Origin of the sequence: Acinetobacter bohemicus ANC 3994, from assembly GCF_000367925.1 — a bacterium.
GTDB lineage: Bacteria > Pseudomonadota > Gammaproteobacteria > Pseudomonadales > Moraxellaceae > Acinetobacter > Acinetobacter bohemicus.
The window spans coordinates 230,686-346,028 of the sequence record NZ_KB849176.1; the positions used below are offsets into that span (position 1 = coordinate 230,686).

Here is a 115,343-nt window from a genome sequence, read left to right on the forward strand (position 1 = left end):
TGGTGGACTGTTATTTGTTTTTTATGTTGATTTTGCAGCAATTTTTCGTGAACATCGTGATTTAAAGAGTATGATTTCACCACAAAATATGATTTCATCATTCGCCTCATATTATAAAAAGAAAACCCCGAAGGAAAATTTACCTTTAGTGACTTATGGTGAAGATGCACATTTGCTTGAGCAAGTGGGCGCACAGCAGAAACCGAAATTAATGGTTTTGGTGGTGGGTGAAACGGCTCGTGCAGAAAGCTTTTCTTTAAATGGTTATGCCAAAAATACCAATCCTGAATTATCTAAATTGGATATTATCAATTTCAATAATGTCAGTTCATGTGGTACAGCAACCGCTGTTTCAGTCCCGTGTATGTTTTCAGGCATGCCACGTAAAGACTATGATGAACAGCTTGCCAGTCACCGTGAAGGGCTACTCGATATTGCACAGCGTGCAGGCTATAAAGTCACTTGGATTGATAATAATTCAGGTTGTAAAGGGGCTTGTGATCGTGTTGAACAGTATCAAATTCCACAGCAGATTAAAGACAAATGGTGTACTAAAGATGGGGAATGTCATGATGAAATTTTGGTCGACAGTTTAAAAACTTACCTTGCCAATATTCCTCAAGCCGACAAGACACCGCGCCTTATTGTATTACACCAAATGGGCAGTCATGGACCCGCTTATTACCAGCGTTCAACTGCCGCTTTTCAGCCCTTTAAACCGAGTTGTGATAGCAATGCCATTCAAGGTTGTAGCAGTACAGAACTATTAAATAGTTATGATAATTCAATTGTTTATACCGACCATGTGTTAAGTTCACTGATTCAGCAATTAAAAGCCAATAGCACGTTTCAAACGGGGTTTTGGTATTTATCCGATCATGGTGAATCAACGGGTGAGAGTGGTATGTATTTACATGGCGCACCTTATGCGATTGCACCGACACAGCAGACGCATATTCCAATGTTAATGTGGTTTTCAGCAGAGTGGAGCAAACAAAATTCTGCGCAAATGACTTGCTTAGCCCAACAAAAAAGCAAAGAATTGAGTCAAGATAATTTGTTTCCAAGTTTGCTCAGCTTATTGGATGTAAAAACGCAGGTCATTGATGAAAAACATAATATGTTGCAGCAATGTCAATTGAAAACAAAGGCGTGAGTTTAAAAGCATGACTAAAATATTAATGATTGAAGATGATTTTATGATTGCTGAATCAAGCATGACGTTATTGAAATATCAGCAATATGATGTGGAGTGGGTGAATAATGGCATTGATGGTTTAAAAAGGCTAAGCCAAGATAAGTTTAATATTGTTTTACTTGACCTAGGTTTACCTATGATGGATGGTATGCAGGTGTTAAAACAAATTCGACAACAATGGCCTGCTTTACCTGTGCTGATTATTTCCGCCCGTGACCAATTGCAAAACCGTGTTGATGGTTTGAATCAAGGTGCCGATGATTATCTGATTAAACCGTATGAGTTTGATGAATTGTTGGCCCGTATTCATGCTTTGTTACGCCGTAGTGGGGCAGAATTGGCGTTACATGACAGCCCACAAATTTTACGTTATGCCGATTTGGTCTTGGATGTCGAACAGCATATTGCCAAATATAAGGGGCAATATATTGATCTGTCGAATCGTGAATGGGCGATTCTGATTCCTTTGGTCAGTCATCCGAATAAAATATTTTCCAAAGCGAATTTAGAAGATAAATTATATGACCTAGATAGTGAAATTAGCAGCAATACCATTGAGGTATATGTTCATCATTTACGTGCCAAACTCGGTAAAGATTTTATTCGCACCATTCGTGGATTAGGCTATCGACTTGGACAACTATAAGGTCAGCAACTGGTGCAATTGCAGTATTCATTAAAAAAACGTCTGATCATTTATATTTCTATTTTTAGTATAGCCTTAGGGTGTTTACTGGTCTTTTCTGCGTATCGGATTTCGCTCGAAGAAATTGATGAAATTTTAGATGCGCAGATGCAAAATTTAGCTGAACGTGTCGCAACACATGACCCTGAACCGATTAAAAGTCACTTTGATCAAGCCAAGCATTATCATGAAGAAGATTTATTTGTCGATGTTTGGTCTTATGCCAACCAAGACCATCAAAATCATGCTTTAAATTTATTGGTACATCCTGTGCAAAAAGCAGGTTTTTATACCCACAAAACAGAACAAGGGAATTGGCGTACTTATGTTCTACCTTTAGAACATTATCAGATTCAAGTCAGCCAGCAACAATCGACCCGCCAGCATTTGGCCTTAGAACTTGCAGGCAGTATGTTTATTCCTTATTTGCTGTTTATGCCTTTTGTGATTTGGGGCTTAAGCTGGATTATTAGTCGCAGTTTACAGCCTTTAGATGATTTTAAAGAGGAAGTAGCACATCGAGATTCAGACGAATTAAGTGCAATCCAATTCAATCATTATCCTGTTGAAATTGTGCCGACCATTATTGAAATGAATTATTTGTTTGAGCGTATTTCACAGTCACAACAAGAACAGCGCCAATTTATTGCCGATGCAGCACATGAACTGCGTACACCCATCACGGCCTTAAATTTACAAATGCAAATTCTGCTGAAACAACTTCCTGACAATCCAGATTTACAGAATTTAAGTAAAGGCTTAATCCGCATTCAGCATTTGATCAGTCAGTTACTCAATTTGGCGAAACAAGATGCTTCAATTTTAGAGCTTGAGACCAAACAGCCGTTTTTACTGAATCAGGTTGCGGCCAATTGTGTCGAGCAATTGATTCACTTGGCGATGCAAAAAGAAATTGATTTAGGTATGGAGCGCCAAGACAATATTGTGCTGCACAGCCAAGAATCAGCCGTACATTCGATTATTTTTAATTTGATTGATAACGCGATTAAATACACCCCCAATCAAGGGGTGATTAACGTATCTGTATTTGAACAGGCGGGTTTTGCCATGATTCAAATTGAAGATAGTGGGCCGGGTATTGCCCCTGAATTACATGAGAAAATTCTAAAACGTTTTTATCGGGTCCATCATCATTTAGAAATAGGCAGCGGTTTGGGTTTGTCGATTGTCGATAAAGCCACAGAACGATTGGGGGGAACCATCTCCTTTGGCCAGAGTGCAAGTTTGGGTGGCTTACAGGTCAATGTGCAATTGCCACTATAGCGCTACATGACTTCGGCAGATGAATGCTTAGGGTTGCTCTTGGACAAGATTAAATTTTTTATCATATAAGAGATAAAAAATGACATTTATTAACCAAATAATCCATGCTGTCCACAAATTATGACTTAAAAAATGGGCGCCTCGCATCATCTGTGCCCAACCCATGGCAAAACCCAGAATCAAACCCGAGAACAGAAAAAAATAAGCACGTTTTTGATTGGATTGGCGAAAGACAAAATATCCGGCCATGAGTGCAAAGCCTGTGGAGGCATGTCCACCGGGGAAACAATGGCCTTTGGTGGTGGAAAAGTCCCAAAAGAAACCTTGCGGTGTAGGAATCGTGGTATTCCACGGGCAGGCATGGGCAGATTGGGATTTTAATAGCCCAATGATTGAGGTCGAGAAAATGACCATGGCAAAGAAATAGCCATAGTTCCAACGTAGCGATTTTATGGTTTCAAATTTGAAAGAGCCTAGCCAAAGCAGCAAAAAACTGGCATAGACCAAAATCAACAGATCTTTGACATAACGATGATTGAGCTCCGCTAAATACCAGTTATCTCGCAATAAAAACTGTCCTGATTTACTTACCCACGGGTCAATCAAGGCAAGATCCAGTGAACCACCGATAGGAAAGCATACCCAAAGTATGCAGAAGCTCATGACCAAAAAGCAGCCTTGATAAAGAGTGAAGCGTTGCTTATCGTACATAGAAAAGATCAATGGATTTTATTTGTGTTATTACAACAACAAAAACTTAATTGAGACTTAACTGTTGACCCAACGGCTTTGCTCAATCTTGAGCAAAGTAGTGCTGCATTTGCTTTAGGTTGTAGCGAATCGTCATAAGCATATGCAGGAAACAGCATAATCCAAGATATTTTCAGTGCTACATTAGCCAATAAAATTTGCGTAGATTTTAAAATGACGATTCGTGCAGTTTTGTTTGATCTTGATAATACTTTAACCCATCGTGATCAAAGTATTGTCGCTTATAGTCAGCATTTGGCTGATCACTATCAACACCAATTACAGCATGATGAGCGCAATCTAATTCAGTCGATTATTCGCCGTATTGATCATGGTGGATACCCTAAAAAAGAATACTTAACTCATCCGAGTATTGCTGCTTCTGTGGCCTATGCGTTACAGCAAGAATTAAGCTGGAATAGCTTGCCAGATTTGGATGAATTATCGCAGTTTTGGTTTCAGCAATTTGGACTTTCAGCCGTAGCGATGCCGGGGGCAAAAAGTCTATTAACCGAATTAAAGCAGCGTGGTTACAAACTGGCCGTGATTTCGAATGGGGGGCATGCAACGCGATTAAGCATTTTACAAGGATTAGGTTTTAGTCATTATTTTGATGCAATTGTCAGTTCTGGCTTGCTGGGGATAAGCAAACCGAATCCTGAGATTTTTCTACATACCAGCCGTCAATTGGGTGCGTCTGCACAACATTGTCTTTATGTTGGTGATCATCCGATGAATGATATACAAGGTGCAACCGATGCTGGAATGACGGCGATTTGGTTGGAAGGTTTTCATGATGCGGGTGAACATCGCCCGATAAACAGGATTCAAAATTTAGCTGAGATTAAGCAGTTTTTATAGGCTTTATTTTTTGGTCTTTATGCGCTTATTTTGCTGTTTGTGACAATGTGAGAATAATAGTTTGAGTATTGATATAGGCAAAAAAAAGCGACTCTTTCGAGTCGCGCTGAAAATCAAAATAGGATTTAAAACATAGCATCTTCTGAATTAGCTGAAATTTTATGGATGGATAAGTCCGCACCACGAAATTCATCTTCTTGGGATAAACGAATACCCATGGTGGCTTTAAGTGTACCATAAACCAAAAAGCCGCCAGCAAGTGCAATGCCAATTGCAAGCAGAGTACCAATTATTTGAGAAATCATGGAAACACCACCGAGTCCACCGAGCCATTTTTGACCAAAAAGTCCAACAGCTAAGCCACCCAATGTACCACATATACCATGTAGTGGCCAAACACCCAGTACATCGTCAACTTTAAGTTTATTTTGCGTGTAGGTAAAGAGTTTCACAAAAATCATGCCTGCAACTGCTCCAATTATAAGCGCCCCAACAGGATGCACCACATCAGAACCGGCACAAATCGCCACTAAACCTGCCAATGGACCATTATGTAAAAAGCCAGGGTCATTTTTACCCATAAAGTTTGCTGCAATGGTGCCACCGACCATCGCCATCAATGAATTGATAGCCACTAAACCTGAAATTGCATCAAGACGCTGTGCGCTCATCACGTTAAAACCGAACCAACCAACGATTAAAATCCATGAACCCAGTGCTAAAAAAGGAATAGAAGAAGGTGGGTGCGCACTGACACGACCATCTTTTTTATAGCGACCATGACGGGCGCCGAGTAAAATCACAGCGACTAAGGCAATCCATCCTCCCATTGCATGAACCACGATGGAACCCGCAAAATCATGGAAATTGGCACCAAAAGTCGTTTCTAACCACTTTTGTAGTCCAAAGTTGCCATTCCATACAATCCCTTCAAAGAAAGGGTAAATTAACGCCACTAACAATAAAGTTGCAATCGCTTGCGAGCGCATTTTGGCACGTTCAGCAATACCACCTGAAATAATGGCCGGAATAGCTGCGGCAAAAGTCAGTAGAAAAAAACAGCGCATCAGGTTATAGCCATGATCTGCGGCTAAGGTTGTCCCCATATGGAAAAAATGTTGTCCATACGCAATATAATAACCGACAAAAAAGTAAGCGATGGCAGAAAGGGCGAAGTCCGTTAGAATTTTACTTAGCGCATTGACTTGGTTTTTATGGCGCACAGTGCCGAGTTCCAAGAATGCAAAACCTGCATGCATGGCTAAAACTAAAACTGCACCAAGAAGGAGAAAGAGTAAATCTGTATTTTGCATTTTATAGCCCCATTCTAGTGCGTTAATTCACAAAAAGAAGTTTAGTATAACGATGTGATGGTTTTCGTGAAGATGTTCGAGAAAGGGAAATTTTGATTAAGCTGTGCTAAAAAATAACAAGACTCGATATAAAGCAAGGTTGTGCACCATATTGGCATTCATGCATTTTTTTGGAGCATTTTTAGTAGAAGGGTGTTTTTATAAGATATTGAATATTAATAATAAAATATAAAAACTTGGTTTGGCTGAAGCTCATGTTTTTTTAAATGTAAATGCTGTCGGTTGAAAAAAAATATTCAAAAGATAAAAATAATTAAAAGATAAGCTCTAAAAATGCATTTTGATGAGGCTGTTTTAGCGGTTTTTATCATCCATTATGGTGCATTTTGAAAATTATTTTGATTTCGCAATTTAACTAAAAAGAGGGAAGCGATAAAAATCCAGTAATGCACTGTTTGCTTTCGAATAATGAAATCACAATAAAAAAGCAGACCCTTTGATCTGCTTTTTTGAATGCTTTTTACTTTAATGCAAAATTTTATTGAGGAATTGCTGAGCACGTTCGCCACGTTGGCTGTTAAAGAACTCATTCTTGGTACAATCTTCGACAATTTTCCCTTGATCCATGAAGATCACTCGATTGGCAACCTGACGGGCAAAGCCCATTTCATGTGTTACACACATCATGGTCATACCTTCTTTGGCCAGACCCACCATCACATCAAGTACTTCATTAATCATTTCAGGGTCAAGTGCAGAAGTCGGTTCATCAAACAGCATCGCAATCGGGTCCATACTTAAAGCACGGGCAATGGCAACACGCTGCTGTTGTCCACCTGAAAGTTGGGCAGGGAATTTATCGGCTTGAGCACTCAGCCCAACACGGTCTAAATAGGCTAAGCCTTTTTTCTTGGCTTCGGCTTCAGAACGTCCCAAGACTTTAATTTGGGCAATGGTTAAATTTTCAGTAATGGTTAAATGTGGAAACAGTTCAAAATGCTGAAATACCATACCCACACGGCTGCGTAATTGGTTTAAATTGGTTTTTGGGTCTTTGATGGAAATGCCATCCACCACAATATTGCCTTGCTGGAAGGCTTCTAGGCCATTCACTGTTTTAATCAGGGTCGATTTTCCTGAACCAGAAGGCCCACAGACCACCACAACTTCACCTTGGTGAATTTGCGTATTGCACTCTGTGAGTACCTGAAATTTGTCGTACCATTTACTCACGTTCTGAATGTCGATCATCACTTTGTTATCATTCATACGCGTAACCTTCTTTGTAATTTTTTAACGGCATAGGTTGCCAAAATACTAATGGTGAAATACACCAATCCTGCAAATATAATGTATTGCGTCAGTAGTGACATCAGATCACCACGGACATAGTTGGTTCTGAAAAAGTCTAATAAACCGATGGCATACACCATGGTTGAATCTTGGAATAAAATAATGGTTTGTTGTAGCAGCAAGGGCGTCATTTTACGAAAGGCTTGAGGCAAGATGATTAAGCGCATTGATTGCCCATAACTCATGCCTAAAGCTGAAGCCGCAGCAGATTGCCCACGTGGAATAGACTGAATGCCGGCACGGACAATTTCAGAAAAGTAAGCTGCTTCAAACAGCATAAATGCCACAGTACTCGAAACCAATGCCGTATCAATAGTTAGGTAATTTCCTGTGATTGCAGTATATAAAAAAGGGACTGCAAAATAGAACCACATCAAGACCAAGAGCAAAGGAATGGAACGAAACAGGTTCACATAACCTTGCGCGATAAAGTTCAGCACTTTACTGGAAGATAAACGCATTAAAGCCAGTAGCGTACCAATAAAAATACCACCAATGGTCGCAATGACCACAACTTTTAAGGTAATACTAAAACCATGCCATAGCGCAGGTGCAGAACTTTGAAAATCATTAAAAAATGCAGTTAGCCATTCCATTATTTAGCTCCTGCAATTAAACCCGGGACATGCAAACGTTTTTCTAGCAAAGTCATTAAGGTAATTAAACAAACATTAATCACAATGAAAATGAGCGTGACGTAAGTATAAATCTCGATGGTATTTTGGGTGTATTCACTGATGGTTTTCATCTGTGAAATAATTTCAGCCACACCGACCAGTGATGCAACCGAGGTATTTTTGACACAGTTGGTTAATTCTGAACTTAGGGGTGGCAAAATGGTGCGAAACGACTGGGGTAAAACAACATAACGATAAAGCTGCGTTGTATTGAATCCCATCGCATAACCCGCATTAATCTGTCCTTGTGGTAAGGCTTCAATCCCTGTACGTACCTGTTCACAAACCCGCGCGGCGGTAAAGAGTCCAAGACCGACACTGGCAGAAATCAGTGCTGTGGTGTTGGCACTTAAGTCATTAATCCACCAATCATGAATAGCGCTGGGTAAAAAGTTGGGAACCACATAAAACCAGATAAATAATTGAATCAGTAAGGGCACATTACGGAAAATGGTGACATAGGCTGTGCCAATGGTACGTGCAGTTTTATTGGGCAAGGTACGCATGATGCCGAGAATACTTCCGAGCACCATTGCAATGCTCCATGCGACAATAGCAATGACCAATAACCAACCAAGACCAATTAAAATCCAGCTTAAATAGGTGCTATCGCCGACACCTGTGGATTGCCATAAAACGCCCCAATTCCAACTATAATTCATAGCAACTCCCGATAAGTATCGGGCAAAGAATCCATTCTGCCCGATGCTACATATTATTTCTTAAGGATTATTGATCGCGATCATGCGGTGCGCTAATGAGAGCTTTCAATTGTTCTGACATTGGGAAGTTTAGGTTAATATTTTTTGGTGGAATCGGTTGCTGGAACCATTTTTCATACATTTTGTTGATTTCACCAGAGCTGTAGGTGGCTTTAATCGCACTATCGACTGCTTGTTTAAAGCCAGTATCACCTTTACGTAACATACAGCCATAAATTTCGTGGATAGGTGCAGTCCCGACAATTTCCCATTTGTCTGGCTCAGCGGCTTTGGATTTTTCACCGGCAAGCAAAATATCATCCATCATAAATGCGGCAGCACGACCGTTTTGCAACATCAAGAAAGATTCAGCATGGTCTTTGGCAGAAATAATTTCACCAATGCCTAATTCTTTTTCGTGCTGACGGATATAACGCTCAGACGTTGTTCCTGCTGTGGTGACCAGTTTTTTGCCTTTTAAGTCAGCAAAATCTTTTACACCTGAATTTTTAGCTGTCAGTAGACGTGAACCGACTTCAAAATAACCCACAGAGAAATCAACTTGCTGTTGGCGTTCTTTGTTGTTGGTGGTTGAACCACATTCAAGGTCAACCGTTCCGTTTGAAACCAATGGAATTCGATTTTGACTGGTGACAAGGTTATAACGCACTTTTAAATCTGGCATATTCAGATCTTTTTTCAGTGCTTCAACCACTTTCATTTGTAAGTCATGTGCATAGCCAACAGGTTGGGTTGGATTGTCGGCAATATAAGAGAACGGAATAGATGAGTCTCGGTAACCCAGTACAATGGTGCCCGATTTTTTAATTTTATCGAGTGTGCCAGAAGTACTGGCATCTCCAGCAGGTTTTTCGCCCGATGCTGGTGCTTTATTATCGCTACAAGCACTGAGTCCAAGCATGAGCGCGCTTGCACAAAGTAGAGAGGTCATGGTGCGTTTCTGTGTCATGTATAAAACTCCATTTTGTGTTTTTCATTATCATTTGCTGTCATTGTTACTGATGAACCGTCAATCAGCGCCTGAATCCATCAAGCTTTTTTGTCTGTGTCAAAAAACACATCGAATTTCATCTTAAGCGAGATTTGAGGGATTGCTCAAGTAAATTTTTTTACGGATTTGTTAACGGTAACTCTTTAGGATTTAAACAGTTTTTATGAACAGCAAATTACGATAAAAGTACAGCACAATATATGCCAGCTATGTCCATTTTTAAGTTCAGCTTAGACAAAAGATAAAGACTATTTGTCTAATCGGGCTAATTTGCTAAAAAAAATACAGCGGTAGGATGAATGGGTAAATCGCTTAAATAATTTTTTTATTCAATATTGAGGATGGTTTGGGTGATGCCATTTTTGTCAGATTAAACGGCATTTGAATATTGATGATGATTTGCACAAAAAACTGCAAGCTTGAATCAATTTAGGATAATTTTTTAGACTGTACTGGACATGCTTAAAGAGCGAAAAATTAAAGATGCAGCTAGAAATGTTTACCTTCTTGAAGCCACAAATGTTGATACAGCGTATAGAAAATAAAAAAGCCCTAGTCAGCTAATGCTGATTAGTTAAGCCTAATTTCATTTTTACTGATTGATAAATCTTTCCTCTTGCGAAGCAATGCTGCTCATCTTTACAAAAGAGGGGAATGCTTTTGAATAAAAGCCTATTCTGCATTCAAAATACTCCCTCCTTTGAAAAAGGAGGGCTGCGGAGGATTAAAAAATTCTTAACTGACTGGCATTACCTAGTCAGCAGGGCTGTGGAATTAATCTTTTTTAATGTCAGATGAATTGCCAAAACGTTTTTTGACGCGGTTGACATATCTTTTAAATGGCCAAGTAAATTGCTTCACAAAGCTGTTTGGAATTTTATAACCAACGGTGCCATACACACTGGCAAGGTGATTGGGCAGATACACACTTTTAAAAATGACATCGTAAAGCGGAATGAATGCGGCATAATTTTTATCAATCGCGGGCTTTTCTGAAGAATGATGCCAATGGTGAAATTCGGGTGTGGCAATGATCCAGCGTAAATAAGGAAAACGAAAACGCACATTAGAATGGATAAAAATGGCGTGAAAAGAAATAAAGATTAAATAAGCAAACACCGCCGAGGTATGAAAACCTAAAAGAAAAATAGGCAAAGTGGCGATAAATCGGGTCATCAGTACTTCTACAATATGCAAGCGTGAAGATGCTAGCCAATCCATATGTTCCGTAGAGTGATGAATGGCATGAAAACGCCACAGGAAATTGACCTCATGCATGGCGCGGTGCAGCCAATAGGTGGTGAAATCGACCACTATGAGCAACTCAATAAACTGTAGCCAAATGGGCTGCGCTTGTACCAGTGGAACAATTGGATTATTTGGAATATGGGTAATCCAATACTGAATGGGCATGACGGTTAAAAAACTAAACAGCTGAATACCGACATGGCTAAACATGAAGTATTTCATATCCGTCACCCAACCGACACGTAGAATTTTCTGTTCAGGATTTTTGGCAAAAAAGCCTTCTAGCGGAATAAAGACCAAAGCCAGAATAAACAGTGTCAGCACAAAATAATCGAAGCCTGCATAGAAAGGCAGACTGGGCAGCACGGGCGCTTTAATCACACCACAGCCCAGAACAGCAGCAATTAACGCAAGGCATAGACCATAAAAACCATAACGGTTTTGACGGGCAATGGCACTGAATGCGCCAAATCCTGCACTGATCACAATGCCCGCCATCAGGCTAAAATAAAACGCATCATAATGCTGTGTATACAGTGGTCGAAGCTCTGGTGTGGTCAGTACGCTGGGAAATAAAAAACACAATGCGCCAAATAAGCAGAGAAAAGCTGTGGACATAGAAATAAAGGCACTGATTTTACCGAGTCCGGCATTTAGTTCTAGGTTTTCGAATTTGGCTCTGAGTTGATCAGTCATGGGGGAATATCAAAATTTATTATTGTCTATGCTGTGAATGTTAACAAAAATTGATCAAGGATGTAAAAATTCTCATAAAGGTGGTCGATGATTAAGCTAGGTAGTGGTCAGTGCCATATAGCAGATAGTCTATTTAAAAAGACATCATGCTTGGCTGTAAATCAAAATGATTTTTAGCTGCTAGTACTCTTATTCGGTTGTGGTTTAGGAATAGTTGGTTTCTATTTTTTCAATGATTTTTGAGGTGAACTGGTCAATTTTCTGTGCATGTTGAATTAAATTTTGTTGATGCTCGATCCATTTTTGTTCTGAAGGCAGACGTAAATGTTGCGATAAAATTTCTTCGGAATGAAAAAGTTCAAAGGCCAGTTGGTTGAGTTGTTCATCGTAAATATTACTATGCACAAAAATGTGCAGCTCTTTGGCAAAGACAGGAATCAGGTTTAAATATTCAGACTCTAACGTTTTAATTGCATCTATTTCACTCTTTTGTTGGTGCTGAAACTGTTGAAGAAAGGCAAACGTGCTATTACGAAGTTGGTAAAGTGTGGGCAGTAAGGTAATAAAAAACTTTTGTTTTTGGTTTTCCAGAGTTTGCTGTTCATATAAGCGTTGTTTACGGTCAAAATGAAGAGGAACCGCAACGGCGACAAAGATTGCAATGACTGAACCCAGAGCTTGTACCCAAGCAGCAAGTTCCTGATTAAAAATAAGATTGGCTTGTGTGAGTGCCATATTTTCCTCATGGTTTTTTTGTTATACAAAGCCTAGTCTATGTTGGATTGCTAGTTTAATGAAGGATAATTTTCTTATTACTAACAAAGCCTTGGTGGTACTTTATAAAAGCATCATTAGCTTTGTGCTGATGGAGTGCTATTATTGATATCGTTTTTCTTTTGCTTAATTTTTCTATGTCGTTCGATTTAAAACTCAGTGTGCAGCAAGATTCGCAAAATTTATCACCACAACAAAAAAAGCTAAATCGGCTGATTGAGCAAATTGAACAGCAAAAAATACAACTGGCAGCGTGGCAAAAAGCTCAAGCCGAAATTCAGCAACAGACACGTAAAACCCTTGTTCCCATTTATACTGAACTGCATGACATACTGTTTCAGCAGCTTGAGCAGTTATGGAACAGCTTACAGCGTTATGAATTTTCAAAAGCGGATATTGCCCAGTTGGATGATAAAATCCAAAATCTTGCTGCAATCTTAAAAAGTTCCCAAGTGCTTTCAGAACAGCAAAAGCTGAAAGTGACTCAAATTGATCACTTTTACCAACAACATGCAGAACATAATCAAGCTAAAAAGAACAAGAAAAAGCCAATGATTGAAAGTCATGATCCGACGGAAACCTATGATCAACACTTAAATCATGAACAAGCCGATATAGGTTTAGATAGCTACGAATACGATGAACAGCAACATGAAGTAGAACGTGAACAACACAGGCTAAATAGACAAAAACAAAAACGTGAGCAAGCGCAAAAAATGGCGGAGCAATCACTCAAAACTGTTTATTTAAAAATTGCCTCGATTATTCACCCTGACCGTGAGCAAGATGAACAGTTGAAAGTTGAAAAAACGGAGATGCTGCAACATGCGAATGCAGCTTACGAGAAGCAGGATTTATTTTATTTACTCAAATTGCAAATACAGGTCGAGCAGAATAGGGGTATGGCTCAAAAGGGTTTGAGTAATGAGCAACTGAAGTTTTATAAACTGGCTTTAGATGCGCAAAAACAGCAGTTAGATGATCAGATTGATGACATTGTTGAGTCACTAAATTGGACGAAACAAGCGAACTCAAAAGTTAAAAAATCCTCAAATCCAATACAAATTGCGGATATGTATAAGAAGTTAGAAGCAGATTGTGCTGAATTAAAACAGCAAGTGAAGTGGGAAAAGGAACGGTTGAAGTATATCAGTCGTTTGAAAGGTTTGGAGATGTTGTTGGGGAGTGGAGTGTTATAGCCTCTCTCTTTGAGAGGCTTAGGTTTAAGCTGATTGTTTTAGTTTAAGTTGTTCAATTTCATCAAGGGAATTCTTCCATTTAGAGTCCTTTTCTAAATAGCCACGAAGAATGGCTGAAAACGCATAATGGGATTTAAGCCGATGTTTAATATCATCTGCCTTTTTAATTTTATCTTCATCCTGCCAATTATCTATTTCTTTAAAAAATTCTCTTCTTAAATCTAGAAATTCATTATGAACTTCAATAATTTTTTCTCTTAAATCTTCTTTACTAACTTCTTGGATTCCACTATTTGCATTATTAAAACATCTTGCAATCAGTGCTTTAGAAGTCTCAGCTTTCTCACGATATGAATGATCATCGGGACAAGCATTGATTACTTCAATATCTTCATCAGGCATTCTGTAATAGACTTTTATCCATTCTTCAACTAGATGATTTTCATTACAACAATCCAGCATATCATCATAATATTTATTTTTGATTGAATTGCATCTTGAACATGCGTAATAGAGATTGTTCCAATCAAGCTTAAGCGTTTCATCATCTAAATGTGGAATGAAATGTTCAACATTCAAATTCGGGAAATGCTTCTGTTCACAGATATAGCATTTACCATAGAAATCTTTCTTTAATTGCTTAACAACCACAGGATCCTTATAGTCCTTCGTAGTCCAATCCGTTGGTCTAGCAGATTTGGATACTTTAAACATCTAAATCCTCCAGTTGATTGTTATCTGCTAGGAGATTGATTGCTTGTAAATATAGGTTTTTTAAACTTTTATCTAATAGATCATTTTTTTCTAGTTCGATTAAGCTTTTGACAATTGATCTTATATTTTCATAATTGCTTGGATTTTCATTTAATAGGTTTTTTAATATTTCAATTGAATTCTTTGTGTCCGAACTAATAGGATTGACGTGGAATAGTCCTTTAATAACAGATTCATAAGAATAACGACTTAAATCTTCTTCAAAAAAATCGCCACTAGAAATATCATAAACTACCGTATCATTATCTGTTGAGGTAATAACAAAAGGTGAATGAGTACTGACAATAAATTGTATTTTTGGAAATGATCGAGTGAAAAAAGGAAAGATTAATTTTTGCAATGAAATATGAAGGTGTGCATCAATCTCATCAATAATTACAATCCCCTCCAGTTCAGAAGGAGCGATGTTAAAAAACTCAGTACGCATTAACAGATCAGAATAAATATTAAATATTGCCTGATATCCAGATGATAGATTTTGAAAGCTAAATTTTTGAGAGTCTTTAACGATATAGTATTTATTTTCGGTGTCATTTATTTCGAAAAATAAATGAGTTGATTCATTCTCAAATAGAAATTTTAAATTTTCATCGAAACTTTTAAACCAATTGGTATACTTTTCAAATAATGAAGAATCTTTTTTATGAGTTAAAGATAGGGATTGATTAACAGTAATATTATATAAATGTTGTTCTAACTTATTTCCTAGGTTATTTGTAAAATTATTTTGTGCATTGTTTATTTCATTACTTATAGATGTTGTTTGATTTGCATGAGAAATATTGCTTGTTCGCATAGCATCAAAAGTAATGATAATTGCTACTTTTTTTTCAAATTTATAAGTAATATCAAGAATTTCAGGAATTTCAATAGTTATTCCACTATCAATTTTATTAAGCTTATTTAACTCATTTTCCAGCCATCTTTCTCTGTTACTATAATCTGAACTACCTTTTTGAAACGATTCTAAATCTTTTTTATAACCATTAATTCGACTTATGATTTTATCCTTTTCTTGAATCAATTTCTCTTTTATATATATGTCTAATTTCTCTTTTAATGCTAATAAAAATTGGGTTTTACCTGAAGAATTATTTCCTGTAATTATTAAGTTTTTGAAGTTAATAGGAATATCAATATTCTTATTTGCATGAGGCACAATGCCTGAGATATGCTTAATATATTTCATAATAATAAATAAAGGGCTGAATAATCAGCCCTTTATACTACAAATTAGATCAAACTACAGCTTAAAGCGCCGCAATCTGATCCATATTCGCTTTAATTTTCACTAACTGATCCGCAAACTCAGCCAGTTTAACTTTTTCACCTTCAACTACAGCAGCAGGTGCTTTTGCCACAAAACCTTCATTTGAAAGTTTGCCTGCAATTTGGTCATGCTGTTTTTGAACTTTGTCGAAGTCTTTTTGCAAACGACCCAATTCCGCTTTCGGGTCAATTAAACCCTTCATTGGAACAAATACAGACACATGACCCACAACGCTTGATGAAGACAATGGCGGTTGCTCAGCATCCGTTAAGAAAGTAATGCTTTCCACTTTTGCCAATGCTTTCACCAAGGGTTCAATACGGGCAATCTGTGCTTTTTCAGCATCAGTGGTGTTTTGCAACAATACAGGTAATAAACGTGCATTACCTAAGCCCATTTCACCGCGAATGTTACGCACCGCACCAATCAAACCTTGTAGCCATTGCATATCTGCTTCAGCTTGATCATTGATTTTCGCTGGGTCAGCAACAGGGTAAGCCGCAGTCATAATGGTTTCGCCACCCAAACCAATCATTGGTGCAAGGGTTTGCCAAATTTCTTCAGTTAAGTACGGCATAATTGGGTGTGCAAGACGTAACGCTGCTTCCATTACCGCAAGCAATACACGACGAACTTCAGCTTTACGCTCTTCAGCCACATTTTCATCATTTAAAACTGGCTTGGTTAGCTCTACATACCAGTCACAGTATTCATTCCAAATGAACTCATAAATCGCTTGCGCAGCCAAGTCTAAACGATAGGTCGCAAAGGCTTGTTGAACCGCAGCTTCCGCTTTTTGTAAACGGCTGATAATCCATTGTTCAGGGAGTTCCCACAGATCAGGACGCGCTGTTTGACCTACCGTTTGGCCTTCAACATTCATCAGCACGAAACGTGTTGCATTCCAAATTTTGTTGGCAAAGTTACGGTAGCCTTCAACACGTTTCATGTCGAATTTAATGTCACGACCCGTATTGGCAAGTGCGCAGAAGGTGAAACGAACCGCATCTGTACCGTAAGCTTGAATGCCTTCTGGGAATTCTTTACGCGTTGATTTTTCAATCTTCGCGGCTTGTTTCGGGTTCATGAGTCCTGTAGTACGTTTTTGTACCAAAGTTTCAAGGTCTACACCGTCAATGAGGTCTAAAGGATCAAGCACGTTGCCTTTAGATTTAGACATTTTCTGACCTTCGCCATCACGTACCAAACCATGTACATACACAGTTTTGAACGGAACTTGTGGCGTGCCATCTTCATTTTTCATGAAGTGCATGGTCATCATGATCATGCGGGCAACCCAGAAGAAGATGATGTCAAAACCTGTCACCAATACATCAGTCGGGTGGAACGTATTGAGGAAATAGTTTTCCGCATCTTTTTTCGCGTCGCCCGTCCAACCTAAAGTTGAGAATGTCCACAAACCAGACGAGAACCACGTATCCAATACATCTTCGTCTTGAGTCAATTGAACATCAGCAGCAATGCCATTTTCTTCGCGCACTTCAGCTTCATTACGACCGACATAAACATTGCCGTCGTTATCGTACCAAGCTGGAATACGGTGACCCCACCACAATTGACGTGAGATACACCAGTCTTGAATGTTGTTCATCCAAGCCATGTACATGTTGCTGTATTGTTCAGGCACAAATTTGATGTCGCCATCTTTCACGGCTTGAATTGCAGGCTCAGCCAATGGTGCAATTTTGACATACCATTGATCGGTCAATAATGGTTCAACGATTACGCCTGAACGGTCACCGCGTGGTGCTTTCAAGTCATACGGTTGAATTTGATCGAGCCAGCCCTCAGCTTCAGCTTGTTCAACCAATTTTTTACGAGCCGCAAAACGCTCTAAACCAATATAATCCGCAGGGGCAGCAATGGTTTTCGAAATTTGTTCGCCCGCTTTAGCAATAAATTCAAACTCAGCCAACACTTCAGCATTTTTGTTGAAGATGTTGATGATTGGCAAGTTGCAACGTTTACCCACTTCGTAGTCATTGAAGTCATGTGCAGGGGTAATTTTTACACAGCCTGTACCGAAATCTTTTTCGACATAGTCATCGGCAACCACAGGAACGAGGCGACCTGAAATAGGCAGCACAATGTTTTTACCTACAAGATGCGCATAGCGTTCATCTTCAGGATGTACCGCAACAGCCGAGTCACCCAGTAAGGTTTCAGGACGCGTGGTTGCAACAACCAGATAGTCTTTGCCATCTTGAGTTTTCAGTGACTTATCTTCAAAGAAATATTTGAAATGCCAAAGTGAACCTTTTTCTTCTATTGATTCAACTTCTAGGTCAGACAGGGCAGTTTGTAATTTTGGGTCCCAGTTGACTAAGCGTTTACCACGGTAAATTAAACCGTCTTTATGCAAACGAACGAACACTTCTTTCACGGCATTCGATAAGCCATCATCCATGGTGAAGCGTTCACGTGACCAGTCGACAGATGAACCTAAGCGACGAATTTGGTTGGTAATGTTACTGCCCGATTGTTCTTTCCATTCCCAGATTTTGTCGATGAACTTTTCACGACCGAGGTCATGGCGGCTAATGTCTTGCGCAGCCAATTGGCGTTCAACCACCATTTGCGTTGCGATACCCGCATGGTCTGTCCCCGGTTGCCATAAGGTATTTTTACCCGACATGCGGTTGTAACGCGTTAGGGCATCCATAATGGCGTTGTTAAAACCATGACCCATATGCAAGTTACCAGTGACGTTTGGCGGCGGAATCATGATACAGAATGAATCACCTTTTTGAGACGGCTTAAAGTAGCCATTGTCTTCCCAAGTCTTGTACCATTTTTTTTCGATCTCGGTTGGATCGTAGGTCGTAGCAATATTTTGCGCAGAATCAGTCATAGTAAAAACAGATCGAAAGTGAATAAAAAATTGGCTCTATTGTAGCAAAAAAAAACACAGATTAGGCATGTTAAGCAAATGCAAAAAATAAGCGTTTGGCACAGACTCAATAAGTATCTTATGATAAGCATTCAATAAGAACAGCACACATGGTCGCAGAATAATTCTAACAAGGAGGTCATTATGATGAATTATGTAATTTCTTTAAAATTAACACCAGAAACCCACCAACGCTTTCAGCAGATTCATCAGCAATTGAATGCCGGTGAAACTGAAAGTTTAGCCAAGCCTTTAGGTGAAGTGCTGGCAGATATTTCTTGTGAAATTGTCGATCAAGTTTTTGGTGAAGTTGCACGGTTATCGCAATCTAAAGACCATGAATCAGAAAAAGTTGTTCAGCAAATTTTAGAAATGGTACGTAAATATATGCCTTGGTCGGTGTCATTCTTTGCCAATGAACGCCTGACGCCGATGGTGAATTATTTAGAAAATATGGCACATGAAAAAGATGGTCAAAATTATATTTCTTATTCTGTCGATCACCTGTTAGTTGTGGAACTTTTTGAGTGTATTGAACAAATGAAACAGGGAAATATTCAGTATGTTTCACCCGCGTTAAAAGCTTTTACGCAAATGGTGGATCAGGGCGTGACAAGTTTGGTGCGTGAGCCTAAAAAAATGTTGAAATTCAACTTGGTGGTTGATAAAACATTAAACGGGGTGATTAGTTTGACCACGCAAATGGGTTATAAGCGTTTAGAAAAATTGGGTACACAGTATGATGCTGAAACGACACCGCATTATTTTGATCATTTTCTCATGTTTTTGAGTCATGTACCAAAACAATAACCCATGCACACATGTGTAAGATTGAGTAAAAACAGGAACAGGACTATGGCGAAGCAGGGCAGTTTAGACAATAAAGTGGTATGGATTACAGGTGCATCTTCTGGTTTAGGTAAAGCCCTTGCACAAGAGTGTGCTTTACAAGGCGCACAGATTATCCTGACTGCACGTCGTATAGATGAATTGGAAAGTGTTCGCCAAAGTTTAGTCCATCCAGATCGACATATTTGTCTCAGCGCGGATATTACCGATGAGACACAAGTGCGCCATGCTTATGAGCAAGTTCTTGAACAGAAAGGTCGTATTGATTGGTTGATTAATAATGCAGGTTTGAGTCAGCGTGCTTTAATTGCCGATACCAGCATGCAAACTGAACGGGCCATTATGGAAGTGGATTATTTTTCACAAGTTTTTCTTACTAAAACTGTTTTGCCGATATTTTTAAAGCAAAAATCGGGTCGAATTGCTTTTGTGTCTAGTGTAGCGGGTTTGTTAGGAACGCAATATCGCGCGTCCTATTCAGCAGCCAAAGCCGCGATTCATATGTGGGCGAATAGTCTACGTGCCGAAGTGGCGGACGAGGGGGTTGGAGTTTCTGTGATTTTCCCCGGTTTTGTGAAAACCAATGTGTCGTTCAATGCTTTAAATGGTGAAGGCAAAGCCCAAGGGCATCAAGATGCAGCGATTGAAAATGGTTTAGAGCCAGAAGCCTTTGCAAAAATAGTGGTGACTGCTTTATTGAAGGATGAAGAATATATTGTGGTTGGCGGGAAAAAAGAACAACTGGGCGTGTGGGTCTCTCGCTTATCTCCACGCTTATTGTATAAAATGATTCGTAAAGCCAAAGTGAAATAAGTGTGAATACTCGTAAAAAAGCTGTATTTAACTGGAGTGGTGGTAAAGATTCAGCTTTAGCACTGTATAAAGTTTTGCAGCAAAAGCAATTTGAGGTTGTTGCGTTATTAACCACAGTGAATGAAGAAACAGAACTGTCTTCAATGCATGCCATTCCTCATTCATTGTTGCTCAAGCAAGCCGAAAGTATTGGTATTCCACTGTATCCAGTATTTCTAACTAAGAATCTACCTGCGTATGAGCAACGCATGTTGGATGCTGCAAATCACTTTAAAGCACAGGGTGTAGAGCACTTTATTTTTGGTGATATTTATTTAAGCGATGTGCGTAAATATCGTGAAGATCGTTTGCATCCCTTGGGAATTGAAGTGGTTGAACCTTTGTGGAATCAAAACTCGCATGAAGTGATGCAAGACTTCTTAGCGTCAGGCATTAAAACCAAAATTATTGTGACCGATGCCAGTAAGTTGGGTGAAGCTTTTATCGGACAAGATATTAGCGCAACCTTAATGGATTTAATGCCAGCCGAAGTCGATGTGTGTGGTGAAAATGGTGAATATCACACCTTTGCTTATGCCGGTGGTTTATTCAAAACTCCGGTTGATTTTAATATTGTTGAAACGCGTAAGCTGTCTTATGAGTTTAAGTTAGACAACGGCGAAGAAAAAACCTATCACTACTGGCAAGCGATATTTACAAATTAGGGATTTTGCAGAGTAGAGATTTTGCAGCGTGGAAATGATGTCCTGACACAAAGCTGATCAGGACATTGTTTTGCTTTTCTAATCATGGTTGATAATTGCAGTGCCATAAGCAAAGACTTCAACCATGCCACCTTGCATACCGAGTTCAGTGGTATTGAGACGAACACCCATAATATGATTTGCACCCATCGCATGTGCTTCTTGCTTGAGTCGAATCATGGCTTCACGCCGTGCACGTTCAACCACGCTTTCATAACTGGTTAAGCGACCACCGAAAAAATTCTGAATATTGGCAATCACATATTTAAAATAATCATGTGAGATGACCACACTACTACTGACCAGTTGTCCCGTTGCGGATGTCTCCACAAAACGGTGGGTATCAATGCGAATATGCGTAAATTGCTTTTCTTTTTCATCCAGTTCACGCAGGTGTTTTTGTTCGATATGACGACCAAAACCCCAACCTACTGCAAATAGAATGAGAAAAACAACAATTTGAAAAATTAATCCATCCATAAAATCGCCTATGCGCCAAATGGATCAGGAAGTTTCGCTGTGACAGGCTGAACAACAACAGCCGTACCATAAACAAACAGTTCAGATGCACCTTGAGCAATATTTGAAGTCGAGAAGCGAATACCGACAATGGCATTGGCACCCATGGATTGCGCTTTATCAATCATACGGCTCATGGCTTCTTGGCGTGATTCTTCTAAGAGTTCGGTATAGGCGGTTAGTTCCCCCCCGACAATGTTTTTGAGTCCTGCCAGCAAATCACGGCCAACGTGTTTACTACGAACAGTGCTGCCATAAACCACATCAATTTGACGGCTAATGGTGTGACCGGGAACGGATTCTAAATTACTTAAAAGCATTTTTTGATATTCAAATGAATAGGTTGTCATCAAGATAGGAAATCAGGCTTTAAAAAGCAATAAAAAAGCCTGCATGGCGCAGGCTTTTTTAATATGGGTTTAGAATTATTGAGCGTTGTTTGCTGCTTTACGCTCCGCCGTAGACGGCTGCTGTTGAGTTGCATCACCGGTATTGGCTTTAACACCACCACCGAGTGTTTTATACACTTCAACTTGATTGTTCATGTTGGCTTGTTCGAGCAACAATAAACCTTGTTCCGCTGCATAAGAGGTACGTTGTGCATCTAATACGGTTAAGTAACTATCAATACCGGCACGGAAGCGAGCATTTGAAAGTTTATACGTCGTATTGGTTGCATCAACTAAACGACGTTGCGCAGCTAAACGATCACCAATGTTTTGACGCACGGCCAAAGCATCATTCACTTCGCGGAAAGCGGACTGAATAGATTTTTCATAGTCAGATAACGCAATTTGTTGATCTGTTTCTGAAATCTTGATGTTGGCTTTACGCGTACCCCAATCGAAAATTGGAATATCTAAGCTTGGACCCAGAGACCAAATAAATGCACCTGATTTGAACAAGTCACTGAGGTCAGTCGACGCATAGCCAGCAGAACCCGTCAAACTAATGGTTGGGAACATACGTGCTTTAGCCGCGCCAATATTGGCACCTGCGGCAGACAGTTTATATTCAGCAGCACGGATATCTGGACGGTTATTCAACAAGTCACTTGGTAAACCAGCGCTAAGTGCATTGCTTTTGCTAATACGTGTTACACGTTGATTCGGTAACAAGTTTTCAGGTACTTGCTGACCGACAAGGAGGTTCAACAGGTTCTTGGCTTGAGCAATTTGAGTTTTATAATTTGCAACATCGTTACGAGCAGTTTCTACAGAAATCTGTGCCTGACGAACAGGAACTTCACTGTCGATACCCACATCGAAACGTTTTTTGTTGAGATTATAAGATTCAAGTTGAGCTTTTAGCGTTTGGTCTGCAAGTTTTAAATTTGCATTGGCAAACGAGTAGTTCAACCATGCTTGAGCCACTTGACCAATCAGCGCAATTTGAGTGGCATCACGTGCACTTGACGTTGCTAAATATGAGTCTAAAGCATTGTCTTTTAAACTACGAACACGACCCCAAAAATCCAACTCATACGCCGTCACACCTAAGCCAACATTGTAGCTGGTGATGGGCTTTTGGCTGCTTAAAGTGTCTTGACGAAGTACGCCACCACTTGCACCAATGGTTGGAAGTTGGTTGTTTTCAGTAATTTGGTACTGTTGCTGCGCACGTTGAATATTCAACGTCGAAGTACGCAAATCACGGTTATTGGCTAATGCTAAATCAAGCACCTGTAACAGGCGTTGATCGGCAAAAAAGTCTTTATAACCTTGCTCAGCAATTGAAGGACCAGAAACATCGGTTAAATAACCTTGTTCTGGAATATTTGCTTGAGCTACGGGCTCTGGGCCACGCATGCTTTGACAGGCTGTCAAAGCAAGCGCAAGTGCAGATACCGCAATGCTACGACCTGAAATAGACCATACTTTTTGCATCACGATGCTTGCTCCTGATTATTTTGTTTTTTAGGTTTGTATTTAAAGATACTTCGAATCCAGACATAGAAGACTGGAATAAAGAAGATACCCAATAAAGTAGAACTGATGACGCCGCCCAGTACACCATAACCGACAGAGTGTTGACTACCTGCACCTGCACCTGAAGAAAGCGCAAGCGGAAGTACACCAAAACCGAAGGCTAAAGTGGTCATAATAATTGGACGTAAACGCATTTTAGCTGCATGCAGGGTTGCTTCAAGTAAAGGCTCACCTTTATCTTCTTGCAGTTCCTTGGCAAATTCTACAATCAAGATCGCATTTTTTGCAGCCAAACCAATGACGGCAATAATGGCGACTTGGAAGTAAATGTTATTGGTTAAGTTCGGATCTTTAAGCAGAACCATGCCTAAGAAAGTTAAACCAATTGCACCAACAATACCTAAAGGAATGACCAGCAGTACAGAGAATGGAATAGACCAGCTTTCATACAGGGCAGCAAGACATAAGAACACGATTAACATCGATAATCCATAAAGTCCGGCAGTTTGTGAACCCGCTTCACGCTCTTCTAAAGATAAACCTGTCCATTCATAATCAAAACCAGTCATGCCCATAGAAGGCAGTTTGGCCATGATTTCTTCCATGGCAATCATTGCATCACCCGAGCTGACACCCGGTGCAGGTGTACCTTGAATATTAACCGATGAAATACCGTTATAACGTTCAAGACGTGGTGAACCATAGGTCCATTCACCTGTAGCAAAGGCAGAGAAGGGAACCATTTGCCCAGCAGTGTTACGTACATACCACTTGTTCAGGTCTTCAGGCATCATACGTGCATCAGGAACAGCCTGTACATATACTTTCTTCACACGACCACGGTCGATGAAGTCATTGATGTACGAACCACCCCAAGCAATACTCATGGTGCTGTTAATTTCTGAAATGCTTACGCCCATAGCGCTGGCTTTTTCATTATCAACATAAATTTTATACTGTGGCGTATCTTCTTGACCGTTTGGACGGACACCTGTAAGACGTTTGTCTTGAGCCGCCATACCTAAGATCATGTTACGAGCAGTCACCAGTTTTTCATGACCATTACCCGCAGAATCTTTCAGCATAAAGTTAAAGCCAGCAGAAACACCCAATTCTGGCATTGCAGGGAGCTGCAATGGCATGATGTAAGATGCATCTTTAGCAATCACATTGAGCGCCATGCCACGTTGGATAATGGCACCAATTTGAGATTCAGGCGTGGTACGTTCGCTCCAGTCTTTCAACTGAATAAATGCAAGACCCGCATTTTGACCTACACCCGTGAACGAGAAGCCCGCAACACTAAAGAGAGATTCAACATAGGGTTTTTGCTGTTCACCTTCTAAGAAGAAGCCCGTCATTTGATCAATGACTTTTTCAGTACGGTCAAGGGTCGCATTCGGCGGCAGCTGAACCAGTGTCATCACAACACCCTGATCTTCATCAGGTAAGAATGAACTTGGTAGGTTTTTAAAGAGGAACAACAAACCAACAAGCACCACAGCGTAAATTGCGCCCGCAATGAACTTGTGAATCAGGAGCTTGCCGACCCATTTTTGGTAGCCTTCAGCCAGACGTTCAAAGCGATGGTTAAACCAACGGAAGAAGCGTGCAAAAATACCATTACTTTGTTCTTTGTCTTTATCATGCTGTTTTAGCAACGTTGCACAAAGCGCAGGGGTAAAGGTCAAGGCTACAAGCAATGAGATAATCATTGCAGTCACGAGAGTAATAGAGAACTGACGGTAAATAACCCCCGTTGTTCCACTAAAGAACGCCATCGGTACAAATACTGCGGTTAATACAGTAGTAATACCAATTAAGGCACCCGAAATCTGCTTCATCGACTTTTCAGTTGCGGCAACAGGATCGAGGTGTTCTTCAACCATTACCCGTTCCACGTTCTCGACCACAACAATGGCATCATCCACCAGCAAACCAATGGCAAGAACCATGGCAAACATGGTCAGTGTATTAATAGAGAAACCAAATACGTTAATGATGGCAAACGTACCCAACACCACAACAGGAACAGCCATGGTTGGAATAATGGTTGCACGCCAGTTCTGTAAGAACAGGAACATCACAATGAATACAAGAATAATCGCTTCAATTAAAGTATGAACCACACTTTCAATTGAAAGTTTAATAAATGGAGTCGTATCGTACGCCAGTTTATCTTCTAAGCCACTTGGGTAGTTTTTACGTAATTCTACTAAACGTTCTTCAACCGCAGCTGCTGTGTCTAAAGCATTGGCACCTGTTGCAAGTTTAATGGCTACACCACCAGCAGGCTTACCATTGAATTTGGAAGTAAACTGATAATTGTCCGAGCCTAATTCAACTTTAGCCACATCACCTAAAGTAACTTTTGCACCAGAACCCATACTTTTCAAGAAAATATTTTGGAACTGTTCAGCCGTTTGTAAAAGACTTTGTGCATTAACCGTAGCATTCAGGACTTGACCTGCAACTGCGGGTGCACCGCCCAATTGACCCACTGCAACTTGTGCATTTTGGGCACGTAAGGCAACAACAACATCACTTGGTGTGAGTTGGAAACTCGTCAATTTTGCAGGGTCTAACCAAATACGCATGGCATAAGAACCACCAAATACTTGTATTTCACCTACACCCGCTACACGACTCAGTGGTTCAGAAATATTTGAATTCACATAGTCTTTAATGTCGGCATCTGTGAGCGCGTCATTCGGGGAATAGAATGCCAATACTTGTAAGAAGCTTGCGCCAGATTTCGTGACTTTTACACCCTGACGTTGCACATCTTCAGGAAGCAGTGCAGTCGCGGATTGTAATTTATTTTGTACTTGAACCTGAGCAATATCAGGATCGATACCTTGTTCAAAGTTCAAAGAAATTGAAGCTTGACCGTTACCCGCACTATTTGAAGAAATATAGCGCAAGCCATCAAGACCATTCATTTGCTGCTCAATGATCTGTGTCACTGTATTTTCTACAGTTTCAGCAGATGCACCCGGATAAGTTGCAGCAATGGTGACCGTTGGTGGAGCAATGGTCGGATATTGTGCAATTGGCATGCCGCTGAGGGTTAAAATACCCGCCAGCATAATTACCAATGCAATCACCCATGCAAAGATTGGGCGATGAATAAAAAATTGAGCCATTCAGTCTACCCCTTATGTATTTGAAGTAGCTTTTTGTTCAGCTTTAGGCTGTGCTGGTTTGTCTGCTTTATTTGCTTCTGCCGCAGGTTGTGCAGCAGCACCTTGAGGGGCAGCTGCTTGAGGTTGATAAGGCTTAGCAACCACGGTTGCACCTTCTTTGACCTTCGCTACACCATCAACAATTACTTTCTCACCAGCAGTTAAGCCGCTCGTTACAATCCAATCTTTACCTTGTACACCGACAGTTTCAACAGGGCGTGTCTCAACCACACCTTTGGCATTTACCACCATGGCGATTGCTTGACCGGTTGGGGTACGGGTAATGGCCGCTTGAGGAATCAAGATGGCATTTGGAATCACACCTTGTACAATTTGAGCCGTCGCATACATACCCGGAAGCAACAAATGATTTGGATTCGGGAATACCGCACGGATGGTAATCGTACCTGTATCTGGATTCACACTGGCATCAGAGAATGCAAGACGACCTTCAACAGGGTAGTAGCTACCATCTTCTAGCTTCAATTTTACTTTGGTGTTGTTACTGCTGTCTAAACGACCTTGGCTCAGTTGTTGACGTAAACGTAACAGCTCAGAGCTAGATTGGTTAATGTCGACATAAATCGGGTCTAAACGTTGCACAGTGACTAAAGGATCAGTCTGACTGGCTGTCACCAATGCACCTATAGTGACTGTTGAACGGTTGGTTTGACCTGAAATAGGCGAACGAACTGTAGAAAAACCGAGGTTAATTTCAGCATTTTTCAGTTCAGCTTGAGTGGATGCTACATCTGCTTCAGCTAACTTCACTTGGGCAACCATATCATCATAGTCTTGTTTTGAAATGGCATTGGTGCCGACAAGTTGACGATAACGACCTTCTTTAACACGTAACGCATTTAAGTTGGCTTGCTGGCGATTTAGTGCAGCACGTGCACTATCAACGCTAGCACGGTTGGTACGTGAGTCAATTTCATACAGCGCTTGACCTTCACGAACATAACTACCTTCAGTGAATAGACGTTTGAGAATCACACCACTGGTTTGAGGACGGACTTCAGAAATTTCAAATGCCGTGGTACGGCCTGAGAGTTCTACCGATTGCTCTACGCTTTGTGGTTGAGCAACAATGACACCGACTTCAGTCGGAGGCATTTTTTGGGCAGCAGCAGCTTGCTGTGCATCCTTAGGATCTTTGCTACAACCAACAAGTGCAATACTTGTTGCTAATGCGCAAGCGGTTAGGGCGGGCGCCCATAGCTTTGCAGACATCATTGTTCCACCTCGATTAGATTATTATCTAAAAATTAAATCTAAAAATTAATTTGTTTTGTGTGACTGAATTTGGCATACAACAGATAAAGTAGTGTGATCCAAATAAAAGCTATGCTCCAACCTGCTAACACATCAGAGGGGAAATGCACACCAAGGTAAACCCTTGAAATTCCCATCATCAACAACCATGTAACAGCACAAACGCAAATCAGTTGATGCTTTGAATGTTTTTGACTTAAATAAATTGCAAGACAGCCCAACGTCGCGGCATAAACACTATGAGCACTGGGAAATGAAGCACCATAGCTTTGGACCAGATGATAGATTTCAGGTGGTCGCGGTCTTGAAAATATATATTTGAGTAGCCACACTGTGGCAGTACTTCCTATCAGGCCTAAACCAATAAAAACAACATTTGTATACTTTTTGTACCAGCCTTGATAGAAACACCATAAGGAGGTTAAAAATAGAACAAATGGTATACCCCCCATAGCGGAAAGTGTCATGGCGATCGTATTTAAATGCACTGTGCGATGTTGGCTTAGCCATTCGACAATCACTAGATCAAAGTGATTGAGTGAAGGGGTAAAAAGCACTAATACATTGAAAAAAAATAAGAAAAATCCTACACCAAGCAACCAATAAGGCATTTGATTGACCTTTGTTAGATTAGCCGATGGAAGCATGGCCAATTAATGCTTAAAGTGTACTCATCAGTACACTTTATTTCAAGTGCGTGTAAATTATGCTCATTTCTTTTTTACTCATTTTTAAATGAGAAGTAAAACAAAAAATTACTTAGGTGGGGATTTTTGTGATGAAGGGGATTCATCCACTTCTAATGGAGTCTTAGGTGGCCAAAAAAAGTCACTTGGTCTGGTTAAGAAATGAGTAAGTACCAGTTTAGCCAGAGGCTTCCATTGTTCAAATCGAACCCGTCGTGCACGCAGTGCCACAATAATGGTCAGGGTAAAGCTGACAAATAAGTTCGTCAGACCAATCAATAACACGCCTAAAAATGACACAAAAATTAAGCCAATTTCGGGACTACCATTAATATTCATTAAGCCTTGAATAAAGTTGGCAGAAGCAAACGCAATATGTCGAATATCGAGAGGCAGACCTAAGATGAAACCAATGGTGCCCATACTTCCGAGCATAATGCCGAATAGGAAATTCCCTGCCAACGCACCTAAATTGCGCTCAATATACGCAGCAAATTTATTCAGGCGTTCTTGTCCCAAGATCAGTTTGAGATGCGCATGGGCTTGTAAACGTGGACCAACTTTGCGGTATACGGCCATGTTGTCAAAGTAACCTGCAATCAGCCCCGAAAAAAACAAACAGACACCTGCAATAGCCGCATGTGGAATGGCCAAAGACGTAAAAGGGTTGAGTGAGTGTAAGGTTTTGGTGGCTCTGGCATGATTTAAGAGTGGTTCATCCATCCCGTATTGCCAGAGCAGGGTAATGACTGCCGCAGTTGGAATGGCAATTGAAATATTCCCTAAGATTGCAATAAATTGGGTCCGGATAATATTAATAATCAGTGCAGCAAGTTCAGCAATCTGTGCTGTTTTAGAGCCTTTACGATGCTGTACGGTGGCAGCCAATGCTGCGGCTGTCATCGCAGGTTGCTTGGTTGCAACGGTAAAATGTAAAACGTGAATCAGCATAAAACCAAGTGAGTAGTTCATGCTGAAAATAAAAGCCTGCATCATGGGTGCCAAGACCATACGTGCTGACAATATTTTAAGTGTTGCCATGGTGGCAATAATCACCCCTGCACCAGCAGCGGACTTGTACATCGACCAAAAGCCCTGCTTGTCAGTACTCACATAATGCTCACCCGTTTTACTGGCATTTTCTGTGACTTGTAAGGCAATCAGTTCACTGTTGGTTGCCAAAAGGGATCGAACACTACGCTCACTATAAATTGCGGTGGTGATATCCACCATTAGCAAGCCTAAAGATTCATAGCGAATTTTATCTTCATCCACAATCAAATTGAGTAACAGTTCAATTCGGTCTAGACATTGCTCAAGCAAAGAAAGCAGATAGGTCAGGCTAAGGCTGACGCCAATTCTTTTGGTGGCACGGCGAATTTTTAACACTACATCACGGCATTGCTCAATCATCACCAAGGCTTGTGCGGCATCGGATGGAACAGTTACGGCTATGGCATCTGTATTTTGATGTAGCTTTTTATAATGCTGAATGAACTCTACAATTTCTCGGTTTTGTACCAGAAAAGGTGATTCATATTCGGTTAAGTCGGGTTGTGCATTGATGAACTCAGGATAAAGCCCGATGCCACTGATCCGATAAGATAAAACAGTAATCGCTTTAATCAGCTCACTTTTAATTTTAAGCTTTTCTGATTGATTGCCGTGACCTTGATTGAGTAATGCAAATAACTTTTGCCAATCATCACTGGAAATGCTGTCCAGCCAATATTTATCACTACGTTGATAAAAGACACGACGGACTAAATCTTGCAGTTGGCTTTCATCATTAATCAGCGGCAGAAAATGAGCACCTAAACGTTGTGCGAGCTGATTCCAAAATCCATCGAGTGATAAAATACCGGTGTCGGCATATAAACTGGTTTGTTTGTATTGGCTAATCAGTTTTAAGATAAACGTTTGTAATGTGGATGCAGCGTGGGGTGTAATCAGTAGCACTTGTAAGAAAGCTTGAAATTTTCTGTTGATTTCTTCGTGATCTGTAGAGTCTATTGGTCGAATACGATTGACCAATTCAATGAGCAGCGAATCATCAAGAACAGCTTGATGAGACTCAAGCTGCTCCTGCATGGTTAAAAATAGATCATTAAAATTTATATGCATAGGCGAATGTAAAATCTATTCTCATAAAATTCATTATTGAATTCGATTTAAAGCAAGTTGAGTCAAGTTAATCAGTGCTTGGCGGTATTCACTCTCTGGTAGTCGGTCTAAAGCATGTAGCGCAAATTGAGTTTCTTCAGTGGCACGTTGGCGGCAATAATCCAGTGCGCCACAGTTTTGCACAATTTCAATCACGCGGTCGAGTTGAGCGATACCACCCGTTGCAATACTTGAACGCACAATTTCATGTTCTTGATCTGTGGTCTTCTGTAATGCTGAAATTAATGGCAAAGTAGGTTTACCTTCCATTAAATCATCACCAATGTTTTTACCTAATGTTTCCGCATCAGAGGTGTAATCTAAGATGTCATCAATAATTTGGAAGGCATTACCAAAATGACCAGCAAAGATTCGCAGTGGTTCACGATACTCCGGTGTACCCGATAAAATAGCTGCACCTTCAGTTGCCAATTCAAATAAGCGTGATGTTTTACCGTGAATAATATCGAGATAAGTTTGTTCTGTGGTTTCAGGTTGATGTTGTGCTTGAAGTTGTAGTACTTCACCTTCGGCAATTTCACAAGTTCCTGTAGAAAAATCTTTCAGTAAGGTCATGTCGTTTAAATCGACCAACAAATCGAAAGCGCGGGAAATCAGGAAGTCACCGACTAAAACCGCAGTTTGATTATTCCAAGTCGCATTGGCAGTGGGGCGACCACGACGTAGGCCTGACTCATCAACCACATCATCATGCACCAACGTTGCAGTGTGCAGCATTTCAATAATGGCCGCTAACTTACGTTGACGTTCTAAATCGGTTGCACCACATGCTTTTGCTGCCAATAAACACATAATAGGGCGCATGCGTTTACCGCCTGCTTCAACCACATGCTTACTTACAGCCATGACTAAGGCGACTTTTGACGTAATCCCTTCATTAATAAATGTGTCCATCGCAGCAAAGTCTGAAGCAACAGGAGCGAGAATGTCTTGCTTAAAGTCGATGGCCATATGAAGAGAAACCTTTATAAAATTGAATTGCTTATTATATAGTGTAGCAATTATATCGAGTGATATAGCGAAGATCTTAATATAGATGTTTAAATCATGGCTAAGCAAATGGTTTTATCTTAGGCCTAATTCTAACAACCAATATAATATGTGACTTAGCTGGCATTTCGTAGTCTATTCTATATAGTAGCGAATTGATTTTAAAAATCTATTTCATTTTATAAAATCTCAGCTTTAGATGTCGCAATCCTTTCGTTTTAGTGATTTGATTGTTTAGAAAATAAGCATAGGTAAGGCGCAAAAAAATACTAAAATGGCTTGTCGTTTGATTTATTATCACTTAATATGTTTGCCCTTAGATATCCCCCAGTGGCGCTCGTATTAAGATTGATATATTCCTTTATCAACACGACGACACGGGCATGTTTGGAGTACATTATGTACGCAGTAATCCAAAGCGGTGGTAAACAGCACCGTGTTGTTGAGGGTGAAACCCTTAAAGTAGAATTATTGAAAGCTGAAACCGGTGCAACTATTACGTTTGATGACGTATTAATGCTTGTAAACGGCGAAAGCATTCAAATTGGTGCTCCAGTTGTTGCTGGTGCTACAGTAACTGCTGAAGTAGTTAGCCACGGTCGTCACGACAAAATCCGTATTGTTAAAATGCGTCGTCGTAAACATTACCGTAAACAACAAGGTCACCGTCAATGGTTTACCGAGTTGAAAATTACTGCTATTTCAGGCTAATTACGAGGATTATGAAACATGGCTACTAAAAAAGCTGGTGGATCGACACGTAACGGTCGTGACTCGAACCCTAAAATGTTAGGCGTTAAAATGTTCGGTGGTCAATCTGTGACTGCAGGTAACATCATCGTTCGTCAACGTGGTACAGAATTCCACGCTGGTGCAAACGTAGGTATGGGCCGTGACCATACTTTATTTGCTACCGCTGATGGCGTGATCAAATTCGAAGTGAAGGGTCAATTTGGCCGTCGCTACGTAAAAGTTGAAACTGTATAAGTTTTAATTTTTAAAAAGAGCCCGCATTTTTGCGGGTTTTTTTATGTCTGTATGATTCTTGTTTTAATTCGCTATAGTCGAGAAATATAGCATTGGCTGTGCTTTATTTTAAAATAATAAAAATCAAATACTTGTTTTTTTGTTTTGCATATTTTGTATTATTTTTTTATTACAAATAAGTCGCAATACTGCGGCATATTGAGACTTAAGTCTCATTTATTGGGTGTAGAATATGAATTGCAAAATTACAAAAAAGGCTAACAGACATGAGAATAATATTCAGAAAGGTCTTGAATAAATTACTTTACCATCATGTTGATGCATCAAAAGATGATGATAAAATTGAACAAGGCCAAATGCCACGCATAGCAATACAGCAAATTCATCATCTGGGTTTATTTGCACAAATAGAAACCATTAAAACTCCGAAATTATTGTTGTTAAGTATCATGTTGGCGATGGGTAGCAGTACTTTGGCAAATGCCGGAAATAGCCACCAATCTCATGGTAATGGATATGGTCATCACCCTAAGCCACATCACTCTTCTGGAATTAAGGGACCAAAAGGCGATACTGGTGCAACTGGCTTTAGTGCCTATGAGCTGGCTGTAAACGAGGGTTATACAGGCACGGTACGCGAGTGGTTAGCCAGCTTAATTGGAGATGATCCTTATGTTGAAATTGAGTCAAATCAATTCAATACCGGACCTAAACCGACTGCGACGGGTCGAGGTGCAATTGCAATAGGAACAGCCACGAATGTATCGGGTAGGCAATCGATAGGACTGGGTGTAAATAACAATATTACAGGTCGAAACTCGGGAGCAATTGGGAATAACAACAATGTGAGTGGCAATAATACCTATGTGCTTGGTAATAATGTCACCACAGCAGCAAACAATAGCGTAGTCTTAGGTCAGGGTTCTACATCGAATCGAGATAATACTGTTTCGGTGGGTGCAGCAGGTGCGGAAAGACAAATAACGAATGTTGCAGCAGGTACACAAGATACGGATGCTGTAAATGTGGTGCAAATGCGTCAAGCAAATGCAGCTATTAATAGCCGTGTTGATGCTTTAAATCGTAATATGAGTGAATTTGAAGATGAAACCCATGCTGCTGTTGCATCAAGTTTAGCAATCGCATCCTTACCGCAACCCACCGAAGCGGGTTATAGTATGCTGAGTGTAGGGGCTGGTACGTGGGAAAATAAACAAGGCTTTGCTCTTGGTGTAAGTGGCATAACGGAAAATAATAAGTTTATCTATAAAGCTGCTGCAACCACCAATACTGAGGGTGATTTTGGAGGAGGCGCTGCGGTGGGTTGGCAATGGAAATAATGCAATATATTGAGCTGAGTCAGCATAAAAACCCACAGCAAAATGTGGGTTTTTTATTTCGAAAGATGCGTTAAAACTGTTCTGATTCTTCATCATGATGTAGAAATTTGTACATTCAACATTAATAACAATACAAAACTTCTTATTTTCTCAATTATTACAAATAAAAATTGGTTTAAGATGAGACATTGAATAAATAGCGATACAGCAAATAAAAAGGTAATGATATGAAAATGCTTCGTAAAACCCTATGTGCTATGACATTAGGTGCGGCAACGCTTGCACCGCTCATGAGTACTACTGTTTTTGCTGCGCCTGTTGCAGCATCGGAGCAACAAGCAACCGCAAATTTGGTCAAACAGTTGGGTGGTATTCATAGTTTGTCGGCAAATTTTGAGCAAACCACCAAAGCCACATCTGGAAGTAAAGCCCCACAGAAAAAAGGCTTGACCGGTCAGCACATGAATCAAACCTTTAAAGGGGTTATGAAGGTTGCTCGTCCAGGGAAGTTTTTTTGGGAAACCACTAGTCCATCAAAACAAACGATTGTGACTTCGGGTAAAACGGTTTGGATTTATGACCCTGATTTACAACAAGCGGTTCGTCAAAGTCTAGATGATCAAGTGGCGAATACACCTGCATTGTTGTTGTCGGGTAATACCAGTCAAATTATGCAGTCATATCGTGTGACGCAACAGGATAAAACCAAGACTTATTACACTTTGTTGCCTAAGGATCGTGATGGGGCATTTCAAAGTCTAACCATCAGTTTTGGTGCAAACAAAGCACCAAGTTTGATGATTCTAGAAGATTCTTTGGGACAAACGACTTATGTTCGCTTCAATAATGTGAAATTAAATCCTGCAATTGCTGCATCAATCTTTAATTTTGCACCACCGAAGGGCACCGATATTATTGATCAATAATATTCAACCTTTATAAAGATCCATCTGCGGGTTAATGCCAGTCAGTAAAGTATTTTTTAATCCTCCCCAACCCTCCTTTTTCAAAGGAGGGAGTATCTGAAATTTAATAAGGTATCGAATACTATATCGTTCCCTTCTTTTTAAAGAGGGGTTAGGGGAGATTTATCAATAAGTAATTATTAAATTACTCTTAACTGCTAGGCATTACACCTTCGGGTGGTTTTTTATTGCAATTGTCATCATGGAAAATGTATTGGCACTCTTTAATGTCGGAAAAAGCAGGCTGATCACTTTGAATGCAACGCTATCCTAATAAAAATGAATTTGCTTCAATTGTGTGCGTAAAAACATCAGTTCTTGGAAATTGCACAGTATTTTGCATGGATTTTGCTCATTGCTACATTTTGTAATTTTATCTGGCGGGTTGAGTTTGTATAGTGGGATGATTGATTTTAAGAAAGTATAGAGTTGCAGAATGACACAAGCATTATTAAAACCATGGTTCTTGGTTTGTACGCTGGCAATTGGCGGCGGAGTACTTGCAGGATGCCAACCCAAAAGTGATGTGCAACCTGAAGCAGCAAAGCAACAATCACAAAATAAAGAAAATGCCATTAGTGCCATTCAAGCCAAAGTGGTGCCGGTTAAACTGAGTAAACCTGAAGCCTGTGATGCTGAAGGGTGTATTCAATATGATATTCAAACGGTCAACAGCAATCTAAAATGGATCGATGATTATTTTATCGCTCGAATCAAAAAAGCCGATCCGATTGCATTTTCGACAGAACCGAATCAAAAAATAAATACCTCGGATGGGGCTGCACCTAACTTAAGTCAAAGTTCGACCTATGTGCGTTTCGTCAGTCAATATTATGATCAGGCGACATTTGCCATTCAAAGTTATAGTTATTCGGCGGGTGCAGCACACGGAATGTATCATCAAGAATTTGTAAATTTTGATTTAAATACCAAAAAGCGTTTGGCGCTAGAAGATATTTTAGTCAAGGGTGCAGAACAGCAAGTATTAGATGCGTTATATGACGCCAATACGATGTGGTTGGAGCAACATAATATTGAACGCAGTCAGTTAAAGTTGAGCGATAATTTTTACTATGGGGCTAATGGTCTTGTTTTTGTTTATCCCTTATATGAATTGGCTTCTTATGCCGAAGGGATGACTGAACTGAACTTACCTTATGCTGCAATGACTCAACTGATTAAAGCTGAATATCTACCAAGTTTGCCGCACTATCCAGCACCTTAAATTTAGCTTAATTCAGTTAAATTTGCTGTAATAAGGCACAGCTGTAAGCTCGGTCACTGTCTTTTTTAACATTTAGCGCTTACACTATAGCCAGTTTTTTTCTTTGCAAAAGATTGGCTATGATCGACCCGAAATTAATCCGAAATAATATTGAGGCTGTAAATTTAGCCTTAGCAAAACGTGGTGTACAGCTGAATGTAGAAGAGTGGGCTTCGCTTGAAGCGCACCGTAAAGAGCTTCAATCCAAAACTGAAGCTTTGCAGGCAGAGCGTAATTCGGGTGCTAAACAAGTTGGCCAAATTAAAAAATCTGGTGGCGATGCATCCGAAATTATGGCGCGTATGGCTGCTATTGGTGATGACATTAAAGCTGCTGAAGTTGCGCTTGCTGAATTACAAACCGAGATTGAAAATAAAGCGTTAAGCATTCCAAATATGCCGCATGAATCTGTACCGGAAGGTAAAGATGAAGACGATAATGTTGAAATCCTAAAATGGGGTACACCGCGTCAGTTTGATTTTGAAATTAAAGATCATACTGACTTGGGTGAATGGATGGGTGGTTTAGAGTTTGAAACTGCCACCAAGCTCACAGGTACACGTTTTAGTGTTTTAAAAGGGCCATTGGCGCGTTTACAACGTGCATTGACTCAGTTCATGTTGGATACGCATACTTTAAAAAATGGCTATACCGAAGCGTATGTACCGTATTTAGTCAATGCGGATTCTTTGCGTGGTACAGGGCAACTCCCTAAATTTGAAGAAGATTTATTCAAATTACAAGGTGAAAAAGAATATTACCTCATTCCAACTGCCGAAGTGCCTGTGACCAATTTCGTGCGTGATGAAATTGTTGATCCAGATCGTCTGCCGTTAAAATATGCAGCGCATACACCATGTTTCCGTAGTGAAGCAGGGTCATATGGCCGTGATACCCGTGGTTTAATCCGTCAACACCAATTCGACAAAGTTGAGATGGTGCAGATTGTTAAACCTGAAACGTCAATGGATGCACTTGAAGAATTAACGGGTCATGCAGAAGGTATTTTGCAAGCCTTGGGTCTTCCATATCGTAAAATCATCTTATGTGGTGGTGATATGGGCTTTGGTGCAATCAAAACTTATGATTTAGAAGTTTGGGTGCCGAGCCAAAATACCTATCGTGAAATTTCAAGCTGTTCATGTATGGGTGACTTCCAAGCGCGCCGTATGAAAGCACGTTACCGTGTTGACCAAAAGAAAACTGAATTCGTCCATACTTTGAATGGTTCTGGTTTGGCTGTTGGTCGTACCTTACTTGCAGTGATGGAAAATTATCAACGCGAAGATGGTTCGATTGAGATTCCAGCAGCACTTCGTCCTTATATGGGTGGTACAGAATTTATTGATTAATCTGTAGATTGGTCAATAAATCGATGAATCGCACATTTTTGTGCATGAAAATTGCTTAAGACAATCAGATCTAAAATATTGAGGTAGTCCGTGGATATCTTTCCAATCTCTTTAAAGTTGCAACAGCAACCTTGTCTGATTGTCGGTGGCGGGCATATTGCCTATCGTAAGGCCGTCCTTTTGGCAAAAGCGGGTGCAGTGATTCATGTGATTGCACCTGAAATTGAAAGTAATTTACTGGAAATTGTTGAATCAAGCCAAGGGCAATATGTTCAAGCACCTTTTAGCCTAGATATTCAATTGCGCAATTATCGTTTGGTGATTGCAGCAACCAATGATAAAGCGGTCAATATTCAAGTTTTTGAAGCCTGTGAAGCTGAAAAAATATTGGTCAATAGTGTGGACGATCCTCCGCATTGTCGTTTTATGGTACCTGCAATTATTGACCGTTCACCCTTGGTTGTTTCAATTGCGACCAATGGTACATCTCCAGTATTATCTCGCCAAATTCGAACCCAGCTTGAAGCGACAATTCCACATGGTATGGGGAAACTGGCTGATTTTTCTGGACAATGGCGTGCTAGTGTTAAAGCGAAAATTATCAATCCAGATGAACGTCGTATTTTTTGGGAAGACTTGTATGCCAGTCCACTCAAAGAACATGTGTTTAATGACAATATTGCTGAAGCAAATCGATTAATTGAGCAGGCATTGCTTGAGTGGAAAACGCCGAAAGGTGAAGTCTATTTGGTGGGTGCAGGGCCGGGCGATCCTGAATTATTGACCTTAAAAGCTTTACGTTTAATGCAGCAAGCGGATGTGATTATTTATGATCGTTTGGTTTCTCCAGCGATTTTAGAATTATGCCGTCGTGATGCAGACAAAATTTATGTCGGCAAAGCACGTTCCAATCATAGCGTTCCTCAAGAAGGGATTAACGCTTTATTGGTGGAATACGCAGCCCAAGGTAAGCGGGTTTGTCGTCTAAAAGGCGGAGATCCATTTATTTTTGGTCGTGGTGGTGAAGAAATTCAAGAACTGTTTGCCGCGGGTGTAGCTTTTCAAGTCGTCCCGGGGATTACCGCAGCATCAGGTTGTTCGGCTTATGCAGGTATTCCTTTAACGCACCGTGACTATGCGCAAAGTGTTCGGTTTTTAACAGGACATTTAAAAGAAGGTTCACCCGAGTTACCGTGGAAGGAACTGGTTTATGAAAACCAAACCTTAGTGTTGTATATGGGCTTGGTGGGCTTAGAGAAAATATGTGCGCAATTGATTGCACATGGTCAGCGTCCGAATATGCCTGTTGCACTTATTTCTAAAGGTACGACGCCAGAGCAAAAAGTTGTGGTGGGAACTTTGGCTGATATTGCATCGAAAGTATCAGAATATCAAATCCAAGCGCCAACCCTCACCATTATTGGTGAGGTCGTCAGTTTACGTGAACAATTACAGTGGCAGGGCTAAATTAAGCCCTGTTGCATTGAAAAAGTAGAGAAACCTTGTGATTCATGTTGTTTTATATGAGCCTGAAATTCCTGCAAATACAGGCAATATTATTCGTTTATGTGCCAATACCGGTGCGCAATTGCACTTGGTGAAGCCATTGGGTTTTGAACTGGATGATAAAAAGCTTAGACGTGCAGGATTGGATTATCACGAATGGGCACATATGAAAGTATGGGAAAATTTTGCTGAATGTGTGGCGCATTTAAAAGAACATGGTATTGAAAATGATGCGATTTATCCTTTAACGACAAAAGGTTCTGAAACGCCACATACTTCAAATTTAAACCGTCCAGTGGCATTGTTGATGGGGCCTGAAACACGAGGGCTTCCTGAAAGTGTACGTATGATGTTCCCAGAAAAACATTGGATTTGTTTGCCCATGGCAGCAAATTCGCGTAGTTTGAACTTATCGAATGCAACTGCGATTATTCTTTATGAGGCATGGCGTCAGCAAGGTTTTGAAGCTTTGGTTTAAAAACAGATTGTTGCAAAAGCTGCTTATGGGCAGCTTTTTTATGTCTAAAATTTCAAAAAGATGAATAATAATTGGCTACAGGAAACATTAAGCATATAAAAAAGACGCATAAAGCGTCTTTTTTATTAATTAAATCAGTTTGTTAATGTGAATCATCAAATTCGTTATGCTGTGGTGCAGGCTGTTTAAAACCTTTGGTTTTATAACCTAAGTATAAAATACCGAACATTGCCCACCATAAACCATATTTTAAAGAGGTTTCTTCAATTTCTAGCCAGAGTGCAAATACACTCATAAAGCCAAGCAATGGAACAACCACAAAGTTTAAAATGTCTTTCGTGTTTTTGGTGCGACCATCACGTAATGCATAACGTGAAATGACTGACAAATTGACAAATGTAAATGCAGTTAAAGCACCAAAACTGATTAAGGAAATCACAGTATCTAGATTCATAAAGCCAGCTGTTAAAGCAACGACGCCTACAATTAAAATATTGTATGACGGGGTCAGGCTTCTAGGACTGATATGACCAAAGATTTTTTTGTTAATCACGCCATCACGACCCATGGCAAACATAAGGCGCGATACACCAGCATGTGCTGAAATGCCCGATGCCATAACCGTCACGATTGCAAAAGCCAGTACATAAGATTGGAAGAGTGAGCCACCAACAAGCATTAAAATATCAGGCTGTGTTGCAGCAACGTCTTCAAAGTATGTTTTTGGATCGTTCGGGAAGTAAATTTGCATGAAATAGGTGCTGACAATGAAAATCACACCTGCAATTAAAGCAGTTAAGAAAATTGCTTTAGGCAAGGTCTTTTCAGTATCTTTGGTTTCTTCGGCAAGTGAACTGAGAGAGTCAAAACCAGTAAAAGAGAAACACAGTAAGGTGGCACCAGTAACCAATGCACCGACTGACGTTAACTCATTCCAAAATGGCTCAAGGCTCCAAAGCTGATAACGTTGCTCAGCAGAAATAGGGCCATCGGCATTAAAACCTGCTTGTAGTTTGCTATAAACCAAATAGGTAAAGACAGCGATCACAACCAGCTGAATCACTACGATTAAACTGTTGAAGTTGGCAACGAAGCGCGCACCTTTTAAGTTTACACCGGTCATAAATGCAGTCAGTATAATGACCCATACCCAGTGGTTTACATCTGGAAATAGTGCTTCAAGATAAATTACAGCAAGAATGATGTTGACCATTGGTGAGAGTAAATAATCTAACCAAGATGACCAACCGACCATAAAACCAACATTGGGGTGAATCGATTTTTGGGCATAGGTATAGGCCGAACCCGAAGACGGGTAGCGACGAATCATATGACCATAACTTAGAGATGTTAATAAAATTGCAACGAGTGCAAATATATAGGATGTCGGTACGTGAAAATGACTTTCTTCCGCTACAAGACCGAAAGTGTCAAATAACGTCATGGGCTGTATATAAGCTAAACCGATAATAATGATGTGCCAGAGTCCCAGCGTTTTTTGCAGTTTAGCTGCCGATGGAGTCCCAGAGATATTTGTCAACGGCGTTATCCTCTTAATCGTTGATCAAGGATCAGTCATGTTTATAAGGATCGTTTGAGACGAACGATCCCCCCTATACGAATAAAACAAAAGTGCGCCAATCTACTCTAATTAGATACCTTTTGCCAATCACTTTATAAACTTTTTACAGCATGAAATGTGCCATTTGATAAAAAATGGTCTTTGATTTTTACAAAGGAAAAGCCTGATGTTTAAAAAAACATCAGGCTAATTTTTCCGCTATATTTACTTATTTTTCAATATTTACCAAGCTTTTTCTAGCAGTGTTTTTAAGTCACTAAAGGTTGCTTCTTTAGGGTTGTAAATGATAGATCCATCATTTAACGCTTTTTCTGCGACTTCATCTAATTGTGCTTCAGAGACTTTACCAGTTTCACGTAAAGTGCGGGGTAATTTGGTGAGGGTGTATAAACGATCACGCATGGTAAGAATGGTTGAAATGGCTTTGTCGGCACGTAAATGTGCAGGCGTTTGTGCAAAAATATCTGCACCCGCTAAAGGAAGTAACAAATCTGCAATTTTGTCACCATTCACTTCTTTATTGTATTCAAGTACATAAGGTAGGAATAAATTCATGCATAAGCCGTGGGGGAGGTGTGCTACAGCACCTAAGGCATGTCCCAATGAATGTACTAAACCAACCATCGAATTAGAGAATGCAATACCTGCCATGGTTGAAGCTTGCGCTAGTTCAAGGCGACCAAACTCATCCGTTGGATGGTCCAGTACCTTAAATAAATTGTTGCTTACTTTTTTGATTGCAGCAGTTGCATAAGCATCACTGATTGGGTTTGCAGCCATACAGGTGTAGGCTTCAACCGCGTGAGTCAGTGCATCCATAGCGGTCATAGCCGTTAAGTGCGGTGGTAAAGTTTGCGTCATACGCGGGTCAAGAATCGCTGCGTGCGGCATCAGGTAATAAGAAGCAAATGCCATTTTGACATTTTTTTCCAAATCGGAAACCACAGCAACCATGGTCACTTCAGACCCAGTCCCTGATGTTGTTGGAATGACAAAAAAAGGTTTCAGTGCTTTTGGAAGATTATGTGCACCAGAAAATTTGAGTAAGTCATCACCACCTTCAGTCACCAAAATATTGGTGGCTTTTGAGGTATCAATCACTGAACCGCCACCAACAGCAATAATCGCATCACAATTATTTTCACGATAGGCTTTTGCTGCACTACGCACTGTTTCTACGCTTGAATCGGGTGGAACATCATCAAAAATATAGCCAATTACGGCATCTGTCGATTCAAAAGCAGCTTCAATTGGAGCAAGTAGATGATTATTACGTACACCTTTGTCGGTAATAATCAGAGGGCGTTTTGCCCCTAATGTTGCAAGTTCAAAAGGAATGTGTTCTAACGCGGCATGACCTGCGATAACTTTGACTGGGCAGAAAAATTCGTAATAAGGTTTAGCCATGTTATGCACTCCGTTTAAAATAGGATTGAGCGACTTTCAAATAAATATTTGCAGCGCCAGTTAGTTTTTCTTTTAAGCTTAATTCACTTGGATATTGTTTTACGGCAAGCTCGGCTAAGAGTTTAGGTAAAATAAGCGATTCCATTTTATTTAAACAACGGACCAGACGAATGGCATATGCTAAATCACCGTCTGCAATCATACGGTCATGGGCAAAGGCTTGAGCTGTACTTTCTTGGAAAGAAAATACTAAAAAAGCATGACTTAAATGTTTAAAAGTAATGGTTAAATCGGGCTTGGTTGCTACGGATTGTAGTAATTTTAATTGATGGTCTTCCGTGACTTTTGCAATAAAAGCGGGACCATTGGGAAATACTTTCATCGATAGAACAAAACCAACAGGGAATTTGGCAACTTCCTGTTTTACTTCTTCATCGACTTGGCTCGCCATGACTAAACCTCTGCCAATCACATCCATCATGAGTTTGACATAGGTTAGTTGTAAAGCGGGCTTTACGGATTTGGTTGAAATCACTCGCGCATCCCTTATCTAAAAAATATTTTATTAGTTTAGAGTAAATACTCTAATTTATTTTTATCGCAAAAGCAAAGTTATTGTTGCATGACTTGGACTTTATTAAAGTAACCGCTGTGCTCTAAAGTTTCAATCACATCTGCACATAAATCATTAAAATGAGGATGGTTTTCAACCAAGTCCATGACGCGAACCATTTCTAAACCTGCATAACCACATGGATTAATGGTCTGAAATCCAAACAGATCACAATCAATATTGAGTGCAAGACCGTGATAGCTACGTCCTTTACGAATTTTAAAACCCAATGAGCCAATTTTACGTTCATTGACATAGACGCCCGGTGCATCTGGCTTGGCATAGGCTTCAATATCGTATTTTTTCAGCAGGTCGATCATTAAATTTTCAGCATAGGAAACCAACGTGCGAACGTTCCATCCCAAGCGATTCAAATCAAACATGAAGTAGGCAACCAACTGACCCGGCCCATGCCAAGTGACTTGCCCACCACGATCTGTTTGTACCACAGGAATGGTACTCGACATCAGAATATGTTCAGGCTTTCCAGCTTGTCCTTGGGTGAGAACATCATGATGCTGCAAGATCCATAGTTCATCTGGGGTGTTTTCATCACGGGTTTCAGTTAGCTTTTTCATGTCCTGAAAACGGTCGAGATAAGGGGTAAGTTGATTAAATTGACGGATAATTAAATTGGGTTTTAGAACAGCATCAGTCACGTGAAGTGCGTCCATAAAAGTTTAAAGATTAGAAATGATTATAATGAAATTGGGGAGAGATAGGAGGCGATAGCCAGATGATTTGCTATTTTTATGGGGCTGGATGCAATATTTTTTTGCATACATAAAAAAACACGCTTCGAGGCGTGTTTTTTATATTGATTAAAGTGCGGTTTTAATCAATGTGCAGGCAGCTAAATCAGCATATAGTGCATGAACTTGTTCAAGTTCTATGAACACAAGTTGTGCCGTTAAAGAGTGATACTTACCTGTACGCGATGGTTGTACTTTGATGGTTGTACCATCAAAATCAGGAAAGTGTTTTACTAAAATTTCAACAACAGCACAATGTAAATCTTCATGCGCTTCACCAATCAATTTGATTGGATAATCCATAGGGAAAACCCATAGATCTTCTTGTAGTTCACGTGATGGTGTACGGTCTAACATCGTCATGAGAGCCAGTCCTCATTATATCAAACGCCTGCGTGAATGCAGGCGTTGTATTTCTCTTAGATACTTAATGGAGACTGACATTTAGATTTCAAGTCTCCATCCATATCATCAAAAATTAGTCATTTTCTAGGAATGAACGTAAGTGTTCAGAACGAGAAGGGTGACGTAATTTACGTAAAGCTTTGGCTTCAATCTGACGAATACGTTCACGTGTTACATCAAATTGTTTACCCACTTCTTCCAAAGTATGGTCGGTTGGCATATCAATACCAAAACGCATTTTTAAGACTTTCGCTTCACGTTCGGTCAAGTTTTCCAGCACTTCACGTGTTGCTTCTTTTAAGCCTTCTGAAGTCGCAGCATCAATTGGAGAGGTAATGTTACCATCTTCAATGAAGTCACCAAGATGCGAATCTTCGTCATCACCAATCGGTGTTTCCATCGAAATTGGTTCTTTGGCAATCTTCAGCACTTTACGTACTTTAACTTCGTCCATTTCCAGACGTTCACCTAATTCTTCAGGCGTTGGCTCACGGCCCATTTCTTGAAGAAGTTGACGAGATACACGGTTGATCTTGTTAATGGTTTCAATCATGTGTACTGGAATACGGATGGTACGTGCTTGATCGGCAATCGAACGGGTAATCGCCTGACGAATCCACCAAGTTGCATAGGTCGAGAATTTATAACCACGACGGTATTCAAACTTGTCTACGGCTTTCATCAAACCGATGTTACCTTCTTGAATCAAGTCAAGGAATTGCAAACCACGGTTGGTATATTTTTTCGCAATCGAAATCACCAAACGTAAGTTTGCTTCAACCATTTCTTTTTTCGCGCGACGTGCTTTTGCTTCACCAACAGCCATACGTTTAGAAATGTCTTTGATGTCTTTAACATCTAAGCCCAATTCTTTTTCAATGTCGGCAATCTTTTGCTGGAATGCAACAACATCTGGACGTACTTTTTCTAAATAACCTTTTTGATCCGCAGGTGCTTTTGCAATTTGCTCATCTAACCAAGCTGGATTTGACTCTTGACCTGGGAACGATGTACGGAATTGAGTACGATCCATACGACCACGACGAACTGCATAACGCATCACTTCACGTTCAGCGGTACGAATTTGTTCATGCGTGCCACGAATCATTTCTGAAATGATTTCAAATAAACGTGGTGTAAATTTGAACATCATAAACACAGTTGCAAGAGCTTCAAGCGCTTCATCTGCTTGTTTGCTGTTACGACCATGCTTTTCAATGGTGGCTTTGGTTACTTTCCACGCATCTTCTAATTCAGTGAAACGAACACGTGCAATTTCTGGATCTGGACCAGACTCACCTTCAGAATCATCATCACTTTCAGATTCTTCTTCTTCGTCATCGTCCAATTTTACATCTTTAGTGGTTTTAGTCGTCGCTTCATCATCTTCAACAATTTCAGCTTCTTCTTCTAAAACTTCTGGAATTTCTTCGTCAGATTCTGGGTCTAAATAACCAGATAAAATATCAGCAAGACGACGTTCGCCTTCAGCAACATCGCTATATTCTTTTAATACAACTTCAACTGCATTTGGCCAGTACGCAATCGAATGAAGAACGTCACGAATACCTTCTTCAATGCGTTTTGCAATGCTAATTTCGCCTTCACGCGTTAATAGTTCAACCGTTCCCATTTCACGCATGTACATACGTACTGGATCGGTGGTACGACCAGGTTCGCTTTCAACTGAAGCAAGAACAGCTGCCGCTTCTTCTTCAGCGACTTCATCGGTTGCTTCTGCATTGTTACCGTCGAACATGGTGTCATCAGATTCAGGCGCACGTTCATGCACTGGAATGCCGACATCTTGAAGCATTTGAATAATGTCTTCAATCTGTTCGCTTTCCGTGATCGAGTCTGGGAGATGATCGTTAACCTCAGCGTAAGTTAAGTAACCTTGCTCTTTGCCTCGGCTAATCAGAGCCGCTACTTGCGAAGTAGGGGAAGTCATATCGCTCATCTTTGCTTACTCTTCGTTGAATCTGTGGCAGTGAAAAACCGTGCATGATAGCACAATTCGCTTAAAATTGTTTTGAATTGCTTGTTCAAGTGCTATTTGGAAATAGCATTTTGATTTAACAATTGTTTTCAATATTGGGTTGGAATTTTTTTTTTCAAGTCTCTTGCAGGGAATGCATTCAAAAATATCTTAATTTTTTATCGGCATTCTCATTAAAATTTTACCTATTCATAAATACACAATTTCAAGGTCAAAAAACAAGTGTAAATTGAGTTTGTTATAGCAAAAAAGTAAAAATAACTTGACAAGATTTGCTAACAAAGATAAATAGCGCCTAGACCCATTTACTTTTTTCACCATGAGGTGGTTTTAGTGTCTTCTACAGATTTCGAATTAGATGATAGCTACAATGATGATGATGTTAGTTTTGATGAGGCATCAAGCAAAATTAGTGCTAAAGAGTCGTTAGAAAAACGTCGTCTAATTGATGACCTTCTTGCACAACGTCGTTTAGAGCGTGAACTGAAAGATTTTGATTATGATCTTGATGATGATGACGGCTTTGATGACGATGAAGACTAAATTGTGATTCAGCATAGCGCGCTAAAATGCTATGCTATCCACAGTTATTTTACTGAACTTGGATTTTAAATGAGTGCTTTAGATTTAGACTTATTGAGCGAATATCTAGATGGTGACCAAAATGAACATGGTCTAGATTTTGCGGCAACTCATGGTTTTTTATGTGCAACTGCGGTTGGACCAACTTTTGATAAATGGCTCGATGAACTTTTCGATAACAATCAAAAGAAAGTTCCAGCTGAAATGATTGTACAAATAAAAGCATGGTTAGAAGCAATTCGTCAAAACTTAGCCAATGAAGAGGGAATTGAGTTTCCTTTTGAAATTGAAGAAGCTGATGTTGAGTCAAGTTTAGGCGATTGGAGTGTTGGCTTCGTCGATGCCATGTTCTTAAATGAAGATGCTTGGTTTACACCTGAACATGAAGATCAATTGGTGGATTTAACTTTACCAATGATGGTATTTAGTGGTGTGGACGATGAAGATCCGCAAATGGAATCTTTCCGTCGCAATGGTCAGCTTATGGATGAAATTGCAGAAGAAATTCCAGAAAACTTAAATGAAATTTATTTAATGTACCACACGCCAGCGTGATGTTATATCTTGCGCCGCTACAATCGCGGCTCATGTATCACACACCAACTTAATTCATTGAAATCAAAAAAAACACCTCAAGAGAGGTGTTTTTTTGGCATTAGATTTGTGGTTGTTGTCTTTATGGTTTTAGTTTGCGTGCACAAATTTTGGCATACCAACCAAAACTGACAAAAAAGATTGCAGCATGAATTAAAATGAGCAGCAGCATGACAATTGCGATCAGAATTAAACCTGTATTTTCAACAGTTTTTAATATATTTCCAGTAGTAGGATCGACCAAGCTATAGACGAATACAAGTATGCTGGAAATGAACAGGGAAACGATAGTACAGCCCCAAACCAATTGAATTTTCTCATCAGAGCTGGGAATACGTTGTTCGCGTTTAACAAAATGTCCCGCTGTGATAAATCCAGCTGCGATTAGTGTAGGGACACTGGTTGAGCCAGTTAAATTGAGTAAGCTAAACAGAATACCTAAAAGCAGTAATGCGATGCTGTAAACAGCAGCAAAGTAGATCAAATAATGTTTCATAAATGACATTTTTCCCCATTCAATGGAACTAAAAATATAGCCATTACTTTATTTTATATTTATGCCGACGGTATAGAACCCAAACAATAATCAGTGCCACGATGCTGATAATGACATAGCCTACTTGGCTAAAAATATCGTGCATCAATGCTTGGTTTTCACCAAAATAAAACCCGACACAGGCTAAGAATGTTGTCCAGATGATTGTACCAAGCGCACTATAGAACATGAATTTCCAAAAGGGCATATGGCTCATTCCCGCAGGAATACTAATCAGTGAGCGCACAGCAGGAATCATCCGTCCAAAAAATACAATCCGATGTCCATATTGTTCAAACCATGTTAATGCTTTTTGCACATCGCTAGATTTGATAAATAAATATTTCCCGTAGCGATCGACCCATCGAAAAATTTTATCATGATTGAACTTATAGCCAATCCAATACAGGATTGCAGCCGCAGTCAGTGAGCCAATACAACCCGCAATAATTACTCCACTCAGGAGGAGTTGTCCTTGGGATGCAGAATAGCCTGCGGAAGGCATAATCACTTCAGAGGGGATAGGGGGGAAAATATTGTCAAGGAACATGAGTAGAGCAATACCGAGGTAGCCCAATTGTTCCATAATGGAAATAATCCATTCAGTCAGATTCATGAGTTTATAAAATAACAATGATATCTAAACCATCCTAAAGGCTATTCGTTGCAGGGTAAAGTATAGTCAAGTCATCAACGCTGATTATTCTTGGCTGTGTACCAGTGTGTGGATGTAGACTTTTCTTAAACTATATGCGAGTGCAAATGGAATCACACTGATTAATGTATAACTGAGCGGATTGGAATTTAAATGATAAGCAATAAATGTGGATAAAATAGCACCAATCACTGCGCCTAAAACCACAATAAACAGATGAGGTTTTTGATTTAAAATATTTTTTATTGCTGTTGTTTTTTGATGATTTTTTTCGCGAGCCAAGTGAAAGCGCCGAGTATAATGAGGGGAATGGATAATCTCTCTTGGCATAATTTAATTCCTTTTTCACATTATATATGAACAAGTTGCTTAATTAGTGTGCTGTGAATCTCAGATTATCAAATTTTTAATGAATTGATATAGGGTGCTGATCGCCTTTTTGTTTATGCTTTGTTGTTTTTATAAATAAAAAAACCCTCAACGTGTGCTGAGGGTTTTTAATCGATGATCTTAAAATCTAGAATTACAGACGTTTACGTTTTGCTGCTGCAATTTGTGACTGACGCATACGGAAACCTTCTTTTTGCTTTTCGGTAGTTTTTTCGATGCAATATTTGCACGATACACCGTGTTCATAACTTGGAAGCTCAACTTCTGCTGGAAGTAAAGGCCAACCGCAGGCATGACATTTAATATTTTGGCCTTCTTCTACACCATGCGTAACCGCAGTACGACCATCAAAGACAAAGCATTCACCTTCCCACATACTTTCCTCAGCAGGGGTTTCTTCTAGGTATTTTAAAATGCCACCTTTTAAGTGGTAAACCTCATTAAAGCCTTCTTGAAGCAGCAGAGAAGTTGATTTTTCACAACGAATGCCACCGGTACAGAACATGGCAATTTTTTTGTCTTTATGTTGTTCGAGATTTTGTTTTACATATTCAGGAAATTCACGGAACGTTTCTGTTTTAGGATCAACAGCACCTTTGAATGTACCTGCTTTATATTCATAATCATTGCGTGTGTCGACAAGGATTACGTCATCACGTGCGATTAGTTCATTCCATTCTTTCGGGTCTAAGTAATGTCCGACCAGATCACGTGGCTTAACTTCAACACCTAAAGTAACAATTTCACTTTTGAGTTTGATTTTCATTTTACGGAAAGGTTTTTCATCGCTATGAGATTCTTTGTATTCCATAGCATTAAACCCTTCACTCAGAAGAAAGGTTTGAATTTGATCAATCGATTCACGATCTCCAGCGACAGTACCGTTAATCCCTTCGCCCGCTACAATGAGAGTTCCACACAGGTTAATGTTGTTGACTAAGTCTAAAAGACGTTGTTGAAGATTGGCAGGATCTTGAACTTCTTTAAATTGATATAGTGCGGCAACAACCCAACTTGTGGTCGCTTGCTGTTCTACAGGTGCAAGCTGTTCTACAGTAGCGTTCATGGAAGACTCCAAATGTATTATGATAGGACAAAATTCAAGGCACGTATTTTAACGTGAATTGTGCGAATAAGCGAGAAAACCATAACTAAAATATGGTTTTTAACTGAAAGATGTTGATGTCAGTCATCATTTATTCAAAGCAGCTTTTGAATGATGTTGGAAGCGTAGTTGGAGTGATTTTTAAAATGTGTAGGAGTGTGTTTTGAGTACTGAGCGTCGAATTGCTTCTTTGACCCCATGTGCAGGGCGTTGTTCTACGGTGTTTGGTGATTCTGTCTGCCGTGGTTGTCGTCGTTTTAATCATGAAGTAATTCAGTGGAATACTTATAGTCCTGAACAACACACGGCTGTGTGGAGACGACTCGATGCTCAATTGGATCAAATTTTAGTCCCGATGTTACCGCATGCTGATTTGCACCATGTAGAAGGCTTTGTCTTATCGAAACGTGTGCGTTTACGCGATGATGCATCAAACGGGCGTAAACTTTATCATGCACTTAAAATTTGTGAGAAGAATAAAAATTTAGCCGAAGAAAGTGGTTTGGGGATTCAGGATAAACAAGTGAAACCACTTTGGCAGGAATTTGAACGCCGCGTCTTGGCGTTGGCTACAGCAAGTTACGATTTTGCTTTTTTACGTGCAGATGGCATTCGTTCTAGTTTATTGCATATGCTGGAACACGATTAAACCACATTTTATTCCAATTTTTTAAAAACGAGCTGTGTTGGCTAAAGAGTTAGACAAGTGAATATTGCTGAATATCTATTGTACTGCATGACTGTGATTATCATGATTGCTACACCTGGACCGGTCATGATGTTGGTTGCAAGTGCAGGACTCAAAGGCGGGTATCGTAAAGCCTTGCAAACGATATTTGGTACTAATTTTGCCTCGCTCATATTAATCACTGTTTCTATTTTAGTATTAAAAGGTTTTTTGGAGATTAGTCTCGACTGGTTTAATGCAATTAAAATTTTAGGCTGTTTGTATATTGCCTATTTGGGCTTGCAGATTTTAAAAGACGTTTGTTTTCCGAAAGTAGATGAAGATGAAGCGTCATCGCAAGCAAAATTATTAGATGGTGGCTTTAAACAGGGATTCTTGGTCGGAATTTCCAATCCTAAAGATATTATTTTCTTTGCCTCATTTTTTCCACAGTTTGTGCACATCACGCCTCATTTGGATATGAGTCTTGGAGTTCTGACTCTGAGTTGGATAGTGCTGGATTTTGCGACTTTATCACTGGTTTATTTGGGTTTTAATCGTTTATCTAAATCTAAAATTTACAGTAAATTGCTTGGGGCTTGTGGTGCAATACTCATTTTAGTTGCTGGATATGGCTTATATGCTACGTTGCTGTAAAATTTTTGAAGAATAAAAGCTCCTAGAGTCGGAGCTTTTATTCTTTAATCTTAAAGATTATTTGCTATACGATACTGTACAAGTTCTTCAATGGTAATCACGGTTAAATGATGGGTTTGAGCATAAGCCAAAACTTGAATGCCTGATGCCATGCTTCCATCTGAATTGGTCAACTCACATAACACACCTGCTGGTTTTAAGCCTGCTAAACGTGCTAAATCAATTGTGCCTTCAGTATGACCACGACGGGCTAAAACACCACCTTCACGTGCACGTAAAGGGAAAACGTGTCCGGGACGGTTAAGGTCACTTGCAACAGCACCATCTTTAGTGGCTGCTTTTATCGTGGTGGTTCGATCTTTGGCGGATACACCTGTGGTCACGCCCTCGGCAGCCTCAATGGTCACGGTAAATGCTGTTTTAAACTGACTGGAGTTGTCAGCCACCATTGCAGGAAGTTCTAAATGATTGGCCAGCTCATCTGTTAGACATAAACAGACAATGCCAGAACCATCACGAATCATGCGTGCCATGGTGTCCACAGTTAAGGTTTCTGCGGCAACAATTAAATCGGCTTCATTTTCGCGCTCAAAGTCATCCATGACCAACACAGGTTTGCCTTGGCGGATATCTTCTAAAGCTTTTTGAATACGTTGTTCAGCAGGAGGAAGGGCTGAAAAGAAAATTTCGGGTTGAATTAAACTAGACATTGAAACGCTCTCGTAAAATAAAAATACGGTTGAACATTTCAGGACTGATGTAGAAATGGGGTCGCAGCGATATATCAAATATAAATATCCGTTACGTCGTCTTCTTTCATCCGGACTATACCGTCGGCTTTGGTTTTTCACCAAATCTGCGCATAAACCATGAATGGTTTATAGGCTCGTGGGCTGATTAAATCCAATAATGATGATTGGTTTAACTTACCACCGGTGGGGAATTTCGCCCCGCCCTGAAGCGATGTGCAATGATTATAGACCTGTTTTACATGAATAATCATATTTTTATTTAGAATGGTCAGTACTCTAGTTCTACATGAACGGGTCAGCAAAGCGTTTTATAAGTGAACCGACTAGGCATAAAAAAAGCCCGCATGTGCGAGCTTTTAGCATTTTGTATTTTGAAGAAAGGTATTAAGCCACTTGAACTGGAATGCAGTTTGCCGTGTGGTTGACCGTATTATCTGGGTTGGCATATACCAGACGTGGTTTGTGTGCATTGGCTTCAGCTACAGTGAAATCACCAAAGGTTGCAATAATCACTAAATCACCGACGTCAGCTTGATGTGCAGCACCACCATTGACAGAAATAATCCCTGAATGATCTTCACCACGAATCGCATAAGTGGCAAAGCGTTTACCATTCGTGACGTTCCATACGTGGATTTCTTCATATTCACGAATACCTGCTAAATCCATGAGTACGCCATCAATTGCACATGAACCTTCGTAGTGAAGCTCTGCATGAGTAACTTGAGCACGGTGAATTTTGCATTTTAATAAACGAGATAGCATGGCTGGCGTCTCCTTAGTCGAGCTAAGATTTTATCTTATGGTTAAATCAATCACTTTTTACTGGGTAAGTAATCCGCAGAAAACGCATTTTGCTCTGAAAAAAGCATCATGGCAAGAAGGATTGTTCAACAATTTGTGGATTGATCAGTTCGGTTTGTAAGCATTGATTTGATTCATGGCTTGCTGTGTGTCACCGTTTACGAGCAATTGAATGCGAGATAAAGCGTGAGCAATGGCATCATCCATTAAATTTTGTTCGCTGCTTGGTGCTTTGCTGAGTACATGACCAGACACACGTTCTTTAGAACCAGGATGTCCTATGCCAATACGTAAGCGATGAAAATTTGAACCAATATGCGGTACGATATCTTTTAAACCGTTATGTCCACCGTGACCACCACCTGTTTTTAGGCGAATGACACCGGGGTTCATATCAAGTTCATCGTGCGCAATGAGTATTGCTTCAGGAGCGATTTGATAGAATTTGGCGAAGGGGACAACACTTTGACCCGAGAGGTTCATAAAGGTTGTGGGTAATAACAGACGAACGTCTTGACCTTCAATATTACCACGACCGCTTATCCCTTTATATTTGGGATCAGCTTTGAGTTGAATGCCATATTGTTCTGCAAGGCGTTGGACAAACCAGAAGCCTGCATTATGGCGGGTTTGGGCATATTCCGTTCCCGGATTACCCAAACCTACAATCAGTGAAATTTTTGACACTAATTTACACCATCAACACTTATGCGCGTTTAAAGTCAGCGTGCATAGGCGTGTTTTTAGCTGGGTGACGTTGTAAAGCTTGGATTTTAACGCTTTCAACTTTATCGCCCACTTGAATTTCAATAACTTCTTCGAAGAAAGCATTGTTTTCAAGTGCTTTAACAAGTTGACGAAGTTCTAAAGTAACAGTTACAGGAGCAGCTTCGCCACCGTAGATGATTGCTGGAACTTTAGCTTGAAGACGAAGGCGGCGGCTCGAACCTTTCCCTTGTACTGATTCGTCACGAGCTACTGCATTTAATACGAAGTTTGCCATGATGACATTTCCTCATTGAGTTTAATTGACTGAACCTTCGACCAGTCCAGTGATAGAAAGCCCCGTTTAAAAAACAGGGCTTTGAAAATTTCGCGCTATTATAAATAACTATCGAACATCGCGCTAATAGATTCTTCGTTGTTAATACGACGAATTGTCTCAGCAACCATGCCGGCCACTGAAACTTGGCGAATCTTACCAAGTTCTAATGCTTCTTGAGAAAGAGGAATCGTATCTGTTACCACGAGTTCGTCGAGTACAGAATTTTTCAAATTCTCAAGGGCTTTACCAGAAAGTACAGGGTGAGTTGCATAAGCAACAACACGGCGAGCACCAAATTGTTTCAGTGCATCAGCAGCTTTACACAATGTACCCGCAGTATCCACCATGTCATCCACGATTACGCAGTCACGATCTTTCACATCACCGATCAAATGCATCACTTGTGATTCATTTGCTTTTTGACGACGTTTATCAATGATTGCAAGATCGATATCACCCATTTGTTTAGCTACAGCACGTGCACGCACTACACCACCAACGTCAGGAGAAACAACCATAAGATTATGGTGTTGCTGTTGACGAAGGTCAGCAAGTAAGGCAGGAGTACCGTAGATATTGTCTACAGGGATGTCGAAGAAACCTTGGATTTGGTCAGCATGAAGGTCGATCATTACAACACGGTCAATCCCTACAGTTGTCAGCATATCTGCCACAACTTTTGCAGTGATTGGAACACGGCTTGAACGAGGACGACGATCTTGACGAGCATAGCCAAAGTAAGGGATGACAGCAGTTATACGACCTGCACTTGCACGACGTAAAGCATCAGCCATAACGAGGACTTCCATAAGGTTGTCATTCGTTGGTGCACAAGTAGGCTGGACAAGGAATACGTCTTTACCACGAACATTCTCAGTAATTTCGACAGTGATTTCACCATCAGAAAATTTACCGACAGCAGCAGCTCCTAACGGAATGTGCAAATGGCTTACGACTTTTTGGGCGAATTGTGGATGTGCAGTTCCACTAAAAACGACAAGATTGGGCATGAAGCACCCTTGGCGGTTGGAATGTTTGAAAATAGATGGCAGGGGCGGCTGGATTCGAACCAACGGATGCCGAGATCAAAACCCGGTGCCTTACCACTTGGCGACGCCCCTAATGCGGCAGAATTCTAATGTTTTTACTGTTCAATGTCAAGGTAAATAAACAAATGAACAAGCAAATTTTATTCTGTCTTTTTTGAAAATAGATGGCAGGGGCGGCTGGATTCGAACCAACGGATGCCGAGATCAAAACCCGGTGCCTTACCACTTGGCGACGCCCCTAAATTTGATCACTGTAATATTTATTTAACTTATTAGTTAAATGGCAGGGGCGGCTGGATTCGAACCAACGGATGCCGAGATCAAAACCCGGTGCCTTACCACTTGGCGACGCCCCTAATACAGTAATCTACAGATGAAAATGATGGCAGGGGCGGCTGGATTCGAACCAACGGATGCCGAGATCAAAACCCGGTGCCTTACCACTTGGCGACGCCCCTATCATATAACTTCGAAATGACGTAATGGTGATTTATTTAAACCATTAACCAAGTAAGCTTTACAAGGCGAATGTGCTAAAATCTCATCAATATTCATGTCGCTAGTTACTTCAGTAAAAACACAAGCACCTGTACCTGTAAGTTTTGCAATACCGAACTGATCTAAATACTGCATCGCTTCATTTACTTCGGGATATAGGCTTCTCGCTAAAGGCTCAAAGTTATTTCCAAAATTAAATGGTGTTAACTGATAGGCGCAAAATGTAGAGGTCTTCGTGTTTCTTGTCAATGTTTTTTGCGAAAAAAGCAATTGAGTGCTGATAAAACAATCAGGTTTTAATACAATGTATTTTTTTTGTTCTAAGTCTATGAATGTTAACTGTTCACCAATGCCTTCGGCCCATGCGTTACGTCCATAAACAAAAATGGGAACGTCAGCACCAAGTTTTACACCTAGCTTAGCCAATTGTTCAATACTTAAACCACATTGCCACAGTTGATTGACCACAATAAGTGTCGTTGCCGCATTTGACGACCCCCCTCCAAGTCCTGCACCCATCGGAATGTTCTTTTCTACACGAATGGACAGACCTGTTATTTTTTGCGCATAGGGTTTCAAAATTTGTGTGGCTTTGTAGATTAAGTTGTGTTCTAGGTCGACGCTATTTAAGCCGTCGATTGAAATCTGCAAGTCATCCGTTTGAGTGAATTCTAGCCAGTCGCTTAAGTCGATAAGTTGAAAAATAGTTTGCAGCTCATGATAACCATCATCACGACGACCTGTGATATGCAAAAAAAGATTGAGCTTGGCAGGAGAAGGGACACGAATCATAGAATTTTGAACTTTTAAGACTTAGCGATTTTGAATAATCATTGTAATACGGTTTTCTTGTCCCGACTCAAGTGCTTGCTTCAAAATTAATTTATTCGGCAATTGGGCTTGGTCGCTATAGCTTAAATCAACTGTCCAGCCATCTTCCAAAAATTGGATTGGACGATTTTGCTCATCTTTGTTGATTTTAACTTGTGTCGTTGCGGGCTTGGCTTGAACCCAATCGACTAAATGGGTGATCGGTGCTTGCCAACCCGTGGCACGTTCAAGCAATTCTTCTGCCGTTTCAGCTTCAATAAGTCCTGTTTTGGCGCTATTTAGGCTGACTTCACCAGGTTTGCCCGATATTTGAGTTTTGCCGACGCCTAAAATTCCACTTAATTCAATATCAAACTCATCTTGTTGCTGTACCCAAGTGAAAAATGCACTGCCAGATTGCCCCGGTGTTTTAACCCCGATTTTACCTTGAAGGTTAAAATTGTTTGTAGCTTCTGGTGTTTGAGATACGTTCGGCCCTTGAGGCTGGGTATATTGTTGACAACCGGTCAGGATTAAGGTGCTTGCTGCAATTAAGGTTAAGCTGAATTTTGAAAAAATATGCATAAACATCATTAACTCTTTTTCATGTGTGGCGGTAACAATAGCGACTTCAATTGCTCTAATTGAGGATCATTGGGATGTTTTTTTTGTAATTGTTGTAACACATGATTAAATTTTGTCAGATCGCCTTGCATGTATAACGATTTTGCGTAGCGCACACCAATTTTAACATTTTGGCTAATTTCATAGGCTTTTTCTAAAACCAGCGCGGAGGTTTTAAAGTCATTTTGTAAAAAGGTAATGTAGCCCAGTGTATCTAAAATGGAGGCTTGGTCTGGTGCGAATTCCAATGCGTGTTCAACATACTGCCGTGCTTCATCCAAACGTCTGTTTTGTAAAGCCAGTGTATAGGCGTAAGCATTCAGATAGGTTGGACTGTTGGGTTCAATTTCTAATAATTTTTTCAATAATTTATCAAGCTTATCTTTGTCTTGATAAGGGTCGAGTAATAGAACTTCTGAGTAGATCAGTTCAGGATCATCGGGCACGTTTTTAATCGCTTCATCTAATAAACGCATGGCTGCTTTTTTGTTGCCCATTCTTTTTAAAATGTCAGCTTGAGCTTGATAGAGAAAGCTGGCTTGTTGTGGGTAATTGACCCGTTCTTGGGTTAAAAAGCGTAAAGCATCGCTGAGTTTATCTTGCTCAGAAAAAATATTAATCATATTGCGGCGTGAAACGGTATATAAACTGCCATCGACCAAACGATAATAGGCTTTTGCAGTTTCAAAGTGTTGTTTTCTTTCAGCATTTACAGCCAAGTAGTAATAGGCTTCATTTTGATATTGTGCGGAATAACGTAGCTCAACCAAGAACCTTTCTGCTTTTTCATATTCCTCTAAATCAATACTGGTTAAGCCGGCAATAAACAGGGCTTCGTCTTCATGCGGCCATTTCTCTAGAATTTTTTCCAGTTTATCTAGTGCTTGTTTAGATTGATTGATTTTAATCAGATATTTAATTTCAGCTAAGCGAACTTCTAAATTAGATTTATGTTTTTGGCTGGCTTTGTTATACCATTTCAGCGTTTCTTCGTCATTGCCTAAAGCACTGAGTAAATTGGCTTTCATTAAAATGAAGCCTGTTACTTTAGGGCGTTTTTTAAGTGCACGATTTACCGTAATCAGTGCTTGTTCTAACTGGCCATGTTGAGCTTCTAAACCTGCAATCAGCACCAAGACAGAAGGGTTGTCTCTCTCTTTGCTTTTGCGTAAAGCGTCGAGTAAAAATTCTCGATCTTCAGGTTCTTCAGGAGCAATACCGACTAAAATTTTTTCTAAGTCTGCATCTGGGTCAATATTTAAAATTTTATCCAGTGTTTCAGAGGCCAGTTCATACTCATGTGCTTTGAGGGCAATATGTGATAGATAAAATAAGGCGGGGACATCTGTAGGTTCTTGAACCACCCAATGGGTGGCAATATCCAGTGCTGCTTTAAGGTCATTTTGTTCTAATGCAACATTCAAAGCACGCTGTTTTACTGTGGTGGAATTGCTTTTAATTGCAAGCACCGTATAGTTATGTAATGCTGTTGGTACGTCATGGTAGGTCAGTGCAAATTCGGCAATCATGCTTTGTTTTATGGCATTATAATTTGAATTGGCATGATAAATTTCTCCAGATGCTCTAATATGAGCACTAGAAGCCATGCTACCCACAAGTAAGAATGTGGTAGAATATTGCTTAATTGTCGCGCCGTTTATTCGGCTGTTTGTTTGACGCAATTTTTCTTGATCCAAGTAATGCTTTTTATGACACCAATATTGCACAATAGCATAAATTTAGCGAAATGATGATCTGATATGTCTTTCTTTGCATTGGGTGTCAACCATCAAACCGCTTCTGTAGAACTGCGTGAGCAAGTTGCATTTAACCCTGAAAAGTTAACGCAATTGCTTGCAGAGCAAAGCCAAAACCATGACTTAAATGATATGGTTGTGGTTTCTACATGTAATCGAACTGAAGTTTATGCCATGTCTGATAATGCAGATATGGTAATGAATTGGCTCGCCCAAGCAAATGGCATAGATGTTAAACAATTGTTTAATCATGTATATCGCTATGAAAATGCGCAAGCTGTAACACATTTGATGCGTGTTGCCAGTGGGCTTGATTCCTTAATGCTAGGTGAGCCGCAAATTTTAGGGCAAGTCAAGTCTGCTCTTTCTCTTGCTAAAGACGCGCATACTGTTTCTCCTAGTTTAAACCGAATTTTTGAATATGCTTTTTACGCAGCCAAGCGTGTGCGTTCGGAAACGGCTGTGGGTAGTCATGCGGTTTCCATGGGTTATGCGGTTGCTCAGCTGGCTTTACAGGTGTTTAGTAAACCTGAAAAGTTGACGGTCATGGTGGTTGCAGCGGGCGAAATGAATAGCTTGGTGGCGAAGCATTTGGCCGAAATGGGCGTGGGTAAAGTTTTAATTTGCAATCGTACAGCCGCGCGTGCTGAAACTTTGGCACAAGAAATAGCCCATCGGGTCGATGTAGAAATTATTGATTTTTCAGCATTGGCAGAAAACCTATACCGTGCAGATGTGATTTCTAGTTGTACTGGAAGTTTGCACCAAGTGATCTCTTATGCTGATGTTAAAATCGCCTTAAAAAAACGTCGTTATCAACAAATGCTTTTGGTGGACTTGGCCGTACCGCGTGATATTGAGCCTAAAGTTAAATCTTTAGATGGCGTCTATTTATATGGCGTTGACGATTTACAAAGTGTGATTGATGACAATCTTGCACAACGTCGCCAAGCGGCTGTTGAAGCAGAAGTTATGGTCAATCAGTTGGCAACAGAGTTGCTGACCCAGCAAAAAGTTAAAAAAGCGGGCAGTACGATTCATGCTTACCGTGAACAGGGTGAAGTGTTCAGACAAGAAGAATTGGCTTTGGCGATGACACGAATGGCCAATGGTGAAAATGCTGAGCAGGTTCTACAGGAATTTTCTCATCGCTTAACGCAAAAATTATTGCACCCAACTTCTATTTTATTGCGTGAAGCAGCGAAAGTGGAAGATCCTGCATATTTTGAGATGTTGCAGGAAGGTTTGCAAGAAGTGGTAGCGAAGCGTCGTAAAGCAAAGCACTAAAATAATTAAGGTTGATATTTATAGTGCCTCATATTGTTGTTAAGGGTTAAACAAGATTTTGTGTAGGCGATGCCTTACTTTTGATGGGTCAAAAGTAACAAAAACCCTTTATTCGTCAGATGGTACGTCCCTGTAATCACTGACGAACGAGCGACATCCATGTCGCCAGTCAAGTATTCTAAATATCTTTGTAAGATCTAAAATAAGTTTAATGCATTACCGTATTGAGATGATGTGATCTATTTATTGAAAAATTAAAATTTAATCTTCTAAAAGTGTCAGTGATCTTTTTTTATCAATGTCGTAAATTTTTTGTTTCAGGTTACGCATTTCGGCAAGGCTGGAGAATTTTTTCGATTTTATTTTTTGTTGCAAGCATTGGTATTGTAACTTAATGGAAAAATCTTCCGCGAGTTTGTCTGCTTGCTCAGGTGACGAGGTGTAATCACTGATATTGGCTTGAGGTAAAATCTTTTGTAAGTCATGGTGATAGTTGGCACAAGCACCTAGAACATAATATTGAGATAGCTCTGTATCATCAGGTAAATCATCAAAAATGGTATTAAAAATATTTAAAATTTTAAATAACAATTGATTGTGTGAAATTAAAGCACGCAGCGGCTCAAAATGAATATAGAGGTAGGGGTGATTCATTAAAATCGCAATCACATATTCCTCAGCATCAATTTTGGTACTAAAGCTTAAGGATGCATCGTTGTTGACTTGCGGTTGCCATTTGCGATTAAAGCCCAGTTTTTCCTTGAAAAACTGCTGTAATAGATAGCGATAAGACCCTTGTTTCGGTAAAAGTTCAGTCAGTTGGCGTAACTCACCCATGACCTGACTTTTACCTTCCGGCTTAGTGACATCATGATTTTGACTGAGGTGTGCAAAGACAAAATCGGATAATAACGGGGCTTGTTGCAGTAGGCGATGGAAGTTCTCAATCCCTTCACGACGAATTAAAGAGTCTGGATCGTGGTCATTAGGCAATACGAAAAACTTAAGTTCGCGTCCGTCATTGAGTAAAGGTAAAGCAATTTCCAAAGTTCGTCTTGCTGCTTTTTGTCCAGCAGCATCACCATCGAAAGCAATGGTAATACGATTATTTTGCTTAAATAAAATATTCAGATGTTCAGTATTACTGGCAGTTCCCAGTGTTGCAACCGCACCATAGATGCCATATTGCTGTAAAGCAATGACATCCATGTAGCCTTCAACCATTAACCAATCGTGAGCTTTTTGTTTGCGTCCTTCATATAAACCATAAAGCAATTGGTTTTTATGGAACACTTCAGAATCGGGTGAGTTAATATATTTGGGTTTGATTTCGTCATTTAGCGCACGGCCACCAAAACCGACCACGCGACCTTTGGGATCCCGAATGGGAAAGATGACTCGATCACGGAGCAGATCAAAATCTCGACCTTTGTCGCTGGTACGAATGAGTCCCAGTTGTCTGAGACCTTCAATGTCATAAGGAAACGCTTTTTCCAAATGCTGCCAATCTTCAGGGGCATAGCCTAAACGCCAATATTGAATGGTTTCTGCACTTAAGCCGCGTTGTTTAAAGTATTGTTGTGCGGTCTGACTGTGCGGTAATTGCTGTGCATAATACAGCGCAATATTTTCTAATAAATCGTATAAATTACCATCTTGAACCGTGTTTTGATCAATCGGATCAAATTGTTCAAATGCGGCAAAAGGGTCATTATGGTTAAAATGTTGCTCTGAATAGGCGTCATTTTGAAATTCTTCAAAAGGATCGCTACTGTTAAAAGCGATATTGGGCGCAGGTTGTTGTTCTGTTACGATAGCTGCGGGAGCCGCTTGAATACTGACCGGTTTTTTGATTTCGCGTTTATAAGAGAGGCGTTTTGAATCTTGATTGTCTTTCGGTAATTCGATACCTGTTTGGCTAGACAGATCCTTCATCACATCGACAAAATTACGTCCGTCAATGTCCATTAAAAAGCGAATGGCATTACCGTTGGCTTGGCAGCCAAAGCAATGAAAGTATTGTTTGTCGCGATAAACATGAAACGATGGCGATTTTTCCTGATGAAAAGGGCAGCAACCTGAATAGGTGCGACCTGTTTTCTTAAGTTTCACGCGCTGACCAATCAGATCGACAATATCTGTGCGATCTAATATTTGATCAATCGTGTGTTGAGGAATAGCCATACGTATGCAATCGAGTTGAGATCTATCTATTAAAAATGACTGACGAATCAGAGGTCAGAATTTACGCAGAATGGAAGTGCGCAAGCAGTTAAAAGTTAATTTGTATACCTTTTGCACAAAATGATCAATATGATCGGTTAAAATAACAAAAGGGCAAGTATGATAACTTGCCCTTCATGAAAATGCGAACAATAAGCTTTGCTTATTCAGTTGCTGGTGTTTCTTTTGGCATTTCTTGTTTCGGTGCTGGAATGTTGTTTTCTGTTTGTGGACGATCGAGTAAACCAAAACTTAAACGATTGGTGATACTACGTTTTTGAGTATCGTCAGAATTTTGATTTTGTTCTGTATCCGTTGATGTTTGAGCTTCGCGTCCGAAAACACCTAAAGTTGCACGATTCACCCAGCTGCCTTCACTGCGTGCAGCACGAAGATTCACGCTACCATCAGATTTGACCAAGTTTGGATAATTCAGCTTTAACACTTCAATATATTGTTTTGAAGTGACTTGATCACCTAACTTGTCATATCCATAGGCAATTGTGGCTAAAGCTTCAGGGACTTGAGGAGTTTGAGGGAAATGTTCAACCACCCATTGAGAGCGCTCAACAGCGGCTAACCATGCTTTACGCTTAATGTTAAAACGTGCCGCATTCATTTCACTTTCAGCCAATTCATTGCCAATAAATTTCATTCGTTGTGCGGCATCTACAGCATAAGTACTTGATGGGAAGCGACGAATGAAATCAACAAAGTTTTGATAAGCCACTTTTAAATAGCTGACATCACGGTGTGCTTGTTTTAATGAGGTATAACGTAATAAGCCATCATAATTTTGTTCCATATTCGCGACACCACGAACATAGTAAGCATAATCCACATTTGGATGTTGTGGATTTAAACGAATAAAACGTTCAGCCAGTGCAATTGCGCCTTCATAATCTTTTTGTTGGAATTTGACATACAATAATTCTAATTGAGCTTGTTGTGCGTAGTCACCTGTAGGGTAATAGGTGTCTAAAGCCTCTAGATGTGTTGCAGCATCGGTATATTGTCCGCGTTCGAGCGCTTTTTCTGCTTTTTGAATATAAACTTGCTCGCTAGATTGTGGTCCTGTGTCCACAATTTCTTTCTTCGGATTACTGCTACAGCCTACTATTGCCGTTGCAACGCCTAAAGATAAAGCAAGCATTGTCATTTTATAACGTGGTAACGACATAAAAATTCCTCTGTTAGTACTGGCAATGAGCTACAATTGCGCTATTAAACCACTTTTGTCTGAATGAGCAAATGAGTCAAGCACAATCTTCTAACTCTAATTTACCTGAAACTGATTTCAATTTACTTGAAGATTCTGAGGATGCAGATAACCATACTTCAGACTCAACTGCAACACGTTTATCGTTGCAATTTCAATTGGATGAAAGCTATTTAGGGCAACGTATCGATCAAGTCGCAGCAATGATTTGGAGCGATTTTTCGCGTGAAAAATTGAAACAGTGGCTAAAAGAAGGCCATTTGTTGGCAAATGGTAACAGCGTTAAGCCAAAGTATAAATGTGAAGGCAATGAACTTTTAACACTTGATGTTGAACTAGAAGTTCAAACTAAAAGCTTACCTGAAAATATTCCACTCAATATCGTGTATGAAGACGACGATATTATGGTGGTGAATAAACCGATTGGTATGGTTGTACACCCAGGCGCTGGTAACAGCTCAGGTACATTGGTAAATGCATTACTTTACCATTACCCTAAGTCGGCGGAATTGACCCGTGCCGGCTTAGTACACCGTATTGATAAAGACACCAGTGGTTTGCTGGTGGTGGCTAAAAACTTAGAAGCACAATTTTCGCTCAGCAAGCAATTGGCGAAGAAAACGGTTTATCGTGTTTACGACTTAATTGTTTACGGCAATATTATTGCAGGTGGAACAATTGATGAGCCAATTAAACGTCATCCTGTTGATCGCGTTAAAATGAAGATCTTGCCAGGTGGTAAGGATGCAGTCACACACTACAACGTGAAAGAGCGTTTCCAGCATTTCACCCGTGTTCAAGCACGTTTAGAAACTGGTCGTACCCATCAAATTCGTGTTCATTTTAGCTATATTGGCTTTGGTTTGGTCGGCGATCAAGTGTACATGAATCGTGTACGTGTACCTGCGGGTGCTTCAGAATTACTGGGCGACACTTTGCGTGCTTTTAAACGTCAAGCTTTACATGCCACAAAACTTGGATTGGTTCATCCACGTTCGGGTGAAGAAATGATGTTTGAAGCACCTTGGCCAGAGGATTTTGCCCAATTGGTTGAAGTATTACGCAGTGAAAATAAAGCGTATTAAGTTGTTTTGATGTTTGGTGAATGACAAGGAAATAGACATGCAATTTGTTCAAGGACTTCCATCAGGTGTATATGTTGGGCAGACACGAGTGCATCATGCAAAAGCTCAAGCTTCTGCTCAACCTGAGCTTATGGGATTTAACTTGGCATTGCATGTGGGTGATGATGCAAAGCGTGTACAGCAGCATCGTATGGCTTTACTGCAAGAGTTTGCGGATTTCGGCGTTGATAAAATGACTTGGATGACGCAAACCCACAGCACCATTTGTCATACTGTGAATGAAGAACTTCCATTTACAGCATTAGATGGCGATGGTCTGGTTACTCAGCGTAAAGCCCATGCGTTGATGATGATGACGGCGGATTGTTTGCCTGTGGTGCTGGGAAATGCAGATGGCACTGAAGTTGCCAATTTACATGCTGGTTGGCGAGGTTTGGCGCAAGGGATTGTTGAAAATACAATTGCTGCGATGCAAAGTCAGCCGACTTGGGCATGGTTGGGCGCGGCAATTAGCCAGCCGAACTTTGAAATTGGTGCAGAAGTAAAATTGGCTTTTTGTGTTAAATATCCAGAATTAGAAACTGCTTTTCAAGACAGCGAAAAAGTGGGCAAGTTTTATGCTGACTTATATGCGATTGCGCGTTATATCTTGAAACAACAAGGTGTTGAAACGGTACTGGGTGGCGACCAGTGTAGTTATCGGCAAACAGGGGAATATTTTTCCTACCGCCGTGAAGCAAAAACAGGCCGCATGGCAACATTCGTGTTTATGGCTTGAAACTGTTAAACTTCATTAAAATTTACTGTTTTTATTGATATGTCTTTATCTTCAAAATCTCTTGCCATCGTTTATCACAGCCCATATGGACATACTGCAAAGGTTGCATCTTTTATTGCTCAAGGGGCTGAGCAAACGGGTATAGATGTGCATTGCATGAACATTGAACATGTGGATTGGGAGATACTAGACCAAGCGGATGCGATTGTTTTGGGTTGTCCTACTTATATGGGAAGTTTGACCTCAGCCTTGAAGCAATTTATGGAGCAATCTTCTAAACGATGGTTGGCTCGAACATGGCAGGGCAAGCTTGCAGCTGGTTTTACCAATGGTGGTGGCTTAAGTGGCGATAAGTTGGCTGTTTTGCAGCAAATCAATTTATTTGCTATGCAGCACGGTATGTTGTGGGCAGGTTTGCCTTTTATGCCTACGGGACGTAGTTCGCAAGATATTAACCGTATGTCGAGCTTTTTGGGCTTAATGACCCAGTCCGATAATGCACCTGCCGAGATCACCCCACCCGAAGGGGATTTGGAAACAGCAGCTCGATTTGGTGCACATCTCGCGTCATTGCTGAATCGCTTAAATTAAAATTAAGATTAAAAAAACCTCCAATTGAACTGCACCCCGAAAGTTGGACACTTTTAGTCTAATTTGGAGGTTTTTGATATTTTATTTGTGAGACATTCAATGTCTTTTAAAGCTGTTATTCTTGATTGAAACATAAATGAACAGAATAGCAGTGATGGATAAGAAGAATGTAAACCTCGTAAGTCGTATATTAAAAATTTATAGTGTTTTACCACGTGTACCCAGATCGGCTTTAACAATAGAAGAGTTTAAAGAGCAAGTACGTCATTGTTATGGTGATGACATAGAAGAAAAATCATTAACTAAAGCAATACAGAGAGATTTAGAACTCATTCCCAGTTTACTTTCAACTGGAGCACTTTCTGTAACTGATGGTAAAGGTAGAAAAGCAAAAAAATATCAATTAAGCCAAGATGCTTTCATTGAGCAGTTTAACTCTGAGTTAGCTTTGATCTTGGTTATGGCAAATAATTATTTAAGCGAATATTTGCCATATGATATTCACCAAAATGTAAAAGGCTTTTTTGAAGCGGCAACACAACAACTAACCAAAGATACTCGTTTGGATAATTGGCAATCTCGTTTTCGTTTTGTGCCGTCTGGTTATAGTCAAAATAAAAATAGTCATTATGATTCAAAAGAAATCAAAATAATTTATCAAGCAATTTTAGAAGATGATATTTGGCTTGATACGCAATACAGAAAAGAAGGCCATTTCGAAAGCCAAGCATATACGTTAAAGCCTCATGGAATTATTCACTATGGCTATAAACAATTTTTAATTGCTAGCAAAATTATTAAAGGAAAAAGTGAGTTACGTACATTTAATATGCTGAATTTTACTGAAGTTAAAATTATTCCAGAAAAAATTTCAGTAAATATTGATCCCTATGATGTTGATGACTTGGTTGAAGAGCGTGAGTTCGAAGATGCTTTTTTTGATAGGGAGGAATTGGGAGTATTTTGTGTCTTTGAAGGAGAGTTATTGGAAGAATTAGAAATCAATCCGATAGGTAATGATCAAATAATTATTCATTTACACGATCAGTATTATGAGCTAAGCGCTCGGAGTGTGATCACTCGAAGTCGTATGGAGTGGTTTGCGAAAAATGCACATTTAATTCAGATCATATCACCAGATGAATTGCGTGAAGAGATTGTTGATCGGGCATCTATTGCATTAGAAAAAAATGATTTATGTGATCCCATTGCTAAGTTTCTGAATATTTGAATAATAAAGGTAAAATAATGAAAAATGATATATCTGTAGATAGTGTTTTGAATAACTTATCTTCTATTATTCGAATAGGAAACTTTCTTGAAGAAAAAGTTGCTGGAAAACTTTTTGAAGATATCGAGACCCTGATTTTGAATCAACAAAATAATGATTTTCCTGATATGACGTGGCAAACGATGGTCTGGGATGTGTGTGCTAATTTTGAATATAAAGAATTATGGTTTGCTCCAAAACAATGGATTCATTTTGAGCAACAGGATGAATTAATTTCAGATGAAAGTTTTGATATCTATGAAAGTTATGCTTTTTTCAAGCTTACTCATTATGATAGAGGGAGTCATTATAATTCTGATGAAGACTTTAGGATTAATAATAATAGATTTCCAACAGCAAATTTTTTTAGACATGAACAAGGCTATATAACGCTACAATTTTTTCTAAATTATAATCTTATACGTAAACTTTCTTATAAACGCGAAGGTTTAATTAAAGAAATCGCAGAAATGGAAAATTACCGAGAATTGTGTGAGTGGAAGCATTTCCGACAGAATACCTTGATGCAATATCAAGAGTTAGCGGGCTTGGGCTTCGAACTCGATACTTGCTCTGCATCTTGGTTGCTTAAAATAGATTCGTTAAATTCTGATTTGTTTATTAAAGAGTATAACCAAGGTACATTGGATAAATCACTCGAACCTATCCAGAGTGCAGTAGTAAAAATAAATGAAAACTTTAATATTTTTGATGAAATTCAAAACCATGCCCGTTGTTATATTGAAGAAATTATATATGGAAAGAGGGGGAAGTGATGTTGGGTTAAATCTATTGGGATGAACTTCCTGCAAATGTTACCCGAGTGGTTAGAGCGGATGATGAGATTTCTATTCTGTTTGAGGGAAAAATTAGTGAATTTAAAAGAGTTCAATCAGGTCGTATTGTTTTAAAACGAACGACTGACTTTCAGGACATGAAAGGTACTGTTGCATATAAAGATGAAAGTGGAAATTTTAATTTAGATTATAATTTAAGTGGTGCTTTTGAAGATGATTCGTATGAACTTTTTTCAGGAAATTGGGTAGAGGAGGGTGAAAACTATAAATTTGATATTTTACTAGAGCCTGAAGAAAAAGCCCTTGATATTTCTCAACAAGATGAACAGATTACGGAGTCAGCAGAAGAAATTCCAACTAAAGAATTACTGGAAATTGCGCCATCGGAAATAGAGCAAAATTTAAAATATACGGAAAGATTTGGGGCAAATCGTAAACGTGCTACGCGAAGTGATGCACGGGTAAGAACAGTACAGCGTAGCATTGAACGGTATTATGGTTTGCCTGAAGGCTCGGTTAGATTGGTTAATCCAGACCGTAGCATTATTCATCCATCAGCAAAAATTAGAACGTTAAGAGAGCGTTGGTCTTTTGATGAGTAAGTTGATAAATTAAATTGAATTTAAGGGGGTAATATGGAAGTTTTTTTTAATACAGCTAAGGGAAAATCAAGTCGCTTAATTGATGCATTTCGGTCAAACGTGGACAATAGAAAAAAATATCAGTTGAGTATCTTTACCTGCTACTTGGCTGATGATTTAGCAAAAGTCAGTAATTTCATTGACGAAATATCAAGTAGTATTAGGTTAACAGATGTAAAACTATATATTGATGCACGTGAATGTATTCGTATTGGTATAGAAAAATTACGTGAATTTGAAGAAAGTTATGCAGATTATAACATTGGTTTTGAAGTGACTGCTATTGATACACCTAATCTGTTCCATAGCAAAGCTTATGCTTTGTTGTCCCATGATGAGCAAACAGGGGCGCTAGCAGTTGGTTCTGCTAATTTCTCTAATGCTGGATTGTTTGCAAAACGAAATAATAGTAATTATGAAACGCTTTTACTTACTAATGATGTGGAAACTGTAAAAGAATTTTTATCTTTACAAGATATTAATGAAAAAAACTTTAAAAATTTGGAAAAATTGGAGGAATATAAAAGAGAAAGTTACAGTTTTAAATATGCGTTGCTACAACAAGGTAAATTTGTGCATAAATGGAGTGAAACTTTTAATCAATATTTTGCTATAAGATATAAATTATCTGAAAAAGGGAAAAGTGAAATCGGGAACGATATTTTGAAAAATTTAGGCTTTACTGTAGACGCAGAAACAATTAGTCGACAGTTTTTTGATTTTTCAAGTATCAAAAAAAATGATGAAGTGGATGAGCAACAATTTAATAGTTTATTGCGTAGAGGAATTGAAACTTTTTTGGGGCATTGGTTGCCATTATCTTTACTGCAAGGATTGGATGATGAAGTTGATGCCGAACATATATTTGAGATACTTAGTAATAATGTAGGGCAGCAATTAGAGGGGCTTAAACAACATATTACGGAAGCTTTTGAAAAGTTAAAAAATGAAGGTTTTATTGCAGAGACTGATCTAAATAAAGATCCAATCCTAGAGTTAGAAAATAAGCTTAATAATCTCAAGGATGATCAGGTTAAGTTATCTAGAATGTGGGATAAGTTTTCAGTTTTTGATTTGCCCTATGATTTATCTTGGGAATATGAAATTGGAACACTATATGATGATTTGATTGCTAAAGCTCAAAGTAAAAAAAAGAAAAATGCTGCTGCACATGGTGTTCTAGAGGCAAAGTATACGTTACGACCTATTGCCGTAAGTGAGCACTGTGTTTCACATGAGCAAGAAGATGATGTTAACAGTGAAGAGTAACCTATAATTTGTATTAGTTCAGATTTAATCTCACAGCTACTAATTGAAAAAAGCTCGGACTAGAATCCGAGCATTTTTATATCACTTATGAAAAATTCGTGCTTTATCACGTTGCCAGTCACGATCTTTTTCAGTAGCACGTTTATCATGCATTTGCTTACCTTTTACTAAAGCAATTTCAATTTTAGCTAAACGACCTTTCCAGTAACACGCCAGTGGTACGCATGAATAACCTTTTTGGTTGACTGCGCCCATCAACTTTTCAAGTTCCCGACGCGAAAGCAATAACTTACGTGTACGAGTTGCTTCAGGAACCACATGCGTAGATGCAGAGAGTAGCGGTTGAATCTGCGCCCCAAACAAAAATGCTTCGTTGTCTCTAAAAAGAATATAGCTTTCAGTAATGGTCATACGTCCAGCGCGTAAAGACTTCACTTCCCAGCCTTGTAATGAAAGACCAGCTTCGAATTTCTCTTCAATAAAATAATCATGGCGAGCGCGTTTATTTTGCGCAATAGTGCCACCATTATTTTTTTTAACTACGATTGATTTCGACATAATACTAATATTCCAAGATTAACTATATTTTGCCTTAAACTTGCCCCAAGGTGAAGTGATTTCAAATTTAAGGAGAATGTTCGCTAAAAAGGAAGTTTTTGTTAAACTACGAAGTATAAACAATAAACTAGAGTACAAACGGATGTCTAAAACTCGCGTCATCTATCCAGGAACGTTTGATCCAATTACCAATGGTCACGTTGACTTAGTTGCCCGTGCAGCAAGAATGTTTGATGAGGTGGTGGTTGCAATTGCAATTGGACATCATAAAAACCCAGTATTTAGTTTAGATGAACGGATTCGATTGGCTAAAATATCGTTAAGCCATCTTTCCAATGTTGAGTTTGTTGGTTTTGATGGTTTGTTGGTAAACTTTTCTCGTGAGCAGCGTGCAACAGCTGTATTGCGTGGATTACGTGCTGTTTCAGATTTTGAATATGAGTTTCAGCTTGCGAATATGAATCGCCAGTTAGATCAACATTTTGAAACTGTATTTTTAACACCCTCTGAACAATTTTCATTTATTTCTTCGACGATGGTTCGAGAAATTGCGCGTTTAAAAGGTGATGTTGGTAAATTTGTACCGCAATGTGTGGTCGAAGCCTTTGAACGCAAGCATCAACAAGGTTGGTAGCGTGTCTTTATATATTACTGATGAATGCATCAATTGCGATGTCTGTGAGCCTGTTTGCCCCAATGAGGCTATTTTTATGGGTGAAATCATTTATGAAATTCACCCCAATTTATGTACTGAATGTGTTGGGCATTATGATCAACCACAGTGCCAATTATTTTGTCCAGTCGATTGTATTCCGCTCGATCCACAGCATGTGGAGTCACAAGATGAATTGATGGATAAATATAAAAAACTGATTGCTCAAAAAAGCACAAGCAATTAGTACTGAAGTTTGATAAAATGCGCCCCGAAGTGAGCTAGACGATCGCTGCTGTGGAAATCTCCGTGATTGAAGCAGGGGAGGAAAGTCCGGGCTTCATAGGGCAGGGTGCCAGGTAACGCCTGGGCGGTGAAAGCCGACGGCAAGTGCAGCAGAGAGTAGACCGCCATCTTTGCAATTTCCTTTCGGGGAAATCAAGAGAGATGGTAAGGGTGAAAGGGTGCGGTAAGAGCGCACCGCGTGTCTGGTAACAGTTCACGGCAAGGTAAACCCCACCAGAAGCAAGACCAAATAGGAATCCTGAGGCACGGCCCGTGCTGGATTCGGGTAGGTCGCTTGAGCGTACGAGTGATTGTACGCCTAGAGGAATGATCGTTCACGACAGAACCCGGCTTATCGGCTCACTTCACTAATTTTTTTACAATTATTGTGTGATATTTCTTGACAGAAAGTTGTTTGAAATAGATAATACGCGCACAGTTTTGGCTATGTAGCTCAGTTGGTTAGAGCACCGCACTCATAATGCGGGGGTCACAGGTTCAAGTCCCGTCATAGCCACCATTTTCATAGACCACGTTTCTAAAACGTGGTCTTTTTTTATGTTTAAAATTTAACAAATCAACTCAATTTATTTAGTCATGTTGTAAGAAGATTGAAAAATGAGCATTTGAGTATGTTGGATATACACCAGCTCATGATGGTGGTCTTGTCTTGCTATGGGGTAAAATCAACTTAAGCATTATTTTTAAATGATCCCTGTAAATGAGTCGAGGTATTGTTGAATGGAGTCAGTTGTTGGGGCTTTGCTTGAATGCACTATGAATCCAAATAAAGCCCTCATGATTAAGTAGATTTTTAGTGGACTATTCACATTGCATTGCGTTTAGATCCATTTTAATTTTTTGGCGTTGCTGATTGTAGATAGCTAAAATATGCTGTTTTTCATCTTGATCAAAAATTTGGTTTTGTAATTGCTTAATTTTATGCTCGGTGAGGTATGCTTGAGCACAGTGTATGGCAATCATATTTTCTTTAATGATTTGAATTCTTTGTTCTTCCTGTTTATTTTCAATTTGATATAGCTTTTGCTGTGCCTTGCTTAGTTGCACTAAACTGCGCTTTTGTTGCATGCTGAGCAGTTGATGGTTGTTGATCCATTTGGCAACATCCATTCGTACACCGTTATAATCTACAAAAAGAGGTGATATGACTTGGCAACCTGAACTCATAATGGTAATTAAGCCTAAGCATACTAATTTGAATTGATTCATGTTTTCTCTGTTTTATTGGTGTTTGAATGGGGGAGGTATGGTGAAAAATAACATGAATAAAAGCAGGTTTTGTTTAAAATTTAACTAAAAGCTTTTAAATTGTTTAAAGTGTGAACATTTGGAAAATAAAGGGCTTGACGCTACTCGTGTAAATTTAGATAATGCGCGCACAGTTTTGGCTATGTAGCTCAGTTGGTTAGAGCACCGCACTCATAATGCGGGGGTCACAGGTTCAAGTCCCGTCATAGCCACCATTTTTATAGACCATGCTCTCAGCATGGTCTTTTTTTTGCGGGTCTAAAAATGGTCATTGCTTTTTTAGAATGAAATGAGCAGACAGAAATTAAACGTTGTTTTCTATGTACTGCTGAATAAATTGCTGCGTGGTTTCACTGAGATAAAAAGGTGAGATTAATTCTTTTACAATCCCGTCCAATAAACCTTGTTGTTCCAAAGCTTGTAGGGTGTGGGGTAGAAAGCGTAATGCTTCTTGATGTAAATCTTTTTCATCGAGTCCAACAGACTGTAATAATTCTTGTAAGTTATATTCTGCAAAATAGTCATAAAAACAAGCCACCACATCTAAAATAACGTGTTGTAAATAGTCGGCTTGGCGTAACTGTCGCCATGATTCATACACCAAGATAAAAAACTCTTCAAAGTCGATGGCTTGAAATTGAGAGAAGGTTTCTTTAAGTGTTCTTTGTTTAATATCATCCCATAAGTGTAGGCTAATATCGGCAAGTTCTTCATTGGGTAATAAAATGATATTGCCCAACTGTTTGAGCAATGCTTGCGCGAGTTGCTGCTCAAGTTTAAGTTCAATATTTTGTTGTTGGTCTTGAATAAAACTGAGTATTTTAGACCCTAAACCATGATTATGTGTATTGAGCTTACGTAAATGATCGAGCCAAGGGGTATTGCTTTCTAAAATCTGATTTGCAAGCTGTAAACTCACGTGTTGTATTTGTGGATTGTGTAATAAATTTGCTTGGATGTAATGACGTAGCTGGTCTAATTCAAGGATCTTAGACATCCATAATTCAAATGATTCATCGGAAAATAGTTCATTCATTTGAGTGTTGCTGTTGATCGCAAGCTGATGGATTCTTTGTGCAATCACCCCAATAAATTCTAGGATTTCTGAGCCTAAATTCAATTCAAACGCATATTTTTGAACCACATCTTGTAGTGCTTCAAGTTGAATAAATTGTTTTAATAAAATTTGATCTGAATGGCTGTAAATATGATGAACAAATTTTTCGATGTATGGATTATTTTGTTCTGATAATAATTGTTTTTTAATAAAGTGAGTTTGCTCAAGCATAAGCGCTTGAGCAAACTGTTGAGCAAAGTCAGGCTTAGACACCTGGTGCCCATCCATTGATGATTGGGTAGCGACGTTCGCGGCTAAATGCACGTGAGCTAATACGCGGACCAATTGCACCTTGACGACGTTTATATTCGTTACGGTCGACTAGGCGAATTACTTTTTCAACCACTTCTTTTTCAAAGCCTTTGGCAATGATGTCATCTTGGCTCATATCTTCTTCAATATAAGCATAAAGAATGGCATCCAGAATGTCATAAGGCGGTAAAGAGTCTTGGTCTTTTTGATCTGGACGAAGTTCCGCAGAAGGTGGACGAGTAATCACACGTTCAGGAATGACCGGTGTGTCTGAAAGGCTGTTACGGTATTTTGCCAATTCAAAGACGATGGTTTTATACACATCTTTGAGCACCGCATAGCCACCTGCCATATCGCCATAGAGTGTGCAATATCCGACAGCAAGCTCTGATTTATTCCCTGTAGATAAGACCAGATTGCCAAATTTATTCGATAAGGCCATGAGCAATGTGCCACGTGCACGTGCCTGTAGATTCTCTTCAGTGGCATCAGCAGGGCTATTGCCAAAGAACGGATACAGTGTGTGCATGAAGCTATTTACAACTGGATTGATTTCGGCAATACCAAAAGTTACACCCATGTTTTTAGCTTGCGCTGCGGCATCTTCTATACTGATTTGAGCAGTGTAGCTATAAGGCATCATCACAGCTTGGACTTTATCCGCACCAATGGCATCAACCGCGATTGCCAGTGTTAATGCTGAGTCAATACCGCCAGATAAACCAAGAATGACACCTGCGAAACCAGAGCGCTGAATATAATCACGTGTTGCTAAAACCAAACCTTGGTAGATTTCAGCCATGGTGTCTAAAACAGGGGTAATGGTGGTTACTTTAAAGGCTTTTTGCTCGGCCGCATATTCAGCGTAGTACAGATCTTCTTTAAAGCTTGGGGCTTGTAAAGCAGTCGTCCCATCTTGATTGATCACAAAGCTGGTGCCATCAAAAATGAGATCATCTTGACCACAGACTTGGTTGGTGTAAACCAAGTTAATATGCAATTGTTTTGCAAGCTCACCCATGGTGGTCAGGCGGTGCTGAGGTTTACCTACTTCATAAGGTGACGCATTTAAAACTAAAACAGTTTCAACATTAAGTTGCGAGAGTTGATGCACGGTATTGAGCGACCAAGCATCTTCACAAATCAGAACGCCGAATTTATGACCTAGATATTCAAAAACAAGATGTTGCTGACCTTCGCTAAAATAGCGTTTTTCATCAAATACGCCGTAGTTTGGTAGGTTTTGCTTGTTGTAAATACCCAGTACTTGACCATCTTTCATGACCGCTGCGGCGTTATAGCGTTGACCATCTTCTGTTTGGTTAACAAAACCAAACACCACGACCATATCTTTTACTTGGCTAAGCAGCTCAAATGCTTTTTGTGTGCGTTTAGCAAGACTAGGGCGAAGTAATAAGTCTTCCGCAGGATAGCCTACGGTTGAAAGTTCGGGGAAGACGATTAAATCAGCTTTTTGTTTTTTGGCTTCATTTATCTGGTCAAGCATTTTTTGAGCATTTGCTTCGATATTGCCAATATGCGGAGAGAATTGTGCAAGGGCAATTTTAAAACTTTTCATTCCAACTTAATCCTATACCTATAGGGATGTGTACACAGACTTTTGATTTATTATGGCTATTGGCTCAACGCTGTGTACGTGACGATAAACAAATAGATGTTTAATCAATAATTAGCAATTGGATACTATATACGAATTGCAGCATTGAATGAGAGAAAAACAAAAAAAAATCCGAATTAAGACAAAAAATTACAGCGTTAATGAGAGAATAAACGAGCCAAGGAAGCATGATGATTGCTAGATCAGATGACATGACTTATGAAATCTATATTAAATAATTTAAATCAATTACTTGAAGTTAAAAGCCGTCAATTAACCGCAGCTGAAAAACAGCTGGCCAAGTCGGTTTTTGGTGCGCATTTACAGTTAGATGCTATTCGGATTGTGGCACATCGTGGCGTCATTAAAAATTATGCCATCAGCCCGAATGGCAATGTGTATTTTAATCCTCAAAACTGGTGTGAAGACTTCTCAAAACGCTCTTTGCAGCAACAGTCATGGCTGATTCATGAACTCACATCCATAAGTTTCATTAAAATAGACAACATATATAAGTCTCTATAAAAATGGACATATAGTATTGTTAATGTAGACCATTTATTCAAGTAATAATCTTTTGTAAATTGATAAGTAATTTCAATTGAGGCGGGCTGAAATGTTAGGGATAGCGAGAAAAATAACTTTATCTACTTTTACTCAAACAAAGGTGGTCAAGCTCTCACATGTTGAATCAACTCAAGATAATCTATCTGAACAGACTAAGTATCAGTTTACACCTGTTACCAGAAAAGTCTTTCAATATGATCAAACATTAGGTACTAGGGAGATAGAAGAAACCATTCAATTTAACTTATATCCTGTAGTCGTCGATTACAGAGGAATACCATGGGCAGAAGCGAATGTTTATCTGCTAGATAAGATAAGAAATAGTCTAGATGTAGTTATGGCAACTTATTTAAATATAGCCAATGATTTAGTGGCATATCGACATTTTTTGGATGAAACTAATATTAATTGGATTGTCTTCGATAAGAACAAATTATACAGACCAACTTATCGTTATAGGGCTTACTTAAGAGGATTGTTAGAAGCAGAAGAAATTAGATTTTCAACAGCTAGAAGAAGAATGGGTACTATAATCGCCTTCTATTGCTGGCTTCAAAGTGAAGGTGTACTGAAACCAGAATTTCCAATGTGGAAAGAGTCAGATCATTACATAGATAAAAATAATCAATATGGTGATTTAATCACTAAACATATTAAGTCAACTGATATATCAATTAAAGTCGCAAATTCCAAAAATCCGTATGCAGATACAATCGAAGACGGCTGGAAACTTCGACCTTTGCGGAGAGATGAGCAAGCTAGCTTACTTAATGCACTGTTTGCTTCGAAGAATACTGAAATGATTTTAATCCATCTGTTGGGGATAGCTACTGGAGCTAGGCTCCAAACGATTCTCACAATGAAGCTGCACCATATTCTTACAGAGATGACAGAATCTGAATTAAAAGAAATTATAATTCCTGCTGGGCAGAGCACAGGTATAGATACCAAAAATGATAAAAAAATAGTTATACATATTCCATTTTGGCTTTATCAAAAATTACAGATCTACGCTATGAGCGAAAGGGCTCAAAAACGGAGAGCTAAATCATCACTAGGCAATAGTGATGACCAATATTTATTTTTGACTAATCGGGGACGACCTTACTATGAGTCTAAATCAGACATACAAAACTTTGATCAGGACTTTAAGTTGCATCATGTGAAAAATGGGCAAGGAATTAGAGTTTTTATTAATGAATGGATGATTCCGCATATTCGTGTGGAATCTAATAAGCCTGAGTTTCGTTATCAATTTCATGATTTGAGAGCAACTTATGGTATGAATCTAACCGATGAGCAATTGGAATATGTTGCAAGGGGAGAAATAAGCCTTCATCAAGCGCGAGAATTTGTCAGAGTTAGAATGTGTCATGAATCATCAGCAACGACAGATTTATATTTGCAGTATCGTCAAAATTTGGAACATATCAGGCAAGTGGCTAGTGCTTATAATGATCATTTGTGTGAAATTGTTAAAAAATTTGAGTTGAGGCATCGATTATGAATTTAGAGCGAAGAACCGTTCAAGTTTATAACTTACCAGTCGATTCTGATATTAGTCTACTAAAGCCTGAACAAGTGATATTGAGATTTCCCCATGGCAAAACGATTGATATAGGCTCTTTATGTTATTTAATTCGCCAACCTATTGCTAAGTCTCATTTAGGTGCTAGAAGAAATTCAAAATCTGGGAGACTAGTACAAATCAGTTCGATTTACGAGCAACGTAAACAAGATATACGCCTGCTTATATCTCACATTTCAGAATATTTTTTACATAGCGGAAAGCGAGTTGAAACTATTAAAGATATGGTTTCACGGTTGGTAGTTTTTATATATTGGGCGGATCAGAACGGTTTTTTTGATGTTTTAAATAAAAAGCAACTAGCGAAGAATGCAATAATTCAATACACACACTATTTAAAAGAAAGAGTATCCAGAAATGAGATTAATGTAAATAGTGGGGCACGACAACAAAATACTATTATTCAATTTCTATGTGATTTTTTTGAAGATGAAGAGTTAAAGTTTGGCATTTTTCTAATCCGAGTTAATTCTCGTCTAAAGAAACACACACAATCCCCCTGCGAAAATGTACAGGGTAGGATTTTATCATTATGTGAAAATATTTTTGATGGTCTTACTTCTTTAGTTCTTGAGCATAAACAATATCCATACAAGCTGGTGATGCCTGATCATTTAAATTTCACAGAAAATATACTTTGGATTTTTCCAGTTGAATCATGGTTTATTCATCCAAGCAAAGCATTACGGAAACGTCATAGCTGTCTAGCCTACAATTATTTAACTGGTACTTTAAATACATTAGAGCAAATTGCTGAATTACGATTAAGACCAAACACCAATATCAGCAAAGATTATTCTATTTTAAAACAGGCGGAACACAATTTAATAGCTGCGAATAAGAATTACAGACATAACCAAAGAATGCATGTTGGAACAATTGCAGTAAATGCTTTCATCATTTTATTTTTTTCTCAAACAGGGATGAATTTGTCACAGGCATTGAATTTATCATGGGGTAAAGATTATGAAATATCGAGTTCAAATCAATCTTTTAGAATAGTGAAATGGAGAGCTGGTGGGAAAGAGTGCAGTTTTGAGGTGCCTTTGGAGTTTATGCCTAGATTTAAAAAATTCATCGCATTACGAGAATATCTTTTAAATGAGCAAGAGTGTGAATATTTGTTTTTTACTTTAGGTGAAAGAGGTTTAGGTGCGCCTAGACAATTAAAATCAGGTACTTTACATGGTATTTACTTAAGCCTGAGAAGAATTGATCCTTATTTACAAATGGTTCAATCCAGAGAATGGCGCGCTGCAAAAAGTGATTGGCTAGTACGGAACACTGACCTTGCAACGGCCGCATCAGTTTTACAAAATACAGAAAAAACAGTTTTGTCTTCTTATATTGCAGGTTCCGAAAGTAGTCATTGGGAAGAGTTATCAAGCTTTCTGCATAACATGTCTAATGTTGTCCTTTCCACTAAGAATGATCAAAAAAACCTGTTGAAAAGTGCTACAGGTCAATGTTCATCCTTTGGTAATCCATTGGCATTAAACAACGAAGATTCAATTAACAAACCAAATTGTATTGATCCAGAAGGTTGCTTATTTTGTGATAAGTATAGAATACATGTGGATGAGACTGATATTCGCAAATTAATAAGCTGTCGTTATTGTATTGAAAAAACAGCACACATCATTGGAAGTCTAGAAGAGCAACGTGCAACATTACGACCAATTTTATCAAGAATTGATTTAATCCTTGATAAGCTGAAAGAATACAATGAGCAGTTAGTTACCAAAATTTTGCTAGAGGTAGAAGAAGGAGAGCTTGATGATTATTGGGCTAGGAAGCTGGAAATGTTTATGGAGTTAGAATGGATAACATGACTGCTTTAAATCTAGATGCAAAATTGACATTTGCCGATCAAGCATTGCCTCCTGATTCATTCAATATAATGAGTAATGATTATCCTACAAACGATTTTGTAGTAAGTAGAACTCGTGAGGGAATTACGGTTTCAAGATACGGAGACATCGTTTGGGATTTTACAGTATATGATCCTGAAGGTAAGCCGAGCACCTTGTTATTTACTTTTTGGGATCAGGGACCGTTATCTCCTGAAAGAGCTAAATTAATTGATGAAATCAAACAGATTTTTTTTATCTTAATTTGGTTGAGAGATAAGGAACCATTAAGCATTGGTTCTTTGAGGAATTATTTGACTGTTGTTCGGGAAATTGCAAAATTTGCAGAACAGCGGCAGATTACACTAAAAGCAGTGATAGGTGATACCCCATTATTTTTAGAATTTGTTCGATCTCAGAACTCAGGATGGTTAATTGAAACTCTTTCCTCCCTATTACTGTTATTAATGAACGGTAGTTATCAAAATTTTGCGATAAAAACCGTAGAGCCAATTACGATAAGACTACTTCAAAAACAGAACAAGCAGTACAGACAGTCTTTAAAACAACATGCACCAATTCCGACAAGGATTTATTCTGAAATTTTAGCAAATTTTATAGAGTATTTAGATGAGTGGGAAAAAAATGAAACTGAGTTGTTTGATATAATATTGGATAGTTATTTTTTTGCTAAAAATAGAGGAAATTTAAGAACTTACTCCTTTCATTATACTAAATTTTTAGATCGGGCATCGCCAGAACTAAGAGAATATATAATAAGTAAAACAGGAAAGTTCACCTTGAAAAACTTAAATGCCTTAATTACAGATACCCAAGGTATTTGTAAACTTGTAATACAGGCTTTTACAGGTATGCGAGATGATGAGGTAAAAGCCCTTCCATATAAGTGTATTAAGGAAGTTGTTTCAAATTCACAGAAACATTTTTTGATTATTGGTAGAACAACTAAGCTAAATCATGGAATTCCGTTAGTCACGCAATGGGTAACGAGTGTAGATGGATTAAAAGCCGTTAGGATTGCTCAAAAGATAGCAGATTATATTTATGAGATTCATGATGCTAAGGATGTACAAATTGACCCAGATATTTTTAAATACCCACTATTCATTTCTGCAAGTTCATTTGGGTTTACAGGTAAACCTATTACGTCGACTACTACTAAATATCGAATTGGGACTCTATATCGTAAAGAATCTATTAATAAAATGCTTCCCAAAATTGAACATGCCGATCTTAAAGAGTTAGAGCAGATTGACCCACATCGAGCATGGCGATCAGAAGAAAAATTTCGTATCGGACAATATTGGGGTCTGACTTCACATCAGTTGCGTCGTTCGCTGGCACTTTATGCTCAACGGTCAGGTTTAGTTTCTTTGCCTTCACTTCGGAGGCAGTTACAACACATTACTAATGAAATGTCGAGTTATTATGCCAGAGGATCTTCATTTGCAAAAAATTTGATCGCTGATGATAAAACGCACTTTGCTAACGAATGGCAGCAAACTCAGGCGGAATCAAGTGCACTGGGATATATATTTAACGTGTTAATGTCAAACTCTCCTCTTTATGGAGGTCATGTACACTGGATTGAAAATACGCTTAAAAATAAAGAGGGTCTATTATTAGTTGACCGTAAACAAACATTAAAACGGTTCAAAAATGGTGAAATAGCCTATAAGGAAACCATTGTAGGTGGTTGTACCAAAGTGGGAGCATGTAATCAGACAGCTATTAACTGGTTGCAAATTAATTGTCTAAAAGAAAATTGCAGAAATTTGATTGTAAGTTTACCTAAATTAGAAAGAGTTATTGCTGCTCAAGAGAAATTGATTAAATTTCTAGATATTACTACGCTGGAATATCGTACGGAAATGTCTCATTTACAAATCCTAAAAGAAACAAAGTCTAAAATGATTAAATTTAACGGAGATTGATCTAATGTCTGAAGCGCTTGTTGAATATTTTGAGGCACTTGAGCGGTTAAAATTGAATAAGCCTATTCGAATTTCGTTGGATGCAAAGATCTCTAATGATGCTGTAGCTTTAGAAGCTGGACGTAGTAAAGGGGCAATTAAAAAATCTAGACCAATATTTGCTGACTTAATCGTGGCAATAGATTGCGCTGCGGAAAAACAGAATTTATTACCCATGGAACAGCGTAAAATTTTAAAATTAGAGGAGGAAGTGAACACTTTACGTAAAAACTTAGAAAATGCTTTAGGTCGCGAAGTATCTTTACTATATGAAAATTACCAACTAAAAAAGAGATTGAGTGTATTAGAAGAAATTAATGTGATCCCAATTCGTGATAAAGATTCTAAATAATCAACTACGAGTAATAATATTTGGAATCTTATCAAAAAATATATCACGGGCTATTTCGCCTTGTTGCTCGATATTGTATTTTTCAAATGGTTTGCTTTCAATAAAGTGGTACTTATATGGATTATATGATTTTAGACTAAGATAATAGGCACTTTGTAATAAAAAACCTCTTAAAACAACATTTTTGTGTTTTTGATATTGTAAAATATGTGCAAGTTCGTGAATAAATATTCCTTGGGTAGTAATTGAACATTTAGAATAGTCTTTAGAATATAATTCTTTATTAACAAAAAGGTTTCCATTTGGGGCAATGATTATATTAAGTGGTTGCCAAGGTAAATAAGGAATATTAAATATCTTTACTGTATTGTAATTGATCGTATTTTGAAAGACTTTTCTTGCAATTTGAATTTCTCCTTCAGTAAGTTTTCTGTACTTAAAGTCTTCTATTTTTAAGTATTTATAAAGGAAATATATTGAGTTTTCCCTAAGCTTTTGAGAGAGCTTTATTAAATTTTTGTTCATAGGACGCTTAGCAATTAGTTCTCTAGTTAAAATAGAGTATAACGGAACTTTATAAGGATACTATTTGTATTCCTTATCGTGCAAACAATGATCTAAATTGCATAACAATGAAAAAAATTTGGAAATTAAAGATCTAGTCTGTTTAAACTAAATTTATAAAATCAGTTGTTTGTCATCTGATAAGAATACAGAAGCTGAAGATTAATTTATTTAATGTTTCCCAAAAAAGAGCAAATATCGGTATCTAAAACTGTTAACCAGTCTTGTAATTCAATAATGTCTAATCGTCTTTCATAAGTTTCAGTTTTGGATACGTAAGATTGGGGTTTTTTTAACGACATAGCTAGTTCTACCTGAGTCACGTCTTTTGACTCACGTAAAATGATTAATCTTTGAATGATTGCTCTGTATCTTGGGTCATGTATTGAATGCATAGCCAAAGATGTTGAACTATGAGTGAAAATATCCCAAAATAGGATATTTGTGGTGCGCTGGTTGTCGGATGAATATTACTTTTAGACTTAAGCAGGATATGCTGAAATATTTATCGGAAAATACTTTTAAAAACAGTGAGTTTAAAGATATTTATGGAGGATTTATTCATTGTTTTCCCGAGTTTAAGTCGAAAAAGTACTATCAAAAAATTTATCTTATCGTTAGAGAGTTAGGTGAGTCACATATAATGATCATTGATCGTTCTGGTTGTACTTTTAAGTACAGCACAAATCGTGATCGAAAAAATTTTATAGCTCATTCGGATATCATCTATGACAAAGATTCTGTACAAAAAAAGCTTTTATTTGATTATCATCAAGCAAATTGCAAAGTGCATAAGATAAAGGCTGAATTGGAAACTTTTCATAAATATGTGGCTTTATATCCCAACATCAAGAATAAAGTTTTGACCTTTACATCTGATCGCGATAAAAAGCTATTAAGGCTTGAGTCAGAGCTAACTGCAATTGATATCATATTGAATAATATATAATTTTATCTAGGTGTGTTGATTTAAATACATTAAGCAACTAGATAACATAGTTGAGAACAGTTCTAAACACATTTTATTTGATAGCACGCATTGTCAGAAATATGCGAGTTATCAAAGTGTTGATAAGACTTTAAATATTTATTTGAAAGTAGTTTGAAAAAAATCGGTTGCGTTCAATCATGGTACTTATGTCAGAGGCAGATCTTTTTCCTGCATATGCACTCGTAAAACACTTCGATGCTTCTCATATCCGACGCCTATTTGTTGTTGGTGATTTGCATGGTTGCTATTTAGAGTTTATGCAGCAACTCAAAAAGGTAGAGTTTGATTTTAAAAAGGATTTGGTTATATCGGTGGGTGATTTAGTCGATCGAGGCCAAGATAGTCTTAAATGCCTTGAACTAATCAAAGAACCTTGGTTCGAAGCTATTCGAGGAAATCATGAGCAAATGTGTCTAGAAGCTCAACTAGCGCCAGAAATGGTTGATTTCCATTGTAAGCATGGAGGGGAGTGGTTATATCAGCTTCCTATTGAGAAAAAACTTGAATGTTTGACCCTATGCGTGAATTTACCGATAGTTTTGGAAGTTGTTTTTAAAGGGAAAATATATGGATTCGTTCATGCTGATATCCATTTGAACAACTGGCAAGAATTCAAGAAATCAATCTTACAAAATGATTATTTTACTTTAGAAAATTCATCTGCTCTACAAATGGCACTATGGGGAACAGGCAGAATTTCTTATGGTTTAAAAAGCCAACTTTTAAAAACCGTAACTGATATTGATGAAATTTATTTAGGCCATACAGTTGTATCTGTACCACAGCAATATCATAATTGTTTTTTTGTTGATACAGGAGCTGTATTTGGAAAGAGATTAACAATTAAAGAACTATTTTAATTCTATAAAAAATTAATTTGATGTCATTGTATGTATAACACCATATACCAACCTTTCATACTCAATAATCCCACCAGATTTCAGCGGTCAAAATTGAAATGTTCTTGAAAGATAATTAAGACATTACTGTATTTTAAAAAGGTACAGCCGCTTGGTTGGCTAAGAATTAATATAATTTAAAAAAACGTAATGATCATTTATCTTATATGATCATTACACCCTGAAATGATTAATAATTTGACCAAATATCATTAATCATATACTGCTTTGATGATTCAAAAAGAACACATACAAGTAGTTTATGTTTAGTGATTTTTTTAGCATCTGCAATCGCTAACTTAGGCTTATCATAAGCCTTTGCCATTTTCGGTAATTTTGCATAAGCAACAGAAAATGCCATATCATTATCAATTATGTCTGCAACGAACTCATCTTGATCTGGTAAATGAATAACGTATCCAATAGATTGAGCATCATCAGGTAGCCCTAATTCTTTACGAATATCTTCAACGCTTGCACTTATCCCATAGAAATTATCTTGGTGTACCTGAGCCTGTTTGACTCTCTCCTCGAATGAACCTCTTTTCTTGGCTTGCCCCATTTTTACCTCTATTTATGTTTTGAAATTATAAATGATTATGAATAGTACGCTTTCAATTCTGCAAACTACGCCTGTTGTTATTCAATACGTAAGATCTATTGAACCACCTGTCATCATTTCATAATGACCTGATTGCCCCGATCTAGTGAAAATCTCTCTAAAAACAGTCAAGTATGACTCGTTGGTTTGTTGGCCATGGTTAATATACAAATCATCATGAATTGAGTGTGAACCATCATTAACCCATGCAAACAACGATTGGCAAATTAGCTTTTCATTACCTTCAAATAAATCACAAATTTGATCTTTTTTCATACCTCCCCACATAGTGAAATAGTTTTCAAGAATCCTACGTAATGTATTCTGAATAGTCAGGTTTGACTGATTGTTCGTTTTAATATCTGACCACAGCAATTCATAGGCTGAACGAATAGGATTCTCTGAGCATTTTTCAATAGTAGATCCACTAGAATTTTTTTTGACCATCCAAAAGGTTTCGTCGCTTATGATCTGATTTTGACTTCGCTTGTTATTAAAAGTGATTTCTTTGTGAAAATAAACATTATGGGTTAGAACAAAAACTTGTTTAATTAAGTCATTATTAGTTCTGACATGATCAAATACACGCTTTATGAGGCTGCTTACAATATAGAGAATATCGCTATCCAAACTTGAAATAGGATCATCAAAGACAACAATTCTACTTTCAGTAATTCCTGATGAAGAATGAGAGCCTTTTATAAGTGAATAAAAATAGAGAAACGTAATAAAAGTCTTTTCACCTTCACTCAAAGATCTGCTAGCATCATCTCCATTAGCTCGGCAAATTTTATAATGACCATGTTCATCTACAGGACTGATATTAAAAGAAGTAAATCCGAAAGATAGAAGAAGTCCGTTAATATCATTTACCGTTGGTATTGTTGAAGTAGAACTCTTTTCATATTCTTGTATTTGAAACTCTAAATCAGTTAAAAAATCCCTTTTTTGTTTTAAGCTCGCGTTCATTCCAGTAATAGTTGAATCGAGCCTAGTTTTATTCTGAATATAGTGATTTAAGTCGCTATCTAGCTCATTTATTACATATTTCCATACTTGGTTGGTAAGATCTTGCTTTTCAGTCGAGAGATTTTGAACAACTTGATTGTGTTGCATAATCTTCTGATTTGCTTCTTGGATCAGTTCTAAGATTTTACTAATAATAGGTTCTATTGGTTCTAGTGAAATTTTTAGACTTGGTTCTGACAATTTTCTTTGTAAGTTGCCTTTATTCCGTTCTAAACGTTCATGGAGAATTTGACCTTCTGCATGAAAAAATTCCATTTCTAAAGCAGGGCTATTTTGACTGTATATAGATTGAATAGTATTTAATATTCTGTCAGATGTATTTACATACTGATTGAATAATTGTTCTGCAATGCCTACTTCCTGTTCATATGTTTCACTAAAAAACTGAATTAATTCCTCAGAAAAACTTGGCGGAGTAATTTGTTGGCAAAAAGGACATTCAGGGTAACTGCTCTCAAAGTGCTCACGGCCTTGTTTAACCCAATCAATATTGCCTAGAGTCTCAATCAATTTTGAGATATTAACATCTTGATTTCCTACAATATTTTTTTGTAAAATTGGATTGAATTGTGCATCAATAAGTACAGATGCATCAAAAGTCGGAATTGTTTCGTATCTAACGACATTACTCGAAAATATTGTTGATGCTTTTTCTTTTAGTACTTCTAATGATAATAGGTTTGATGTATTACTTTGTTTTTCGAGTAAAACCTTATCTTTAAATCTTTCTGCGCTATTTCTAAATCCAGTAAAAGCTTCCTGAAAGTATGAATCATGTAGCTGCTTTTTTTGCCAACATTTTGCTTGGATCTCAGGTTCTAAGGCGGCTCTTTCAGCGACTATACCTGCTTGGTTTGTCTCTCCATTAAGTCGAATGTTTAGCCCACGTATTTCATTAGTTACTTTGTCGATTTGGGGACGTAATAAAGAAATTTGACGTTCTGCCTCAACTTGATCGTCACCTAGAGTAAAAACTCCTTTCACAGTATTTTCTTGATTGAAATTTCTATCAATAAAGTCCTTATTGTAGACTAAGATTTTTATTTGTTCGCCACCAAACCATTGAAGTGGACAATGTGTATAGCCTGATATTTGATCTATAATTCTACTAATCGTAGTTTTTCCAGATCCATTAGCTCCAAATATAAAATTTATCTTTTTTAAACCATCTAATTGTGTCGATGCATTATACGTAGCAACATTATTGATGTGAATTCCGGTAAGCATAAAAACTCCTTAATATTCAAGATTCATTTTCAAATATATTTAATTAATGTTATATAATTATGAAGAAAAAATGATCTATTAGATTGCTAACTATATAGATTTATTATTAATTTAAAGAGTATTTTTAGGAAAAAATCTGAAGTATTGTTTTATCAAGAATAAAAAAGGGGTTAGCGCCAATAGTAAGTTAGGTGTAGGGAAATTTAGTGGCTCATTAAGGGTATCTTTAAGTTAGAAGAAGTAGAGAGCAATGATAATTTTAAGTTAGAAGAATCAAATGAAAAAATAAATGAATATTTGACCTAACTACGAAGAAGACATAAACACTTTTAGTTAGTATTTAATTAAAAATATTTTAGTTGAACTTATTTATGGACTGTTTGCTTTAAGAGCTTTGTTAGGCGATGATTTGAATATAATTCACAATCAACAACAAAACTTAGTAAATATAATGGCTATCCTAATAGATGATTTTCATAGAAAAATTTAAAATTAGCTTTATATTGGTATTGAAATCAAAGATTTATAGATTAATGATGTCCGTGGTAATGTATTTAAAATTTCCACAACACTAAATATGGGGAAAAATATTGTTTACTTTCGAAGAGTTTGAGGAGATTTTTGCATCTTCAAAGCATCTACTGATTTCAGATATTTTGCCTGATGATTTGCTTGATGAGTTTCAAAACCGAAGGTACATGTCGAATGGCTTAGAGCAAAAGATTAGATTATTTATGCGAGAGTTGATTATAGGTGAAGACTTCAGTATAAAAAAGTTTATGGAACTAAAAGAAAAGTTTTTACTTCAATACTGGTGGGAGAACTTTGATGCGGGAATCCTGAATATTTTAAGGGTAATTCAAGATTGCTTAGGATTACGAAATATTATCATCTCTCAAAACCCTGTGAAGATGGTGGAAACCGATATTGTTACCAGTAATAAGGAACAATGGAAAAAGTTCATTGCCTTGGCTTGTTTTATTCGCATGGCTAAAAATAATGAAGATACTGATGATATTTATTTTGGTCTTAAAATGGGTTCTGATCAGGCATATATTTACGAGTCTCTTCAATATTTTAAGAATCAAGGGCTACATGTCGAGGTTAAAAATGGTGATTTTTCCTCTGAGTTATTCGATACAATTTTCAACCTTTTAGATCAGAAAATAGAATGTTTAGGAGGATACTTTACTTTAGAAATTAATAAGTATTTATCACAATTCTTCAAGCCTTACGGTTTGTATTACTTTAAAGCATCAAGGGATTACTCTTTTAATGGTCAAAATTTTGTGTACCCAATTGGTCTTTTATATCGTATTGGGCTAAAACACGTAAGCAAAGCATCGAAATATGGAATTGAAACAGATATCAAAAAAGCTGTTCAGGAAATTTTTGAAATTTCGGCACATCTAACAAATATTCTTAATCTTGTGAACACTGGGCACGACATAGGCTTAGCTTCAGTTGATCATTCAGATATTTTAACTTATATGCGCAGGTACACACGGTTAGATCAATTTTATAAAATTGACCAATATAATCCTGATCATGTATTTGAACTCAGCCACGAACTTTATAAATCCTTGTCCAATAAGGCTTTGCCAGTGGAAATTAGGAAAAGAATTGATCTAATAATGGAAATCTTTGCAATGTGTATGCAAGAATTTACATCAAGAAGATCAGGTGTATTCAATACGACGACAAGCTATAAGATATTGGTTGAAAAGCATACTGTGAATGTAATAGAACTTGAGCTCACAAACTTAAGTCATATTCATTCGGCGAATAACCGCTTCAATAGTATTAATGACTTTTCGGAAGTTGACTATTATATGAAACCTTTTATTAAACAAAAGATGGGGAATATAGAGCAATACTATGTGCCCAATAAGTATTTTTTCTTTATGGGTTTTTACACACAATTAGTCGTTCTTTTACGTTCTGTAAAAACTCTGGATGATGGTAAGAAGTTTAATATAGATGGCCATATAGGGCTACTTCAGGAAGTAATAATTACACAGAGGTTAAGTCAAGCTAATTTAAAGGTTTTGGGTACTGATGGTAAATACAATGTACCTCAGAGAATGGTTTCTGATTTGCAAATTAAACCTGATAAGTACAAGTCCCTTGAGACAGACATTGTTGTAGAACTAACGGACAGTATCATTTTCTTTGAATCAAAGAAAAAAATGCTAACAAGTGCTGCAAAAAATGGTGATGTAATTGCTATCTTGAATGACATCTCAGCAGCTTTGATCGATTCACAAGTGCAAGCTAATCTTCACGGGCGCGTAATAAAACATGGAGGTGTGCTACAGTTTAAGGACTCACAAAAAGTGATTCATGGCGATCGCAATATCATTAAAATTTCAATAACCCAATTTGATTATGGCTCTTTGCATACTTCACAAATAGTGGGTGCTATTCTACGATCTATGCTAAATGTCAAAATTGTTAGTGATGATACAGATGTGAAGGTTATAAAGGCGATAAAGCAAATCAATGAGAGATTAGACAAGCTTACAGCTGAATTTAGTGATGGCACTAGCTTTCATGATGGTCAGAATAGTTTAATCATGTTTGCAAACTGCCATTTTTTGAATTTTTTTCAAATTTTATACGTCTTAAATTGTGTAAAATCAAAACCAAATCTTAATTTGGCGACAATTCTAAAAAAAGCATTTGGAATAAAACAAGTACATACAAATAGTTTGGACTTTTATCATGAGTTAGATTTTTTACTTACTTTTGAAGCCGATTGATAGTTAAATCTTTTAAAGCTGGGTCTAAATATGGCTTAACACAATAAAATGAACTATGGTTCTAATGCATTCGGCATTTGAAACTTTTATGGTAAGTAAAGTAAAAGAAATATTAGTCTTTTATTCTATTCTTGCTTTAAATCATGTCTCTGACATGTAGTGTAAATCATTATTTGATGACTAAAGCTATGATTAGTTCAACCATGAAACTTAGATAATTGAAATATGGATTTGCATATATATGCTTATTCGTATATAAATATATTCAAAGATCCTGTTGAGTTTGAGCAAATGTCTGCTACTCCAAACGTTAAAATTTATCACAACCCTGAATGTGGTACATCACGCAATACATTGGCATTAATCCGTAATGCCAATATTGAACCTGAAGTGATTGAGTACCTTGAAACACCTCCTTCTAAAAATGAATTGATTCAAATGATTGCGGATGCGGGTTTAACCGTGCGGGAGGCAATTCGTAAAAATGTTGCGCCGTATTCTGAGCTAGAGCTAGAACGTGATGATTGGACGGATGAACAGCTTTTAGATTTTATGCTGCAATATCCAATTCTCATTAATCGCCCCTTTGTGGTCACAGATTTGGGCACTCGTTTAAGTCGTCCTTCTGAAATTGTGCTGGAGATTTTGCCTTTACCGCAAAAGGGTACTTTCACTAAAGAAGACGGTGAGCAAGTGATTGATGCAAATGGGCAGCGATTGAAATAAAAATTTAATCAATATATGTGAATATCTATATATCCATATAGTTGAGTGAGTATATATATGGACAAAATCAATTTTTTTAAATGTTTATCTGACGAAACTCGATTCAACATTGTCATGTTGGTTGCCGAGCAGAGTGAGCAGTGTGTTTGTGATTTGACCGAGAAACTACAGCTCAGTCAGCCCAAAATTTCACGTCATTTGGCTTTACTGCGTTCTTTGGGGTTGTTACAGGATAGACGTCAGGGGCAATGGGTTTATTACAGCATTAATCCAAACTTACCTGATTGGTGCGTAGAAGTGTTGAACACACTTAAAAACGCTGAATTACAGCCGAAAATTGAAATGCCATTTCAGCAAATAAATAGTTATTGCGAGTAGAACAATATGAAATTTCTTTTTTTATGCACAGGGAATAGCTGTCGCAGCATTTTGTCCGAAGTACTTTTTAATAGCCGTGCGCCTGAAGGTTGGAAAGCTTACAGTGCAGGTAGCAAACCATCTGGACAGGTGCATCCACTGACGATTGAAACCTTGGAAAACCTAGGTCTTTCAACTGAAGGTTTGTGGAGTAAAACTATTGATGACTGTGAACAATACCAACCTGACGTTGTGATTACCGTCTGTGATTCGGCAGCACAAGAAGCATGTCCACTGTATTTAGGTGGTGCAATCAAAGCACATTGGGGTTTGGCTGATCCTTCACATTTGGATCTACCGAAAGAAGAAAAGCTCAAAGCATTCCAAGTCACTGTTGATCATATCAACCGTCGCTTAGACGCTTTATTGGCACTCGATACAGCGCATATGCCTCGCCCAGATTTGATTGCTGCAATCAATCAAATTTCGCATATTGAATGAGAACATCATGGCTCAACAAAGATTATCCTTTTTAGATCGTAACCTCACGCTATGGATTTTTATTGCTATGGCGTTGGGGATTGCGATAGGCGTGTTCTTTCCGCAAGCCTCTGTCGCTTTGGATAAAATGAGTGTGGATTCAGTCAATATTCCTATTGCGATAGGTTTGATTTTGATGATGTATCCGCCACTGGCAAAAGTGGACTATGCGACGTTACCGCAAGTATTTAAGGATAAGAAAACACTGACTTTATCCTTAGTACAAAACTGGCTGATCGCTCCCGTGCTGATGTTTGCATTGGCAATCATATTTTTGCAGAGTTATCCCGAGTACATGACGGGCGTAATCCTGATCGGCTTAGCACGATGCATTGCAATGGTTCTAGTTTGGAATGGTTTGGCGTGTGGTGATAACCAATATGTCGCAGCACTGGTTGCTTTTAACAGTATCTTTCAGATTTTGTTCTTTAGTACTTATGCTTGGCTATTCTTGACCTTCTTACCGCCTTATTTTGGCGTTGCAGGGCAAGTGATCAATGTTGATTTCTGGACTATTACCCATGCTGTTTTGGTTTATCTCGGTATTCCGTTTTTATTAGGCTTCTTAACGCGATTAATTTTGGTGAAACAAAAAGGCGTGGAGTGGTATCAAACCAAGTTTATTCCAAAAATCAGTCCTCTAAGTTTGATTGCTTTGCTGTTCACGATTTTGGCTATGTTTAGCCTAAAAGGTGGTGATGTTGTAAGCCTACCAATGGATGTTTTACGAATTGCGATTCCTTTAACAATTTACTTTGTATTGATGTTCTTTATTAGCTTCTTTATGAGCAAATGGATGGGCAATGATTATCCGAAGACAGCAGCAATCTCTTTTACTGCGGCTGGAAACAACTTTGAATTAGCACTTGCCGTTGCAATCGCCACATTCGGTTTAGCTTCGCCAGTCGCTTTTACAACGGTGATCGGGCCATTGGTTGAAGTGCCTGTGCTGATTGCTTTGGTGAGCGTGTCATTGTGGTTAAGAAAAAAGTTTTTTAAAGAGGTGTAATTTTTATGACTCTCCCAAATGTTGATATGAATTTGCTTGATCAGCCTACTTTGGAAAAAGTTCAAGCTAAAGAGCTGGATCATCCACCACGTATTTTGCTGCTGTATGGTTCAAACCGTGAGTGCTCATACAGCCGATTGGCGGTGATGGAAGCAGGACGTATTTTGGAGCAGTTTGGCGCTGAAGTAAAAATCTTTCATCCAAAAGGCCTACCCTTACCTGAAGATGCGGACACTGAGCATCCAAAGGTTAAAGAGTTGCATGAATTACTCGCTTGGGCAGAAGGGATGGTGTGGTGCTCGCCTGAGCGTCATGGCTCCATGAGTTCTATTTTTAAATCGCAGATTGACTGGATTCCACTGGCTGGCGGTGCGATTCGTGCAACACAAGGAAAGACTTTGGCATTGATGCAAGTCAGTGGTGGTTCGCAGTCCTTTAACAGCTTAAACCAGATGCGTATTTTGGGGCGCTGGATGCGTATGATCACGATTCCAAACCAATCGTCTATTCCCAAAGCTTTTTTGGAATTTGAAGAAGATGGACGGATGAAACCTTCAGCCTTCTATGATCGGATTGTGGATGTGATGGAAGAATTATATAAATTCACCCTACTCACCCGCGGGCAAAGTCAGTACCTCACAAATCGTTATTCAGAGCGCAAAGAATCAGCTGAAGAATTATCTAAGCGTGTCAATCAACGTAGTTTATAAACTCTAGGTGATCAGAAATGCAAAAGAGACATTCTAAATTAGTGATTTTAGGTTCAGGACCAGCGGGTTATAGCGCTGCTGTGTATGCAGCACGCGCAAACTTAAAACCTACATTGATTGTGGGGTTACAACTTGGTGGTCAATTAACCACGACTACTGAGGTAGATAACTGGCCGGGCGACCCACAAGGTTTAACTGGCCCAGCACTTATGGAGCGAATGCAAGCCCATGCTGAACGTTTTGGCACAGAGATTGTGTATGATCACATCAATGAAGTCGATTTAAGCGTCCGTCCATTTGTACTTAAAGGCGACATGGAAGAATTCACTTGTGATGCACTGATTATTGCCACAGGTGCGACAGCACAATACTTGGGTCTTGAATCTGAAGCTAAATTCATGGGTCAAGGTGTCAGTGCATGTGCAACCTGTGATGGTTTCTTCTACAAAAACCAAAAGGTTATGGTTGTCGGTGGTGGTAATACTGCGGTTGAAGAGGCGCTTTATCTTTCTAATATTGCTGAACATGTCACCTTAGTTCACCGTAGAGACAGCTTGCGTTCAGAAAAAATTCTACAAGATCATCTTTTTGCCAAAGAAAAAGAAGGCAAAATTAGTGTTCTTTGGAACAATCAAGTTGATGAAGTCTTAGGTGATAATACTGGTGTCACGTCAGTCCGCTTGAAGTCAACTTTGGATGAAAGCATACAAGACGTTGAAGTTCATGGCTTATTTGTTGCCATTGGTCACAAACCGAATACAGGTATGTTTGACGGTCAACTCAACCTGCGTGATGGCTATATTCAAGTACAAAGAGGCACTTCAGGTAATGCAACTGCAACTTCTGTTGCTGGTGTATTTGCTGCGGGTGACGTTGCTGACAGCATTTATCGCCAAGCAATTACTTCGGCAGGCTCAGGCTGTATGGCTGCGTTGGATGCCGAAAAGTATCTTGATCAATTGAGCAATTGAAAGTCTAATTTAAACGCTTGAAAATTGTATGAAATACGCCCAATCTGTTGCACAGATTGGGTTTTTAATTTTGATTATGACAATAAAGAATGGGAGAGATGCTTTGACTCAATTACAAGCTGAAGTCGATGTAGTCATTATTGGGGGTGGTCAAGCAGCCCTTGCTACAGCTTATTTCCTCAAACGTAAGAAAATTCCATTTGTTATTTTAGATGACCAATCTCAGGCGGGTGGTGCATGGTCACATGCTTGGGAATCTCTACGTCTTTTTTCTCCAAATACTTGGAGTTCGTTGTCTGGCTGGATGATGCCAACGACTGAACAAACCTATCCAACGCGAAATGAAGTCATCGAATATTTATCGGTATACGAGCAACGCTATCAATTTCCGATCATTCGCCCCGTACATGTAGATCATATTGAACAAAACGATGGCTACTTAGATGTATATGCTGGTGATCAATATTGGCGAGCAAAAGCGGTGATCAGTGCTACTGGGACATGGAGTCAGCCTTATATTCCGCATTATGAAGGACATGAGCGATTTGAAGGAATACAAACGCATTCAGCACATTATTTAAATACAGAACCTTTTATCAATAAGAAAGTGATTGTAGTTGGTGGTGGCAATTCTGGGGCACAAATTCTTGCTGAAGTCTCAAAAGTTGCAGATACCACTTGGGTCACAGTAACACCACCTCAATTTTTATCAGATGACGTTGATGGGCGTGTTTTATTTCTTCGGGCAACCGAGCGATTAAAAGCGCAGCAGGAAGGTAAAGTTATCAATCAGCCTGTTGGTGGTCTGGGTGATATTGTCATGATTGACAGTGTCAAAGAGGCACGCGAACGTGGCGTATTACATAGCCGAGAACCTTTTACTGCATTTAAAGAGGATTCAGTTGTATGGGCTGATGGTTCAACACAAGCTGTAGATGCAGTGATATGGTGTACAGGATTTAAAGCTGCACTCAATCATTTAAGAAGTCTTGATGTGGTAGAACCTAATCAGACTGTTGCAGTCAATAATGGGCGTTCTATAAAAGTGAATAACTTATGGTTGGTTGGCTATGGTGATTGGGCAGGCATGGCATCCGCGACATTAATTGGAGTGTCCAGAACAGCAAGAGCCACAGTGGATGAAATTGCAGTTTATTTAGCTAGAACTTATAAATTTGAAGGGACTGATTGAAAGGTTTTCACTGATCCGTTCTAAATACTTTATGGATAATTCTTTATTGTGATGTTACTTCATTCAAGAAAATACAAACTCATTGCAGTTATGGGATTCACGCAGATTCTAGCGTGGAGTTCAACACTTTATCTTCCCGCAGTACTGGCTAGTCTCATTGCCAAAGACACAGGATGGTCACTAACTTTAGTGATTGCTGGATTGTCTTGGGGATTTATTGTTACGGGTATTTGTTCTCCAAAAGTTGGAAGGTTTATCGAACAATTTGGTGGGAGAAAAGCACTCTCTATCAGTTCAATATTCTTCGCAATCGGACTGTTATGTTTAGGGCTTTCTTCTCATCTATTGGTTTATTATTTTGCATGGACAATGCTCGGTATTGGTGGCTTTTGGCTTGTATGATGCCGCATTTTCAACATTGGGGCGATTACTTGGTCAAGATGCAAAAACAGCGATAGTTGGAGTAACACTATTAGGTGGCTTAGCCAGTACTATCGGTTGGGCGCTCATCGTATTTTTTGAAGGCTTATACGGTTGGAGAATCAGTTGTTTTATTCTTGCTTTATTTCATCTGCTTCTTGGCCTTCCGTTGCATTACTTTTTACTTCCTAGAGAAGAGCAAAGCACGGAAACTCATGCTAAAGAACTCAATAACCAAACCACTGTACATAAAGAAGGTAATCGACTCTTTATGTTGGTGGCAATTATTCTGACAGTACAGTCTTTTGTCGTTGCGACAATTTCAGTCCATCTATTATCGATGCTAAAAACCATTGGTTTTAGTGTATCAACTGCCCTTGCGATTGGTATGATGATTGGTCCCGCGCAGATTATAGCGAGGTTGCTTGAGTTCTCTTTGTTTAAAAACTTACATCCAAGTTGGTCAAGTCGTGTTGGTGTATTGATTAGTTTCTTTGGCATCATATTTTTGTTCACAGATGGATATGTCTTGGCTTTGCTTGGCGCAGCTTTATATGGCGCAGGGAATGGTATTCTCACTATCATTCGAGGCACATTACCTCTCGCCTTATTTGGACAAGAAGGTTATGCAACTCGAATGGGCTTATTAGGTCGGCCTATCATGATTGCATTGGCTTTTGGGCCTCTCATTTCTGCGTTTATTCTTGAAAAATGGGGAATCAATATCTTATTAATGATTTTAATTGCTTTAGTTCTTATCGCATTGATTGGCACGCTGAAGTTACCCGTTCATCAGGCTGAAAAAGTGGCTGAGTAAACTCTATTGAATGGAAGCAATAGAGTTCTCTTTCAACAAACTCAAGATTGACTTAAAACTTAACTTTTCAAGTCTTTCAATAGGAAAGGCATGATATAGGCAGCATCAGCACCAACACCACGTAAGGTCGCTGATGCAAAATTTCTTTGTTTAGGAAAGCCTAAAAAATATAAGCCTGAATGTGCATCCGATACTCCATTACGCTGAATTAGGTTTTGATTTGAATCAATCACTTTTAACCCATCTAAATACGAAACATTAGGTCTAAATCCTGTGGCAAATAAGAGTGTGTCAATTTCTTCTTTTGCACCATTTGACCAAATGACACCAGATTCATCCACTTCAGTAAATATTTCGCGTTGCTGAAATAGTCCACTTTTCAGGGCTGCACGGTATCGTCCATCATCTAAGACGGGTGTGCTTTGATCGTTTAGCCAACGTGTTTTTTCTAAGCCTGTCCATTTTAACCACCAGTGAAAATCCATACCTAGAATTTTCTGCGGGAAAAACTTTATCTTTTCTCGGGTTGCAATTGTAACGTTTGAGGAAGTTCCCAATTCAGCTGCAATTTGCACAGCAGAGTTTGCAGCTCCCACCACGACTATTTTTTGATTGATATAGCTTTGTGGATTCAGATATTCAGCACTATGGATAATTTTCCCTTTGAACTTATCTAGTCCTTTTATTTTAGGAATATAAGGCTGAGCAAATGCACCAGAGGCAGCAATGAGCGTTTTGGTCTGATAACAATTGTTTTGGCTCGTTAAGACTTCAAAACCTTGATCATTAGGAGTAACTCTTATGACGCTTTCATTTAGCTGAATAGGAAAGTTAAATTTTTCAGCATACGATTTTAAATAGTCGATTACTTCGTCCCGTAGAGGATATGCATGTTCAGTTTTAGGAAAGCTGAGATCAGGTAGTGATGAATATGCGGCAGGAGAGAATAATTTTAAGCTGTCGTAATAATGATGCCATGAACCTCCAATCTGATTGGTTGCTTCTAGAATAAGATAATTAACCTGATTTTTTTTAAGATGCCATGCAGCAGCTAAGCCTGCTTGCCCTGCACCGATGACTAATGTTTCTATTGTTTTCATAAAATCGAACCTGTATTAAATGTGCTTATGTGTGCCTATATACATATATTGGGTAAAAAAAGTTAGTTACAACAATATGGCATGATGAGTTTCAGTTCCTTCAAGATGGCTTCAAACTTATGAATGATCTCTAACCCATTGATTTCGTAAATACGATGCCTTCCTGCGCGTTCAACACGTAAAATTCCTGCATCAAGTAGAACTTGTAAATGACGCGATATTACAGATCTTTCTTGAGGAAGGTCTTCAGCAATTTGGCTGATATCTGCTTTACCAAGTATTAAGAGTTGACGAATCACAGCAAGTCTTGCAGGTTCTTGTAATGCCTTAAAAAGAGGGTCATTGAGAACGCTAAGTGCGGAATCAATGGCGAGTTCTTTATTCATTTGGATAAAGTCTGATTGTATCGTGGCCTAAAGATAACACGATAAAATATACGTGTATATAAATACACATATTATTAGCGTCGAACAGCTTCAACAAATTGAAGAACTGAAACTAAACCATGAACAGTTTCAATTTGTTCCATTGGAACTCCACCAGTGACTCGATTTTTTGATTTAAGAAAATGCTGAATCCAATCTGAATCACCACCTGTTAGATGATGTAAAGCTCTAAACAGATTAATAAATAATAATGCTAATTCACCTTGCTTGGATGCAGGATTTATTTCAAGTTGTGTTCTTAATTTATTTATTGTTGGCTCAGATATTCCCAAAATAGTGGCAAGTTGAGTTTGAGTAAAATTGAATTGTTTACCCGTATTGAAAAAGGCTTTTTCTAAAACTATTTTTTATCTATAGATTGTACTGATGATGTATTCATGGTTAGGACTCATCGTGTAATTCTAAAATTGTATTTTAAAGATATTGAGGATACAAACAATATAGATTCAATAAATGAATGCCCTTAGATTGAAGTTAGAGCTTAAATTGGAAGCATTTTGGAGACGGTAAATAGTTATAAGTATTAGTTTTTATATGTTTATTTTAAGCCAATTTATAGTTTGACTTTTTAAACGTCTCTTATTTCAAAAATAAAATTTTTGCTATTGCTGAAGTCAGTGACTTAGTTAATCCATCATTAGATGGGATATAGATTATATTTATTTGTAACAAAATATTATAAAAGAGGGAGGCATGATGTCCATTTTTATAATTTTAGAAATTGACTGTTTAATTCTGTGGCTATAGTTAAATCTTTGATTTATGGAAGTCCATTTTTTTAAACTTATAAGTAAACAAGCGCATGTTTGGCAAATTCAACAAGGCTTATCTGTCATTCGTAAAGCGATCTTTGATCGTCGATACAATTACATTTTGGAGCAAGGTAAACTGTTTTTACAGTATGGCATTGAGCAACAAGCGCAGATGGTTCAGGATTATTTTATTAAAAAAGCACGTGGGCAAGAGTGTCGGGCCTATGAAGCCTGTATTCCGTTTTTGTCTCAAAAAGCATGATTCTGTCCTGAACTGCTAAATTGCGCTAAAAATTGTTAGACAAGCAAATCTAAAGTCATAATTTGCTAATCAGTTGATGTGAATTGCTAATGGCATCTAGGGTGGTATCGCTTAATTTTTTTACAAAGTTTGGTTTTTATTTTTAAGTTGCAGAAAGAATTACGCTTAGAAATAGAAGTTGCTCAACCTAGAAAAATAAGGTGTCGCCATGTTATTTGCACAATCTATAAAAGCTACACTGGCAAAAAAATTTGCAGGTGTATCCTTTAGCTTAGATCAACAATCTCCCATTGTACCTATTCGTCATATGAAGTTTGATTTCGATCCTCAGCAGATTGATTACAAGTTTTATATGAATGCCGAATTGGCCAGTGCTTATTTTGCATCATTGTCAATTTTTCTCACTTATGGTGAAGATTTAGTGATAGATACTGCACGTTACCATCGCAATTTGATTCAAGATCCGCTGCTCAAACAACGCGTGACTTCACTGATTGGTCAAGAGGCGTTGCATTCTAAGTTGCATGAAGAGTTGAATGATGCCTTTTTACAAGTCGATTTGCCTGTGAAGCTATTTCGTACTTGGGCCGGTTGGGTTTTTGATTATGGTTTTAATCGCTTACCACAACCGATGAAATTATCATTGATGGCGGCAATTGAGCATTTTACTGCTGTTTTAGCCGAATATATGATGAATCATGAAGCTATCTTTTTTGCTTCTCAAGATGAAAAACAGCGTGCGATTTGGATGTGGCATATGTTGGAAGAGTCAGAGCATAAAGATATTGCTTTTGATGTCTTTCAGACCTTGTCGAATAACTATGCTTTACGTATTGCAGGTTTTTTCCCCGCGCTGATTACGATTTTAGTGCTGATTTCAGCAGCATCTTTATTGGTGCCTTTTTATCGCAAGCCTAAAAATTTGATTAGTTTGAGCTATTGGCAAGATATGCGCCGCAGTGTTGGGCTGATTTTTGGTTTGAAAGATGGTGTTTACGGCAGCAGCATTCGGCATATTTTTGATTATTTACGTCCTGATTTTCATCCGAATGATCATGATACTTCGGCATTTCTTGCCTATTATAAACAGCGTTTGCTTAATCCTACCGATGGTGTGTTGGCGCCTTATTTTATCAAGGAGTTTACCCCAGCACTAAAGGTTTAAAAAATAGAACTTAAATAAATATAAAATAAATGGAATAAAAATATGGCTATTTTTTCAAAAAAGTTGGCGCCTACAAGAAATGCTTATGCTGTGGTCACGGGTGCAGGAAGTGGTATCGGGCGCAGTTTTGCGGTGGAGTTGGCAAAACGTGGTGGCACTATTGTCTGTGCGGATATTAATTTAGATGCAGCCGATGAAACGGTGCAAATGATTAAAAGCTTAACTTCAGCGCAAGCTTTTGCGGTGCAATGTGATGTGGGAAATCAGCATCAAGTGCAAGCTTTGGCTGATCAAGCCGAGCAATTGATGAAACACTCCGTAACCTTGCTGATTAATAATGCGGGCGTGGGTTTAGGTGGTAAGTTTGATGAAGTCTCGCTGGAGGATTGGCAATGGTGTATGCAGGTCAATTTATGGGGTGTGATTTATGGTTGTCACTACTTTGTGCCTAAATTTAAACAACAAGGTTATGGTGCAATTATTAATGTGGCTTCTGCGGCAGGCTTTACTGCCGCACCTGAAATGACTGCTTATAACGTAACTAAATCGAGTGTGTTGGCTTTGTCAGAAACGCTGTCAGCAGAATTACGTGGTGCAAAAATTCGGGTCAATGTGCTTTGCCCAACCTTAGTACCGACCAATATTATGAAAAATGGACGCTTACCGAGTCATTATTCAGAGCGGGCAGATCATTTGTTGATGAATCATGCTTTTACCACCACTGATCAAGTAGTGATTAAAACGCTGAATAATTTAGATGCGGGTCGGCTTTACACCATTCCTCAACCTGATGCAAAATTGTTCTGGTGGATGAAGCGTGCTGCACCTAGCTTGTATGCAAAACTGCTTGGCATGGGCTATCCAATATTTAATAAATACATAAAAAAATAAGAAGGTTAAAAAATGAATATTAAAACTGAACTTGATGTCAATTTAAAAAATGCTGACGTAGATACAGTGCAAAATTTAAAGAAAACCATAACAAAACCCACTAAAAAGCGTAGCTCAGCTAAAGCTAAAAATACAACAGATCACAATGTGCAGCTGCCTAGTCATGTGTATGACACGATTGTTGTGGGAGCTGGAATTTCCGGAATTGCTGCTGCGGTAAAACTCAATAAAGTTGGCTATGATAATTACATTGTGATCGAAAAAGCGGATCGTGTCGGTGGGGCGTGGCGTGAAAATACCTATCCGGGATGTGGTTGTGATGTGCCATCGGCATTGTATTCATTTTCATTTGCACCGAGTTATAAATGGAGTCATTTATTTGCCAAGCAACCTGAAATCTTAAGTTATTTGGAAGATGTTGTAGATCAGTTCGATCTCAAGCAAAAGATCGAATTTAATAATGAACTCATGAATGCGAAGTGGGATGAGGACAAACATCTGTGGCAGCTAGAAACACAAAAAGGGACTTATCAGGCCAAAACTGTGATTTTTAGCACAGGTCCGATTACGGAGCCTTCAATGCCTAAACTTAAGGGAATTGAAACTTTTAAAGGTGAAATGTTTCATTCTGCACGATGGAATCATGATTGTGATTTAACAGCGAAGCGAATTGCTGTGATTGGAACAGGGGCATCCGCCATTCAATTTGTGCCACAAATTCAACCTTTGGCGAGTGAATTGTTTATCTTTCAGCGTACTGCACCATGGGTATTACCTAAACCAGATTTCCCATTGGGTGAAAAAGGCAAGCTTTTGGTTGAAAAAATACCAGCAATTCAGCAGAAATGGCGTGGGGTGGTCGCGAGTTCATTAAATATTATTAACTTTGGTTTACGTAATCCAAAAGTTTTAGAACCGGTTAATTTTCTGAGTCGGAAATTATTGAGTTGGCAAATTCCAGATCGACAATTACGTAAAAATGTCACCCCTAATTTTTCGATTGGCTGTAAGCGATTATTGTTTGCCAATAATTATTATCCAGCATTGCAAGCAGACAATACGCATCTCATTCCATATGGTTTGGTTGAGGTAGAGGGCAATACTGTGATTGCTGCTAATGGTGAGCGACATGATGTGGATGTCATTATTTGGGGCACTGGTTTTGAAGTGTCTCATCCTCCAGTTGGAAAGCGGGTGAGGAATGCTGAAGGGCAGTTACTTGCGGATTTGTGGAAAGACAGTTCCCCAGAGGCTTTTTTAGGCACCAGTATTGAAGGTGTGCCAAATGCCTTTCTGGTACTGGGTCCCAATATTTTGGTCTATGATTCATTTATTGGGATTGCAGAAGCACAACTGGACTATATCGTCAGTGCTTTGGTGAAAATGAAAAGTCTGAAATTTATTCGTTTTGAAATAAAAAAAGAGGTGGTGCGCAAACATAATTTTAAGTTGCAAAAGCAGCTACAAACCACTGTATTTAATAGTGGTGGCTGTAAAAGCTATTACTTAGATGCACATGGACGTAACTTTGCCGCTTGGCCTTGGTCGTTGGCTAAGTTAAAACAACAACTTAAAGAAATGAATTTACAGCACTACGATATTGTTCATTGATAAATGAAGTGTTGATATATTGTTGATATGTTTTTGAACATTAAAAAACCACCCCAAAGGGTGGTTTTTTAAATCGAATAATTCTTAAGAATTAACGACCTGCGATGTCACGTTGAACTTCACCAGTGTAAAGTTGACGTGGACGACCGATTTTGTAAGGGCCGCTGTGCATTTCTAACCAGTGGCTGATCCAGCCAACTGTACGTGCAAGAGCGAAGATTACTGTAAACATTTCTGTTGGGATACCAATCGCTTTAAGGATGATACCTGAGTAGAAGTCTACGTTAGGGTATAAGTTACGTTTGATGAAGTATTCGTCAGACAACGCAATACGTTCAAGTTCCATAGCAAGTGCAAGTTGTGGATCGTTAATACCTAGCGCACTAAGTACTTCGTCACACGTTTCTTTCATTACTTTTGCACGTGGATCGAAGTTTTTATAAACGCGGTGACCGAAGCCCATCAGTTTAACTTCTTTAGTTTTTACTTTTTCCATGAACTCAGCAACATTTTCTACAGTGCCGATTTCATCAAGCATCTTAAGAACAGCTTCGTTCGCGCCGCCGTGAGCAGGGCCCCAAAGTGCCGAGATACCCGCAGCGATACATGCGTAAGGATTAGCACCAGTAGAACCAGCTAAACGTACAGTCGATGTAGACGCATTTTGTTCATGGTCAGCATGAAGCGTAAAGATACGGTCCATTGCTTTAGCAAGAATAGGGTTAACTTTGTAATCACGATCTGCTGGAGTAGCAAACATCATGTAGAGGAAGTTTTCAGCGTAGCTTAAGTCGTTACGCGGATACATGAATGGTTGACCCACTGTGTATTTGTAGCTCCATGCAGCAAGCGTAGGAACTTTAGCAATCAAGCGAACTGCTGTAATTTCACGGTGATCAACATTTTCAATGTCTAAGCTGTTGTGATAGAACGCAGAAAGCGCACCTACAACACCAACCATGATCGCCATTGGATGAGCATCACGACGGAAACCATTGTAGAAGCGGCTAACTTGATCATGAACCATCGTATGGTTACGAACTTTAGCATCAAATTCTACTTTTTGTTCAGCTGTTGGAAGTTCGCCGTTTAACAATAAGTAGCAAGTTTCTAGGTAGTCTGCTTTAGTTGCAAGTTGGTCAATCGGGTAACCACGGTGTAAAAGAATACCTTTGTTACCATCGATGAATGTGATTTTAGATTCACATGCAGCTGTCGCCATAAAACCAGGATCAAAAGTAAAGTGACCTGCGGCCAACACATCTTTAACGTCGATTACATCTGGGCCCAATGTGCCGCTGTAAATTGGTAATTCAATTTCTTTGCCATCAAGCTGTAAAACGGCTTTTTTGCCAGTTGCGTCAGACATTTAATCGATCTCCTGTCCTGGTGAGTGTTTTATCCGACTCGTAGTACTCATCTTTATAATGCGCGAATCAGATGGATCAAAAATTTGCTATAAGATTAGTGAGTACTGAAATTTTGTCAATTATACTTATGGATAAAACTGATGCCCTCACAGAGGTTTAGTTTATTGTCCCTAAAATAAAAAATGAATAAAATCACAGCACCGACGCGCTATAATAAGTGAAATTATTCGCTTGGTGCAGAAAAAAATATAAATATAGCTTTAATTGTAAATGTTTATAAAAAAATACTGGTTCTATTTTTTGAACAAATGGTGCTAATCCCTTTTTACGAAATCTATCTAATTTTCATAACTTACATTCATTTTTGTTCAAATAATATTTCATTTTGTTGCCTTATTTGGCATTAAATTCGAATGCATTTACTGTGTTTGATTGGTTAAAAAATGACTCATTGAGAATTGCAAGTTGATTAAAATTTAATCTAAATGCGTCATTTTTTGCAATTTTTTTAAGTTTAAATTCATTCGCTAGCATAATTTAATCATATTTATTTGTAGCTAAGTCATTATTTCATTTGGTTATATATCTAAATTATCTCTAAAAATAAATAGTGAACATTTTGATAGGAAATGCAAGTCCTCCCATATAAATGAAAGCACATAGATGTGAGAGTGGATATTCTTAATATCTTTAGTCTAAATTCGAGTGGTGCATAGAGGTCACTAAAAGGGTGTGGGCTGGATGGTTTACTTATAAAAACCAAGGGTATAGCTATGAATTAAAGCTAAATTATTGGTTTATATAGAATGTTTGTTATTGTTAATGATTCTTGTTTATATATTTTTATTCAAAAAGCGGTCTTTGATTGTTTGTATTTTGATAGTTGACGTTTTATAATTCAGTGTCGTTTTAAGTTTAGGCGTTGCTGGAGATAGCAATTACCTAAAAATGCTAGCTTTCCTTCGAATTAATTCCAACAAACTCCGGATGGAGTTTTTACTTACAGGATGCCCGCTGTGAAAAGCAACAGACCTGTCAATTTGTCCATGGGTCAAGTTTTAGAAGTAAACTTAAAATCCCCTGTGGCTATTGCATCAATTCTACACCGCCTCTCTGGCGTCATCGTATTTTTACTCGTACCGGTACTTTTGTGGCTTTTAGACAAATCATTGTCTTCTGCTGAAGGTTTTGCTCAAGTTCAAGCAATCCTTGGTGGCTTCATTGTGCGCTTTATCGTATGGGTATTTGTAGCCGGCTTAATTTTCCACTTTATTGCAGGTGTTAAGCATTTACTTGCTGACCAAGGTATTGCTGAAGAACTGCAAAGTGGCCGAGTAGCATCTACTATCGCATTAATTTTGTCTGCAATTGGTATTGTTGCAGCATTTGTATGGATCGTACTCTAATGAAAAGTGCTACTGGTTTTTCGGGTTCAGGTTCTCGCGATTGGTTTATCCAGCGTTTGAGTGCTGTTGTACTGGCTGTTTATACCGTTGTGGTATTTGGTTGGATCCTGTGTAATGGTGGATTCAACTTTGAACAGTGGTATGGCTTTATGATGACATTACCGATGAAGATTTTATCTTTATTGGCAGTCTTATCTCTAGTTGCGCATGCATGGATTGGTATGTGGCAGGTATTCACGGATTATGTGACTACTCGTCAAATGGGTCCTTCAGCTTCAGGTTTACGCCTTGTACTGACTTCAGCAGTCATTATTGCTGTATTTGCATATGCAATCTGGGCAATCCAGATTTTTTGGGCGAATTGATAGGAAAATGTCATGGGCGCTATAACCCCTAAAGAAGATTACACAAATATTCCACACGAAACTTTCGATGCAGTCATCGTTGGTGGTGGTGGTTCAGGTATGCGCGCGTCTTACCAACTTGCTCAAGCGGGTTTGAAAGTTGCTGTTTTAACTAAAGTATTCCCAACACGTTCGCACACTGTTGCAGCGCAGGGTGGTATTGGTGCATCTCTTGGTAACATGCAAGAAGACAACTGGCACTACCACTTCTACGACACAGTTAAGGGTTCTGACTGGTTAGGCGACCAAGATGCAATCGAGTTTATGACTCGTGAAGCGCCGCAAGTGGTTTATGAGTTAGAACACTTGGGTATGCCATTTGACCGTAACGCAGACGGTACGATTTACCAACGTCCATTCGGTGGTCACTCTGCAAACTACGGTGAAAAAGCGGTTCCACGTGCATGTGCTGCTGCTGACCGTACAGGTCACGCACTTCTTCACACGCTTTATCAAAGCAATGTGAAAATGGGTACACAATTCTTTGTTGAATGGATCGCACTTGATCTGATTCGTAACGAAGCAGGTGATGTTCTTGGTGTAACAGCAATTGATCAAGAAACGGGTAAAATTGCAGTATTCCAAGCCAAAGCGACATTGTTTGCTACAGGCGGTGCGGGTCGTGTTTACCGTGCATCTACTAACGCTTACATCAACACGGGTGATGGCCTTGGTATGGCTGCGCGTGCAGGTATTCCATTGCAAGATATGGAATTCTGGCAGTTCCACCCAACAGGTGTTGCGGGTGCGGGTGTATTGTTAACTGAAGGTTGTCGTGGTGAGGGTGCAATCCTTCGTAACGATGCTGGCGAGCCGTTCATGGAACGCTATGCACCAACTTTAAAAGACTTGGCGCCACGTGACTTCGTATCACGTTCTATGGACCAAGAAATTAAAGAAGGTCGTGGTTGTGGTCCGAAGAAAGACTACATTTTGCTTGATATGACGCACTTGGGTGCTGAAACGATCATGAAACGTCTTCCATCTGTATTTGAGATTGGTAAGAAGTTCGCGAACGTTGACATCACTAAAGAACCAATTCCAGTTGTACCAACAATCCATTATCAAATGGGTGGTATTCCAACGAATATCCATGGTCAAGTGGTGTTACCTGAAGGTTCTGAAACTGAAGCATTTACAGCTCATTATGACAAAGATAGCGATATCTATTCGACTAATGCGGGCGATCGTAACTTTACGAAACCTGTTAAAGGCTTCTATGCAATTGGTGAGTGTTCTTGCGTATCTGTACATGGTGCAAACCGTCTAGGTACGAACTCATTACTTGACTTGGTTGTATTTGGTAAAGCTGCGGGTGAGCACATCATCGACTATGTGACTAAACACCACGGTGATCAATACCAGCCACTTCCTACCACTGTACTTGAGCAAACTGTTGCACGTATCCGTAAATTGGATGACTCAACAACAGGCGAAAATGCACAAGAAGTTGCAGATGCAATCCGTGACATCGTACAAGACCATGCTGGTGTATTCCGTACAACTGCACTTCTTGAAGAAGGTGTGAAGCAAATTCTTGCGATTGAACCACGTGTACGCAACATTCACTTGAAAGACAAATCTAAAGTATTTAACACTGCGCGTGTAGAAGCTTTAGAAGTTGAAAACTTGTATGAAGTTGCTAAAGCGACATTGATTTCAGCTGCTGCTCGTAAAGAGTGTCGTGGTGCGCATACAGTTGTAGACTTTGAAGAGTCGCCTGATCACCCAGCTTATCCTTATGGTCGTCGTGATGATGAGTGGATGAAACATACTTTGTGGTATTCATCAGACAACCGTCTTGAGTACAAGCCAGTGCGTTACAAGCCATTGTCAGTTGCTGCAATTCCACCTAAACCACGTACATTCTAATTGGGAGAAGTAAGATGAGTAGAGGTACTCGTACATTTAATATCTACCGCTACGATCCTGATAAGGATAAAGCACCGTACATGCAAACTTTCAAGCTGGAGTTGACTGATAAGCACCGTATGTTGCTTGATGCGCTTCTTGCATTGAAAGTACAGGATGAATCATTAACATTCCGCCGCTCATGCCGTGAAGGTATTTGTGGTTCGGATGGTGTGAACATTAATGGTAAAAATGGTTTAGCGTGTCTTTTGAACCTAAATGATTTACCAGAAGTGATTACTGTTCGTCCTTTACCGGGTTTGCCAGTGGTTAAAGATTTAGTTGTGGATATGAATCAGTTCTACGATCAGTATGACAAAATCCAGCCATTCCTAATCAACAACCAACCTGCACCACCAAAAGAGCGTTTACAGTCTCCTGAAGAGCGTGAACATTTAGATGGTTTATACGAATGTATTCTTTGTGCATGTTGTTCAACTTCATGCCCATCATTTTGGTGGAACCCAGATAAATTCTTGGGTCCTTCAGCATTGTTAAATGCATATCGTTTTATCATCGATTCACGTGATACAGCAACTCAAGACCGTTTATCGCGTCTTGACGACCCGTTCTCGTTGTTCCGTTGTAAAGGGATTATGAACTGTGTATCAGTTTGTCCTAAAGGTCTAAATCCAACTAAAGCAATCGGTCACATCCGTAGTATGTTGTTAGATCAAGCGGGCTAATCTGCATCAGTTAAAAAAAGCACACCATCTGGTGTGCTTTTTTTATGCTTTTAATATTGTTGTGATTGATGCTGTTGTATAAAAAAGATACATGTGAAAATACTTATGCTGAAGTAGATTTTTTTGAGTGTTTATTTGAAGGGCTTAAAATTAAAGCTAAAACTGACTAAAAACCAATTTAATTGTTGTGAAGTTGTTCGAATCGGCAATTAAGGCGTTAATCTTGAGCTCGAATCTGCAAAGTTGCTGTTAAAATGTTACCATATAACGTAAATGAAGAGAGCGGGTTTAAATATTGTGCTCTCTTTTGTTATCTGTGATTTGGTGGTGTAGGACTATGGTCTACATTGAATCTAATTATTAGATAAAGCACCATATATTAGATGGAAATAATGGTTATGTATTTCGCAAGTTTATGAGAGGTATGTGTCAAAAAAATTAATCGTAACTAGAGAACATGTTACGATTTAACACCAAGCTATAGGTGAAAAAAGTACTGAGTTTATGTATGTTTTTTCAACATTCTAGATTGTGAGAGAGATTTAAAAAAAAAGATAAATCGCTTTAGAAAAATTAAGTCGCGTGCTTATTTTTTCTAAGTCGATTTGCAAAAAATTGCTCGATTTTGGTCGAGTATTTTAATGAGTGATGATGCCGCTGAGGGGCGTTATGATTCATTGTTCACATTGGGTTATTCCTGATGTAGTGATAACGCCCCATGGCTTATGCCTTGTGGGGGATTAATGTCATATTACCAATTTGACATTATTAATCATGGGTTCGCTTAAAAAGCATCCTGAAATGTTTTTGCAATAGGAAATGGGTCCACAAATGCAAGAAGTTGCTGACGCACTGCGTCTTGACACTGAACTTTCCGCTGACAGTGCAGCGTATATTGAAGAACTTTATGAACATTATTTGACGTCACCAGATTCTGTAGGGTCGGACTGGCGCGAATATTTCGATAAATTCCCTAAAGGTGATCAACCACATAGCAATGTACGTGAGCAATTCCTTTTATTAGGTCGCAATTCAAGTCGCGTTCAACCTGTTGTTCAAAGTGCTGTAAGTTCTGAACATGAACGTCGTCAAATTGGCGTTTTACAACTTATTGCTGCTTATCGTAATCGTGGTCATCAAAAAGCAAAATTAGATCCTTTAGGTTTGGCTAAACGTGAAGATGTTCCAGATTTAGATCTTGCTTCACATGGTTTAACGAAATCAGATTTAGATACCGTCTTTAATGCAGGTAACCTTGCTCTAGGGAAGTCTGAAGCGACTTTAGGCGAAATGGTTAACGCAATGGAAGCAACATATTGTGCTTCTATTGGTGTTGAATACATGCATATTGTTGATACCAAAGAAAAACGCTGGATTCAACAACGTCTTGAAGGTGCTAAAGGTCAATTTGGCTTTACTGCTGACCAGAAAAAACATGTTTTAGAACGCTTAACCGCTGCTGAAGGTCTAGAAAAATTCCTAGGCAATAAATATGTTGGCGCTAAACGTTTTGGTGTTGAAGGCGGTGAGTCTTTCATTCCAATGGTCAACGAACTGATTCAACGTGCAGGTGCTGTAGGTTGTAAAGAAGTCGTGATTGGTATGCCACACCGTGGACGTTTAAACTTACTTGTAAACATTATGGGTAAAAACCCTGCTGATTTATTTGGTGAGTTTGAAGGTAAATCAATTCATAAGAAAGGTTCTGGCGACGTTAAATATCACCAAGGTTTCTCTTCAAATGTGATGACACCGGGTGGCGAAGTTCACTTGGCATTGGCGTTTAACCCATCGCATTTAGAAATCGTTGGACCAGTAGTTGAAGGTTCTGTACGTGCACGTCAAGTACGTCGTAAAGACATTGGCGGTGATGACGTATTACCAGTGATTGTTCATGGTGATGCGGCATTTGCAGGTCAAGGTGTTAACCAAGAAACCTTCCAAATGTCACAAACACGTGGTTATACCGTTGGTGGTACAGTTCATATTGTGGTGAACAACCAAGTTGGTTTTACCACATCTGACCCACGTGATGCGCGTTCTACAGAATACTGTACCGATATCGCGAAAATGATTCAGGCACCGATCTTCCATGTCAATGGTGATGATCCTGAGTCTGTATTGTTTGTTGCTCAATTGGCACATGATTTCCGTCATACCTTCCGTAAGGATGTTGTGATTGACATGTTCTGCTACCGTCGTCGTGGTCATAACGAAGCGGATGAGCCTGCTGCAACTCAACCTATGATGTATCAAGTGATTAACAAAAAAGCGACTACACGTACGCTTTATGCGGATCAATTGGTACAGCAAAATGTATTAGATCGTGCAGCAGCAGATCAAATGGTAGAAGATTACCGTGCAGATTTAGAAGCGGGCAAACACGTTGCCAATGCATTGGTACTTGAACCAAACGAAAAAATGTTTGTCGATTGGACGCCTTATTTGGGTCACGATTATACAGATGACTGGGATACCACTTTCCCAATCGAGCGTTTGAAAGAGCTTGGCACGAAAATGCGCGAGCTTCCAGAAGGCTTCGTGATGCAACGTCAGGTGTCTAAAGTGATTGATGATCGCTTGAAGATGCAAACGGGTGAAATCCCATTAAACTGGGGTGCTGCTGAAACTTTAGCTTATGCGACTGTTTTGGATGAAGGCTACTTATTCCGTTTAACTGGTGAAGACGTTGGCCGTGGTACATTCTCGCATCGTCATGCAAAATTGCATAACCAAGTGGATGGTTCAACTTACATTCCATTATGTAACTTGAAAGAAAACCAACCACGTACGGCTATTTATGACTCACTATTGTCAGAAATGGCGGTGTTGGCATTTGAATACGGTTATTCAACGACTTTACCGAAAAGCTTGATTATTTGGGAAGCACAATTCGGTGACTTCGCAAACTGTGCGCAAGTAGTGATTGACCAATTTATCGCTTCTGGTGAAACCAAGTGGGAACGTGTTTGTGGTTTAACATTATTGCTTCCACACGGTTTTGAAGGTCAAGGTCCGGAGCATTCATCTGCACGTTTAGAACGTTTCTTACAGCTTTGTGCTGAAGACAACATGCAAGTGATTACACCGACAACGCCTGCACAGATTTTCCATGCCATGCGTCGTCAAGCAATTCGTCCAATTCGTAAACCAATGATCGTGACTTCACCGAAGTCATTGCTTCGTCATAAGCTTGCAACCTCTACTTTAGAAGAACTTGCAACTGGCACATTCCAGACTGTGATTGATGAAGTGGATCAAATCAACAAAGCAGACGTAACGCGTTTGGTACTTTGTGGTGGTAAAGTTTACTACGACTTACTTGAAAAACGTCGTGTAGAAGAACTTAACAACACTGCAATCGTTCGTATTGAACAATTGTATCCGTACCCAGAACAACGTATTGCTGAAGTATTTGCTTCTTATCCGAATGTAAAAGAAATCGTTTGGACGCAAGAAGAACCGAAAAACCAAGGTGCTTGGTTATTCATCGCACCTCGTTTGTATGATGATGTGATGAAAACGGGTAAACAAGTTCATATTAGCTATGCAGGCCGTCCAGCTTCTGCTGCGCCAGCTTGTGGTTCACCATACTTACATGCAAAACAACAAGCTCAGCTCGTTAATGACGCACTTGCGATCGTAGCTGAACAATCAGGAGATTCTAAATAATGGCAACCGAAATTAAAGCACCGGTATTCCCAGAGTCAGTTGCTGACGGAACAATTGCAACTTGGCACAAACAACCGGGTGAAGCAGTATCACGTGATGAAGTCATCTGTGATATTGAAACTGATAAAGTTGTTTTAGAAGTTGTTGCTCCTGCTGATGGTACGCTTGTTACAATCATTAAAGGTGAAGGCGATACAGTTCTATCAAGCGAAGTGATTGCTCAGTTTGAAGAAGGTGCTGTTTCTGGCGCTGCGCAAACTCAAGCCGTTCAAGCAAATGTTGAACAAGCTGCGTCTCAAACTGAAGCAGGCGCTGCGCCTGTGGTTGAACGTGCTCAACAAGTTTCTGATCAAGCACCTGCGGTACGTAAAGCGTTAACTGAAACTGGCATTGCTGCTGGTGATGTTGCGGGTACTGGTCGTGGTGGTCGCATCACTAAAGAAGATGTTGCGAATCATCAAACTAAACCAGCTATTCCTGCTGCTGCACCGTTAAGCGTAGCGGTTGGCGAACGTATCGAAAAACGCGTTCCGATGACGCGTTTACGTAAGCGTGTTGCTGAACGTTTGCTTGCTGCTACGCAACAAACGGCAATGTTGACGACGTTTAACGAAGTGAACATGAAACCAATCATGGAAATGCGTGCACAATTTAAAGATGCGTTTGAAAAGCGTCACGGTGCACGTCTTGGCTTTATGTCATTCTTTGTGAAAGCTGCAACCGAAGCACTTAAACGCTACCCAGCGGTAAATGCATCGATTGATGGCGATGATATTGTTTATCATGGTTATTATGACATCGGTGTTGCCGTTTCATCTGAACGTGGTTTAGTGGTTCCTGTATTACGTGATACAGACCGCATGAACTATGCTGAAGTTGAAAATGGTATCCGTGCATACGCTGGTAAAGCGCGTGATGGTAAATTGGGTATTGAAGATATGACTGGCGGTACGTTCACTATTACTAATGGTGGTACTTTCGGTTCATTATTATCGACTCCGATCTTGAATACGCCACAAACAGCGATTTTGGGTATGCATAAAATCCAAGAGCGCCCGATGGCTGTAAATGGTCAAGTCGAAATCTTGCCAATGATGTACTTAGCGCTTTCTTATGACCATCGTTTAATCGATGGTAAAGAAGCTGTAGGTTTTCTTGTAGCAATTAAAGAATTGTTAGAAGAGCCAGCTCGACTTATTCTTGACCTATAACTAATTTATGATAAATCTCCCCTAACTCCTCTTTATGAAAGAGGGGAGAGTCCTCCTTAGAAAAAGGGGGGATTTAGGGGGATTAAATGGAGATAAAAATGTCTCAACAGTTTGATCTTGTTGTGATCGGCGGTGGACCAGGTGGTTATGAAGCGGCGATTCGTGCTGCTCAACTTGGTTTTAAAGTTGCTTGTATTGAAAAACGCATTCATAAAGGTAAACCATCTTTAGGTGGTACATGCTTAAACGTGGGTTGTATCCCATCGAAAGCGTTGCTTGACTCTTCACATCGTTATGAAGATACAGTGCATCACTTAGATGACCACGGTATTACCACAGGTGACGTGAAGTTTGATCTTGCAAAATTACTTGCACGTAAAGACAAAATTGTTGACCAATTGACCATGGGTATTGATGGCCTTCTAAAAGGTAACGGTATCGAGTGGTTAAAAGGTACAGGTAAATTACTTGCAGGTAAAAAAGTAGAATTTGTATCTCACGAAGGTGAAACTCAAGTTTTAGAGCCTAAGTACGTGATTCTTGCAACGGGTTCTGTGCCAATTAACATCCCATCAGCATCAGTTGATCAAAACATCATTGTTGACTCAACTGGCGCACTAGAATTCCAAGAAGTACCTAAGCGTTTAGGTGTGATTGGTGCAGGTGTGATTGGTCTAGAGCTAGGTTCTGTTTGGCGTCGTTTGGGTGCTGAAGTTGTTGTATTTGAAGCAATGGATGCATTCTTACCAATGGCTGATAAAGCCTTGGCAAAAGACTACCAAAAACTGTTGACTAAACAAGGTCTTGATATCCGTGTTGGCGCTAAAGTTGCTGGCACAGAAGTTAACGGTTCTGAAGTGACTGTTAAATATACTCAAGGCGGCGAAGAAAAAACTCAAGTATTTGATAAGTTGATCGTTTGTGTAGGCCGTCGTGCTTATGCTGAAGGCTTATTGGCTGATGATTGTGGTATTAAACTAACTGAACGTGGTTTAGTTGAAGTGAACGATTGGTGTGCGACTTCTGTTGAAGGTGTATATGCAATTGGTGACTTAGTACGTGGTCCAATGCTTGCGCATAAAGCAATGGAAGAAGGCGTAATGGCTGTTGAACGTATTCACGGTCATGCGGCTCAAGTGAACTATGACACCATCATTTCTGTAATCTACACACACCCAGAAGCGGCGTGGGTCGGTTTAACAGAACAGCAAGCGATCGAGAAAGGTCACGAAGTAAAAACCGGTCAATTCGGTTTCGCTGCAAACGGCCGTGCAATGGCTGCTGGTGAAAATGCTGGTTTCGTGAAGTTTGTTGCTGATGCGAAAAC

At 38.9% G+C, this 115,343-nt stretch carries 105 protein-coding genes, 6 tRNA genes, 1 other RNA gene, 3 pseudogenes and 1 riboswitch (2 of these 116 only partly in view); of the genes and pseudogenes, 60 read left to right on the top strand and 55 right to left on the bottom strand.

Annotated features, from left to right (window positions below; all coding sequences use genetic code 11):
• The 3 genes in view from F994_RS13870 to F994_RS13880 are tightly spaced (at most 18 nt apart) and all read left to right on the top strand, a layout consistent with a single transcriptional unit that may run on beyond the window.
• On the top strand, positions 1-1,156 hold the 3' portion of the coding sequence (locus F994_RS13870; RefSeq protein ID WP_004651180.1) for a phosphoethanolamine transferase. It extends 515 nt beyond the left edge of the window; the window shows 1,156 of its 1,671 coding nt (coding positions 516-1,671); its start codon lies beyond the left edge, outside the window; the stop codon is at positions 1,154-1,156.
• A 10-nt stretch (positions 1,157-1,166) separates the two neighbouring features.
• Positions 1,167-1,844: a DNA-binding response regulator PmrA gene (locus F994_RS13875; protein ID WP_004651181.1), complete on the top strand. Its 678-nt coding sequence runs from the start codon at positions 1,167-1,169 to the stop codon at positions 1,842-1,844.
• An 18-nt stretch (positions 1,845-1,862) separates the two neighbouring features.
• Positions 1,863-3,167 (top strand): ATP-binding protein, encoded by a 1,305-nt coding sequence (locus F994_RS13880; protein WP_034697355.1) that lies wholly within the window; start codon positions 1,863-1,865, stop codon positions 3,165-3,167.
• 27 nt (positions 3,168-3,194) lie between these two features.
• On the opposite strand, the gene F994_RS13885 is transcribed toward F994_RS13880, so the two are convergent.
• The gene (locus F994_RS13885) at positions 3,195-3,878 is read right to left on the bottom strand and encodes a phosphatase PAP2 family protein (protein WP_004651183.1); all 684 of its coding nucleotides are present in this window, start codon (positions 3,876-3,878) and stop codon (positions 3,195-3,197) included.
• Positions 3,879-4,091: 213 nt separating this feature from the next.
• On the opposite strand from F994_RS13885, the gene F994_RS13890 reads away from it, so the two are divergent.
• Positions 4,092-4,778 carry an HAD family hydrolase gene (locus F994_RS13890; RefSeq protein ID WP_004651185.1) on the top strand — a complete coding sequence of 229 codons (687 nt, stop codon included), beginning with the start codon at positions 4,092-4,094 and terminating at the stop codon, positions 4,776-4,778.
• 125 nt (positions 4,779-4,903) lie between these two features.
• On the opposite strand, the gene F994_RS13895 is transcribed toward F994_RS13890, so the two are convergent.
• From F994_RS13895 to F994_RS13925, 7 genes are all read right to left on the bottom strand, one after another.
• Positions 4,904-6,091 carry an ammonium transporter gene (locus tag F994_RS13895; protein ID WP_004651186.1) on the bottom strand — a complete coding sequence of 396 codons (1,188 nt, stop codon included), beginning with the start codon at positions 6,089-6,091 and terminating at the stop codon, positions 4,904-4,906.
• Positions 6,092-6,616: 525 nt separating this feature from the next.
• Entirely contained in the window at positions 6,617-7,342 is a 726-nt protein-coding gene (locus F994_RS13900; RefSeq protein WP_171065358.1) for an amino acid ABC transporter ATP-binding protein, read from the bottom strand.
• A 14-nt stretch (positions 7,343-7,356) separates the two neighbouring features.
• Complete coding sequence (locus F994_RS13905) at positions 7,357-8,040, bottom strand: ABC transporter permease subunit (RefSeq protein WP_004651188.1); 684 nt, start codon at positions 8,038-8,040, stop codon at positions 7,357-7,359.
• Positions 8,040-8,783: an amino acid ABC transporter permease gene (locus F994_RS13910; protein ID WP_004651189.1), complete on the bottom strand. Its 744-nt coding sequence runs from the start codon at positions 8,781-8,783 to the stop codon at positions 8,040-8,042. Before F994_RS13910 ends, F994_RS13905 begins: the two co-directional genes overlap by 1 nt.
• A gap of 67 nt (positions 8,784-8,850) precedes the next feature.
• Entirely contained in the window at positions 8,851-9,792 is a 942-nt protein-coding gene (locus tag F994_RS13915; protein WP_004651190.1) for a transporter substrate-binding domain-containing protein, read from the bottom strand.
• 816 nt (positions 9,793-10,608) lie between these two features.
• The gene (locus F994_RS13920; RefSeq protein ID WP_004651192.1) at positions 10,609-11,778 is read right to left on the bottom strand and encodes a sterol desaturase family protein; all 1,170 of its coding nucleotides are present in this window, start codon (positions 11,776-11,778) and stop codon (positions 10,609-10,611) included.
• Between the two features lie 204 nt (positions 11,779-11,982).
• On the bottom strand, positions 11,983-12,513 hold the full coding sequence (locus F994_RS13925; protein ID WP_004651193.1) for a hypothetical protein: 531 nt from the start codon (positions 12,511-12,513) through the stop codon (positions 11,983-11,985).
• Between the two features lie 176 nt (positions 12,514-12,689).
• On the opposite strand from F994_RS13925, the pseudogene F994_RS13930 reads away from it, so the two are divergent.
• A pseudogene (locus F994_RS13930) lies at positions 12,690-13,551 on the top strand (molecular chaperone DnaJ); the annotation flags it as partial.
• A 224-nt stretch (positions 13,552-13,775) separates the two neighbouring features.
• Here F994_RS13930 and F994_RS13935 read toward each other — a convergent pair.
• The 3 genes from F994_RS13935 to F994_RS13945 all read right to left on the bottom strand — a co-directional run bounded on the left by F994_RS13935 (position 13,776) and on the right by F994_RS13945 (position 18,667).
• The gene (locus F994_RS13935) at positions 13,776-14,465 is read right to left on the bottom strand and encodes an HNH endonuclease (RefSeq protein ID WP_004651195.1); all 690 of its coding nucleotides are present in this window, start codon (positions 14,463-14,465) and stop codon (positions 13,776-13,778) included.
• Positions 14,458-15,714 carry an AAA family ATPase gene (locus F994_RS13940; RefSeq protein ID WP_004651197.1) on the bottom strand — a complete coding sequence of 419 codons (1,257 nt, stop codon included), beginning with the start codon at positions 15,712-15,714 and terminating at the stop codon, positions 14,458-14,460. Before F994_RS13940 ends, F994_RS13935 begins: the two co-directional genes overlap by 8 nt.
• Before the next feature lie 61 nt (positions 15,715-15,775).
• A complete protein-coding gene (locus tag F994_RS13945; RefSeq protein ID WP_004651198.1) occupies positions 15,776-18,667 on the bottom strand; it encodes a valine--tRNA ligase in 2,892 nt (963 codons plus the stop codon).
• Between the two features lie 186 nt (positions 18,668-18,853).
• Here F994_RS13945 and F994_RS13950 point away from each other — a divergent pair, with 186 nt between their 5' ends.
• From F994_RS13950 to F994_RS13960, 3 genes are read left to right on the top strand one after another with little or no spacing between them, the layout of a single operon-like run.
• The gene (locus tag F994_RS13950; RefSeq protein ID WP_034697356.1) at positions 18,854-19,516 is read left to right on the top strand and encodes a hypothetical protein; all 663 of its coding nucleotides are present in this window, start codon (positions 18,854-18,856) and stop codon (positions 19,514-19,516) included.
• Between the two features lie 45 nt (positions 19,517-19,561).
• On the top strand, positions 19,562-20,368 hold the full coding sequence (locus F994_RS13955) for an SDR family oxidoreductase (RefSeq protein ID WP_004651200.1): 807 nt from the start codon (positions 19,562-19,564) through the stop codon (positions 20,366-20,368).
• Complete coding sequence (locus tag F994_RS13960) at positions 20,365-21,072, top strand: Dph6-related ATP pyrophosphatase (protein WP_034697244.1); 708 nt, start codon at positions 20,365-20,367, stop codon at positions 21,070-21,072. The genes F994_RS13955 and F994_RS13960 overlap by 4 nt, the downstream gene beginning before the upstream one ends.
• 78 nt (positions 21,073-21,150) lie before the next feature.
• Here the strand turns inward: F994_RS13960 and F994_RS13965 are convergent, their stop codons facing one another.
• From F994_RS13965 to sdsA, 8 genes are all read right to left on the bottom strand, one after another.
• Positions 21,151-21,591: a YbjQ family protein gene (locus tag F994_RS13965; protein ID WP_004651202.1), complete on the bottom strand. Its 441-nt coding sequence runs from the start codon at positions 21,589-21,591 to the stop codon at positions 21,151-21,153.
• 8 nt (positions 21,592-21,599) lie between these two features.
• Positions 21,600-21,950 carry a YbjQ family protein gene (locus F994_RS13970; protein ID WP_034697358.1) on the bottom strand — a complete coding sequence of 117 codons (351 nt, stop codon included), beginning with the start codon at positions 21,948-21,950 and terminating at the stop codon, positions 21,600-21,602.
• Positions 21,951-22,055: 105 nt separating this feature from the next.
• Positions 22,056-23,516 (bottom strand): multidrug efflux RND transporter AdeIJK outer membrane channel subunit AdeK, encoded by a 1,461-nt coding sequence (adeK, locus tag F994_RS13975; RefSeq protein ID WP_034697246.1) that lies wholly within the window; start codon positions 23,514-23,516, stop codon positions 22,056-22,058.
• Positions 23,516-26,704 (bottom strand): efflux RND transporter permease subunit, encoded by a 3,189-nt coding sequence (locus tag F994_RS13980; protein WP_004651205.1) that lies wholly within the window; start codon positions 26,702-26,704, stop codon positions 23,516-23,518. Before F994_RS13980 ends, adeK begins: the two co-directional genes overlap by 1 nt.
• 12 nt (positions 26,705-26,716) lie before the next feature.
• Positions 26,717-27,979: an efflux RND transporter periplasmic adaptor subunit gene (locus F994_RS13985; protein ID WP_004651207.1), complete on the bottom strand. Its 1,263-nt coding sequence runs from the start codon at positions 27,977-27,979 to the stop codon at positions 26,717-26,719.
• Between the two features lie 38 nt (positions 27,980-28,017).
• Entirely contained in the window at positions 28,018-28,629 is a 612-nt protein-coding gene (locus F994_RS13990) for a phosphatase PAP2 family protein (protein WP_004651208.1), read from the bottom strand.
• A 144-nt stretch (positions 28,630-28,773) separates the two neighbouring features.
• Positions 28,774-30,828, bottom strand: coding sequence for a site-specific recombinase (locus tag F994_RS13995; RefSeq protein ID WP_004651209.1), 2,055 nt, complete (start codon positions 30,826-30,828; stop codon positions 28,774-28,776).
• A gap of 33 nt (positions 30,829-30,861) precedes the next feature.
• Positions 30,862-31,839, bottom strand: a complete 978-nt coding sequence (gene sdsA / locus F994_RS14000) for an All-trans-nonaprenyl-diphosphate synthase (RefSeq protein ID WP_004651210.1) — start codon at positions 31,837-31,839, stop codon at positions 30,862-30,864.
• Between the two features lie 438 nt (positions 31,840-32,277).
• On the opposite strand from sdsA, the gene rplU reads away from it, so the two are divergent.
• The 8 genes from rplU (at position 32,278) to F994_RS14040 (ending at position 39,770) form a co-directional block, all read left to right on the top strand.
• Complete coding sequence (gene rplU / locus F994_RS14005; RefSeq protein WP_004651211.1) at positions 32,278-32,589, top strand: 50S ribosomal protein L21; 312 nt, start codon at positions 32,278-32,280, stop codon at positions 32,587-32,589.
• 18 nt (positions 32,590-32,607) lie between these two features.
• Positions 32,608-32,865, top strand: coding sequence for a 50S ribosomal protein L27 (gene rpmA / locus F994_RS14010; protein WP_004651212.1), 258 nt, complete (start codon positions 32,608-32,610; stop codon positions 32,863-32,865).
• Between the two features lie 290 nt (positions 32,866-33,155).
• On the top strand, positions 33,156-34,205 hold the full coding sequence (locus F994_RS14015) for a YadA family autotransporter adhesin (RefSeq protein WP_051061104.1): 1,050 nt from the start codon (positions 33,156-33,158) through the stop codon (positions 34,203-34,205).
• Positions 34,206-34,432: 227 nt separating this feature from the next.
• The gene (gene lolA, locus F994_RS14020) at positions 34,433-35,131 is read left to right on the top strand and encodes an outer membrane lipoprotein periplasmic chaperone LolA (protein WP_004651214.1); all 699 of its coding nucleotides are present in this window, start codon (positions 34,433-34,435) and stop codon (positions 35,129-35,131) included.
• A gap of 475 nt (positions 35,132-35,606) precedes the next feature.
• Positions 35,607-36,395: an RsiV family protein gene (locus F994_RS14025; protein WP_004651216.1), complete on the top strand. Its 789-nt coding sequence runs from the start codon at positions 35,607-35,609 to the stop codon at positions 36,393-36,395.
• A 119-nt stretch (positions 36,396-36,514) separates the two neighbouring features.
• A complete protein-coding gene (serS, locus tag F994_RS14030; protein WP_004651217.1) occupies positions 36,515-37,786 on the top strand; it encodes a serine--tRNA ligase in 1,272 nt (423 codons plus the stop codon).
• A gap of 90 nt (positions 37,787-37,876) precedes the next feature.
• On the top strand, positions 37,877-39,253 hold the full coding sequence (gene cysG, locus F994_RS14035; protein ID WP_004651218.1) for a siroheme synthase CysG: 1,377 nt from the start codon (positions 37,877-37,879) through the stop codon (positions 39,251-39,253).
• A 37-nt stretch (positions 39,254-39,290) separates the two neighbouring features.
• Positions 39,291-39,770, top strand: a complete 480-nt coding sequence (locus F994_RS14040) for a tRNA (cytidine(34)-2'-O)-methyltransferase (RefSeq protein ID WP_004651219.1) — start codon at positions 39,291-39,293, stop codon at positions 39,768-39,770.
• A 142-nt stretch (positions 39,771-39,912) separates the two neighbouring features.
• On the opposite strand, the gene F994_RS14045 is transcribed toward F994_RS14040, so the two are convergent.
• From F994_RS14045 to rpoD, 6 genes are all read right to left on the bottom strand, one after another.
• Positions 39,913-41,310 carry an APC family permease gene (locus F994_RS14045; RefSeq protein WP_004651220.1) on the bottom strand — a complete coding sequence of 466 codons (1,398 nt, stop codon included), beginning with the start codon at positions 41,308-41,310 and terminating at the stop codon, positions 39,913-39,915.
• A gap of 264 nt (positions 41,311-41,574) precedes the next feature.
• Positions 41,575-42,759: an iron-containing alcohol dehydrogenase gene (locus F994_RS14050; RefSeq protein ID WP_004651221.1), complete on the bottom strand. Its 1,185-nt coding sequence runs from the start codon at positions 42,757-42,759 to the stop codon at positions 41,575-41,577.
• A gap of 1 nt (position 42,760) precedes the next feature.
• A complete protein-coding gene (locus F994_RS14055; protein WP_004651222.1) occupies positions 42,761-43,294 on the bottom strand; it encodes a hypothetical protein in 534 nt (177 codons plus the stop codon).
• Between the two features lie 77 nt (positions 43,295-43,371).
• Positions 43,372-44,046, bottom strand: coding sequence for a lipoyl(octanoyl) transferase LipB (lipB, locus tag F994_RS14060; protein ID WP_004651224.1), 675 nt, complete (start codon positions 44,044-44,046; stop codon positions 43,372-43,374).
• Between the two features lie 147 nt (positions 44,047-44,193).
• Positions 44,194-44,481: a YbeD family protein gene (locus F994_RS14065; protein ID WP_034697362.1), complete on the bottom strand. Its 288-nt coding sequence runs from the start codon at positions 44,479-44,481 to the stop codon at positions 44,194-44,196.
• Between the two features lie 121 nt (positions 44,482-44,602).
• Positions 44,603-46,489: an RNA polymerase sigma factor RpoD gene (rpoD, locus tag F994_RS14070; RefSeq protein ID WP_004651226.1), complete on the bottom strand. Its 1,887-nt coding sequence runs from the start codon at positions 46,487-46,489 to the stop codon at positions 44,603-44,605.
• Between the two features lie 372 nt (positions 46,490-46,861).
• Between rpoD and F994_RS14075 the strand changes: the two genes are divergently transcribed.
• Together F994_RS14075 and F994_RS14080 are read left to right on the top strand one after the other, a co-directional pair.
• The gene (locus F994_RS14075) at positions 46,862-47,071 is read left to right on the top strand and encodes a PA3496 family putative envelope integrity protein (protein ID WP_004651227.1); all 210 of its coding nucleotides are present in this window, start codon (positions 46,862-46,864) and stop codon (positions 47,069-47,071) included.
• Between the two features lie 69 nt (positions 47,072-47,140).
• Complete coding sequence (locus F994_RS14080; RefSeq protein WP_004651228.1) at positions 47,141-47,665, top strand: YecA/YgfB family protein; 525 nt, start codon at positions 47,141-47,143, stop codon at positions 47,663-47,665.
• Between the two features lie 121 nt (positions 47,666-47,786).
• On the opposite strand, the gene F994_RS14085 is transcribed toward F994_RS14080, so the two are convergent.
• The 4 genes from F994_RS14085 to trhO all read right to left on the bottom strand — a co-directional run bounded on the left by F994_RS14085 (position 47,787) and on the right by trhO (position 50,350).
• A complete protein-coding gene (locus tag F994_RS14085) occupies positions 47,787-48,200 on the bottom strand; it encodes an ABZJ_00895 family protein (RefSeq protein WP_004651229.1) in 414 nt (137 codons plus the stop codon).
• Between the two features lie 43 nt (positions 48,201-48,243).
• The gene (locus F994_RS14090; RefSeq protein WP_004651230.1) at positions 48,244-48,855 is read right to left on the bottom strand and encodes a DedA family protein; all 612 of its coding nucleotides are present in this window, start codon (positions 48,853-48,855) and stop codon (positions 48,244-48,246) included.
• Between the two features lie 84 nt (positions 48,856-48,939).
• A complete protein-coding gene (locus F994_RS14095) occupies positions 48,940-49,176 on the bottom strand; it encodes an FUSC family protein (protein ID WP_154649960.1) in 237 nt (78 codons plus the stop codon).
• Positions 49,177-49,417: 241 nt separating this feature from the next.
• Positions 49,418-50,350: an oxygen-dependent tRNA uridine(34) hydroxylase TrhO gene (trhO, locus tag F994_RS14100; RefSeq protein ID WP_004651233.1), complete on the bottom strand. Its 933-nt coding sequence runs from the start codon at positions 50,348-50,350 to the stop codon at positions 49,418-49,420.
• A 202-nt stretch (positions 50,351-50,552) separates the two neighbouring features.
• Between trhO and F994_RS14105 the strand changes: the two genes are divergently transcribed.
• On the top strand, positions 50,553-51,038 hold the full coding sequence (locus F994_RS14105; RefSeq protein ID WP_004651234.1) for a DUF1289 domain-containing protein: 486 nt from the start codon (positions 50,553-50,555) through the stop codon (positions 51,036-51,038).
• Positions 51,039-51,095: 57 nt separating this feature from the next.
• Entirely contained in the window at positions 51,096-51,713 is a 618-nt protein-coding gene (locus tag F994_RS14110; RefSeq protein WP_004651235.1) for a LysE family translocator, read from the top strand.
• A 50-nt stretch (positions 51,714-51,763) separates the two neighbouring features.
• On the opposite strand, the gene ribB is transcribed toward F994_RS14110, so the two are convergent.
• The 12 genes from ribB to F994_RS14170 all read right to left on the bottom strand — a co-directional run bounded on the left by ribB (position 51,764) and on the right by F994_RS14170 (position 58,977).
• Positions 51,764-52,423 carry a 3,4-dihydroxy-2-butanone-4-phosphate synthase gene (ribB, locus tag F994_RS14115; RefSeq protein WP_004651237.1) on the bottom strand — a complete coding sequence of 220 codons (660 nt, stop codon included), beginning with the start codon at positions 52,421-52,423 and terminating at the stop codon, positions 51,764-51,766.
• Between the two features lie 94 nt (positions 52,424-52,517).
• Positions 52,518-52,679: riboswitch (FMN riboswitch) on the bottom strand.
• A 170-nt stretch (positions 52,680-52,849) separates the two neighbouring features.
• Complete coding sequence (panD, locus tag F994_RS14120) at positions 52,850-53,230, bottom strand: aspartate 1-decarboxylase (RefSeq protein ID WP_004651238.1); 381 nt, start codon at positions 53,228-53,230, stop codon at positions 52,850-52,852.
• A 144-nt stretch (positions 53,231-53,374) separates the two neighbouring features.
• Positions 53,375-53,956: an aminoacyl-tRNA hydrolase gene (gene pth, locus F994_RS14125; RefSeq protein ID WP_004651239.1), complete on the bottom strand. Its 582-nt coding sequence runs from the start codon at positions 53,954-53,956 to the stop codon at positions 53,375-53,377.
• A 19-nt stretch (positions 53,957-53,975) separates the two neighbouring features.
• Positions 53,976-54,272 (bottom strand): 50S ribosomal protein L25, encoded by a 297-nt coding sequence (gene rplY, locus F994_RS14130; RefSeq protein WP_004651240.1) that lies wholly within the window; start codon positions 54,270-54,272, stop codon positions 53,976-53,978.
• A gap of 98 nt (positions 54,273-54,370) precedes the next feature.
• Complete coding sequence (locus F994_RS14135; protein WP_004651241.1) at positions 54,371-55,324, bottom strand: ribose-phosphate pyrophosphokinase; 954 nt, start codon at positions 55,322-55,324, stop codon at positions 54,371-54,373.
• Positions 55,325-55,360: 36 nt separating this feature from the next.
• Positions 55,361-55,435, bottom strand: a tRNA-Gln gene (locus F994_RS14140).
• A gap of 93 nt (positions 55,436-55,528) precedes the next feature.
• A tRNA-Gln gene (locus tag F994_RS14145) sits at positions 55,529-55,603 on the bottom strand.
• A 41-nt stretch (positions 55,604-55,644) separates the two neighbouring features.
• Positions 55,645-55,719: transfer RNA gene (locus F994_RS14150), tRNA-Gln, on the bottom strand.
• Positions 55,720-55,746: 27 nt separating this feature from the next.
• A tRNA-Gln gene (locus tag F994_RS14155) sits at positions 55,747-55,821 on the bottom strand.
• Position 55,822: 1 nt separating this feature from the next.
• Positions 55,823-56,653 carry a 4-(cytidine 5'-diphospho)-2-C-methyl-D-erythritol kinase gene (ispE, locus tag F994_RS14160; protein WP_004651243.1) on the bottom strand — a complete coding sequence of 277 codons (831 nt, stop codon included), beginning with the start codon at positions 56,651-56,653 and terminating at the stop codon, positions 55,823-55,825.
• A 21-nt stretch (positions 56,654-56,674) separates the two neighbouring features.
• Positions 56,675-57,256 (bottom strand): lipoprotein insertase outer membrane protein LolB, encoded by a 582-nt coding sequence (gene lolB, locus F994_RS14165; RefSeq protein ID WP_034697365.1) that lies wholly within the window; start codon positions 57,254-57,256, stop codon positions 56,675-56,677.
• Between the two features lie 8 nt (positions 57,257-57,264).
• Complete coding sequence (locus F994_RS14170) at positions 57,265-58,977, bottom strand: tetratricopeptide repeat protein (protein ID WP_004651245.1); 1,713 nt, start codon at positions 58,975-58,977, stop codon at positions 57,265-57,267.
• Positions 58,978-59,055: 78 nt separating this feature from the next.
• Here F994_RS14170 and hemA point away from each other — a divergent pair, with 78 nt between their 5' ends.
• On the top strand, positions 59,056-60,339 hold the full coding sequence (gene hemA, locus F994_RS14175; RefSeq protein WP_004651246.1) for a glutamyl-tRNA reductase: 1,284 nt from the start codon (positions 59,056-59,058) through the stop codon (positions 60,337-60,339).
• A 261-nt stretch (positions 60,340-60,600) separates the two neighbouring features.
• On the opposite strand, the gene F994_RS14180 is transcribed toward hemA, so the two are convergent.
• Together F994_RS14180 and F994_RS14185 are read right to left on the bottom strand one after the other, a co-directional pair.
• Positions 60,601-62,523 carry a DNA primase gene (locus F994_RS14180; RefSeq protein WP_004651247.1) on the bottom strand — a complete coding sequence of 641 codons (1,923 nt, stop codon included), beginning with the start codon at positions 62,521-62,523 and terminating at the stop codon, positions 60,601-60,603.
• Positions 62,524-62,725: 202 nt separating this feature from the next.
• Entirely contained in the window at positions 62,726-63,742 is a 1,017-nt protein-coding gene (locus F994_RS14185; protein ID WP_004651248.1) for an outer membrane protein assembly factor BamD, read from the bottom strand.
• Between the two features lie 71 nt (positions 63,743-63,813).
• On the opposite strand from F994_RS14185, the gene rluD reads away from it, so the two are divergent.
• The 7 genes from rluD (at position 63,814) to F994_RS14220 (ending at position 70,212) form a co-directional block, all read left to right on the top strand.
• A complete protein-coding gene (rluD, locus tag F994_RS14190; RefSeq protein ID WP_004651249.1) occupies positions 63,814-64,866 on the top strand; it encodes a 23S rRNA pseudouridine(1911/1915/1917) synthase RluD in 1,053 nt (350 codons plus the stop codon).
• Between the two features lie 37 nt (positions 64,867-64,903).
• Positions 64,904-65,644, top strand: a complete 741-nt coding sequence (pgeF, locus tag F994_RS14195) for a peptidoglycan editing factor PgeF (protein WP_004651250.1) — start codon at positions 64,904-64,906, stop codon at positions 65,642-65,644.
• 39 nt (positions 65,645-65,683) lie between these two features.
• Positions 65,684-66,235: a flavodoxin family protein gene (locus F994_RS14200; protein WP_004651251.1), complete on the top strand. Its 552-nt coding sequence runs from the start codon at positions 65,684-65,686 to the stop codon at positions 66,233-66,235.
• Between the two features lie 136 nt (positions 66,236-66,371).
• On the top strand, positions 66,372-67,466 hold the full coding sequence (locus tag F994_RS14205; protein WP_081399754.1) for a helix-turn-helix transcriptional regulator: 1,095 nt from the start codon (positions 66,372-66,374) through the stop codon (positions 67,464-67,466).
• A gap of 17 nt (positions 67,467-67,483) precedes the next feature.
• Complete coding sequence (locus F994_RS14210; RefSeq protein ID WP_004651254.1) at positions 67,484-68,281, top strand: hypothetical protein; 798 nt, start codon at positions 67,484-67,486, stop codon at positions 68,279-68,281.
• Positions 68,282-68,328: 47 nt separating this feature from the next.
• On the top strand, positions 68,329-68,904 hold the full coding sequence (locus tag F994_RS14215) for a hypothetical protein (RefSeq protein ID WP_004651255.1): 576 nt from the start codon (positions 68,329-68,331) through the stop codon (positions 68,902-68,904).
• 33 nt (positions 68,905-68,937) lie between these two features.
• Positions 68,938-70,212, top strand: coding sequence for a phospholipase D-like domain-containing protein (locus F994_RS14220; protein WP_004651256.1), 1,275 nt, complete (start codon positions 68,938-68,940; stop codon positions 70,210-70,212).
• Positions 70,213-70,293: 81 nt separating this feature from the next.
• Here the strand turns inward: F994_RS14220 and smpB are convergent, their stop codons facing one another.
• Positions 70,294-70,770 carry an SsrA-binding protein SmpB gene (gene smpB / locus F994_RS14225; protein ID WP_004651257.1) on the bottom strand — a complete coding sequence of 159 codons (477 nt, stop codon included), beginning with the start codon at positions 70,768-70,770 and terminating at the stop codon, positions 70,294-70,296.
• Between the two features lie 142 nt (positions 70,771-70,912).
• Here smpB and coaD point away from each other — a divergent pair, with 142 nt between their 5' ends.
• From coaD to F994_RS14240, 4 genes are all read left to right on the top strand, one after another.
• Entirely contained in the window at positions 70,913-71,404 is a 492-nt protein-coding gene (gene coaD / locus F994_RS14230; RefSeq protein WP_004651258.1) for a pantetheine-phosphate adenylyltransferase, read from the top strand.
• Position 71,405: 1 nt separating this feature from the next.
• Positions 71,406-71,669, top strand: coding sequence for a YfhL family 4Fe-4S dicluster ferredoxin (locus tag F994_RS14235; RefSeq protein ID WP_034697253.1), 264 nt, complete (start codon positions 71,406-71,408; stop codon positions 71,667-71,669).
• A 26-nt stretch (positions 71,670-71,695) separates the two neighbouring features.
• Positions 71,696-72,078: RNase P RNA component class A (rnpB, locus tag F994_RS17025), an RNA gene on the top strand.
• 72 nt (positions 72,079-72,150) lie between these two features.
• A tRNA-Met gene (locus F994_RS14240) sits at positions 72,151-72,227 on the top strand.
• 302 nt (positions 72,228-72,529) lie between these two features.
• Here the strand turns inward: F994_RS14240 and F994_RS17645 are convergent.
• A complete protein-coding gene (locus F994_RS17645; RefSeq protein WP_004651260.1) occupies positions 72,530-72,937 on the bottom strand; it encodes a hypothetical protein in 408 nt (135 codons plus the stop codon).
• Positions 72,938-73,114: 177 nt separating this feature from the next.
• Here F994_RS17645 and F994_RS14250 point away from each other — a divergent pair.
• Positions 73,115-73,191, top strand: a tRNA-Met gene (locus F994_RS14250).
• Between the two features lie 89 nt (positions 73,192-73,280).
• On the opposite strand, the gene F994_RS14255 is transcribed toward F994_RS14250, so the two are convergent.
• A complete protein-coding gene (locus F994_RS14255) occupies positions 73,281-74,306 on the bottom strand; it encodes a hypothetical protein (RefSeq protein ID WP_004651261.1) in 1,026 nt (341 codons plus the stop codon).
• Positions 74,299-75,924 carry an NAD+ synthase gene (locus tag F994_RS14260; protein WP_004651262.1) on the bottom strand — a complete coding sequence of 542 codons (1,626 nt, stop codon included), beginning with the start codon at positions 75,922-75,924 and terminating at the stop codon, positions 74,299-74,301. The genes F994_RS14255 and F994_RS14260 overlap by 8 nt, the downstream gene beginning before the upstream one ends.
• A 258-nt stretch (positions 75,925-76,182) precedes the next feature.
• On the opposite strand from F994_RS14260, the gene F994_RS14265 reads away from it, so the two are divergent.
• From F994_RS14265 to F994_RS14285, 5 genes are all read left to right on the top strand, one after another.
• The gene (locus F994_RS14265; protein WP_004651263.1) at positions 76,183-76,488 is read left to right on the top strand and encodes a hypothetical protein; all 306 of its coding nucleotides are present in this window, start codon (positions 76,183-76,185) and stop codon (positions 76,486-76,488) included.
• A gap of 91 nt (positions 76,489-76,579) precedes the next feature.
• Positions 76,580-78,037 carry a site-specific integrase gene (locus F994_RS14270; protein WP_004651265.1) on the top strand — a complete coding sequence of 486 codons (1,458 nt, stop codon included), beginning with the start codon at positions 76,580-76,582 and terminating at the stop codon, positions 78,035-78,037.
• On the top strand, positions 78,034-79,950 hold the full coding sequence (locus F994_RS14275) for a hypothetical protein (RefSeq protein ID WP_004651266.1): 1,917 nt from the start codon (positions 78,034-78,036) through the stop codon (positions 79,948-79,950). The genes F994_RS14270 and F994_RS14275 overlap by 4 nt, the downstream gene beginning before the upstream one ends.
• Positions 79,938-81,923: a hypothetical protein gene (locus F994_RS14280; protein ID WP_004651267.1), complete on the top strand. Its 1,986-nt coding sequence runs from the start codon at positions 79,938-79,940 to the stop codon at positions 81,921-81,923. The genes F994_RS14275 and F994_RS14280 overlap by 13 nt, the downstream gene beginning before the upstream one ends.
• A 4-nt stretch (positions 81,924-81,927) precedes the next feature.
• Positions 81,928-82,314 carry a hypothetical protein gene (locus F994_RS14285; RefSeq protein ID WP_004651268.1) on the top strand — a complete coding sequence of 129 codons (387 nt, stop codon included), beginning with the start codon at positions 81,928-81,930 and terminating at the stop codon, positions 82,312-82,314.
• On the opposite strand, the gene F994_RS14290 is transcribed toward F994_RS14285, so the two are convergent.
• Positions 82,315-82,839: a hypothetical protein gene (locus tag F994_RS14290; RefSeq protein WP_004651269.1), complete on the bottom strand. Its 525-nt coding sequence runs from the start codon at positions 82,837-82,839 to the stop codon at positions 82,315-82,317.
• A 206-nt stretch (positions 82,840-83,045) separates the two neighbouring features.
• Positions 83,046-83,273 (bottom strand): helix-turn-helix domain-containing protein, encoded by a 228-nt coding sequence (locus tag F994_RS17270; RefSeq protein WP_081399755.1) that lies wholly within the window; start codon positions 83,271-83,273, stop codon positions 83,046-83,048.
• Between the two features lie 68 nt (positions 83,274-83,341).
• Here F994_RS17270 and F994_RS14295 point away from each other — a divergent pair, with 68 nt between their 5' ends.
• Positions 83,342-83,827, top strand: coding sequence for a hypothetical protein (locus F994_RS14295; protein WP_004651271.1), 486 nt, complete (start codon positions 83,342-83,344; stop codon positions 83,825-83,827).
• A gap of 188 nt (positions 83,828-84,015) precedes the next feature.
• On the top strand, positions 84,016-84,729 hold the full coding sequence (locus F994_RS14300) for a metallophosphoesterase (RefSeq protein WP_034697372.1): 714 nt from the start codon (positions 84,016-84,018) through the stop codon (positions 84,727-84,729).
• Between the two features lie 229 nt (positions 84,730-84,958).
• On the opposite strand, the gene F994_RS14305 is transcribed toward F994_RS14300, so the two are convergent.
• Both F994_RS14305 and F994_RS14310 read right to left on the bottom strand, forming a co-directional pair.
• Positions 84,959-85,330 carry a hypothetical protein gene (locus F994_RS14305; RefSeq protein ID WP_004651273.1) on the bottom strand — a complete coding sequence of 124 codons (372 nt, stop codon included), beginning with the start codon at positions 85,328-85,330 and terminating at the stop codon, positions 84,959-84,961.
• Positions 85,331-85,411: 81 nt separating this feature from the next.
• On the bottom strand, positions 85,412-87,625 hold the full coding sequence (locus F994_RS14310) for an AAA family ATPase (RefSeq protein ID WP_004651274.1): 2,214 nt from the start codon (positions 87,623-87,625) through the stop codon (positions 85,412-85,414).
• A 590-nt stretch (positions 87,626-88,215) separates the two neighbouring features.
• Between F994_RS14310 and F994_RS14315 the strand changes: the two genes are divergently transcribed.
• The 9 genes and pseudogenes from F994_RS14315 (at position 88,216) to F994_RS14355 (ending at position 97,129) form a co-directional block, all read left to right on the top strand.
• Complete coding sequence (locus F994_RS14315) at positions 88,216-90,387, top strand: hypothetical protein (protein ID WP_004651276.1); 2,172 nt, start codon at positions 88,216-88,218, stop codon at positions 90,385-90,387.
• A 291-nt stretch (positions 90,388-90,678) separates the two neighbouring features.
• On the top strand, positions 90,679-91,113 hold the full coding sequence (gene arsC / locus F994_RS14320; RefSeq protein WP_004651277.1) for an arsenate reductase (glutaredoxin): 435 nt from the start codon (positions 90,679-90,681) through the stop codon (positions 91,111-91,113).
• 57 nt (positions 91,114-91,170) lie between these two features.
• On the top strand, positions 91,171-91,491 hold the full coding sequence (locus F994_RS14325; protein WP_004651278.1) for a metalloregulator ArsR/SmtB family transcription factor: 321 nt from the start codon (positions 91,171-91,173) through the stop codon (positions 91,489-91,491).
• A 6-nt stretch (positions 91,492-91,497) separates the two neighbouring features.
• Positions 91,498-91,971: an arsenate reductase ArsC gene (locus F994_RS14330; RefSeq protein ID WP_004651280.1), complete on the top strand. Its 474-nt coding sequence runs from the start codon at positions 91,498-91,500 to the stop codon at positions 91,969-91,971.
• A 7-nt stretch (positions 91,972-91,978) separates the two neighbouring features.
• Complete coding sequence (gene arsB, locus F994_RS14335) at positions 91,979-93,019, top strand: ACR3 family arsenite efflux transporter (RefSeq protein ID WP_004651281.1); 1,041 nt, start codon at positions 91,979-91,981, stop codon at positions 93,017-93,019.
• Between the two features lie 5 nt (positions 93,020-93,024).
• The gene (gene arsH / locus F994_RS14340) at positions 93,025-93,729 is read left to right on the top strand and encodes an arsenical resistance protein ArsH (RefSeq protein WP_004651282.1); all 705 of its coding nucleotides are present in this window, start codon (positions 93,025-93,027) and stop codon (positions 93,727-93,729) included.
• 17 nt (positions 93,730-93,746) lie between these two features.
• A complete protein-coding gene (trxB, locus tag F994_RS14345) occupies positions 93,747-94,700 on the top strand; it encodes a thioredoxin-disulfide reductase (protein ID WP_004651283.1) in 954 nt (317 codons plus the stop codon).
• 103 nt (positions 94,701-94,803) lie between these two features.
• Positions 94,804-95,892: an ArsO family NAD(P)H-dependent flavin-containing monooxygenase gene (locus F994_RS14350; RefSeq protein WP_034697374.1), complete on the top strand. Its 1,089-nt coding sequence runs from the start codon at positions 94,804-94,806 to the stop codon at positions 95,890-95,892.
• 90 nt (positions 95,893-95,982) lie between these two features.
• A pseudogene (locus F994_RS14355) lies at positions 95,983-97,129 on the top strand (MFS transporter).
• A 59-nt stretch (positions 97,130-97,188) separates the two neighbouring features.
• On the opposite strand, the gene F994_RS14360 reads toward F994_RS14355, so the two are convergent.
• The 3 genes from F994_RS14360 to F994_RS14370 form a co-directional block, all read right to left on the bottom strand.
• Positions 97,189-98,229 (bottom strand): flavin-containing monooxygenase, encoded by a 1,041-nt coding sequence (locus F994_RS14360; protein WP_004651287.1) that lies wholly within the window; start codon positions 98,227-98,229, stop codon positions 97,189-97,191.
• Positions 98,230-98,291: 62 nt separating this feature from the next.
• A complete protein-coding gene (locus F994_RS14365) occupies positions 98,292-98,615 on the bottom strand; it encodes an ArsR/SmtB family transcription factor (RefSeq protein ID WP_004651289.1) in 324 nt (107 codons plus the stop codon).
• Between the two features lie 74 nt (positions 98,616-98,689).
• Complete coding sequence (locus F994_RS14370; protein WP_051061105.1) at positions 98,690-99,019, bottom strand: MbcA/ParS/Xre antitoxin family protein; 330 nt, start codon at positions 99,017-99,019, stop codon at positions 98,690-98,692.
• A 439-nt stretch (positions 99,020-99,458) separates the two neighbouring features.
• On the opposite strand from F994_RS14370, the pseudogene F994_RS14375 reads away from it, so the two are divergent.
• From F994_RS14375 to F994_RS14390, 4 genes and pseudogenes are all read left to right on the top strand, one after another.
• Positions 99,459-99,689 (top strand): annotated as a pseudogene (locus tag F994_RS14375) (type IV secretion protein Rhs); the annotation flags it as partial.
• Between the two features lie 208 nt (positions 99,690-99,897).
• Entirely contained in the window at positions 99,898-100,854 is a 957-nt protein-coding gene (locus F994_RS14380) for a metal-dependent hydrolase (protein WP_004651291.1), read from the top strand.
• A gap of 42 nt (positions 100,855-100,896) precedes the next feature.
• Complete coding sequence (locus F994_RS14385; RefSeq protein WP_004651292.1) at positions 100,897-101,745, top strand: SDR family NAD(P)-dependent oxidoreductase; 849 nt, start codon at positions 100,897-100,899, stop codon at positions 101,743-101,745.
• An 87-nt stretch (positions 101,746-101,832) separates the two neighbouring features.
• Positions 101,833-103,356: a flavin-containing monooxygenase gene (locus tag F994_RS14390; protein ID WP_407636547.1), complete on the top strand. Its 1,524-nt coding sequence runs from the start codon at positions 101,833-101,835 to the stop codon at positions 103,354-103,356.
• 91 nt (positions 103,357-103,447) lie between these two features.
• Here F994_RS14390 and gltA read toward each other — a convergent pair whose 3' ends face one another.
• Entirely contained in the window at positions 103,448-104,725 is a 1,278-nt protein-coding gene (gltA, locus tag F994_RS14395; RefSeq protein WP_004651294.1) for a citrate synthase, read from the bottom strand.
• A gap of 1,008 nt (positions 104,726-105,733) precedes the next feature.
• On the opposite strand from gltA, the gene sdhC reads away from it, so the two are divergent.
• From sdhC to lpdA, 7 genes are all read left to right on the top strand, one after another.
• Positions 105,734-106,132, top strand: coding sequence for a succinate dehydrogenase, cytochrome b556 subunit (sdhC, locus tag F994_RS14400; protein WP_034697261.1), 399 nt, complete (start codon positions 105,734-105,736; stop codon positions 106,130-106,132).
• The gene (gene sdhD, locus F994_RS14405) at positions 106,132-106,497 is read left to right on the top strand and encodes a succinate dehydrogenase, hydrophobic membrane anchor protein (RefSeq protein ID WP_004651296.1); all 366 of its coding nucleotides are present in this window, start codon (positions 106,132-106,134) and stop codon (positions 106,495-106,497) included. The genes sdhC and sdhD overlap by 1 nt, the downstream gene beginning before the upstream one ends.
• 12 nt (positions 106,498-106,509) lie before the next feature.
• Positions 106,510-108,408 carry a succinate dehydrogenase flavoprotein subunit gene (gene sdhA, locus F994_RS14410; protein WP_004651297.1) on the top strand — a complete coding sequence of 633 codons (1,899 nt, stop codon included), beginning with the start codon at positions 106,510-106,512 and terminating at the stop codon, positions 108,406-108,408.
• A gap of 14 nt (positions 108,409-108,422) precedes the next feature.
• Positions 108,423-109,133, top strand: a complete 711-nt coding sequence (locus F994_RS14415) for a succinate dehydrogenase iron-sulfur subunit (RefSeq protein WP_004651298.1) — start codon at positions 108,423-108,425, stop codon at positions 109,131-109,133.
• An 831-nt stretch (positions 109,134-109,964) separates the two neighbouring features.
• Positions 109,965-112,805 carry a 2-oxoglutarate dehydrogenase E1 component gene (locus F994_RS14420; protein ID WP_004651299.1) on the top strand — a complete coding sequence of 947 codons (2,841 nt, stop codon included), beginning with the start codon at positions 109,965-109,967 and terminating at the stop codon, positions 112,803-112,805.
• The gene (odhB, locus tag F994_RS14425) at positions 112,805-114,016 is read left to right on the top strand and encodes a 2-oxoglutarate dehydrogenase complex dihydrolipoyllysine-residue succinyltransferase (RefSeq protein WP_004651300.1); all 1,212 of its coding nucleotides are present in this window, start codon (positions 112,805-112,807) and stop codon (positions 114,014-114,016) included. Before F994_RS14420 ends, odhB begins: the two co-directional genes overlap by 1 nt.
• 98 nt (positions 114,017-114,114) lie before the next feature.
• Positions 114,115-115,343, top strand: the 5' portion of a protein-coding gene (lpdA, locus tag F994_RS14430) for a dihydrolipoyl dehydrogenase (RefSeq protein ID WP_004651301.1). It continues 205 nt past the right edge of the window; only the first 1,229 of its 1,434 coding nucleotides appear in the window; the start codon lies at positions 114,115-114,117; its stop codon lies beyond the right edge, outside the window.

Bases quoted from the DNA above. Each gene is read 5' to 3' on its own strand.
- smpB (WP_004651257.1), bottom strand. From the start codon at position 70,770: ATGTCGAAATCAATCGTAGTTAAAAAAAATAATGGTGGCACTATTGCG.
- F994_RS13920 (WP_004651192.1), bottom strand. From the start codon at position 11,778: ATGACTGATCAACTCAGAGCCAAATTCGAAAACCTAGAACTAAATGCC.
- F994_RS14305 (WP_004651273.1), bottom strand. From the start codon at position 85,330: ATGGGGCAAGCCAAGAAAAGAGGTTCATTCGAGGAGAGAGTCAAACAG.
- adeK (WP_034697246.1), bottom strand. From the start codon at position 23,516: ATGCAAAAAGTATGGTCTATTTCAGGTCGTAGCATTGCGGTATCTGCA.
- F994_RS13890 (WP_004651185.1), top strand. From the start codon at position 4,092: ATGACGATTCGTGCAGTTTTGTTTGATCTTGATAATACTTTAACCCAT.
- F994_RS14210 (WP_004651254.1), top strand. From the start codon at position 67,484: ATGAAAAATGATATATCTGTAGATAGTGTTTTGAATAACTTATCTTCT.
- rplY (WP_004651240.1), bottom strand. From the start codon at position 54,272: ATGGCAAACTTCGTATTAAATGCAGTAGCTCGTGACGAATCAGTACAA.
- F994_RS14295 (WP_004651271.1), top strand. From the start codon at position 83,342: ATGAATATTACTTTTAGACTTAAGCAGGATATGCTGAAATATTTATCG.
- F994_RS13910 (WP_004651189.1), bottom strand. From the start codon at position 8,783: ATGAATTATAGTTGGAATTGGGGCGTTTTATGGCAATCCACAGGTGTC.
- F994_RS13915 (WP_004651190.1), bottom strand. From the start codon at position 9,792: ATGACACAGAAACGCACCATGACCTCTCTACTTTGTGCAAGCGCGCTC.
- F994_RS14200 (WP_004651251.1), top strand. From the start codon at position 65,684: ATGTCTTTATCTTCAAAATCTCTTGCCATCGTTTATCACAGCCCATAT.
- F994_RS13875 (WP_004651181.1), top strand. From the start codon at position 1,167: ATGACTAAAATATTAATGATTGAAGATGATTTTATGATTGCTGAATCA.
- F994_RS13895 (WP_004651186.1), bottom strand. From the start codon at position 6,091: ATGCAAAATACAGATTTACTCTTTCTCCTTCTTGGTGCAGTTTTAGTT.
- arsC (WP_004651277.1), top strand. From the start codon at position 90,679: ATGTCTGCTACTCCAAACGTTAAAATTTATCACAACCCTGAATGTGGT.
- F994_RS13990 (WP_004651208.1), bottom strand. From the start codon at position 28,629: ATGCCTTATTGGTTGCTTGGTGTAGGATTTTTCTTATTTTTTTTCAAT.
- F994_RS14280 (WP_004651267.1), top strand. From the start codon at position 79,938: ATGGATAACATGACTGCTTTAAATCTAGATGCAAAATTGACATTTGCC.
- F994_RS14205 (WP_081399754.1), top strand. From the start codon at position 66,372: ATGAACAGAATAGCAGTGATGGATAAGAAGAATGTAAACCTCGTAAGT.
- ribB (WP_004651237.1), bottom strand. From the start codon at position 52,423: ATGTCTAGTTTAATTCAACCCGAAATTTTCTTTTCAGCCCTTCCTCCT.
- F994_RS14275 (WP_004651266.1), top strand. From the start codon at position 78,034: ATGAATTTAGAGCGAAGAACCGTTCAAGTTTATAACTTACCAGTCGAT.
- F994_RS13900 (WP_171065358.1), bottom strand. From the start codon at position 7,342: ATGATCGACATTCAGAACGTGAGTAAATGGTACGACAAATTTCAGGTA.
- sdhD (WP_004651296.1), top strand. From the start codon at position 106,132: ATGAAAAGTGCTACTGGTTTTTCGGGTTCAGGTTCTCGCGATTGGTTT.
- sdhC (WP_034697261.1), top strand. From the start codon at position 105,734: ATGCCCGCTGTGAAAAGCAACAGACCTGTCAATTTGTCCATGGGTCAA.
- F994_RS14185 (WP_004651248.1), bottom strand. From the start codon at position 63,742: ATGTCGTTACCACGTTATAAAATGACAATGCTTGCTTTATCTTTAGGC.
- rluD (WP_004651249.1), top strand. From the start codon at position 63,814: ATGAGTCAAGCACAATCTTCTAACTCTAATTTACCTGAAACTGATTTC.
- F994_RS13955 (WP_004651200.1), top strand. From the start codon at position 19,562: ATGGCGAAGCAGGGCAGTTTAGACAATAAAGTGGTATGGATTACAGGT.
- F994_RS13950 (WP_034697356.1), top strand. From the start codon at position 18,854: ATGAATTATGTAATTTCTTTAAAATTAACACCAGAAACCCACCAACGC.
- F994_RS14265 (WP_004651263.1), top strand. From the start codon at position 76,183: ATGAAATCTATATTAAATAATTTAAATCAATTACTTGAAGTTAAAAGC.
- coaD (WP_004651258.1), top strand. From the start codon at position 70,913: ATGTCTAAAACTCGCGTCATCTATCCAGGAACGTTTGATCCAATTACC.
- panD (WP_004651238.1), bottom strand. From the start codon at position 53,230: ATGCTATCTCGTTTATTAAAATGCAAAATTCACCGTGCTCAAGTTACT.
- F994_RS14050 (WP_004651221.1), bottom strand. From the start codon at position 42,759: ATGGCTAAACCTTATTACGAATTTTTCTGCCCAGTCAAAGTTATCGCA.
- F994_RS14365 (WP_004651289.1), bottom strand. From the start codon at position 98,615: ATGAATAAAGAACTCGCCATTGATTCCGCACTTAGCGTTCTCAATGAC.
- F994_RS13905 (WP_004651188.1), bottom strand. From the start codon at position 8,040: ATGGAATGGCTAACTGCATTTTTTAATGATTTTCAAAGTTCTGCACCT.
- lipB (WP_004651224.1), bottom strand. From the start codon at position 44,046: ATGGACGCACTTCACGTGACTGATGCTGTTCTAAAACCCAATTTAATT.
- F994_RS14290 (WP_004651269.1), bottom strand. From the start codon at position 82,839: ATGAACAAAAATTTAATAAAGCTCTCTCAAAAGCTTAGGGAAAACTCA.
- serS (WP_004651217.1), top strand. From the start codon at position 36,515: ATGATCGACCCGAAATTAATCCGAAATAATATTGAGGCTGTAAATTTA.
- lolB (WP_034697365.1), bottom strand. From the start codon at position 57,256: ATGCATATTTTTTCAAAATTCAGCTTAACCTTAATTGCAGCAAGCACC.
- hemA (WP_004651246.1), top strand. From the start codon at position 59,056: ATGTCTTTCTTTGCATTGGGTGTCAACCATCAAACCGCTTCTGTAGAA.
- F994_RS14420 (WP_004651299.1), top strand. From the start codon at position 109,965: ATGCAAGAAGTTGCTGACGCACTGCGTCTTGACACTGAACTTTCCGCT.
- F994_RS17645 (WP_004651260.1), bottom strand. From the start codon at position 72,937: ATGAATCAATTCAAATTAGTATGCTTAGGCTTAATTACCATTATGAGT.
- ispE (WP_004651243.1), bottom strand. From the start codon at position 56,653: ATGATTCGTGTCCCTTCTCCTGCCAAGCTCAATCTTTTTTTGCATATC.
- F994_RS13885 (WP_004651183.1), bottom strand. From the start codon at position 3,878: ATGTACGATAAGCAACGCTTCACTCTTTATCAAGGCTGCTTTTTGGTC.
- rplU (WP_004651211.1), top strand. From the start codon at position 32,278: ATGTACGCAGTAATCCAAAGCGGTGGTAAACAGCACCGTGTTGTTGAG.
- F994_RS13925 (WP_004651193.1), bottom strand. From the start codon at position 12,513: ATGGCACTCACACAAGCCAATCTTATTTTTAATCAGGAACTTGCTGCT.
- F994_RS13935 (WP_004651195.1), bottom strand. From the start codon at position 14,465: ATGTTTAAAGTATCCAAATCTGCTAGACCAACGGATTGGACTACGAAG.
- trxB (WP_004651283.1), top strand. From the start codon at position 93,747: ATGCAAAAGAGACATTCTAAATTAGTGATTTTAGGTTCAGGACCAGCG.
- rpmA (WP_004651212.1), top strand. From the start codon at position 32,608: ATGGCTACTAAAAAAGCTGGTGGATCGACACGTAACGGTCGTGACTCG.
- F994_RS14285 (WP_004651268.1), top strand. From the start codon at position 81,928: ATGTCTGAAGCGCTTGTTGAATATTTTGAGGCACTTGAGCGGTTAAAA.
- F994_RS17270 (WP_081399755.1), bottom strand. From the start codon at position 83,273: ATGCATTCAATACATGACCCAAGATACAGAGCAATCATTCAAAGATTA.
- F994_RS14180 (WP_004651247.1), bottom strand. From the start codon at position 62,523: ATGGCTATTCCTCAACACACGATTGATCAAATATTAGATCGCACAGAT.
- sdsA (WP_004651210.1), bottom strand. From the start codon at position 31,839: ATGGCCATCGACTTTAAGCAAGACATTCTCGCTCCTGTTGCTTCAGAC.
- F994_RS14385 (WP_004651292.1), top strand. From the start codon at position 100,897: ATGGCTATTTTTTCAAAAAAGTTGGCGCCTACAAGAAATGCTTATGCT.
- F994_RS14325 (WP_004651278.1), top strand. From the start codon at position 91,171: ATGGACAAAATCAATTTTTTTAAATGTTTATCTGACGAAACTCGATTC.
- F994_RS13980 (WP_004651205.1), bottom strand. From the start codon at position 26,704: ATGGCTCAATTTTTTATTCATCGCCCAATCTTTGCATGGGTGATTGCA.
- F994_RS14090 (WP_004651230.1), bottom strand. From the start codon at position 48,855: ATGAATCTGACTGAATGGATTATTTCCATTATGGAACAATTGGGCTAC.
- F994_RS14415 (WP_004651298.1), top strand. From the start codon at position 108,423: ATGAGTAGAGGTACTCGTACATTTAATATCTACCGCTACGATCCTGAT.
- rpoD (WP_004651226.1), bottom strand. From the start codon at position 46,489: ATGAGCGATATGACTTCCCCTACTTCGCAAGTAGCGGCTCTGATTAGC.
- F994_RS13995 (WP_004651209.1), bottom strand. From the start codon at position 30,828: ATGCATATAAATTTTAATGATCTATTTTTAACCATGCAGGAGCAGCTT.
- F994_RS13945 (WP_004651198.1), bottom strand. From the start codon at position 18,667: ATGACTGATTCTGCGCAAAATATTGCTACGACCTACGATCCAACCGAG.
- arsB (WP_004651281.1), top strand. From the start codon at position 91,979: ATGGCTCAACAAAGATTATCCTTTTTAGATCGTAACCTCACGCTATGG.
- F994_RS13940 (WP_004651197.1), bottom strand. From the start codon at position 15,714: ATGAAATATATTAAGCATATCTCAGGCATTGTGCCTCATGCAAATAAG.
- F994_RS14065 (WP_034697362.1), bottom strand. From the start codon at position 44,481: ATGTTAGACCGTACACCATCACGTGAACTACAAGAAGATCTATGGGTT.
- F994_RS14330 (WP_004651280.1), top strand. From the start codon at position 91,498: ATGAAATTTCTTTTTTTATGCACAGGGAATAGCTGTCGCAGCATTTTG.
- odhB (WP_004651300.1), top strand. From the start codon at position 112,805: ATGGCAACCGAAATTAAAGCACCGGTATTCCCAGAGTCAGTTGCTGAC.
- F994_RS14300 (WP_034697372.1), top strand. From the start codon at position 84,016: ATGTCAGAGGCAGATCTTTTTCCTGCATATGCACTCGTAAAACACTTC.
- F994_RS14080 (WP_004651228.1), top strand. From the start codon at position 47,141: ATGAGTGCTTTAGATTTAGACTTATTGAGCGAATATCTAGATGGTGAC.
- F994_RS14135 (WP_004651241.1), bottom strand. From the start codon at position 55,324: ATGCCCAATCTTGTCGTTTTTAGTGGAACTGCACATCCACAATTCGCC.
- F994_RS14360 (WP_004651287.1), bottom strand. From the start codon at position 98,229: ATGAAAACAATAGAAACATTAGTCATCGGTGCAGGGCAAGCAGGCTTA.
- F994_RS14220 (WP_004651256.1), top strand. From the start codon at position 68,938: ATGGAAGTTTTTTTTAATACAGCTAAGGGAAAATCAAGTCGCTTAATT.
- F994_RS13965 (WP_004651202.1), bottom strand. From the start codon at position 21,591: ATGGATGGATTAATTTTTCAAATTGTTGTTTTTCTCATTCTATTTGCA.
- gltA (WP_004651294.1), bottom strand. From the start codon at position 104,725: ATGTCTGACGCAACTGGCAAAAAAGCCGTTTTACAGCTTGATGGCAAA.
- F994_RS14025 (WP_004651216.1), top strand. From the start codon at position 35,607: ATGACACAAGCATTATTAAAACCATGGTTCTTGGTTTGTACGCTGGCA.
- arsH (WP_004651282.1), top strand. From the start codon at position 93,025: ATGACTCTCCCAAATGTTGATATGAATTTGCTTGATCAGCCTACTTTG.
- F994_RS13970 (WP_034697358.1), bottom strand. From the start codon at position 21,950: ATGCTTTTAAGTAATTTAGAATCCGTTCCCGGTCACACCATTAGCCGT.
- F994_RS14380 (WP_004651291.1), top strand. From the start codon at position 99,898: ATGTTATTTGCACAATCTATAAAAGCTACACTGGCAAAAAAATTTGCA.
- pgeF (WP_004651250.1), top strand. From the start codon at position 64,904: ATGCAATTTGTTCAAGGACTTCCATCAGGTGTATATGTTGGGCAGACA.
- F994_RS14310 (WP_004651274.1), bottom strand. From the start codon at position 87,625: ATGCTTACCGGAATTCACATCAATAATGTTGCTACGTATAATGCATCG.
- sdhA (WP_004651297.1), top strand. From the start codon at position 106,510: ATGGGCGCTATAACCCCTAAAGAAGATTACACAAATATTCCACACGAA.
- trhO (WP_004651233.1), bottom strand. From the start codon at position 50,350: ATGAACGCTACTGTAGAACAGCTTGCACCTGTAGAACAGCAAGCGACC.
- F994_RS14270 (WP_004651265.1), top strand. From the start codon at position 76,580: ATGTTAGGGATAGCGAGAAAAATAACTTTATCTACTTTTACTCAAACA.
- F994_RS14085 (WP_004651229.1), bottom strand. From the start codon at position 48,200: ATGAAACATTATTTGATCTACTTTGCTGCTGTTTACAGCATCGCATTA.
- lolA (WP_004651214.1), top strand. From the start codon at position 34,433: ATGAAAATGCTTCGTAAAACCCTATGTGCTATGACATTAGGTGCGGCA.
- F994_RS13985 (WP_004651207.1), bottom strand. From the start codon at position 27,979: ATGATGTCTGCAAAGCTATGGGCGCCCGCCCTAACCGCTTGCGCATTA.
- F994_RS14260 (WP_004651262.1), bottom strand. From the start codon at position 75,924: ATGAAAAGTTTTAAAATTGCCCTTGCACAATTCTCTCCGCATATTGGC.